Raw genomic sequence first — 115343 nt, forward strand, 5'->3', positions numbered from 1 at the left:
CCATTTTTTTATTCTCCCGCCCCCCCCCTTTAACAACCCCCCGCACCCACCCATCTCCCCCACCCCCCCCCTCTCCCTTTCTGTGTGCCCGGCGGGGGGGGGCCCCCCCCCCCCCGCCGGTGGGCGGGCCGGGCGTCTGGAGCTGCTAGCCCAGGGTGAGGGTGCAGCTGTCCTCGTCGGCGGCCAGTTCGGTCACCGTGGAACCGATCTGGACCCGCCACGGCAGGGCGTCGCCGATCCGGCCCACGACGATGTCCGAATCGGAACGGGAGATCGTGAAGACCGTGTCGGCGCCGGTCGGGCCGGGCACCACCACCGCCGTGCGGCCCTCGGCCGGCTCGAACAGGTGCAGGGTCACGCCGTCGCGGTAGTCGTAGTCGGGGCGGTCGTGGCGGGCGCCGACCGGCAGGACCGTGCCGGGGCGGACCAGCAGCGGGGCCGTGTCGAAACCGTGGGTCTCGGTGACCCAGCACGGGCCCTCGATCGTCGAAGCGGTTCCGGGGGCCGGAAGGTAGCGGGTCCAGCGGCCCGCGGGGACGTAGTAGGAGACCTCGCCACCGGCCGTGAAGACCGGGGCGACCAGCAGGTCGGGGCCGAGCATGTACTGCCGGTCCAGGTAGGTGACGGCCGGGTCGTGCGGGAACGCGACGGGCATCGGGCGCATCACCGGGAGGCCGGTCAGGTGGGCTTCGCGGGCGGCGCCGAAGATGTACGGCATCAGCGTGTACTTGAGGTGGGTGAAGGACCGCAGCACGTCCACGGCTTCCTCGTCGAACAGCCACGGCACCCGGTAGGAGCTGCTGCCATGCAGCCGGCTGTGTGACGACAGCAGGCCGAACGCCACCCAGCGCTTGAACACGGCCGGGTCGGGCATGCCCTCGAAACCGCCGATGTCGTGGCTCCAAAACCCGAAGCCGGACGACATCAGGGACAGCCCGCCGCGCAGGCTCTCCGCCATCGACTCGTAGGTGCTGGAGTTGTCGCCACCCCAGTGCACCGGGAACTGCTGGCCGCCGACGGTCGCCGAGCGGGCGAACAGCACCGCCTCACCTTCGCCCTTGAGGTCGCGCAGCACCTCGAAGACGACCTCGTTGTAGAGCTGCGTGTAGTAGTTGTGCATGCGTTCCGGGTCGGATCCGTCGTGCCACACCACGTCGGTGGGCACCCGTTCGCCGAAGTCCGACTTGAACGCATCGACACCCATCTCGACCAGTCCGCGCAGCTTCCCGGCGTACCACTCGCGGGCCTCGGGGTTGGTGAAGTCGACCAGCGCCATGCCGGCCTGCCACAGGTCCCACTGGAAGACGTCGCCGTTGGGACGTTTCAGAAGGTAGCCGCTGGCGGCGCCCTCAGCGAAGAGCGGCGACCGCTGGGCGATGTACGGGTTGATCCACAGGCACGTCTTGAGTCCCCGGTCGGCGAGCCGTTTGAGCATGCCCGGCGGGTCGGGGAAGACACGCGGGTCCCATTCGAAGTCGCACCAGTTGAACTCGCGCATCCAGAAGCAGTCGAAGTGGAACACCGACAGCGGCAGGTTCCGGTCGGCCATCCCGCCGACGAACTTGTTGACCGTCTCCTCGTCGTAGTCGGTGGTGAACGACGTGGTCAGCCACAGCCCGAACGACCAGGCCGGCGGCAGCGCGGGCCGGCCGGTCAGCGCGGTGTACTTGCGGATGATGTCGGCCGGCGTGGGCCCGTAGATGACCAGGTAGGACAGGCTCTGCCCGGCGACGCTGAACTGGGTGCGGGTGACCATCTCGGAGGCGACCTCGAAGGACACCTTGCCCGGATGGTCGACGAGTACCCCGTACCCCCCGTTGGTGAAGTAGAACGGAACGTTCTTGTAGGCCTGTTCGGAGCTGGTACCGCCGTCCTCCTGCCAGACGTCGATGGTCTGGCCGTTCTTGATCAGCGGCCCGAACCGCTCGCCGAGGCCGTAGACGACGTGCCCGACGCCGAGGTCGAGCTGCTCGTGGACGTAGTCGCCGTCGGGGCCGGAGACGACGCCCATGCCCTTCCAGCCGCTGCCGGTGAGGCGGCGGCCGTCGGCGTCGAGGAAGTCGAGGGCCCAGTTGTCGCCGTCGGAGACCCGGGCGGTGAGCGCGCCGGACGTGATCGACCGGGTGTCGACCGACACGTCACCGGGTTCGCCGGAAATCGCGAAATTCGGGGACTTGGAGCGCTCTCCCTTGAAGTGGGAGACGGTGACCCGGATGACGTCCGGCGCGGGGGCCGCCAGGTCGACGGTGATCAGGGCGGAGTTGAGGGTGTCACCGCGGTGTGTGATCGGCCTGGTCGCGGCCCAGGCGGTGAGCGTGTCCGGCCCGGTCGCCGTGTCCTGGAGATGGGCGGGGTGCAGCACGGTGAAGCCCGCGCGCTTGCGCCAATAGCCGTCAGTGAACTTCACGAAAAGTCCTTTACTTGATGGCGCCGGCGGCGATGCCGCGCGTGAGGGTCCGCTGGAAGATCAGGAAGAAGAGGATCGCGGGGAGGATGCCGATCAGGGCGGAGGCGCTGGTCGTGGTGGCGTCCATCATCCGGTCGCCCTGCAGGACGCCGAGGGCGACCGGAACCGTCTGGTTGTCGTTGGAGACGAGGAAGACCAGGGGCAGGAAGAACTCGTTCCAGGTCCAGATGAAGAAGAACGTGAACAGGACCGCGAGGGTGGGGCCGCTGACCGGCACGACGACCCGCCACAGGGTCCGCCATTTTCCGGCGCCGTCGACGGAGGCCGCGTCCAGTAACTCCCGGGGGAATTCGGTGTAGACCGAGGTCAGCAGGTACGTGCCGAACGCGCTCTGGATGACCGTGAAGATGATGATGATGGCGAACAGGCTGTCGTAGAGCCCGGCCTCCTTGGAGATGTAGTACAGCGGGTAGACCAGCACCTCCTGCGGCAGCAGGTTCGCGACCAGGAAGAACACCAGGAACCAGACGCGGCCCTTGACCCGGCCGATACCGAGGGCGTACGCGTTGAGGATCGACAGCACCACGCCGAGAACCGCCACGACCAGGCTGGTGATGAAGCTGTTCCAGAGTTTCTGGCCGAAGTTGACCCGGTTCCAGAAGTCGACGATGCCGTCGAAGTAGAGGCTGCCGGGGATCGACAGCGGCCCGTTGGCGGCGTAGTCGGCCGGGCTCTTGACCGCGTTGACGGCGATCACCAGCAGTGGCCCGACCAGCAGCAGGAGCAGGACGAGCAGGCCGGCGAGAACCACGAAGCGGAACGGGTTGCGGTGCTTCACAGCGAGATCGGTCACCGGAGCTCCTCCGAACGGTGCTGAAGACGGAGGAACAGGAAGGCCAGGATCACGATCAGCACGGTGAGCACGGTGGAGATCGCCGATCCGTACCCGACCTGGGCCTTCTCGAAGAAGTTCTTGTAGGCGAAGTACGACGGCACGAGGGTGGAGTTGCTCGGGCCGCCCTTGGTGAGCACGAAGACCTGGCCGAAGATCTTGAGAGCGGCGATCGTGGTGGTGATCAGCACGACGTAGAACTCCGGCTTGATCATGTGCACGGTGATCTTGCGGAACCGCTGCCACCAGGTCGCGCCGTCCAGGTCGGCCGCCTCGTACAGCGACGGGTCGATCCGCGACAGCCCGGACATGAACATGACGACCGGATAGCCGATCTGGAACCAGATCATCACCAGCATCACGCTGTACAGCGCGTAGTCGGGGTCGCCGAGCCAGTTCTTGGCCAGCCCGCCCAGCCCGACCGCTTCGAGGATCCGGTTGAGCGCGCCGTAACTCGGGTGCAGGATCCAGCTCCAGATGATGCCGGTGACCGCCACCGGGATGACCTGCGGCAGGTAGTAGCCGGAGCGGAACAGGCCGGCCCAGCGGTCACCGAACTTCTTGCCCACGTAGTCGAACAGCACCGCGGCCAGCACCAGCCCGAGCAGCGTCGGGATGACCGCCATCGCGAACACGAGCAGCCCGATGTTGCCGAACGACTGCCAGAACAGGGTGTCCCCGAACAGCCGGGTGTAGTTCTCGAAGCCGACCCAGCGCGGGTCGCCGACGCCGGTCCACTTGGTGAAACTGACGTACACGGTCATCACCAGCGGCACCACGATCACCGCGAGCGAGGCGAGCACACCAGGGATCAGATACACCGCGTAGCCGCGGTTACGACCGGCCATGCCGGGAGCCCCTTCCATTCGCGATGCGGGCGGCTGGTCACCGCCCGCATCGCGGCTAACGCAAGATCACTTACCGAGGTCGGACAGGTTCTCGTTGTACGGCTTCGCGATCTCGTCGAGGAAGGCGTCAGGCGTCTTCGAGCCGTTGATCAGGCCCTGGGTGCCCGCCACGAGGACGTCGTAGTAGCCGGGCGCCGGCCAGTCCGGGTAGAAGGCCAGGCCGTCCGCGGTCGAGATCTTGTTGAACGTCTCGACCAGTTCCTTGTTCTTCGGGTCGGTGATCGCCGACGGGTCGGCCGCGACCGGGACACCGCCGCTGTTGCCGAGCAGCGCCTGCACCTCAGGCGACATGGTGATGTCGATGAAGTCGTACGCCAGCGACTTGGCCTTGCTCTTCTCCGGCACCACCCAGAGGTTGCCGCTGGAGCCCGGGTGCAGCGTGTTGCCCGGGAAGAGGAAGGTGCCCCACTCGAAGTCCTTGATCTCGGAGGCGAACCGGCCGTACCACCAGGAGCCGGAGATCAGGATCGGGAACTTGCCCTGTGTGAAGGAGACACCCATGTCCTCGGCCTTGATGCCGGCCGAGTCCTTGCTGATGTAGCCCTTCGAGACCCAGTCGGCGAAGGTCTGCGCGCCGTAGGTGAACTGCGGGCCCTTGAAGTCGACCTTCTTGGTGTAGAGCTGGTAGTCGTTGATGAACGCGCGGTCCGACTTCGACAGCGCCAGCTCGTAGAAGATCTGCTGCGCCGGGTACTCGGCGCCACCGACGGCGAGCGGGGTCACCTTGTTCTGCACGAAGGTGTCCATCACCTTGGTGAACTCGTCGAAGGTCGTCGGGACGGCCAGCTTGTACTGGTCGAACATCTTCTTGTTGTAGTAGACGGTCACGAACTCGCCGTAGTTGGGCACGCCGAAGACCTTGCCGTTGCCCATGATGCCGTCTTCGTCGTACTTCGCCGTCGTCTGCAGGCTGGAGCTCAGCTTCTTGTCCCAGCCGCGCTTGGTGAACTCGTCCGACAGGTCGGTGAGCAGGCCCTGCTTGGAGAGCAGACCGGCGGTCGCGTTGCCCTTGTTGTATTCGAGGATGTCCGGGGCGCTGTCCGAGTTGAGGATCATCTGGGCGTTCTGCTGGATCTGCTCGAAGCCCTTCTCCTCGAACTTCACCTCGACGCCGGGGTGGCTGGACTTGAACAGCTCGATCGCCTTGTTCCAGGCGATGCCCATGGCGCTGTTCGGGCCTTCGTAGTGCCAGAGGGTGAGGGACTTGGCGTCGGCGCCCTCGGCCGAGGAGTCGTCACTGCTGCACGCGGTGAGACCGAGGGTCGCTGCCAGCAAAAGAGCACCGGCCGCGAGACCGGATCGTGATCGGAGCATAACCGTTCCTCCCGGAGGAATGAGAGCGGGAAGTCCTCGTCGTCGAAGCGCTTCGACGATCGGCCTTGTCGAGACGCTATGGAACGAGCCCGGTTCATGTCAACGGTGTGACGGCGAGATTTCGCGGCACGAGTCGCGCTCGACCAGGCTGGGCGCCAGCAGCCTGGTGTACTCGACCCGGCGACCGTCCAGCAGCCGCATCGCGGTCTCCACCGCGAGGGTGCCGACATCGTGCGCCGGAATGTCGATCGAAGTCAGGTTGATCGGCATCGCCGTCGCCACGTCACGCGGGCAGACGGCGACGATGGAGACGTCGTCGGGCACCCGGCGGCCGGTGGCGTGCAACAGGTCGAGCAGGGGCCGCAGCGCCTCCTCATTGTGCACCACCAGGGCGGTTATCCCGTCGAGTTCGGCGTCCAGGTCGGCCATGCACGACCGGACCCCCTCGGCGCCCGGCTCGCACGGATGCGTGACGGTACGCAGGTCGAGCTCGGCCGACGCCTCCAGGAACCCGGTGAGGAACCGGTCGGCGTAGGTGGTCTGCCGCTTGTACACCGCCGGGGACGGGCCGACCAGCCCGATCCTGCGGTGCCCGTGCCCGGCCAGGTGGGTGAGCGCCTCCCGGGCGGCGGCCGCGAAGTCCAGGTCGACACAGGCGATGCCGGTGTGGTCGGACGGCAGGCCGATCAGCACCGACGGCTGCTTCAGCTTACGCAGCGCCGGGATGCGCAGATCGTCGCGCTCCAGATCCATCAGTATCAACGCGTCGACCATGGTGCTGTGCGCGACCCGCTCCAGACCCGCGGTGCCCTCGTCCTTGGTCAAGAGCAGGACATCATGGTTGTACGACCGGGCAGCAGTCACCACCGCCGTCGCGAACTGCATGATCACCGGCACGTTGACGTCCACCCGCAGCGGCGCGACCAGGGCGATCACGTTCGTCTTGCTGCTCGCCAGGGCGCGGGCGCCGGCGTGCGGGTGGAAGCCCAGCTCGGCGATCGCGGCCTGCACCCGGGCGCGGGTCTCGGCGGAGATCGGGCGGCGGCCGCTCAGGACGTAGGACACCGTGCTGGGCGAAACCCCCGCCGCTTTGGCGACATCGTTGATCGTCGGCATGCTGCCTCCCCAAGTCGCCACAGCCTGTCCTCCGGTCGATCCTACTGATCAGCGGGGGTGCGCCCGGACGGGCACACCCCCGCTCACGTCAGGCGATGGCGAACGTGGCCAGGCGGACGCCGGGGCTGGGCAGCAGGTAGACCGTCTGGCGGCCGGAGAATCGGGCCAGGGTGGCGGTCACGGTCGCGTAGTCGTACACCCCGCCGGCGCCGGTGAGCGACGCGGTGCCGAGCAGACGGCCGGACGGTGAGCCGAGGCGGACCTGGATGGTTCCGCTGCCGGAGGCGCGGGCCGTGAACGTGGTGCCGCCACGCAACGCCGCGTCCTTGAACGCCAGCCAGTCCCCCGCCGCGGTCGCGCCGACCACGGTGCCGGACGCCTTGCTCTCGTCGAGCAGCTTGACACCCGCGTAGTCGTCGAACGTCTCGGCCCGGGTGGTCCGGGAGAGGTCGCGGGCCGGGATCGTCTCGCCCTTGACCGCCCACGTCGCCCGCTGGCGGATGTCGCCGGAGGACGAGCCGAGCAGGATGTCGTGGACCGAGTTCTCGACCACCCAGCGCTGCCGGGTCTGATCCCAGCGGGCCAGGTCGGACGGCTTGAGCTCGAACGTGACGGTCTTCGACTGCCCGGCCCCGAGAGAGATCTTCTGGAAGCCGCGGAGCTGCTTGTTCGCGGTGGCGTCGCGGGAGGTCCGCTGGTGGGTGTAGAGCTGGACCACCTCGTCACCGGCCCGTTTTCCGGCGTTGGTGACGGTGACGCTGACCCGGCCGTCGCGAACGACAGGCACGCCATAACGGAACGTGGTGTACGACAGCCCGTGCCCGAACGCATAGAGCGGACGGTCGTCGCTGTACAGGTAGGTCTGCTTCGACTTGACGATGTCGTACTGGAGCAGGTCGTCCGGCAGTTGCGTGACCGAACCCGGCCAGGTCTGGGTGAGCTTGCCGGACGGGTTGACGTCGCCGTAGAGCACGTCGGCGACGGCGTGCCCGGTCTCCGCGCCGGCGTGGGTGGTCCACAGGATGCCCGGCACGTGCTGCTGCGCCCAGTTGATCGTCTGCGGGTAGCTGCTCTGGAGCACCACGACGGTCCGCGGATTGGCCGCCTTGACCGCCTTGATCAGCGCCTCCTGGCGGGCGCCGAGGCCGAGCCCGGTCCGGTCGTGGGCCTCCCGGCCGGCGACGAACGGGTCGGTGCCGACGACGACCACGGCGGTCTGCGCCTTCTTCGCGCTCGCGGCGGCCTCGGCCACGCCGTCGACCAGCACCTCCCGGGTGAACCTGGTGGCGGCGGCGAGGGTGCCCAGGGTCAGGTTGCCGTCGCTGCCCACGGTCACGTAGTCGGTGTCCGGGAACCACGGCTCCTGGGTCTCGTAGCCGGCGTAGTGCAGCACGACCGTACCGTCGCCCTGGTCCTCGATCTTGAATTGCTCCTGGACGAACCAGCCGGTCGGGTCCTGGGCCTGGGTGACGAACGGGCCCCAGCCGTAGCCGACCAGCCTGCCGTTGGCCACGCTGCGCAGCGTGGAGACGCCGTCGCCCCAGTCGACCGTGTCGAACTGGGCCGCCGCCGTCGGGCTGGTCTCGGTGAGGCTGACACTGCCGGAGCCGGCGGTCACGTAACGGCCGGTGGCGGTGTCCTTCAGGGCGATCCGGTCGGCGCCGGCGCTGGTGGACACCGTGGACGCGCGCTCGGTGATCCCGTCGAGGACGCTGACCCGATACGGGAGCTGCCCGCCGTACCAATCGCTGTAGAGCTTGTCGGCGACCGGGCCGACAACCGCGACCGAACCGCCCGCCGCCAGCGGAAGGATGCCGTTGTTCTTGAGAAGGACCGCGGCGTCGGCGGCGGTCTCACGGGCCAGCGCGCGATGCGCCGGGCTGTCGATCACCGAGGGCGAGATTCCGGCGTACGGGCCACCGTCCGGATCGAACTCACCGAGCCGGAAGCGGATGCTCAGCGCGTTGCCTGCTGATTCGTCCACATCGGCCTCGGTGATCAGGCCCTGCGCGAGCGCCTCCTTGATCGCGGTGACCGTGGGCACGGCGTTGGTGTCGTTGACCGTGAAGCTGTCCAGGCCGGCCTTGAGAGTGGCCGCGTTCGCCTCGGCCTGGGTGGCGAAGTAGGCCTGCGAGCCGGTCAGGTTGGTCGGCGCCCACGCGTCGCTGACGTTGAACAACCGCCAGCCGCTCCAGTCGCGGACCAGCGTGCCGAGGTCCGGGTCGACGGTGGCGGGCCGGCCGTTGATCAGGTTGTAGGAGGCCATCACCCCGGTCGCGGCGTCGTTGCGCAGCGCGATCTCGAACGGCTTGCGGTCGTACTCGTTGAGCACCCGCTGCGGCACGTTGGACGAGGTCCGGTCGCGCAGCGTCTCGTTGTTGTAGGCGGCGTAGTGCTTGAGCGTCGGCGCGACCTTGAGGTGTTCCGGGTCGTCGCCCTGGAGCCCGTCGCCGTAGGCGGTGGCGATCGCGCCGGAGAGCAGCGGGTCCTCGGAGTAGCCCTCCTCGTTGCGGCCCCAGCGCGGGTCCCGCAGCAGGTTGACCACCGGCGCCCAGGTGTTCAGGCCCCAGATCGTCGGGTTCTGCGCGTGGAAGCCGCGCAGCTCGTCGCCGACGGCCGCGCCGACCTGCTCGATCAGGGCCGGGTCCCAGGTGCTGGCCAGGCCGACGGCCTGCGGGAACACGGTCGCGGTGGCGTCGATCTTGGCGCCGCCGGCGTTGTGGTCGTTGGACCAGGCGACACCGTGCAGGGCCTCGGTGCCGGATTTGAAGACGTTCAGGCCGAGGCGGGGAATGGCCGGCTGGTACTGGTGCAGCAGTGAGATCTTCTCGTCCAGGGTGAGCCGGCCGAGCAGGTCGTCGAGACGGGTGGCCAGCGGAAGGCCGGGGTCGCGGAAGGGGTACCCGGGGTCGGCCTGAGCCGCTCCGGGGGTCAATGGGAGGACCAGGACGGCGGCCGCAAGCGCGGCGAGACCGCGTCTGAGACGCATGGCAGTCTCCTCTTTATAAGGCAGGTTTCATAAGGCGCAGGAATCGGTCGAAGCGCTTCGACGATTGGTTTCCGAAAGGCCCGGCGACAATGGGGTGCGGTGAGGTCACCATAGAGCGAGGCCGATGCGCCGGGCAACCACTGCGCGCAGCTTTCCGGAAATCCACCGGTAACAGAGGCAGAATGACCGGATGCGATTGATCGTCATCGGCGGCGATGCGGCCGGAATGTCCGCCGCGGCCCAGGCGCGCCGTCTGCTCAAGCCCGGCGAGCTCGAGATCACGGCGTTCGAGCGGGGCGACTACACGTCCTACTCGGCGTGCGGAATCCCCTACTGGGTGGGCGGGCTGGTGGACGGCCCGGACGAGCTCATCGCCCGCGATCCGGCCACCCACCGGGCCAACGGCATCGACGTCTACACCGGACACGAGGTCACCGGCATCGACCTCCGGTCCCGCACGGTCACGGTCCGGGATCGCACCGAGAGCTTCGACCACCTGGTGTACGCCGCCGGCGCCACCCCGATCCGGCCGGCCTGGGCCGACACCCCCGCCCAGGGCGTCTACGGTGTGCAGACCCTCGGGGACGCCGCGGCCCTGCAGGAATGGCTGGCGCCCGGGCGGGACACCGCGGTCGTGATCGGGGCCGGCTACATCGGCGTCGAGATGGCCGAAGCCCTGCAACGCCGGGGCATGCGGGTCACCCTCGTCGAGCGGTCCGGGCAGCCGATGGCCACCGTCGACCCGGACATGGGCGCGCTCGTCGCCGACTCGATCCGCGGGCTGGGCATCGAATTGCGTACCGGGGTGACCGTGCAGGGCCTGGAGACCGACGGCGGCCGGGTCAGCGCGGTCGTCACCGACGACGGGGTGCTGCCGGCCGACGTCGTCGTCCTCGGGCTCGGCGTCCGGCCCAACACGGCGCTCGCCGACGCCGCCGGGCTGCCGCTCGGAGTCACCGGCGCGCTCGCCACCGACCTGCGGCAGCGGGTCACCGGGCCGGACGGCATCGTCGACGGGGTGTGGGCCGCCGGTGACTGCACCCAGGTCACCCACCTGGTCAGCGGGCGGGCCATGCACCTCCCGCTCGGCACCCACGCCAACAAGCAGGGCCGGGTCGCCGGGATCAACATCGGCGGCGGGTACGCCACGTTCCCCGGGGTCATCGGCACCGCCATCACCAAGATCTGCGACCTGGAGGTGGCCCGGACCGGGCTGTCGTCGAAGGAGGCGGACGCGGCCGGGTTCCGGTTCGTGACCGCCACCGTGGAGTCCACCAACCGGGCCGGATACTTCCCGGGCGCCGTGCCGATGACCGTCAAGGTGATCGCCGAGAAGGACACCGGGCTGCTGCTCGGCGCCCAGATCGTCGGGCGGGCCGAGGCGGCCAAACGGATCGACGCGTTCGCGGTCGCCGTGTGGAACCGGATGACGGTCACCGAGATGACCGCCCTCGACCTCGGTTACGCCCCGCCGTACGCCCCGGTCTGGGACCCGATCCTGATCGCCGCCCGCAAAGCCGCCGACGCCCTCTGACCCTCCCGCGCCCTTGTGGACTTCGGGCACACCTGTCTCGCCTTCGAGTTTCGCCGTTTTCGCAGCGACATCGCGGGTCAGGGTCGACGCCGAAGTGAGTCTTGCATTCGTCCTGGTCAGTGTCATCCTCAGCGAGCTTCGCGAGATCATCGTGAGGTCTGATGACCTTGGGTGGCCGTCCGGAGGCGGTGCCGGGAGTGGGCCGCCGAGGGCGGGCTCGCCGGTCGCAGCGCTGTTCAGCGCACACGTTGCCTGGGCGCAGCGATGGTCAGCGCACACGTTCGCCGATCGTGTGCGCCTGCTTCCCTCTGACGGGGACGGGCGCACACGTTATGCCGTCCGTGTGCGCCTGCCGTCGTCCCGGCAAGGGTGAAATCGCACGTTGCCGCATTGTGTGCGCTGGTCGTCGCACGCCGGCGACCACACCGGCCGAGCGCCGACGACCGCCTCGGGCGGACGGTCCGGCAACCGCCTCGGGCGGACGGCCCGGCGACCGTGGCTGGCGGACGGTCCGGCGACCGCGTCTGGCCGAACACCGCGACCGCGTCGGGCCGAGCGCCGGCGACCGTGGCTGGCGGAAGGTCCGCGACCGGGGCTTGCCGAACACCGGCGACCGGGGCCGGCCGAGGGTCAGCGACGGTCATCGTGGAAGCCCAGAAGACCGTGACGCGGTTCGCCGGAGGCGGGACTCGCTCGAGTTTCGCCATGTCGTCGATCTGGGCGGTGGCTTGTTCCCCGGCCGGGAAGACGTCGAGGGCTCGACCGCACGATCAGTGTCAGCAGGGACCATCGACACCCGGCCCACCGGCCACACGGCCCAGGCCAGGAACCGGTGCGCCCTGGCAGTGATGCCAGGCCCGCGGACAGGCCGGCGCCGATCAGCATCCCGGTCACAGCCCCGCCACTGCCGGCGTGGGCGGCGGCGTCCACAAGGCCGGCGCGACCGACGCAAACGATCCCCAAACGGCGAAACTCGAGCGTCCCGCCACACTCCCCAGGATCGCGGGAAAGGCTATGTCAGGTGAGGGTGGCCAGCACTGCTGACTCGTCGTCCCAGGTGCCGGTCAGGGTGGCGCCCACCGCCAGCACCGGGCCGATCGTCCGGACCACGGTCAGGTCGCCTGACACGTCGCCGGGGCCGGCGGTGCTGCCGCGCAGCCGCATCGCCGGTTCCCGGGGCACCCGCACGCCGTCGGCCTCGAGTTCCTCGGCCGCCTCGTGCCCGCCGGACCGGATCGTCTCGGCGGCCACCGCCCGGTAGACCGGGTCGCCCTCGGCGTCGTAGACCCAGCGGGTGCCGAGCACCGAGTGCTCGGTGGTGCCGACCAGCCACTCGTCGGCGCCGGCCAGCGGCGCGCCCCGGTAGGTGAGCGGCACATGCCACAGTGGGCCGTCACCGGCGCGGACGATCAGCGTCTCGATGCCGACCTCGCCGGCCGGGTCGTCGAACCGGGCCGCGGCCACCCGCTCCGGTTCGGCGGCCGGGCCGTCGTACCAGGCCCGGCCGGGCAGCCAGGCCGCGAGCAGTTCGAGTTTGCTGGGCACGATCGTCGCCTTGTGCAGAATCGCCATGCCCGGCAGCCTAGAACGTCACCTCGACAGCGCCGGCGCGCCGGGGCAGGCTGGGCGGATGAGGGTCCTCTGGGCGATTCCGGTCACCGCGCTGCTGGCCGCCGTTCTGCTGCCGCTCAACGACGGTTTCTACCTGACCTGGATCAACTTCGATCCGCAGGGCGAGGGCCAGCAGTGGGAGTGGCGGTACAACCGGGAGGTCATGCGGAACACCTCCGGATACCTGGGCGGGCACCTGCTGGCGCTGCTCACCGGGATGTGGCTGGCCCGCCGGCGGCGGTATCCGGTGGCGCTCGCGGTCACGGCGGGGATCGGGACGGCGATGGCCGCGGCGGCCTTCCTGACGGCGCACGCGCTCGGCGGTGAACGGCTGCGGGTCGGCGGGAACGGGCAGGCGCTGTGGGAGCCGGCTGCCATCGGCGGGATTCCGCACGGTCCGCTGCTCCTGGCGTTCCCGCTCTACGCGCTGCTGGGCGCCGGCCTCGGGGTCCTTCGCACCCGGTGGCCCCGACTGCGGCAGGCCGACCCGGTCCCGGCGGTTGTCCTGTCGATCGGCTGGGCGGTGGCGTGTGTCGCCGGGCTCACCGAGGCCGGCCGGTTCGAATCCCCGGCGGCGCTGCTGTGGGTGTTCCCGCCACTGGCCGCGGCCACCGCGATCGGCATGGCGTCGCTGTCGCTGGGCGCGGGCGAGATCAGCCCGGCGTTCGTCGGCGACTGGGGCGACACGGCGTCGAGCGCCCTGGTCATCGGCCTGACGGCCTGGACCGTGGTGGTCACCGGGGCTGCCTTCGTCCGGCGTCAGGACTTTGCGGCGGTACGGCCGGAGCCGCGCCCGCCGACGTAGTCCGTCACGCCATACCGGGTCATCGTCATGCCATGCCGGTGACCGTCATGCCATGCCGGTGACCGTCACGCGTACCGGTGACCGTCATGCCGTACCGGTGACCGTCGCATTCAGCCCGGCGGTCGCGTTTCGGCCCGGGCCACCGCGGATGTCGCGCGGTAGCCCGGGGACTGCGTCGGCTTCGGCGGCACGGGGTCTCCCGTACCATATGAGCGTTTTAAAGGCCCATGTCCTTGGCGATGATCATCTTCATGACCTCGGACGTGCCGCCGTAGATCCGGTTGACGCGGTTGTCGGCGTAGAGGCGGGCGATCGGGTACTCGTTGATGAAGCCGTAGCCGCCGTGCAGCTGCAGGCAGCGGTCGATCACCCGGTGCGCGACCTCGGTGCAGAAGAGCTTCGCCGACGCGGCCTCGGCAGCGGTCAGCTCGCCCGCGTCGAGGGCCTCCAGGGCGCGGTCGGCGACCGCCTGCGCGGCGTCCACCTCGGCCTGGCAGGCGGCCAGCTCGAACTTGGTGTTCTGGAAGTGCGCGACCGGCTGGCCGAACACCTTGCGGTCCAGCACGTACTGCTTGGCGAACCGGACCGCGGCCGCCGCCTGCGCGTAGGCCCCGTAGGCGATGCTCAGGCGCTCCTTCGGGAGGTTCTTGCCGAGGTACGAGAAGCCCTTGTTCTCCTCGCCCAGCAGGTCCCCCACCGGCACCTTGACGTCGACGAACGACAGCTCGGCGGTGTCGCTCGTCTTGAGGCCCAGCTTGTCGAGCTTGCGGCCGACCGAGTAGCCGGGCAGCGTCGTGTCGACGACCAGCAGCGAGATGCCGAACCGCCTGTCGTCCGGCTTGGCCGGGGACGTGCGGGCGCACACGATCACGCGGTCGGCGAGGACACCGCCGGTGATGAAGGTCTTCGCGCCGTTGAGCACGTAGTGCGTGCCGTCCTCGGACAGCTTGGCCGTGGTGGTCATGCCGGCCAGGTCGCTGCCGGTGCCGGGCTCGGTCATCGCGATCGCGTACATGGTGTCGCCGGAGACGAAGTCGGGCAGCCAGCGCTGCTTCTGCTCCTCGGTGCCGAGATCCATCAGGTACGGCAGGCAGAGCGCGACGTGCGCCCCGGACGCCCCGAACGAGACGCCGGCCCGGGTGGTCTCCTCGGTCTGGATCGCGGCGAACTTGAAGCTGTCGATGCCGGCGCCGCCGTACTCCTCCGGCACCTCGATCCCGAACAGGCCCAGCTCGGCGAGCTGCTTGTAGAAGTCGCGCGGGACCTGGCCGTCGACGAACCACTGGTCGTAGCGGGGTGCGACCTCGGCCTCGATGAACGCCCGCAGGGTCTGGCGGAACGCCTCGTGGTCCTCGTTGAAAACAGTGCGGCGCATCAGATTTCCTTCTTGCTAGAGACGGCGTCCGCCGTCGACGTAGATCGTCTGCCCGGTGATGAAGGATGCCGCGTCACTGGCGAGGAACGCGACTACCCGGGCCACGTCCTCGGGCCGGCCCACCCGCCGCAGCGGGGTGATCTCGGCGGCCTTGGCCCGCATGTCGGCGGCGGAGATGCCGACCCGGGCGGCTGTCGCGTCGGTCATCTCGGTGACGATGAAACCAGGCGCCACCGCGTTGACGTTGATGTTGAACGGCCCCAGCTCCATCGCGAGCGTCCTGGTCAGGCCCTGGATACCGGCCTTGGCGGCGGAGTAGTTGGCCTGGCCGCGGTTGCCGAGCGCGGACACACTCGACGTGTTCACGATCTTGCCGGAGCGCTTGGCGACCATGTGCCGCTGGGCGGCCCGGCTGCACAGGAACGCGCCGCGCAGGTGCACGTTCATCACGATGTCCCAGTCGGCGGCGGACATCTTGTGCAGCAGGTTGTCACGGAGCACGCCGGCATTGTTGACCAGCACGTCAACCCCGCCCAGCTCGCCGGCGACCTTGTTGACCACGGCGTCGACCTGGGCCTCGTCCGAGACGTCGCAGCCGAACGCGATCGCGGTCCCGCCGGACGCCTTGATCCGGTCGACGACCTCGGCACAGGCCTGTTCGTCGAGGTCGAGCACGGCGACTGACGCGCCCTCGCGGGCGAACTGGATGGCGGTGGCGGCGCCGATACCTCTCGCGGCCCCGGTGACGATGGCGACGCGACTCATTTCAACCTCCGTGGTCAGAACGCGCTGATTCCGGTCAGCGCACGGCCGATGAGCAGTTTCTGGATCTGGCTGGTGCCCTCGTAGAGGGTGGTGACCCGGGCGTCGCGCATGGCCTTGCCGACCGGGAACTCGTCGACGTAGCCATACCCCCCGAAGACCTGGATGGCCTGGTTGGCGGCCTTGACAGCGGACTCGGTGGCGAACAGTTTGGCCATCGACGCCTCGGTGCGGAACGGCAGGCCACGGTCGACCAGGTCGGCGGCGCGCCAGACGAGCAGGCGGGCGGCGTCGGTCTCGACCGCCATGTCGGCGATCATCTCCTGGACGAGCTGGTAGCCGGCGATGGGATTGCCGAACTGGGTGCGGTCCTTCGCGTACGCGATGCTCGCCTCCAGGCAGCCCCGGGCCAGGCCGACCGAACCCGCGGCGACGGCGATGCGGCCTTTGTCGAGGGCGGCCATCGCGATCTTGAACCCCTCCCCCTCCGCGCCCAGCCTCGCGTCGTCGCCGACCCGGACCTCGTCGAGGCTGATCGACGCGGTCGCCTGGCCACGCAGGCCCAACTTGCCCTTGATCTCGATTCTCTCCATGCCCGGCGAGTCGGTGGGGACCAGGAACGCGGTGATCCCCTTCGGCCCCGGGCCGCCGGTGCGGGCGAAGATCAACGCCACGCCCGCCCACGTGCCGTTGGTAATGAAGATCTTCTCGCCGCTCAGAACCCAGTCGTCGCCGTCGCGGACCGCTCTGGTGACCAGGGAGCCCGCGTCGGAGCCGGTACCGGGCTCGGTCAAGCCGAAGCAGCCGAGCATCTCACCGCCGCACAGAGCAGGGAGCCAGCGCGATTTTTGGGCATCCGTCCCATATTTCTGGATGTTTTTGGAAACCAGACCCAGGGAGACCGAGACGATTCCGCGGACCGACGTGTCACCGCGGCCCAGTTCCTCCATCATCAGGCAGTACGTGAGGAAGTCACCACCCGAGCCACCCCACTGCTCGTCGATCCCGAGCCCGAGGAAACCCAGCTCGGCCAGCTTGCCGACGATCTTGGTGTCGACCTGCTCGACCCGGTCCCACTCGGTGGCGTGCGGCACGACCTCACGGTCCACCCACTCGCGGGCCAGGTCCTGGAACTGCTGCTGTTCCGCCGTCAGGCCGAGGTCCATAGCGGCTCCCGTAATTGAACGCTGTCAGGTTTCTCGGGCCATGCTAACTTAACAGCGTTAGATAAACCAAGGGGGTTCGCATGCCACGGCCGACGACGCCGCTGCTCAGCCAGACCGGCATCCGCGCGTCCGCGCTGGAGATCATCGACCGGGACGGGCTCGACGGGCTCAGCATGCGCAAACTCGCCGCCGCTCTGGGGGTGTCCGCGCCCGCGCTGTACTTCCACTACCCCACCAAGGAGCAGCTGCTCGACGACGTGGCCAGTGAGATCATGGAGAAGGTGGACGTGTCGGCCTTCCCGCACGGCTGGCGTGCCGGGCTGCTGACCTGGGCCCGCTCCTACCGGGCGGCGCTGGCCGAGCATCCGAACATCGTGCCGTTCCTGGCCCGTGGGCCCGGTCAGCGGGACGCCTCCCTGCGGCGGGCCGACGCGATTCACGGTGGGCTGGTGGCCGCCGGGTGGCCGCCCCGGGAGGCGACCATGATCGGCGCGTCCACCAAGTACCTGGTGCTGGGGGCGGCGATGGGCAGCTTCTCCCGCGGGTTCGTCGACGACGTGCAGGTCTATCTGGATCGCTATCCGTCGCTGGGTGACGCGCACCGGCTGCGCGAGCACGCCGACAGTGTGGACCGGGACAGCTTCGAGTTCGCGCTGCTGATGTTCGTCGACGGCCTGGCCGCGCGGCTCAGCGGGGGCGGGGCCTGATGGTCAGGCCGGCGTCGACCAGGGTGCGGCGGGTCTCGGCCAGGCCGGCCGTGAAATCGCTGCTGTCCTGGAGGTAGTAGCGCCGGAAGAACCAGGACGGCACACGCGGCGCCCGCCGTCGGGTCAGGAACAGCTGGTCCTGGACCTGCCGGGCCATCAGCCACAGCTCCTGCCGGACGGCCGGCTCCAGGCTGGCCGGGGCGGCGTGCAGGCAGCGGGCCCGCGACCAGCGCGACACCCGGCGACGGTCGGTGAAGATGCCACGCTGCTCGCGGAAGGTGTCCCAGCCGAGCATCAGCAGACCCAGCGACGGCACGCACCACTGCACCAGGAAGTCGATCACTGTCGAGCCCCGGAGCATCGCGGTGAACAGGCCGAACCCGGTCCAGACGAGCAGGCCGGCGAGGACGGTGCGGGCGTACCGGCGGCGCACCCGGCCACCCCAGGCGAGGTTCTGCTGCTGGCGGGCCAGCACGTCGAACGGCGGCGGCAGGTTGGGCATCGCGTAGGACACCCGCAGCGAGTCCTCCGAGCCCCGGAACCGGCTGCTCAGCTTGTGCACGTCCTCGGCCGGCACCTCGTCACCGGCGAGCACGTGGTTCCAGGTGAGACGGAAGAGCCGCACCTCGAACGTCTCCTGCAGGAGCGCCGCCCGGAACAACTCCCGGTGCGCCCAGGACGCCAGCCCCAGCGAGTAGAGCAGCGCCCAGAGCGCACCGGCCACGGTGACAGTGATGCTCAGCGAGCGGGTGAACGCGGTGGTGTTCAGCGAGCCGGCCAGGATGGCGAGCAGCCCGGTCACGGCGAGCGCGACCGAGATGCCGATCCGGAGGGCGGCCAGCCGCTGGACCCGGGCGTGCGACACCGCGGTCGCCCGGAGAAGGTGACAGAGCGTCGGGTCGAGCTGACGCTGCCGTACCACGGATCGACGATCGGACATGCGCGCCACCGCCTGCCCAGGGAACTGATCTGGTATGCCAAGATTATCCCCGAAATTCAGCTACGCCCGTCTATTTCTCCAGATGGCGGGTATGGTCACGCCGTCATGGTGCGGTTGCCGGGCGCCAGCCCAGAGCCGGGCCCAGAACCGTCGCCATGTCGGTGAGGATCTGCACGTAATCGTCGTGCTCGAAGGTGAACGGAAGCGCGAACGCGACCTCGTCGATCTCGCGGAAGGCGGCGTGTTCCGACAGCCTGGAGGCGATCTCGGCGGACGTGCCGACGATGTCGGGGGCGAACATCATCCGGGCCGGGCCCTGTGGAGTCAGCGTGCGCGGTGTCCGCTTCTCGGCATACGCCTGGTACTTGGCGATCTGGGACGGCGTGGCGCTGTCGGTGGGGATCACCACCAGACCCTGCGAGACGCGTGCCTTGTCACCGGCCGGATGGTGGGCCCGGAACTCGCGGACATGCGACAGCTGGATCTGCGCGAAGTCCTCCGACTCCTCCGCCTTCACCACGCTGCTGGTCAGGAAGTTCATACCGTGCTCGCCGGCCCACCGCGCCGAGCGCAGGCTGCCACCGCCGTACCAGAGGCGGGACGCGAGACCCGGGGCGTGCGGCTGGACCCGGTCGGAGAACTGCTCGAACCCCTCGAAGCCGGCGAACGAGGTGACGGGCTCACCCCGTACGGCTGAAAGAAGTCGCTCGACCCGGGCGAAGCTGAAGTCCTCCGCGTCGGCCGTGTCCGGATAGAGAGCGTCCTTGACCCGGTCGAACTGCATCGGCGGGCCGACGCTGATGCCGGGGTTGAGGCGGCCGCCGGCGAGCAGGTCGACGGTGGCCAGGTCTTCGGCCAGGCGCAACGGGTTCTCCCAGCCGAGCGGGATGACTGCGGTCCCCAGCTCGATGCGGCTGGTGCGCTGAGACGCGGCGGCCAGCACCGCGACCGGCGAGGAGATGCCGAACTGTAGATGCCGATGCCGCAACCAGGCGCTGTCGAAGCCGAGCCGCTCCCCCAGCTCGATGATCTCCAGCGTGGACTCGTGGCCGCGGCGCGGGTCCGCCTCGTCGAACAACCCGATGGTCAGGAAACCCAGCTTCCGCAGCATGCGATCACCCTATCCCTGCATTCCCTCCCTAACTAGTGGGAGTTGCCGAGGCCACTCCCGCACTCCTCGGTGCGAAGCGGGCACCGCTACCCTTGGCTGATGCCGATCAGCCGGACCCGCCGCAACGTGCTGATGCTGACCGCGATCGCGCTGGTCGTCGCCATCCTGGTCGGCATCCGGCTGGCCGGCGGCAGCGATCCCGACCCGGCCGACCTCGCCCAGCCGATCGTCTCCACCGCCACGCCGTCCGCTTCGGCGGAGCCCTCGGCCACCGTGCCGCCGGCTTCGAAACCACCCGCCGATCTGCCGGTGATCGCCTACGCGAAGGGCCCGCGGGGCCTGCCCGCCGACCCCGAGCCGACCTCGGTCGTGCCGATCACCGAGGCGCTGCGCCCGGAGACGAGGATGGCGCTGTACGACGCGCCCGGCGGCAAGCCCCGCGCCTACCTGCCGCCCCGGATCAGCGGCCTGCCGGTGGTCGTCCCGATCGTCGCCCGCAAGACCGGCTGGGCGGCCGTGCTCACCCCGTCGTCCAACCGCACGATCGGGTGGGTTCCGGAAACCGGATGGGCCCCGGAGCCGCTACGCGACCAGATCGTCGTCAACCTGGCCGACCGCCGGATGACGTGGCTGCGCGAGGGCGCCGAGCAGGGCCGGTGGACCGTGGCGATCGGCGCCGACAGCACGCCGACCCCACACGGCCGCACGTTCGTGCTGGGCCGCACCGGGACGTCGGGGGCCGTCTACGCCGGCCTGGACGCGCTGGTGCTCGGTTCGGTCCCGGAGGAGCCGGAGAAACTGGCCGCCAGCCTGCGCAACGCCCACACCGGAATCCACGCGTGGACGAACAAGTCCGCCTTCGGCCGGAACGTCTCCAACGGCTGCGTCCGGACCCCGGCCGCCGGCATGCGCGAGCTCCTCGCCCAGCTCGACCCGGGCACCCCGGTCATCGTCACGGCCTGACGGCGGGATCGTCAGGCCGTGACGGCAAGGTCGTCACAGCCTGACGGCGACCCGCGACACGCTCGCGCAGACCATCCACCGCGACGCCGAGCACCGCGGCCCGCCGTTGCGCTGAGCCGACAGATGCGTGACGAACCGGGCGGCAGGCGCCGGAACGGCCTGCCGCAACATCTCCTTGCGCACCTCGTCGAGCAGGTCGGGCATCGGAAGACCGAGCGCCCGGCAGATCGCCGCGAGCACCTCCGACGAGGCCTCCTTGGTCCCGCGCTCCACCTCCGACAGGTAGGGCAACGACACTCCGGCAGCCGCCGCCACCTCCCGCAACGTGCGCCCTTGACCAAGCCGAATCCGGCGCAGCACCTCGCCGATGACCCGCCGCAACAGTGGCATCCCGGTCTCCCTCCGCACGTGTCCGTCGGCACCCATCATCGCTGTATTCGCCGCGCGGTGCTAAGGTGGCCCCAGAACAGGTCCCGGATGCAGGCGATCACACCGCCCCCGGAGATCTGAAATCCCAAGCCACCACGGTGGCCTTCGCGGATCCCCGCACACCTTCACCGGCGCCCTCCAGCGGCGCCACATCGCGACCCGCCGGCTTTCCGCCGCGCCCGGGTTCCTCGCGCCCATCCAAGAATCGAGTACCGCCATGTCCGAACCCCGGCCCGTCGACGCCCTGGTCGACATCATCGACGACCGCGCCTGCCTGCGCTCACACGGTTACGCCCCCTCCCCCGCCGACCTGCCACTGGCCCGCGGCGAGGCCCGCCGCCTGCACCTGCGCCGCGGCGACCGGGTGACCGGCCAGTACACCACCGACCGAAAACTGCACCTGGCCTCGGTGAACGACCGCCCACCAACCGCACGACCCGACTTCTACCAGGCCACCTCACTCCATCCGCACGACCGCCTGCGCCTGGAGACCGATTCGAACCGCCTCACCACCCGGGTGATCGACCTGGTCATGCCGATCGGCAAGGGCCAGCGCGCGATCATCGCCGCACCCCCGAAGGCCGGCAAGACCACGATCCTGCACGACATCGCCCACGCGATCACCCGTAATCACCCCGAATGCCACCTGATGGTCCTGCTGGTCGACGAACGCCCCGAGGAGGTGACCGACATGCGCCGGACGGTGAAGGGCGAGGTGGTCGCGTCTCCGTTCGATCGTCCGCCGCATGAGCACATCGCCGTCGCCGAACTGGCCATCGAACGCGCGAAACGGCTGGCCGAACAGGGCGACGACGTGGTCCTGCTGCTCGACTCCCTGACCCGCCTGGCCCGCGCCTACAACCTGGCCGCTCCGGCACGTGGCCGCACCCTCTCCGGCGGCCTGGACACCAGCGCCCTCCATCCACCGAAACGCCTGCTCGGCGCCGCACGGGCCCTGGAATCCGGAGGCTCGGTGACGATCATCGCGTCAGCCCTGGTCGAGACCGGCTCCGCCATGGACAACCTGATCTTCGAAGAGTTGAAGAGCACCGGGAACGCCGACCTGAAACTGGACCGGGCTCTCGCCGAATCCCGCATCTTCCCGGCGATCGACGTGGCCGCCTCCGGCACCCGCCACGACGAGGCCCTGCTGCATCCGGCCGAACTCCCACCGATCACCCACCTCCGGCGGGCCCTGACCAACGGCAACCCCCGCGACGCGATGCCCGGCTTCCTCAAGCAGCTGCGCTCCAGCACCTCCAACGCGGCGTTCCTGCAAACCCTCATCCGGTACGGCCAGTAAGAGCACCGCCTCCACCACGCGAGCCGCCCGGGCCCTCCCGGCCGCAACGCGGCCGCCGGGCATGTTGCCCGCCTCCCGCCCACCCCGCCAGGCCCACCGATAAGCTGCGCGGATGGCGGATGAAGCCGTAGTGCGGGAACTGCTCGCCGCGATTCCGGTGGGCTGCACCTGGCTGGTGCCCGTCCACGGACCGGACGACACGATCGTGGATTTCCGGATCGCCGCGACCAGCGACCAGATCCGGGACGTGTTCGGCCGGGGCACGCAGCGCATCGACAGCCTGCTCCGCGAGCTCTATCCACAGTTGACCGGCGGTCCGCTGTGGAACCTCTACGTCGAGGTGATGTCCACCGGCACGCCCGGGCGGATGGACGAGTTCCGGTTCGAGGAGAGCCGCTCGGGAGTGATCGCCGAGTCCCGGTTCGAGATCAGCGTCCACCGGGTGCTGGGCGGCCTGCTGGTCTGGTGGCAGCGGGTGGACGAATACCAGCGCCGCCTGGAACACACCGAGGCGCTCGGCAGTCTCGGCTGGTCCGAGTACGACCTGACGACCGGCCGCACCGACTGGTCGCCCGGCATGTACCCGATCTTCGACCGCGATCCGGCGGACGGCCCCCTGCCCCGGACGGATCAGGCCCGGGCGATGCTGCCCGAGGACCGTGGCATCGCCGAGGCGGCCTGGCAGACCCTGGACAGTGGTGCGACCTCGGACGTGACGGTTCGTTTCCGGACCGGGGACCGGGTGAAGCACCTGCGGATCCTGTCCGACGTGGCCCGGGACGCGTCCGGCACCCCGGTGAAGATCTACGCGGTGGTTCAGGATGTGACGGCGCGGGTCGACTCCCGTACCGAGATCGAGTCGTTGAGCGACCGCCTGCGGACCCGTGAGATCACCGCCCTGGCCGAGCACCGCCTCGCCGGGCAACTCCAGAACATGATCCAGCCGGTGCCGCCGGACGCGTTCGCGCTGGCCGGCCTGGAGGCGATGGTCAGTTACCTGCCGGCGGAGAGCGCCGCACAGGTGGGCGGCGACTGGTACCACGCGCAGACCCTCCCGGACGGTCTGGTCGCCCTCGCGATCGGCGATGTGGCCGGGCACGGCCTGGAGGCGGCCAGCGGCATGGCCCACCTGCGGTTCGCCCTGGTGGCGTGGTTGTCGATCGGCATCCGCGAGCCGGGTGAGCTGCTCCGCCACATGAACCGCCTGTGCGCGCAACTCGGCATCACCGGCACCGCGCTGATCGCGATCTACGACCCGCGGACCCGGGAACTGCCCTGGGCCCGCGCCGGCCATCTCCCGCCGTTGCTGGCCCGCAACGGCCGCACCACCGAACTGGAACGCCCGCCGGGCCTGTTGCTCGGCGCCGAACCGGAGATCGACTTCCCGACGGCCACCACCCGCCTGGATCCCGGCGACCTGCTCCTCTTCTACACCGACGGCCTGACCGAACGACGTGACGAAAGCGCCGGCGCCCGCTGCGCACAGGTCCACACCGGCCTGTCGGCCGTCTCGACCGCTCCCGGCGAGGATCCACTGCCCCGGATCCACCGCCTGCTGTACGCCCCGAGCCCCGACGACGACACCTGCACCCTCGCCGTCCGCGTCCTGCCCTAGAACCGGAGGCCACCGGCCGCCCCGGACGTTCCGGGGCGGCCGGCCGGTCCGGCAAGCCGTTCAGCGCACGTAGATGTTCGGCTGGGCAGGTGTGGTCATGCCGTCGCCGAGGAAGAAGCTCGGATGGGGTGGCTGGTTGTAGGCGGTGTTCTGCCAGGCGAGCGCGACCCGGTACTGCGAGTCGTGCGCCAGCGTGTGGATTCGGCGGTCGGTGACGGCCGGGGTGCTGTAGATGCGCAGCGCCGACGAGTCGGACAAGCGCCAGACGATCTCCTCGCGCCAGTCGCCCAGCAGGTCGCCGGAGATCGCGGGGGTCTGCTTGGTGCTGTTGTTGGAGGCCACGCCGGAGGCGGTGAGCAGGCGGGTGTCGGCGCTCGTGCCGTATTTGTCGACGCGGGTGGCGTCGACGAGTTCGCGGACCGGGTCGGCGTCCCACCAGGCGAGGAAGTTCGTCGACGACGGCTTGCGGCCGATGCCCGCGCCGGTGGTGCTGGACAGGGTGGACACCGACGAGGACCAGGCCTCGGCGCCGGGGCTGCCGGCGTAGACGTCGCCGGCGACCGCGCGGCCGTTGTCGCAGCCGCACGAGGCGTGGGACCAGATCACGGCGCCGGTCCGGCCGTCCAGCATCGCGTCGGTCGGCTGGGAGGTGGACTCGGACGGGCGGTACACCTCGATGCCGGCGCGGGACGGGAGGAGATCACCGACGTGCAGGGCGTCGCCGTGGCCGAGGCCGCTGCGCCACATCAGGGTGCCGTTGTCGTTGATCGCCGCGGCGCCGTAGATGATCTCGTCCTTGCCGTCGGCGTCGGTGTCGGCGATCGACAGCTGGTGGTTGCCCTGGCCGTAGGCGCCGACGTTGCTGTTGCCCGAGTCGTAGGTCCAGCGGCTGGTCAGGGCGCCGTTGCGGAAGTCCCAGGCGGCGATCACGGCCCGGGTGTAGTAGCCACGGGCCATGATCAGGCTGGGCCGCTGCCCGTCGAGGTAGGCGGTGCCGGCCAGGAACCGGTCGACCCGGTTGCCGTAGCTGTCGCCCCACGACGACACGGTGCCGCGGGCCGGGGTGTAGTTGACCGTGGAGAGGGCGGCGCCGGTCTGGCCACTGAACATGGTCAGGTATTCGGGACCGGACAGGACGTAGCCGGCGGAGTTGCGGTAGTCGGCGCTGGACGACCCGATGGTCACTCCGGTCCCGGAGACCGTGCCGTCGGCGGTCTTCATGGCGACCTCAGCTTTGCCGTCGCCGTCGTAGTCGTACACCTGGAATTGGGTGTAATGGGCGCCTGCGCGGATGTTGCGGCCGAGGTCGATGCGCCAGAGACGCGTGCCCTGGAGGGTGTAGGCGTCGACGTAGACGTTGCCGGTGTAGCCGGACTGCGAGTTGTCCTTGGAGTTCGACGGGTCCCACTTGACGAAGATCTCGTAGTCGCCGTCGCCGTCCGCGTCACCCACCGAGGCGTCGTTGGCCGAGTAGGTGTAGGCGACGCCGTCAGGTGTGGTGCCACCGGCCGGCACCGACAGGCGCACGTCGAGGTAGCCGTTGGCGAAGCTCAGCGACGCGGGCGAGTCACCCTGTTCGGCGCCGCCGACCACGGCCCGGACCGTGTAGGAGGCGCCGGCGGCCGCGCCCGCGTCGAGGTAGTTCGTCGAGTTCGTGATCGGTGACGAGGTCAGCTTGACGCCGGAGCGGTAGACGTTGAAGCCGGTCGACGACGCCTCGGTGCCGAGCAGGCGCCACGACACCAGGTTGGCGCTGCCCGACCGGACGCTGATCACGCCCCGGTCGAGGTCCTCCATCTGGCGGCCACCGGTGGCCGGGGGTGTCGACGGGGTGGCGGTCGGCCCGGAGACGTAGTTGAACGACCACTGCTGGCGGGCGATGTCCGAACAGGTCTCCTGCACGATCGGGTTGTTGCCGGCGGTGGAGCCGTCCTTGTTGCTGATGCACAGACCGGTGGCGACGCTCTTGACCAGGAACTTCCCGGACGCCGCGGTGGAGGCGGCGAAGGTCCAGAGCTGGTTGGTCTTGAGGCCGTCGCCGCAGCCGTACTGCTGGAGCTGAAGCCCGGAGACAGTGCTGGAACCGGGCACGTCGATGCAGCGGCCGCTGTTGCCGTTGGCCAGGTTGAACTGGCCGTTCAGCTGGGCGACGGCCGTCCACTGCTGGTCGGTGGCCGAGCTGTTGCAGGCGACCTGGACGAGCAGCGCCGAGTTGTCGGCGGAGGCGCCTGTCACGTCGATGCACTTGCCGCTGGATCCGGAGGCCAGGGTGTAGACGCCGCCGGCGACGGGGGTGGTCGCCGCGGCGGCCGGCAGCATGGACACCGCCACGATGGCGACCGGCACCGCGACGGCCGGCACGCCGGCGGCGAGCAGCCCACGGCGGGTTCGCGAGGAGAAGGACACGGGGATGTTCCTTTCGCATGGGGATGCGGGGGAAGGGACATCCGGTAGATGCGGCGCCGGCCAGGCGATTACCGAAAATTCATAGATTCAAGCAGATGCGTACGAGCGTCCCGCCGGGCACCGACGTGGTGTACACGGAGTCGCAGACCCGTTCGACGATGGCGAGGCCGCGGCCACGCACCGCTTCGGCGGACGGCATGGTGCGGCCGAACGGACGGTCCGAGCCCTTGTCGACGACGTCGCAGACCAGGCGGCCGTCCTCGGCCCAGACCCGGATGTGGCCGCCGCCGCTGGTGTGCTGGAGCGTGTTCGTGGTGAGCTCGCTGACGGCGAGGGTGAGCACCTCGATGCGGGCCTCCGGCAGGCCGAGGGCGAGCGCACGCTCGGTGACGAAGGCGCGGACCCGGCGCAGATCGTCGGGGACCTCGTAGAACATGCCGTCGACGGCCTCGGCGGAGCGGTCAGACATGACGGCGCTCGTCAGCCGGGGCGCGCAGCAGACTGTCCAGCCCGGTGATCTCGAGGACCGACGCGACCGGGCCGGCCGCGTTGATCACGTAGATGTGGCCACCCGTCTGTTTGGCCGCGTGATGGGCGGTGACCAGGCTGTGCACCCCGCTGGAGTCGAGGAAGGTGAGGCGGGCCAGGTCGACGAAGACCGCCCGGGACCGGTGCACGGCGTCGAGCAGGACGGCGGTCAGGTGCTCGCGCGCGGCGAGGTCGCACTCGCCGGTGAGCGACACGGTGATCCGGCCGCTCGCGGCAGAGGTCCTCGCCTCGAAGTTCGCCATCGATAGCCGTGCCCTTCCCGGCGGCGCCCCGCCTGCCCCGGCCATCATGTCATCCTTGCCACGGAATCGGGGTGATCGCCGGTCACCCCGTGCGGGGGACCGGATCGACCGGCGATACGGCGTCGACCAGCGCGGCCAGTGCCCGGGTGATCCGGTCCAGGCCGTCGGTGGGCGGGCCGCCCGGCTCGGTCATGTACTGGTCGCGGCGGATCTCGATCATCAGCGCCTGGACGGCGGGCTCCCGGCGGTAGTGCCGCAGCGGGACGTAACAACCGGCGAACGGACTGTCCAGGCCGGTGTCACCGAACGCGGCGCGGGCGGCGGCGACCAGTGGCTCCGGTGTGTGGAACGGGTCGGTGCCGAGGCAGACGGGTGGGCGCGGCCCGGCACCGTGCAGTTCGTAGGGCAGGCGCGCGGTCGGGTAGGAGTGCACGTCGAGCACCAGCGCCTGCCCGGTCCCGGCCAGACGTTGGCCGACCAGTGTCGTCATGGCTTCGGCGTACGGCTGGAAGATGGTCTCCAGGAGGACCGCGTCGCGGGCCGGGTCATCGGCGCGCAACCGTCGCCCGGCGTGGCCGTGGGTGTAGACCGGGCCCATGCCGACGGCGAGCATCTCGTCCTCGACGAACCGTTCGGGGTCGACGACCAGGCGCGACAGCCGGTTCACGAAGATCCACGGGCGCAGAACGGCGAGGCTAGCCGCGCCCTCGGCGATCAGATCGGTGTAGGCGTCGGTCAGCTGGTCCAATTCCTCATCGACTATTTCCGGAAAAAGTCCGGATTCGACGATTTGCCGGGAGGAATGCGGAACATGCAGGATCACCGGCGACGCGGAATCGCCCGGAAGAACGTCGAAAGCCACCGCGCGAAGATAACGCGCGGTGGCTTTCCAGAAATCCGATCAGGCCAGCTCGGAGCAGATCGTGTCGATCAGCAGGCGAGTGACCACGTACGGGTCGACGTTGGCGTTCGGGCGACGGTCCTCGAGGTAGCCCTTGCCGTCCTTGGCGACCTGCCACGGGATGCGCACCGACGCGCCACGGTCCGAGACGCCGTAGCTGTACTCGGTCCACGGGGCGGTCTCGTGCAGGCCGGTGAGCCGCTGGTCGATGCCGGCGCCGTAGCCGTCGACGTGCTCCTGGCGCTTCTTGCCGAGCGCCTCGGCGCCCGCGATGATCGCGTCGTAGCCCTCACGCATGGCCTTGGTGGAGAAGTTGGTGTGCGCGCCGGCGCCGTTCCAGTCGCCCTTGACCGGCTTCGGGTCGAGGGTGGCGGAGACGCCGTACTTCTCGGCGATGCGGTAGAGCAGCCAGCGGGCCACCCACAGCTCGTCGGCGACCAGCGGGGCGCCGACCGGGCCGATCTGGAACTCCCACTGGCCGGGCATGACCTCGGCGTTGATGCCGGAGAGGTGCAGGCCCGCGGCGAGCACCGCGTCCATGTGCTCCTCGACGATCTCACGGCCGAAGACCTCGTCGGAGCCGACGCCGCAGTAGTAACCGCCCTGCGGGGCCGGGTAGCCGCCGCCGACCGGGAAGCCGAGCGGGCGGCCGTCCTTGAAGAAGGTGTACTCCTGCTCGATGCCGAAGATCGACTCCTGGTCGGCGTACTTCTCGGCGACCGCGCGGAGCGGGGCGCGGGTGTTGGTCGGGTGCGGGGTGCCGTCGATCAGCTCGACCTCGCACAGCACGATGATGTTGTCGCCGCCGCGGATCGGGTCGGGACAGACGAACACCGGCTGGAGCACGCAGTCGGACTTGTCACCGGGCGCCTGGTTGGTGCTGGAACCGTCGAAGCCCCAGATCCCGGGCTGCTCGCCGGCGGCCAGGATCTTGGTCTTGGAGCGCAGCTTCGCGGTGGGCTGGGTTCCGTCGACCCAGAGGTATTCGGCCTTGACAGCCATGGTTGCGTTTCTCCTCAAACTGGCGTACTCGGGGCGTACTCCGCTAAGCCTGAACAACACTGATAAACAGGTGATAAACCCAGGCCCGGCGCGAGGACGATATCCGCCTCAGATCAACTCCTTGTTTCCGATCCCGCACCGTGGATAGGTGATCCCGGTAACGTTCACCAGTCACGTGCGGCGGCGAGAAGAACGGCACGCACCTCGGCCAGATCCCGGGCGCCGGCCCGGGTGGCCAGATAGAGGGTGTTGATCGGCGGATCCTCGGCCGGCATCAGGTCGACCAGCGCCCCGGTCCGCAGCTCCTCCTCGACCAGATAGCGCGGCAGCACGGTGGCGCCGATCCCGGCGACCGCGGCGGCCCGCAGCGCCCGCAGATCCGGCACCACCAGGACCGCCCGCCGCGGCGGCGCCGTCTTGAGCACGTGCCGCCACCAGCGCCTGACGATCGGCAGGTCCTCGGCGTAGGCGAGAAGCCGGTCCGGCGCCCTCTCGACGCTGCCGACCAGCACGAACTCCTCGTCGCACAGCGGCTCGGCACGCAGCCCGGCCCGGCGCGGCCGGATCGCGCTGACCACCAGGTCGAGCCGCCCCTCGGACAGCTCGGCGAGCAGGTCGTCGGCCAGGCCGAGCCGGACCCGCACGTCGGTCCCGCCGGCGATCACCCCGGCCAGCGCGGGCAGCACCCGGGCGCTCATGAACTCGGCCGGCCCGCCCAGGTGCAGGGTCCGCCCGGCCGACGGCGGCCCGGCCAGCCCGGCGGCCACCGCGGCGAGGGCGTCCATCGGCCCGTCGAGGCGGCGGGCCAGGTCGTCGGCGGCCGCGGTCGGCGTCACCCCGCGCGCGCCCCGCACGAACAACGGCTGCCCGATCCGGGTCTCCAGGCTGCGCAACTGCCCGGTCACGGTGGGCTGGGAGAGGCCGAGCGTCTCGGCGGCCCGGGTCATCGTGCCGCTGCGGTAGTGTAGGTTCCCACTCCCCTTGTCACTCACCGATCAGGTGAGCTGCGCCTTTCCTGAACTTCTCAAGATCACGTCACTCGCTCCTTCTCAAGATCGTGTCATTTTCCTACGCGACCCCTGTTCCTCCGCGAGCAGCCGCCTAGGTGCCCGCACAGGGCCCTCCGAATCTCCGGCGCGAAATGTCGTACGCCCGGCGTAGCCTGACGCGCGACTATGGAGGTTGAAGTGCCACGAAGGGTCACCCCTGCCCAGTACAAGCGCATGGTCAACGACTACAACCGCAAGGTCGCGGCACACAACCGCGAGGTGAAGCGTGCTGTGGACAGGTACAACCGCGAGGTGCGTGCATACAACGCGCGCGTTCGATCCAATCGGCAGCGGCTCAATGCCGAGATCGCACGGCTCAACCGCCAGCGTTCGACGACCCGCTATGTCACGGTGCAGACCTCCACCGTCGCACTGCACACCGCATACTCCCGCATCGACGCGCAGTCCGAGTTGTGGAACGAGCGCGGACAGGAGCTTGCCGATTTCGCGGAAGCCGAGGCGGCCAACAGCGTGCACGTCGCCAACGTTCTATTGGACGAGGTTGCCGCCGATGAAGAAGAGGCCGAGGGAACCTCGCTGACCGATGAGCTGTCTGTTCTGTCAACGGATCTCGACAGTCGGTGGAGGGGCGCGCTGTTCGCGATCAATCCGCGCAACCCCGACGCCGCGCGGCACTTCTGTACCAGCGCTCGCGAAGTCATCGTGGAGCTGATCAACATGAAGGCTCCCGATGCCGTCGTACTCCTTGCCAAGCCGAACTGTGAGCGAGGTCCTGACGGCCGTGCGGTCGCACGGCGCGAAAAGATCGGGTACTTGCTCGACCAGAACGGTGCTGGCTACGAGTCTCTGGGTGACTTCATGGAGACAGACGTCAACGACGTCATGAACCTGTTCTCCCAGTTCAACAGGGGAACGCACGGCACCGCAGGCCGCTTCGACGTTCCGGCTCTTCGGGCGATCAAGCACCGTGTCGAGGCCTCGATCCGGTTCCTGTCCACGCTGGTTCAGGGAGTTCCGCCGTTGGGTTAGTCGCTGTCGCTCGGCTCCGCGAAGCGTCCCAACTCGTGAGGAAGTGGCTGCTGCCGAGTTGGGCTCGGCCGGGCAGTGACCGCTCCTTCTCGGTTGGTGGGTTCGCCGCCACGCGTCACGCGGGTACACGTGGCGGTGCCGAGGCTGAAGGTGCATTGCCAGGAGTTGCAGGTCTCGATGGTGATGGCGCTGGCTTTCAGCCAGGGGTGCGCAAGCAGATCGCGCAGGTGGCTCCGCGCTTCGGTGATTACGCGAATCGAGCCGGCCGGGACCGCGTCGGGGTCGATTCACGACCACCCCGGGGCCGACGGGGTTCGCCACGCCGAGGCCGTTACCCGCCCCGTCGGGGGCGGGTAACGGCATACCGTTGGATTCGGCCCCGGCTGGGTGCCGCCCGATCCGATCCGGTTCGAGTTATGGGACGTCGGTGCGCTCGACGTCTAGTCCGGCGTTGTCCCGGGCGGTACGGCAGTCAATCGTGGCAGGCACCGGGTGCGTTACGACACCGCGGGTTGCCACGGTCATCGTGTCGCATTCGGGGTACAGATGGCCCTTTCCGGCCCGATTGAGCTTGGTTCCGCCGCTGATGATGAACTCGGCCAGGTCGCCGGTCTGCGCGGTCTTCGTCACCAGCTTGTCATCGACGTAGACCGCGAGACGCGGGATGGTCGACCAGGATGTCACGATCTGATAGGAGCCGTCGCAGCCGATCCGCACGTGCAGCGTGGACCAGATGTAGGGCGCGTCGTGGCCCAGCGCGGCATACGACAGACCACGTTCCTTCGAGGCAATGCGGGCGGCAACCCGGAAAGAGATGACGACGCCGTCTCCGGCTACCGTGTCCCGGACCTGATCGAGCTTCGACGAGTAGTACTCACTGCCGTGGTATTCGGCCTTCTCGTACGACAGCCTAGTCTTGCCTCCCCGCCTGAAGATCGTCGGCGTGAATCCGGGCGAGATACCGTTGTCGAGGTGGTGCGGGATGGTGTTCCTGACACGCCCGCTGGCGCAGTAGAGCGTGTAGGCCGGCAGGTGTGTGTAGCCGCGGTACTCCTTGTCCTTCTTGAACTTGCGCCAGCGGTCATCGTCGAGCCGGTCCGGGGGTGTGGGGTTCGTTGATCCAACAAGGACCCCACACGCTGCCAGCCGGTCTGCCGCAGGATTGCGATTGCCCACGGTCGTTGATGGAGTCAGCGGAATCCTCGCCATGGCTTTCACGCAGGCGGTCATTGGGACCTGAAGGAATCGGACGAGTTTGATGTCCGGGGTTACCACCTGCGTCGGGGCAGGAGTGGAACTGGAGGTGGTCGAAGGCGTAGGGGGCGGGGTACCGGTGGACGGTGATGGGCTGGTCACCGGTGGTGTCGTGCCGCCGGGCGATCCGGGTGTATCGGGTGCGGTGGTGGTCCTGCTGGGTGAGAGTGTGACGCATGCCGGGTCTGCAGCGCCGCCAGCGACGGTCGCTGTAAATCGGAAGGTGACGTCGGTGCCGTACTTCTGGCGGGCGCGCAGGGTCACGTCTCCGCCCGTCGCGCCTTGGGTCCACTTGCCGGAGAAAGGCCGGGCCGTGAAGGGGCCGCCGCGGTACTCCCCGAGTTTGGTGAGCATGACGGGGTCAAGATAGAGGATGGTCTGCCATCCGCCGGTGGTGTCCTTGGCCCTGATGTCGGCGCTGCCTTCGATGCGGAGTGTGGCCCGGGCAGGGACGTAGACGGTCCAGGTCGCTTCCGATGTCGGCGTCGTGAATGCTGCGCTGGCTACCGTGTCGGGGCAGAGCCTGTCCGGTCCGGCGGTCAGCGGCGCCGCGACAGCGACGCCGCTGCCCAGCAGGGGGATCACACCGAGCAGTGCCGCCAAGAGACGCCTGCGCGGGCGGCGTCCTTCCGGCGACGGTGGGCACGCGCCGGATCTGGGTGGGAACATACAAATACCACCTTCAATGCCTTTTTGCGAATGATCTGTCCACTATGCGGAGTGTGGAGGTGTTGGCGCGTCCGCGTTCCCGGCGGTCTGGCGTGCCCGGTATGACAGACCGGGGTTCCGATCGAGGGCTCCGGGGTGGCCGGCGGGCCGGAGCCTGCAGTACAAACCGGGTACCCCTGCAGTGGCTGGCATATGACCCATTCGTGGCCACGGCACAGCTCTCACCTGCTCGCCCAGGCTCCTGCGCCTGCTCATGGACGGCAGGAGGTCGATAGCGGCGTCCGGTGGGATCGTCAGGTGGTGGTCCGTCGTTCGAGCTGAGCGAGTAGCCGGATGCCGGCGGCGGTCAGGGACATGGGTAGTCCTCTTCGGGCACGGTCGATTAGTTTGGCGTCGAGGGCGAGTTCGAGCTGGGTGATCTGTGTGCTGAGGCGGCCCAACGTGATGCCCAGGTCGGCGGCTGCTTCCCGCAGTGTGTCGTGGCGCGCAACCTGCTGGAACCGGCTCAGCCACGTTCGGCCCTGCTCGTCACTGGATTGCAGCAGCCGGGACCGCTCAAGGAGGTCGACGCTCAGCGCCTCATCGGCTGCGGATGCGCCTGACCAGCCACCGGTCGGTTCCTCCAGCAACGCGAGGACGGCTGGCTGGTTCAGGTCGTCGACCAACTGCTGGCCCTGGGAGGTGAGGGTCATCGGGCGGCCGCCGCGGCCACGACGGAGAAGCCGATGCCCGATAGCCATTTCGAGGCTTCGTATCTGCTTGCCGAGTGCGCCGTTGTTGCACTTGAAGGCGTGCGCGGCGGCGGTGAGGCTTGGATAGGCCACGCAGCGCCGGAAACGTCGCAGCCAGGACAACGATTGGGGATTCCCTTGAATAATCTGCCGCATATATTTTGGTAGCTTGCGGGCATCACCACGAGCGAACGGCAACGGTTTTCGCACGTCGAATCCTGCGGTTTTCCCATGAGTAATGATGAGATATCGGGGGATTCCAGTCTCAACACTCATGGTCGCCAAGTCTTTCCCAAGAAGAACGTACTCTCGTTCGAAGAAGTCTCTGCTTAGAAGACTTGCTCCTCGCTCCTGGGAGGATTGGAACGATCGGTTGCGTGCGTTCGACGAACCCGGCCGGAAGAGCGATAGCGCGTAACGAACATGCTCTTCATTGATTCCGAAGTCGCCGGCCACCTGGGATACCGATCGCCGGCGCGCCTGTACTGCGCGGGCAACCTGGGAAAGGTCGATGTCAGCCAGCTCCCCGGCCAGGTTGAGCCCTGTGATGCAGTCCATTGGCGGCGACCAGATCAGGGGTTCGATGATCATCTCGGCGGCGAGTTTGGCTTCGGCGTATTCTGTCAGCGCCTTTTTCATCGCCGCGGAGATGCGTGGCTCGAACTCCCAGTTATAGGAGCGCTTGTCTCGGAAAGTCGTGAAGGCCAGCGGATGGCTCGGGTCTCTCAGATCTGCACCGGTGAGGAGCCGGTACACGAACCGCTGGGCATTGTGGTACCTCCGTTCACGGCCAGGATCTTCATCGATCTCAGAGCATATAGAGCGCCAATCCTCTGAGCACATCGCGACGTTTGCGAAGGTCGAACGTCGCCGCTCGTAGTCAATAGGGCTGCCGTGAGCGTCGAGGTACCGCGCCAGTTCCCATACTGCACGCAGGGTGTCCGGGTGGGATTTTGCGAGGTCCTCTAATGGGCGGGATCCCCGGTATCCCCAGTTGAAGAAGTCGTGCGTTTCCGTCGAGTTGAGGTCAGCATTCCCGGGCACGAGAAGCATCGATGGGATGAGCGAGCCGATTACATCGGCGTCGATGCCTTTCCTTGGCTGGAATCTTGCGAGCCAGTCCTGCCATAGGAACTGCGGCAGGCACTTCATTCTGGACCGCGCTCTGGCGGTGCTGGCGGCGTCCGGGATGGCCGGGTTGTCGGTACACGTTCCGAACCGGACGCGGTCGACGAACCGTAGCTTGCTGTCGCATGCGGTTAGGAACTGACGGGTTCGCTGGTGGCTGACCGCCGGAAACCCGTTGTTGGATGTCAGGTACAGCCGCCAGCGGCCGATGATGTTGCCGGCGCCGACCAGCGGCGCGAGACAGCGGAGGGTGTCGTCGTCTGTCGTGCAGGTGAGCAGTTCGACGGTGCGGGCTGCTGCGTCGGCGACCAGTCCCACCTCGACGGCGATGCCGCGGAGTTGTTTCCCGCGTTCCCGGACGGCTCTCAGCTTGTCGTCGGCGAGGGTGAGGAGATAGGGCGCCTTCACATGACGGTGGAAGGACTTGGCGAGGGTGTGGAGGTCTGTCAAGTCCGTGGAGTCCATCGGGTTCTCACTGTCGAGTCGTGCGTCGACCCAGCGCTGGGCCAGCAGGCGGGGGTCCTCCTGATCGAGGCGGGCTGCCGGCATGCTGCGGAGGTCATACCGGCAGGCGCGGGCTCGCGGGGTGGTCGAGGAACCGCAAAGGTGCGGGGCGAGCAGTCCGGTCCTGCGGGACCAGCTACGTCGTGGCGCTTGATCGCACTCCGGGCAGGTGCCGGCAAGGAGACGCCGATGGGGCAGACAGGCGAATGTGTACGGTAGCTGCCACCGTATCGGCCATGGGTGATCGTCCTGGTCTTGGAGGCAGTCCGGGCAGTAGCGGCTGCCTCGTATGGATGGCCACCCGAGGTGGGCGTACCGGGAGAGGACTGCGTTGTCGAGCTCTCCGGCCGGAAGTCCTGTCTGTTCTTCGATCTGCCGCAGCAGCCTGGGGTCAGGGGCATCCACCCACAGATGGTTGGCGACTCGGCGTTGCAGGCCGCGGATCCCCATTTCACCGGTGAGCTGCATCGCAGTTGTACCGTTGCGGTGGGCGAGTCGGATCAGGAATGAGTCGAGGGCCTCGCCGGGGGCGAGCGGTACTCGTATCGGGAGTGTTCTTCGTTCGCCGGTCCAGGGGCCCACCGGACGCCCGCTCATGCGTTCTCGTTGCCGGGCAGGCGTCCGACTTCCTCGAACGGCGGGGACCAGGTCAGGGGTTCCCGGATTCCCGCAGCCTGGAGCAGGTCTGCGGCGAAGGCACGGAGCTGATGCTGGTCGGACCGGTCCAAGTTCTGTTCGAAGGTCACGTACTCGGCGCTGTCCTGCGACGTCCGAAAAGACACTGCATGGTTGGGGCTGCCCAGGTTAGCGCCGGTGAGCAGGGCGAAGATGTAACGGCGGGTATGTAGCTGGCGCGTCTCGCGGCCGAGGTCGTCGTCGGGGGCCCGCCCGAGTTCGGGTGGCTCTGTCACATCGGTGAAGGTGTGTCGTCTGCGCTGGTAGTCGATGGGGCTGCCGACGGTGTCGAGATAGTCGGCGATGGCGCAGATCGTATGCAGGGCTCCGGGATTCTCGCTGGCCAACCTGTGTAGCACCTGTGCTGTCGTTTTCGTCCAGGCTCGTAGTTGTGTTGCGGCCCGCAGATCTCCGCAGGCGCTGCCGGGGATCAGTATGGCGGGTGCCACGTGGGCGGCGATGGCCAGCGGACCGGGGCCCGTCGGGGCTGCCAGGTGATGGCTCCAGTCCGGCCACAGCTTCTCGGGGACGTGCCGGATGCGTTGCAGCGCCAGGTCGTTCGTCGTGGGATCGGCAAGGTGCGGGGTCAGGGTGCAGGTGCGATGCCGAAGGCGCTCAACGGTGGGGAGGTCACGATCGGCGGCGACCAGGGCTCGGGCCCGGAGGTCGGGTGTCAGCGCCGCCAGCCGGTGAAGGTAGCCGTTGGTGAATGGCCCCTGCGGCTTGAGCAGCAGGGGCGTCGGCTGGCTTGCCCCGGCGCGGCCACCGTCGAGGATCGGCAGTATCTCCGCGGTCAGAGCGGCGGCCGTCGCGGCGGGCACGCGCGTGATGTTCTGGCGACCCCGCAGCGAACGGCTTCGAAGTATCGCGGCTGCCACGGCTGGGGTGCCGCGTGCCGGTTCGCCGTGCAGCCACGCGACGAGTACGTGCAGGTTGCGTAGGTCGGCGATGGCATCGTCGCCGCCGAGGCGTTGCAGTCGTTCGGCTATCCAGTCCTGGGCTGCCAGCCGGGGATCGTCAGGCGCCAGTGCTCGGGGTGGGCGGCGGCTCAGGTCGGTTCCGCAGATGTCGTTGCGGTTGGCGGTCGGGGTGGTGCAGATGTTGCCGGTGTTGAGGCCGGCGTGGTGTGTCCAGCTCAGCCGGGGAGGTTTCCCGCAGGCTGGGCAGCTGTCGCGGAGCAGGACCCGGTGGTTGTGGCAGGTGAACAGGTACGGCAGCCGCCAGTGGTTCGGCCAGGGCATGCCGGGCGTTCGCAGGCAGACGGCGCAGAACCGGAAGGCGGGGAGAATGGGCCAGCCGGTGGGCTGGTAGAAGGTCGCTACGGTGGTGTCGAGGGTGCCGGGTGCGAGGCCTGCCTGGTTCTCGACGCGGCGGAGGCTCTCGGCGGGGATGTCACGGCGTGGGCTACGCCGTCCGCGCTGGGTCAGGCCGAGGACGTTCGCGAGTTGGAGTGCGGAGATCCGGTTGCGGGTGGCCAGCCGGATCAGCCAGGACTCCAGCGCCTCGCCGGATGCGACCGGTAGCCGGATCGGTAGTGTCCGCACGTCGTCACGCTTCAAGTAGAGCCGCCGGTGCCTTCTTGGCCCGTGCGGCCGGCCGACGGATCGGTGTGGTGGTCAGTGTGCCGGCGGCGAAGGCGGCCTGCAGGTCGCCTTGCGAGCGCTCCGCACCGCTGTCGGCGTCGCATTGGTCGAGCAGTCCGGGGTCGAGCCGCTCGTGCCGGGTGTTGATCGCCTTCAGGCAGCCCCGGGTGATCAGATACATCAGCGACCCGATGTAGCCGGTGCTGCGGGCGAACAGGTAGTCGCTCATCTCCGTCAGCATGCCGGGGGTGGCGTTGATGAGGACGAGCTTCTCCTCGACCTGGTTCAGCAGGCTTTTCCACGCTTGCCGGCCCTGGTTGTTGGCGATCTGGAACGGCGGCAGCTCCAGGCGGGTCCAGCGCCGCGATGTCTGCGCCAGGATCGCCTCGTCGCCGGCGAGGCCTTCGTCGAACATCCTGCGTTCGGCGAGCCCGATCCCGGTGAAGATGAAGGTCATGGACATCTCGTTAGCCATCCATTTGAGATAGTTCGACACTTCGATGCCGTTCTTGCGTTTCAGGTTGAGGAAGTGGATGTCGTCGATGATTCCTAGTTGTGTCTCGCAGGACAGGACGCAGTCGATGGCGAAGTCGCCCAGTCTGGCCGCGCTGGCGCCCTTCTCACCGGGATGGCCGTAGAACTGGCAGATCCGTGCGTTCAGGGCACGCTGGGTCATGGCGGCGTCGAGACCGACTCGCAGGACCGACAGTCGTTGGTGTCCCTCGGCGGTCGTCTCGCCGTGACGGCGCCGCTGGCGGCGTTCGAAGTCGCGGGCGAACGTGTTCGCCACCGTGGTCTTGCCGAGCTGCGCCAGGGAGTCGATCACCGCGGCGCCGCGGACTCTGGCCGGGTCCTGCCGGTTGCCGTCCACGATCAGTTCCAGGCTGTCCCAGACCTTCTTCACCTGCGGGGTCTTGATGAACGGCAGGTTGGCGTGCCAGTCCTTGCGCAGCTCGTTGTAGTCGTCGCGGGCGTCCTCGCCGAGGCTGCGGTACTGCTCGGCGGTGAGGGTCTCCGGCTTCTCGCGTTTCGGGTCATCGACGAAGCGCCGCCAGCCCTCCTTGCGGGACATGTTGTAGATCCTCAAGGCAGCCATCAGTCCAACTCCTCATACTCGTCGTAGGTGAACGGGTCCTCGTCGTCGTCACCGACGGCGGCGCCGTCGGCATCGGTCAGGTCTGCCGGAGCGGTGACGGTGTACTCGCCGTCGATGACCCCGCTGCCGGCGTCATCGCCGGTTTCCGTCTCGAAGTCAGGGACGGCGAGGGCCTTGTTCTCCACCGACTGGCGGATGGCCAGCTGGCGTTCACGGCGGCCAATAACGGCACCCTGCCCAAATCGGTTCAGCAGATTCTTCAGCGCTGCTCGCGGGCTGATGTTCTCGTTCAGGGCGACAGCCAGTCGTCGGCCGTAGGCGGCCGTGTCCGCGCACAGCGGGGTGTCGATGAGGGGCAGGTGTTCCCATTCGAGACGGTGCCAGGTGTCGTGCTTGCTGTCGTACATGTAGGCGTAGCGGATGTCATCCGGGTTGATGCTCACCGGCCACCGGCCGGTGAGCGCCCCGGTGTACGGGCTGCGTTCCTTGTGTTTGCCGCTGAGGAACGGCCCGTTGTATCTCATCGTGTCGATCTCGATGCCGTAGTGCTGGATGGTCCGGCTGACGACCGGGAGGAAGTCCAGGGCGAGATGTGGGGTCGCCGGGAAGCCGGCCAGTCCCGCCCGGGCGATTCCCGCGCCCCACATCTCGGCCGGCGAGAGCTTCTGCCGCGGCCACTCGGGGATGACCAGTCCGCTGTGTTTGCGGGTGTGGTAGCAGCAGGCTATCCACTGGCGGATGATGGCTTCCAGCTCGTGGATGAAGTAGAAGGCCTGCCGTTCGACCTTCTCGCCCCGTGAGTAGATGTCGGGACCTTTGTATCCGGGCAGGTTCTGTATCAGCCCTTCCCGCAGGGTCTTGAAGAATCGTTCGACGGTGGGCTTGTCCGTCGGCTTTCGTGGTTGTGCGGGCTGGATGGAGATGCCCATCTTGGTGCAGACACTGATGACGTGGGCTGACAGGAACGCCTTCCCGTGGTCGATCACGATCGTCTCGGGAGCGCAGACGGGGCCGGTGGTGCGCGGCATCTCGGTGAAGACCAGTTGAGAGGGGACGCCGTGATAGGGCCAGATGCCTTCCTCCGGCCAGTCGGGTGGGGCCTCCCGGCCGGCGATCATCTCGTACATCACCGAGGCGACGTCCGCCGCGCGGGTCGCGATCGGGGTCAGGCGCATCCCGACGACGCATCTGCTGTACAGGTCCAGTGCGACGGTCAGGACCACCTTCACCCAGCGGTGGGTGACCGGTTCCATGGCATAGACGTCCAGGTCCTGCGCGTCCATGATCACGTACTCGCCGGGGCGGACCGCCCTCAGCCGGCCGTACGGGCCGTCGGGGCGGTTATCTATCTCGCGTCGGCTCTTCGCACTGCCGTTGAGGGTGTTGGTGCCCTTCTCCAGTTCGGCCAGCCTGCGGTAGGCCGTGGCCTGTGACGGCCACTGCACCTCGTCGGCTTTGCCGTTACGTTCGATCTCGCGTTCGATCTCGAGGATCAGTCCCGCCGCGGTCATGGTCGATTTCGATACGAGACTGCGGATCACCTGGCGTGCGGTCTCGTCCCACAGCGGGTCCACCCGTGATGATGTTCCCGGGGGCTTGTCGATCAGGCCTGCCTCGCCCTGGGCCCGGTAGTCCGCGACGTAGCGGCGGATGGTCCGATCGGAGCAGCCGAGTTCCGCGGCCTTGTTCCGGTACCGTTCGCTCGCTGAGAGGGCACTGGTGTAGCGCGGGTCCGGTTCGCCGGGTCCGGCCCGGTCGGGGTCGCCGCTGCGGTAGCCGCTGATCACCTGGCGGACATGCGCGACCCGTTCGGTGTGCCGGCGGCGCTGGTCGGCGGTCATCTGCGCGAACAGGATCCCGAGAGGCGACTCACTGGTGCCGGTAGGGGTGGCGGCCCAGGCGGACTTCAGCAGCTGAGTCACCGACACCTGCGAGATCGCTCCGGACCTGAGGTTACGCAGGACCACCGTCATGCGGTCGAACTCGAGGACTTCGACGAGGTCACCGTCATACAGCAGTTGCAGGCCCGGTTCGAGGAGGACGACCTTGTCGTTCATCGCCGGATCGCGGCGGCCGGCGGGACGGGACGTGGTGCGATGGGTGTGGTGGCCTGCAGGGGCAGGTCGAGTGGCGCCCGGAGCTGGCGGGTCCACAGCAGGTGCATCACGACCGGCCGGACGAAGTCGCGGCACCGCTGTTTGATGACCGCCGAATCGTAGGCATCAACGTCCGGATCCGCGCTGGTCAGCTCTGTACATAGTTGTGCGGTGAGTGCTGCCTCGAGCTCGCCGAGGGTGCGATGCTTGTCGGCGAGTTCCATCGCTGCCGGCAGCAGGCTCGTCTGAATGACGGCGCGGCGCCGGTACCCGGCCAGCCACCGCACGTTGGCGAGCAGCCCCGCGTCGGCTCCGGTCCAGACCTCGAACAGCCAACCGCGGCTCGCCACGACCTGTTCGGTCCAGGCGAAGACCGCCGCTACCGTCGGGTCGGCCAGCCGCCGTGCCGGTTTGACGTCCACCACCGTCACCACTCCGCTGGCGGAGACGAGCAGCAGATCCGGGATGTGACGGCGTTCCACCGTCCCGTCCTGCCCGGTGAGCTGGAACGGCTGGGCAACGATCGAGGTGACGGTGTCCTCGAAGTCGGCGAGCATGATCCGGTTCTTCTCCAGCAGACTCTCGTAGACGACCTGGTCCTGCATGGTCGAGGACCAGTACCAGCCCGAGTAGTGTTTGCGGCCCTGATAGGCACGGAACTCACGCACCGGCCGGCTGGTGACGAGTTCGTCGACGCGGACCCGGTCCAGTCGTGTCGTGACACGAGTTCCATCCGCCTGCCGGTAGTCGAGTTTGACCGCTTCGGACATAGCTGATTCCTTTCTGTTCGGTTGCTCGACGGCATGTCGCCGCCATCCCGCGCGGTGGGCCTGGCCGCATCTGACGGCATCGACGTGACATCGAATGGCGCGCCCGGGAAACGAGAACGGTCCGCTACCAGAGCGGGTGTGTGACGGGCCGGCGTAGGCGTGGTTCATAGCGGCGCCGAGCGCTGGCGGCTCGGTGTTTTGGAGGTTTACGTCAGGCCCGGCCGCGAAGACTCGGCAAAGGAGTCTTCGGGTCGGTTCGTTTCAGCGCTGTCGGTGGACGGCTCCTACACCGCGGGAGCAAGGAGGTGGTGACAGCCGCTGCACCTTCCCGCCCGCCGATCCAGCGGTACCGGCAACGCCTACTGCGATGACGACGGCCGGGAACCTGCCGATGGAGCCCGATAGCCACGGTCGGCCGTCGGGCCGGCCGGCAGGCAGTCCCGCTGCCGCCAGCGACCGCTGGCGTATACCCCTCGGCACGGCAAACGTGTACGGCCCGTTCCCGGGCGACGACCGGAATCCGTCAGCCGGGGCTTCTCGGAAGGTACTCGATCAGGGCCTCAGACGGATTCCGCCGGCACCCGGCCGGCTCACTGCCGCCGACGCCCGCGATTCAGGTTCGGATGCGGGTTCGGGGTTTACGGTCATCGATCGCGATCTTGGGCAGGAATGCCGTAGCCCCTGATGGTGATGGCACGGAACCTCCGTTCGACGGCGGACTTATCCGTGGGCCCGCAGGAGCGGGCGGGGGCCATGACGATACCCAGTGCGGTGCTGGCAGCGAGTCCTCGCGCGCCGTGGTACGTCGTGGCGGGCAGGGGCTCACCGCCCTGCCCGCCTTCCACCTGAAAGCCCACCTTGTTCTCAGGGGTGGCAACGGCGCCACCGGATTCGTTGCCAGGGCGGGCTGACGCCGGAAGATCCGGCGGCGGCGCTGATGGCAGCGGCCCGATCGTGACCTGATGCGGCTCCGCCGTGGTTTGCGGAATCGATTCAGCCACCACCTGCTCGCTGTTCTGGATCTGATGCGTTCCCGGTGTGCGGTCGTTGTTCAGGTCGGTCATGGAAAGCCACCGTTCTGTAGGTTTCGGCGGATACGACGCGACACACTCGTCATGGGTTGTCACGGTGGCCGGACCACAGCCACCGCACCGGCCCTCGGTATACGTGCACCGGCCGGCGGTGTCATAGGTGCGCTGTCCACACCTCTCGTGGTCGCCGGCCCGACGACACGAGGTGATACAGCAGCCCCATCCGGCAGCCGGTGCGGCGGCGCCGGGGCGTCGATGGCTGTGTCCGCGGCGGCCGGGATGGCCGCCGGTAGGGCTGTCGCCGCCTGGCCAGGCGGCGACAGCCGCATGAGTCCGTCACAGCTCGGAGGGTCAGGCGTGGTAGAGCAGGATCCTGGAGCCGGTGAGTGCCGGAATCCGACTCCGGGGGACGGTCTTGGTCACCAGACTCCGGTCGAGGCCGGCCCCAACACAGACCACAGCGCCGAAACCACTGCCCACCAGTGCGTGCAGCATCGCGCCCGTCGCGGCCCGGTCCTGCAACGAGAGGTGATGCACGCCGTCAAGGATCAGCATGAAGGGCCCCAGATCGACAAGTCGATCGAGGAGGATCGCGGGTTCGACCTGTTCTGCGGCACTTCTCCCTGCGCCGCCCGGCCCGGACTGATCGCCGGTAACCCGACCGTCGCTTGCCTTGTTCAGCTGGGCGGCGATCGCCGATACCACCTGCGTGAACGTTGCCTCCGGGGGTACCAGCGCCTTGATCACCGGCCGGCGGCCACCGCGTCCGTCCACCGCGAAGCGTTCGGCAAGGCGAGCGACCCGCATCGCGGCGCCTTTTCCGGAAAATCCGTTGAGGAGAGCCTCCACGTATGCCCGGTGTCGCATGAAGTGTTCCAGAACCGTCCAGGGCAGGTTGGGGTTCGCGACCGGCCAGGCAATGAGAATCCTGTTCCGCGCACGGGTCATGATCTTCCTCGATTCAATGTCTTCCCATGGGCAGCAGCCGCCGAGCTCAGATACGGCCGGTGAAACGGCGTGCCCCACTGGTGGACCGAGGACGTACGAGTGCCGGCACCCGCTCTGGCGTGTACCGCGCGAGCACGGAACCGGATGTCTCAGAGACATCGGGCCCGGCCACAGCGAACACATCCAGAGAAGAACGGCAAAGCGCCCTCCGCCCTGGTTAACCTCACCGCCGACGCGATGAGGGCCTTGACTGTCTTCCTGCGCCGTCACCAGGAGTTCCCGGAGACCGGACTTCCAGCCGGGCAGGAAGGATGCCCACGAGTGAGCACCCCGGGTTCGTCACACTGTCGATGATGGCGAACAGGTCAGCCCTCGTTCCCGAGCCTCGAGTCTCGAGCGAGGACACCGTCAGTGCCGTCGTCCCGGCGGCCGCCGGGACGGCTGGCACGAACCTGACTTAGTCCGAATCAGGTATTCGCCACATGCCGTGCATTTGGTGCGCTTCATTTCGCTTTCATCGACACCGGAAACGTAACACCGGACACATTCGGCATGAATACGTTTTCACTCTAAAGAGTGAATGCTCTTGCATTATAGATCCATACATGATTGACCATCAGGCTGATTCGCAAGCATCAGTTGTTGGATCCGCTCCGCAACGGTCTCCGAATGCGCTTCGAAGACACGACTACAAACACCGAACACCGCACCGAAACCCGGGCCTCCACCTCCACGTCCCAAAACAGAACTGCCACCGGGGCATGAGCCCGCCGTACGGTGTTGCACACACAACACCGGCAAACACCGCCCCACAGGGCCCGAACGATGGCCTGCGGACGACACACAGAAACACTCCGGCAAGCCTTCTGAACAGGGAAAATGCCAATCGAGACGCAGCACGGGAAACACGACCGCACGGAGGCAAGCCCCGCTCAACGGTTCCGCCCGTCGCGCACCACACGCGACCATAAGTCCACAAAGGACCGAACAGGCAACCCGTACCGGACCGCGAACTTCGCCGGGCTACGAACCGTTCGGCTTGCGGAATATAAATGACCTGGCACCGCCACAACGACACCGTCCCACACCTGAAACGTGACGCTTCCCTGGTCGCCATTATTGCGCTGACCAGCTACAACACCACTGCCGATTCGAGCGACCCGACAAAGACGTCACGGGCGAAAGTAAACGTCACACCGGCAGACCGTCTGACGGTTCACCAGTTTGCATGGACCGGACTGTCACCGCCACTGCGGATCCGCCGCGTCCAAACCGCCGTCACACTCGCGGGAACACCCAGTCACACCGAACACCGACCCGCCACACCGAACGCCGAGCGGTCAAGAACCACCCGACCCAGCCGACCCGGATTGACCTGCTGAAAGCCCGACGGCTTCCGGTCGCGTTCGCGGCGAAGACATCGGTTCACGCAAGCATCCGGTTACGACACAACACGACTGTCGTCTCATCCGATTTCGGGCTCGCCGGCAACACGACGTTTGACGCCGTCGCGAGTGCCGCGTTCTGGTCGGCGACCGTCATCGCAACGGACACCACGACCGTAGGCGTCGTCGACCGTCACGTCCGGCCGGGACCGTACGACGAGACCGTTCCGCGGGCGGCGCCTCGGCTTCCGCCCGTAGTGACCAGCAGTAACCGCCACCGGAGCAACCACGAAACCCGTTCGGAAATGACACTGGTGTCAGCCTCCATCGCAGTGCACGATCCGGTCTCGTGCGCCCGGAGAGACAACGAGAACGCCGATGGCATCCAGCGGCCCCGTCACTTCGACGGTCCCGCAGACCTCGTCCACGTGTGGATCCTTCCGCGAGCACGGTGTGTGGCCAGGCAGGTGCCGCCACGAGTACGGAACACCCGACCACCATCATGTAGGACAGCCGAAGCTCCGGCGCCACCCAGATTGTTCAAACTTGAAGGTACGGTGCCGATCTGCGCGGTGACCCGTGGCAGGCTTCGCGCCCCGCCGCCGAGGTCCTCCCGAATGCGCCGGCGAGGCGGCGGTGGCCCGCTGGCCGAAACCGCGCAGAGGGGTGCTATCACGGCGATTCCGGCCACGGCCACCGGACACCTGCGCGGGCGGCGCCGGAGACCGGAGCGGCCGGTGGCGCGGAAGCCTGGACCGGACCGAGCACGGCCACGGCGGCGCCGATCTGCTGCGACACCCGCTCGGCTCGACGACGGCACGGAGAAACACATCGCCGGCCGCACGCGCCGGACGGCGGCAGCGCGCACCGTAAGCCGGAGCGTGCCTTCTGCGCGGGCGGCCTCGTCGTAGCGGCGCCCGCCCCTGCCCAGCTTTGAGCGCCGCCCACGATGTTTCAGCCAGCCGTCAGCCACCGGGCACAACGCTGGTCTTGCAGCAGGCGACAGGCCGAGGAACACCCCTCGCACCGCCGGCGAGCCGGATACCGCAATGAACGCTCCCGAGTTCCAGCATTCACTCGAACGTGGCATTGCCAGTCGGCGCTACAGGTTGTTATTTTGCCGATACAACGGGCTCCATGGTTTGGTAGCCCTCTCGTGGCCGAAATCGGCAGGGATGCCGGCGGATGGAACCGGGATAGGATGTCCGGACCTGCACGGACCGGGAGGTAGAGCCGTGGCCCACCCTCACCGCCCTCTGGCCAGGCGTCTTCAGGCCATCAGCACGTTCACCTACCAGCAAGCCCTGCGGTGCATCACCGAGGACATCACGGAAAACGGCCAGCCCGACCTCCAGGACTACAAGACGGTGGACAGGTGGCTGCGCAGCCTGACCCAGTACGCGCCGGCAGAGCCGAGCATTCACCGCCCGACGCACAACGCGGTCTGAGCAGAACGCCGCAACCCCGGTAGCAGCCGCCGGATCACCGGGGCCCGCCCCTATCGCATCCGCCTGGACCGGCAGCCGCCTCACGACGACCGAGTCAGTCGGATACCCGCCACCGTGCACCCGAAGACGGCCCGGGTCAGGATCTCAGCTCGAGGTCGGCATTGCGCTGGGGTCGCCGTAGACGCTGTAAGCCAGCCAGGTGGGGTCGCCGCTCTGCTGCGCCGCTTGCCGCCGTGCCGCCAGCGCGGCGTCGCCGAGGGTAGCTCCTGCGGTCAGGCTGCTGTAGAAGGTCTCGGCGAACGCTTGTGCACTGTCGCTGCGTACGTCCCAGAGTGTGCCGACGAATCCGCCAGCGCCCGCGGCGAGGAACTGCTGGGCCCAGCCCATCATGCGGGTGTAGTGCGGAACGGCGCCAGCGGACCGGCACGCGTTGATGAAGATCAGCGGCTGACTGTCCGCGAGGGTTTCCTTCTTCTTGGCCCGTTCGAGCAGTGTCGGCACGAAGTCGCCGTCACACATCGCAATCGAAGAACCTCCACCTTTGGGCTGATAGGTGGTGTGGCAGGCGAAGTGAACGAGCCCGAGCGGACCTGTCTCCAACAGCTGCAGGAGCCGCGCCAGATCGGGCACGACAGGCGGCTCGCCGTCACCGGCGACGATGCGGTACACCGATCGGATCTCAGCGTGCGCGTTGTCGGGGCTGCCCGGTGGAATCACGAAGCGGGCACCGCCGATGTTGATCCGCCGGGCTCGGGGCTGGTTGTAGACGCGGCGGGTGACCGGGACCTGTTCGATCAGGAAGCCTTCGTCGGCGGTCTTCGTCATCGGGTACATCAGTTCCCACGGAACGGTGTCCAGGCCGGTGGCGATGGAGAAGGTCCTGATGTTCGACCGCAACTGCCAGAACTGGTCCTGGATCGTCTCGGGCACGAGGGTGTCCCACAAGGCGATGCCGGTGCCCTGCATCAGACTGCGGACGTTGTCCTTGGTGTAGCTGCCGGGACGTTTGGCCAGTTGGCGCAGGGTCTGGATGATCTGCTCCGTGGTGTCGTCAGGACCAGACGACAGGGACTCCACCATGACCGGGTCGAACATCTGCATCTCACTGAGCAGTTGGAAGGTGTAGCGCGGCCCGTTCCGCTGTACCTGCAGGGTCACCTCGCCGGCCTGTGGGGTGATGTCGTCGATCGGTGCCCGTTTGGTGGCCGTTGCGGTGCCCGGGCGGCCGTCGGTGGTGGCGAACTGGAAGTCGAGTTCGGCCAGAAAGGTTCCGCCTGCCCACGCCGTCACCCGCAGCAGGTGCAGATCGATGGTTCTTACCTTGAACGCGAAACGGAGCGGGTCCGAGTCGCCGTTGCGGGGCACCCTGGCCATCTGTTCGAGCGGACTGTGGGCGGCCAGTCCACGGCTCGCCTCGACGATGATCCGCACGTCGGCGCCGTCCGGGCCGATGGAGAGCGGGCGGAGCACAGCGAGGCGGGAATGCAGTGCCGTGGTCTGCTGCTGCGTGATCCGGATGATGAGACTGATCTCTTCGCCGATCGGTGCGTGAGATGGCAGGTTGCCCACCAGGAATCGTTGCGGCTCCGGCGTCGTCTCGGGCTCGCCTGGTGGTGGCTGGGTGACCGTGGACGTGGCGGCGCCGCCATGGACGGGTGGGGTGGTCACTCGCTCCTCACGTTCGCCGTGCCATACCCGCCAGAGCGCGGCATAGATGCGGTCGGCCGCTACCAGTTCGGCGTGAGAACCGAGCTCGACGATGCGGCCGCCCTCCAGCACGGCGATCCGGTCTGCTTCCCGGGTGGAGAACAGGCGATGCGCGATCGTGATGATGGTGCGTCCCTGCAGTACTTCGGCAAGAGATCTTTCGATGTCGCGGGCGGAGACCCGGTCGAGTGCGGCGGTCGCCTCGTCGAGGATCACCGTGTGAGGGTTGCCGAGTACGATCCGGGCGAGTGAGATTTGCTGCGCCTGGGCCGGTGAGAGCAGATGGCCGCCGGCACCGACCACCGTGTCGATTCCATCGGGCAGAGCGTCAACCCAGGTGAGGGCTTGGACTGCGGTCAGCGCCGCCCGGCACTCCGCCTCGGCAGCATCGGGACGGGCCATAGCGAGGTTGTCGCGCAGGGTCCCGATGAAGATGTGGTTCTCCTGGGTGACCAGGGCGATCTGCGTGCGCAGCTGCTCCTGAGCAAGTGTGGCCAAAGCGACGCCGCCCACGGCGATGGTGCCCTTGGTCGGATGCTGGATGCCGGCCAGCAGGCGGCCGAGGGTCGACTTGCCGGCCCCGGACACGCCCACCACGACCAGTCGCTCACCGGGCCGCAAGGTGAGGTTGACATCGTGCAGGACGTCATGGCCCGGCTGGTAGGCGAAGTGCACGCCGCTCAGTTCGATCCGCGTGCCGACCCGGACCGCCGGTTGCTCTGGCGTCGTGGACGACTCGGCGCGGATGCCGACGAGCCGGGCCAGCGCGGCGGAGCCGACGCTGATCTCATCAAGCCAGCCGACCAGCCTGTCCAGCGGATCAACGAGTTGCTGAGCATAGATCACCGCTGCCGTGACGGCACCCAACGTCACCAGGCCACGCTGGTAGAGCCAGCCGCCGATCAGCAGGGTGAGCACCAGCGCCAGCAGATAGCTCGACTCGACGACCGGCCACCACACGGTGCGCAGGAACAGCGTGTACCGCTCCGCACGCCAGGACCGTCGTAGGTCGACGTCGGTCCGCGCCATTCTCTGCCGCTGTTGCCCGAACGCCTCGACGGTTCGTGCTCCCTGCACCGTCTCGGCCAGACCGTCCGTCACGTCCGCGTACATGGCGCTCTGCCGTAGGTAACCCGGTGCTGCCCGGCGCAGGTACCAACGTGTCCCGGCCGCCATCACCGGCGCCGCGGCCAGAAGCGGAACCGCAAAAATCGGGCTGACCATAATCAGCGCCCCGACCACCAGCACAAGGGTGATCAGAGCGGTCATGGTCTCCGGAACAGCGAAACGGACGCATTTGGAGAGTGCGTCGACATCGCGGGTCACCCGGGTCAACAGGTCTCCGGGACCAGCCTGCTCAACGGTCCGCAGCGGCAGGGTGAGGACACGGGTGATGAACTCCTCCCGCAGACGCGCGAGGACTTGTTCCCCGAGCCGTCCCGAGGCCCGGTGCGCCGCTGCTGTCAACACCACTTGCACCAGCAGGAACCCGGCGAGGGCCGCAACCAGTGCATCCAACGCCGCAACCGGTTGACGGTCATAGATTCCCTGCACCAGGTCACCGATGAGCCGCGCACTTGCCAGACCCGCGAGAGCCGCCGCCACATGCAACGAGACCATCACGCGAAGCCCCGCCGGGTAGTGGCGAAGCAACTCACGGGCATACGCCCGTGTACCAGCCGCTGTCGCCACGGGGAGAAGACGCTGCGGGGAGGCGTCCCGCACTGGGCGGTCCTTCTCCACAGGTGCCAGGCGAGGCCCCGGTCCTAGGCCGGGACGGGTGACTCCCTCGATGGCGGCCGCCGAGATCAGCCATCTCATGAGCGATCCCCACGCCAGACCATGCGAACGTAACGCGGTTCGGACCGGACCAGGTCGTCGTGACTTCCGACGGCCACCACACGCTCGTCCTCGACATAGATGACCTGATCGACCCAGCTCAGCACGAACGGGCTCGACGTACAGACAACGGTGGTACGCCCGCTGCGGGCCAGACGCAGCCGGCCCGCGATCCGTGCCTCGGTGAGCGCGTCAACCGCATTCGTCGGATCAACCAGAATGAGGATCTCCGGGTCCGCAGCCAGCGCCCGGGCCAGGCGTAACCGCTGCAACTGCCCGCCGGAGAAGTATCGTTCCGGATCCGCGATCCAGCTGGACAGTCCTTCGGGCAGTTCGTCGATGATGTCGGTGGCGCAAGCCGCTTCCAGCGCCTCGTCCAAGATCCCTGGTTGAGAGGTGTCCAGGTTGGCGCGAAGCCTCCCACCGAAGATCAACGCGTCATTGGTTGCCACCAGGACCTGGCGGCGAAGCTCTGCTGCGGCCATCGCGGTCAGCGGCACTCCGGCCATGGTGCCGCCGGCGGTGTACCGTCCCAGCCTGTCGGCCAACTGTGCCGCCTGCTCGGGAACCTTGGCAACGATTGCCGTGAATCTGCCAGCCGGGATCACTACGCCAGTCAGCGGGTCAGCGAGTTCGCCGTCGGGTACGCGGGTCGGGCATGGCGGATCGGGAAGATCCCGCTCGAGCCGTAGCATGTCAATCACCCGGCGGCTGGGGACGAGACCTCGCGTGACTTTGTCCATCATCTCGATGACCTGTCGTAGCGGTGACCATAAGAACGCCGCATAGGCGTAGAACGACACCAACTGGCCGACGGTAATCCGGCCGCTGGCAGCGAGCCGGGCCCCGAGCCACGTGACCAGGATCAACAGCGCTCCGGTCAGCAAAACCTGTGCCGCCTCGAACAACGCTTCGGTTCGCACCGCCTTCACACCCGCGGCACGAAGCCCCTGAGACTCGGCACGGTAGCGGGCCGCGATGAGCGGCTCCCCGCCGCCCAAACCGCTGAGCACCCTCAGACCTTCCACCAGGTCGACAGCCCGTCCGGTCAGCCGGCCCTGCCGATCCCGGTACTGACGCTGCCCCCGCTGTACAGGAATCAGCAACAGGCCCGAGGCTGCGATGGTGACCGAGATGCCTATCAGGATGACCAGCCCAAGGACGACCGAGGTGTTCAGCATCAGAACGGCGACGACGATGACCGTCACCACAGCGCCGGTACCACGACTGGTGATGTCGACGGCGCCACCGATGTGGGTGATGTCCGACGTACCGATCGACACCACCTCCCCCGCGCGGGTACGGCGGGTCAGAGTGGAGCCGAGATGTCCGGCATGGCGTACCACGACCTGGACCGTGCGGAATGCGGCAGCCAGCCAACTCGTGACGGCGAAGCGATGCCGCAGTGTGCCGGTCACCGCCTGCACCACACCCAGGCCCAGCAGCGTCAGAGCCCACGCCAGCAGACCCGAGGTATCCCGTTCCACCATCGCGTCCACGCCCCAGCCGAGAACCGCCGGCACCAGCGCTTGGCATCCCATCCAGACGATCGCGAAGACCGCACCGGCGACCGTCGTCACGGCAGAACTTCGGACAAGCCAGAGTAGATAGCGAATGGCGGAGCGGGAGTCAGGGGTACCGGGATCCGTGACGGGCAGTCTTCGCACCAGATTCTCGGCCCTTCGGTCCGGGATGCGACGTCCGAATCTGGCCATTATAGATAGACGGCCGGATGATATCCCCCGTTGTCGCCAAGACGACGCCATCTGAGCGCTGGGGACAGAAACTCCGGGAAGGCGGCTCCCCGGCTGATATCTCAGGCTGCTCACCGTTACCTGGTGATCCACCGCGATCATGAGCGATGCCCGATCAGCGCACGCTCCGCAGCATGGCTCCCGCCGTTGTTCTTGCCGTGACGGCGACCGTTCCCTGCGGGCGTGCAGGAGCGTCAGCTGCGGCTTCGGAACAGGATCAAGGTCCTCGGCTGGGACCTTATCCGCTCGCCGAACGCACGGACCGCCTCGATGCAGCGCCGGAACCGCCCGGTCCGGAGCTGCGGCTGGCAGATGGTGAAAGTGGTGACGAGTGCGCTCGATCTGATCGCCGCCCGCGAGCGTCCTGTCACCTGTTACCGCAACCTCACCCTCATCTGCGGCGACCTGGCCCGCCGCCGTAGTCACACGATCGTGACAGACAGGCCTGTCTCCGTGTCGCTCGGAGAAGATTCCCGCTGTTCGCAGGCACCTGACGCGCTCCGCCGAACCCCGTCGCTATTCGTCTTGCCAGCGGAAACTGCGACGGGGCCGGGTATCGTGCCGGGCGTGCGGTATTCAGCCACGGTCGCCGTCACCGGCGTCCCCGATGATCGCGGCTCGAAGGTCGTAGCGGTCGCATCGTTGTCGGGCAGGTTGCTCCTACATACGGTGGTCGCCGACGATGCCGGCGGGTTGCGGGACCTCCTGACCGCTGTGCGAGGCAGGCTCGGCCTTGTTCCTCTGAGGTTTGTCGTCACTGACGACGGCGCTGGACTACTGAGTCGGCTGCTACGGGCGTTGCCCGGGACAGTGCAGTCCTGCCCTGTGGACCTGCGGCACCATACCGCCGCCGAGATCGCCATGGCGATGGCCGACATCCCCGACGAGGGCACGGGCAACCTTGTGCGCTCCTGGTCCGCGGTCGACGAGCACGTCGCCTACCTGGACAAGGCCGTCAGCACCGAGGCGTTCTTGAACACGTCCGCCGCCCGCAACCTGCTCGGTCTGCTGGGCACCGCAAAGACCATCGGGGCCAGACGCGGCCCAGCGGACCTGGCCGAGCAGTGGTGGAACAAGCTCCTTGCCCCGGGAACGGACGACTACACCGCCGTCACCCGCCACCTGGCGGTCAGCGCCCTGGCCGTCCCCTACCTCGTCACCATGACACCGATCATGCAACGGCTACCAGCGCTTTCAGCCGGGCGCCGTCACCGACAGATCGACAACGCAGTCGCAGCGTTGCAGAAGGCCGTCGCCGCGGCGCAGTATCACGGCGAGGCTGCTGCCGCCGTCGGAGACGACGCACTGGTCACCCCGCAGCCGTTGATACGCCCGACAGCGAAGACCCTCATCGACGACCTGCTCGGCACGCGAACCCACGCCGACGAGTTCATTCCTTTCTACAGGTTCACCCCGGACCGCGACCGTAATCTCGCAGTCATGCGGGGCCTGGCCCGGCTCCATGAGCAGCCAGACTGGAGCCAGGTGGAGCGGCTCGTCTCGGAGGCGATCGCCCTCCACCTGGCTTCCGGTTCAGCGCTGTGGTGCCTGCAGCGCCTCGCCGACCACGCTATCCGCACCAACGATCCCCGGCACCAGCACGGATACCTGAGCCAGTTCGTCGACCTGGTCCGCTCCTCCTACCTCGGTGAACGGAATGCAAGCAAACTTCTCGCAACGCTCGAGCCGCTGCACCACCGCTCCGACTACGCCTTTCCGATCCAGCCGACGCGGCTGATCTACCAGGATGTGCAGCAGGCCACCGGTGTCCTGGCCGGGCCAGCCACCGGCCGTGCCGTGCCCGGTGACGACGGCAGCGGCCGGATCCCGGCGGCCGGGACGGGCCTGCTGACCCTGCCCGCAACGATGGCAACGGCCGGCGGGCAACGCCCCCGCGACAGGCTGTGGGTACCTGGATGGTCGCCGCCGCCCTCATCGCGCCCACCGGTCCTCCACGGTGCCTCTGGGGACGGCACCTCCGGGCATGACCTACCCCACCGGTTCGATGAGCAGCGACTGATGGTCGGGCACTTCCCCTCCCACGCCCCACTCGACACCGAGATCAGCCTCACGGTGCGGATCACCCTCGGCTGCGTGCCTATACGCGACGGGTCGGTGGCCGCGCTGCGACTCCCGGCGATCACGGCCGCCGGGAGTATCGTCACCCTGATCGTCGACGCCGACCAAGGTGTGCGAGTGCTCGGCTCCCGCCAGCAACAGGTACTGGTACCGGCCGACGACGACAGCAGCCCGGTCCGGTTCACCGTGTCCGCCGACCAGCCCGGGCTGCGCCGGGTCCGCGTCAGCGCCTGGACCGGCGGCACCTTCCTGGCCGAACTCGGATTCGAAGTGTCGGTCAGTGCCGGCGGGCCGGCCGCCGGCGCGCACCCGAAGGTCGCCGAGATCGGATCTCTACGGCCCGAAGCCGGACAGGTCACCCTGCAGGTCCGCCAGGACCGCGGACGCTACTCCTTCCAACTGCTCAGCGACACGCAGATGTTCGACCCGGTCATCGTCGACTCCCTGGCCGCGGGGCCCGGCAACGCCACCGAACAAGCAATCCATACTCTTCAAGAACTGGCCCGCGGCAAAACCGCGTACACCCCCGGCAACGCCCGCCGCTGGCTCAAAAGCACCGGCGTCGCGCTCTGGAACAGCCTGGTGCCCGAAACGGTCCGCGAACAGTTCTGGCAGCTACGACCCCGCATCACCTCCTTCTCCATCGCCACCGGCCTCGACAGCGTCCCCTGGGAACTGCTGTACCCGATGAGCACCACCGAGGACCAGGGATTCCTCGTCGAGCAGTTCCCCGTGGCTCGCCGGGTCTACAACCAGCCGTGGACCCCACGGATCGGGCTCGGCACGCCCCGCTTCGTCGTACCCTCCGATGCTCCCCGCGAGGCCGCGGCGGAAGTCGCGACGGTCCACCGCATCCTCGCGGGCACAGACGAACCGTCCGTGATCACGGATCTGGCCGACCTACTGGACCTGGTCGACAGCGGCACTGCCGGCATGCTGCACTTCGCCTGCCACAACGCCTACCGGCCCGACCGCGGCGGGTCTTCGATCACCATGGCCGGCGGCGCCTTCGTCCCCACCCTGCTCGAGCAGGCCAAGACCAAACAGCTACTCACCGAACGGCATCCCCTGGTCTTCGTCAACGCCTGCCGTTCGGCCGGGTCGATACCCCACTACACCCGGATGATGGGCTGGGCCGAGCAGTTCCTGGCCGCTGGCGCCGGCGCATTCGTCGGCACCCTGTGGGACGTCCGCACCGACCGTGCCCGCACCTTCGCCGAATCGTTCTACCAGAACCTCGCCGACGGACACTGCCTCGGCACAGCGGTCCTGAACAGCCGGCGTGCCGCCGCCACCGCAGACGATCCCACCTGGCTGGCCTACACCGTCTACGGTGACCCTCAGGCCATGCCCGTACACAGCTGAGTCACATCCTGCAGAGAGGGAGCCGCCGTGGACGTCGACGAGGACTCCGCCGCCTTCACCGACCTGATCGAGGCGGTGAAAGCAGCGGTCAAGGCAGCTAACACCGACAGCACCTTCTCCCGCACGATGCGGGTGAGCCAGCTGACCGTGATCGCGGCGGTCGCCGCCAAACGCACCGCCGGCGCCGGCCTGCAACTACGGGTGCCGGTCGTCGGCACCAAACTCGGCACCAAGATCCAGCACGGCCGCACCGACACCCAGCGCATCGAGATCGTGCTGGTACCACCACCTGACGACGAGTTCGAGGTGCGCAGCGGAAGCGTGCAACAACTGCTGTTCGAGGCGATCCAGACCGTGCAGGCCACGCTGACTGCAGCCGCGGCCGGCGACGACCCGTTCCAGTTGCAGACCAGCACGGTGAGCCTCGACTTCGTCGTCACCGACAGTGGATCTGTCGAGTTACTTGCCTCCGGCGGTATCGACGACCAGGCGTCACATACGGTCAAGCTCACGCTGACACCGGCCGGCTGACCACTCCTGCCCCGACGGGTCGTTGCCGGGGAAACCAAGAGCAGGATGCCCCACAAAGAAGGGTCCAGGTGAGGCACCTGTCAGCGGCGGCCCCAGCGCTCTATTCAGCGACACGACGGGAGCGCGCTCGCCACGGCCGTTTCCGCCGCAACAGGGTTCCGCGGTGGAAGGGGCCGCCGCCGTCACGGACGGTCGTCGGCCAGCATCGCGGCCAGGCCGGGCAAGGCCCACTGGGCGGCGGAGGCGCTCAGTGCGGCGGCCGCTCGACCCGCGGACGACACGCCGACCAGATCGAAGAACCCGTCCGGGAAACACGCCCGTAACCGTGCGCCGTTCTCGTCGTCGGTCAGGCTGGCCAGACCCAGAATCCGGTAGTCGGGATCCTCCAGGTTGGAACCGCTGAACTGCGGGATCAGCTCCGGGATGTCCTGGACGAGTCGTGAATGACGGGCGATTAAGAACATCAGAGCGGTGCTCGGCAGGCGGACCCTCCTATCGTTCGCGGCGAAGTCACGGGCCCAGCGCACAAGGTCAAGCACCTCGTCGTAGGCGAGGGCGGGCGCGGCCCGGGCCGCGGTGGCCAGGATCGGACCGACCAGCGGGGCCGGAATCTGGTCGCGTAGCTCGTTCCATGCGGTACGCAGCGCGCCGGCCGTGATGCGGCTGGCCGTCGCATGTGATCCCAGCCATTGTGCGAGCTCAGGGATCGAGGCGATCGGAACCCCCGCCAGGATGAGCGTGTCGCCGAGGAATGCCGAGCCCGCTGCCCGGTTCAGCGCGGTCGGCCGGTCGCCGGCGAGCAGGTCGAGCTGCAGGTCGGTGGTGCCACGGTGCGACGCGTGGTGCAGACGGGCCGGCGACTCATCGGTGAGTCCGGCCCGGGCGGTCACCGCAGCCAGGTCCGATGCCGGTAACACGGCGCGCCACAGGCCGACCAGCGCGGGCCACCAAACGGTGGTCTGAGCACCGTCCGGACACAGGTAGTCCAGGTCGACTGGCCCGTCCGAGCATGCGATCCGGAGCAGGACGAGGTTGGCGGTGTAGGCCGCCATCCGGTGCAGGTAGGTGCCACCGGACGGGTCGTACCGGTCGAAACGGCCCCGGTTCCAGCGTTCCTGCGCGCCCTTGACCAGTTGTTCGAGCACCCAGGCGATACCGGGCTCGGCGGCCGCTTCCTCGGCGAAGAAGTCGATGCTGCGCGAGCCGGTGGTGGCCAGCACCCGGTGTGACAACAACGCGAACAGCAGGTCGTCGTCCCACTGCTGGGAGGCAGGACGGGCATACGCCGCGTATAGCTGCCGTAACTGCTCGACCAGGTGGTGGGCGATCAGGTAGTCGGCGAAGGTGGCGTGCAGGAACTCGTAGCTGCGCCCGGCCGCGCCGCCGTCGGCCTCGGCGGTGTGCACGAAGAAGAACCGGCCGAGTAGGCGCCGGGCGGGTTCGAGGACCGGGCTCAGGTCACGGCCGTTAGCGCGGGCCGGTCCGGGTCTGGTCGGGCCGTGCAGGGCGAGGAGGTCGTGGTGCAGGTCCCGCTCGTGCAGGTGCTGCTGGCCGCGGTTGACCATGCCGAACGCGACCAGGCCGAGTTTCCACAGCTCCGCTTCGTGCCGGGCGCTCTGGGTGAGGCTGGGAACGGCGACGTCTGGTTTGTCGAGCTCGCGGCGGACGAAGTCGTCCAGGAGCTCACGGTACAGCCGGGCCGGCTGGTGTACAGCGGGCAGCGGCTTCTCAGTGGCGACCGTGGCCATCAGAAGCAGCAGTAGTGGCTGCCGGGCCAGCTCGCCGTATGCCAGCAGGCTCGCCGGATCGATCCGGCGAAGCGTGCCGTCCTCGATTCCAGCGGTGTTCGCCCGATTCCACACCCGCGCCCAGGACTCGACCTGTTCGTCGGCGAACTCCTCCAACCTGATGACCAGGCAGCCGGGCGGGATCGCGGCCAGATCCGCGACCACGGTGCGTGAGGTGACCACGACGGCGACCGGTCCACTGGTACTCGCTTCGACCCGCTGAAACTCCATGACGTTGCGCAGATACCGGGACTCGGTGGCACCGCTGGCCTGCATCAGCTCATCGAGGCCGTCGAGGAACACCACACGGGTCCGGTCCGCGCCCGCAGCACACAGCTGTTGCCACGGCACCCGCCCGTGGGTGCCGGCCTGCAAGACCGAGTCGATCTGGTGGTAGATGCTGGCCGCGGGGTCCGGGACATCGCGCAGCGGGATCCGTATCGGGACGAACGCATCGCTTCCGGCCGCCGACAGCCGGGCCGTGCAGACCTTGGTGAGCAGGCTCTTGCCGGCGCCGGGATGGCCGAGGATCACCAGCGGCAGCTCGGTCGCCTCGATGGAGGCGAAATACGCGGCGAGGAAGGTGGCCAGGTCGCTGCCGGCAGCCTGCATGGACCACCAGTCTTCCCGGCTCGGCTGTGACGTCCGGCCCATGACCGCCCAGCGGAACCTCGGCTCGACGTAGCCGTCGCGGATCCGGGGAAACGTCACCGCGGTCAGACCGTCGGTGTCACCGAGTTCGGCCATCGGGAGGTCCAGCACCTGCCGGTTCAGGTCCGCCAGGATCCGGCGGATCTCGTCGTTCTGCTCGCCGCTGACGCTGGACAGACGGGCGACCAGCTCCTCGAGGCGGGCAAGCGAGGTATGCGTGGCATGGTGCTCGCCCAGCATGGCCCAGATCTCGAACTCGGGAACGTCGACGATGAGAGCGGCATACTCGGCGCGGTAACGGTCCAGAGCGGCACTCACCAGTCGGCGGGTCAAACCCGGGGCGTGTTCCAGTTGGGTGGGCCAGGCGGCCAACCCGACGCAGAAGCCGATGGTCCGGTCAGCCAGGTCGGTGTAGAACGCGGTGATGTCCCGTTCGGTGTTCTCGGTGAAGCCCTGCCCGGCCCACGGCACCGGAATCTCGGCACCGAACAGGTACTCCACCGCCGAACGGTAGCCGCCTCCGGAATCGTCGCCGGTGACCAGGCGGACCTTGTCAGTCTCGTCGAGGGCCAGCTCATCGACCACAGGGCCGAGCTCGGTGCGCAGTGCCGCGAAGAACGAGGCGATCACCAGCACGGCATGGGTGGCACCGAGCAACTCGTGGCGTTGGCGGCCGGTGGCCCGGCCGAGCCGGTCACGGCCGCTGCTCACCATGTCATTCAGCCGGGCGAGCAGTTCATTCTTCTGATCCACCCAACCCCACGCGGCGAGCGTCCACGGGTTCCCCGCGACCAGGCTTAGGGGTCCGGCAGCCAGAATCGCAACGCCGAGGAGCCGATCGATACCCTGCAACACCGCGGTGGATCGGCCCTGCAGCAGCTCACGAGCGGTAGAGAAGGTAAACATCCGGGACACCAGCACAGGCTAATCGGCTGAGGGCACCGATCGTGCCGAGGGCGAGCAAGACGGGTGCGATGACGTGTACGGCTCCGCTCAGGGCCGCGCAGATGTGATGGGTGTCCTCAGCGTATTGACGGGAGCCCAGGAGGCTAACGGTTCATGGCGACCGGTGCGTATGGCGACCGGTGTATTGAGCCAAGAGCCTGCCGCCCGGCTCGGCAACCTCAGTAGCGGCCGGTCCGACGACGGTTTGATCTGGGTCGAGATCGACGGCTCGGGCACATCATTCGCAGGTCCCAGTCGATCAGGCGGCGATGCGTCACGGGACTCATGCTCTCGGTGAAGCGATGAGGGCGGCGCTCGACGGCATTTCGCGGGCAGACCGCTGAACTACTTCACGACGTGGAACTGCCAGACGCCGGTGCAGGATCCCTTCGCCTGGGGATGCGATTGGCAGGTCGGCAGCCACGTCGACGACGCGCTCGCGGCCTTCGACGCCGTAAGCCGCCGGTTGATGGAGCACATTCCCGGCATCTGACGTTCCCGAACCGCACCCGCCGTGCGGTGGCGGACACGACACCGCCGCCGCGACCTGTCGCCGGCTCAGGTCTGGTGCCGCCCGGCGAACCCGCGTGGGCCACAGGGATGGGGCCGCGCTCGGGTCGACATCTGCTGATTGATTTGTTGGACACGGTTGGTCACCGACGGTGGCGGGGCGTGTCGAGGGTGTCCTGTCTGCTCGCTCGTGGTCGCGTGGCGAGGTTCGGGGCGGGATCGCTGGCCGGTTGGTCCTGCCGTTCTGGGGTGTTGTACGAGAGGTCGTGGGCGGCAATCAAAAGGGTCGTGCCCGCGGATCCCTGGCGTGTTGGGACACTTGTACGATTCGATGTGTGGCGGTGAGACGGCGCAGGAGAGCGTTGCGGGTCCTCGCGGCACCGTTCGTGGCCGCGCCGCCTGCCGGTGCCCGGATCCGGACCCGGCTGCGCCCGGATCGCGCCGAAGCTGTCATGTTGCGGCTGGTCGGCGAGTTTCTCGGTGGTCTGTACCGGGCTGATCTCGCGGCTCGTGTCCGGCTCGGGAACGTTTCCGCCAAGGACACTCAGCGCACCGTGCGTAAGCGGGAGCTGACCGCGGTCACCACGTCGCGGTGGGCAGGCACGATCACCCGTACCGCCGAGAACCAGTACCAACTCGGCATGCGCGCGCTGAAGGCCGACGTCACCGGCCTGACCCGGGCGGTCACGGTCTTGGACGCCCGCATCGCTGCCCCGGTCGGTGGACGCGCCGGGCGGGTGCCCGGCTACGGCAGCCACCGCGAGCGCGCCGCGAAACAACAACGACGGCACATCCTCGCCGCACGACTCGCCACAGCACAGACGCGTGTGGACGTCGGGCGCCCAGCGATCGTCGTGGGCGGGCGGCGTCTGATGACAACCCGGCACCACCTGGCCGCGGCCGGGCTCACCCCGGACACCTGGCGGCAGCGGTGGGACGCGGCCCGAATATTCCTGACCGCCGACGGCGAGACCGGCGCCCCGCACGGCAACTACACGATCAGCGTCTCACCCGACGGCACAGTGGCGATCGCTCTGCCAGCCCGGTTCAAACACCTCGCCAACGCCCCACGCGGACGATACGTCCTGGCCGGACAGGTCACCTTCACCCACCGGGCCAGCGAATGGGCCGACCGGGTATCAGCTGATCAGTCCGTGCGGTACGACATCAGCTTCGACCCCGACCCCGACCGCGGACGCTGGTACCTGGACGCCAGCTGGTCCGCTCCCACCCAAGCCGTCGGTCTGGACGCTCTTGCGGGCGGCCGGATGCTGGGCATCGACCTGAACGCCGATCATCTCGCCGCATATGTCATCGACGGGCACGGCAACCCCGTCGGCGCCCCGATCACCATCCCCCTCGAGATGACCGGCCCGGCGTCGCAACGTGACGGCCGCCTGCGCGCCGCGATCGGCGAGGTCCTGCGCCAGGCGAAAGCCCACGGGTGTTCGGCGATCGGGATCGAGAACCTCGGCTTCACCGATGCCGGTCACACCGGCCGCGAAACCATGGGCCGCGGTGCCCGCGGCAGACGATTCCGCCGCACCGTCGCCGGCATCCCCACTGCGAAGTTCCGGGAACGCCTGACCGGGATGGCCTACACCACCGGGATCGCGGTGGTCGCCGTCGACCCCGCCTACACCTCCCGCTGGGGCGGCCAACACTGGCACCCCCACCTCAACCACAGGACCCCCACCGCGAGTAGGCATCATGCCGCCGCGGTGGTGATCGCACGACGCGCCCACGGGCACAAGGCACGGCGTCGGCCAGGTGTCACCAGGACACGACCAGAGGATCGTGACCGGGAAACTACCGGCCAGACCGCACCCCCACCCGTGGACGTGAGGGAACAGTCCGGCCTGGCCGAGACAGCGCGCACCACACCCGTGGACAAGACACGCCAGCGCTCGACCAGCAACCGGCTACTCCCGGCCTCGAAGACCGTTCGCGAGGCCGCCGACACCAGTCGGGACCAGTACGGCCAACCACGGCCAACACACTGAGGAACGGTCGGTTCGGTTGCACCAGCCGTGCTCGGGTTCGGGCCGTCGGCTCGTGACCCCGTCCGACGCTGCCCGGACGGTATCTGTCTTTTCTGCGGTGCGGGGCCACCGTGCCGCTGCCTTGTCATCCACTCTCCAAACATTCACTCATCTCGCATGGCGCGAACACTGCTTGTGACGACCTGTTGAGTGTTGGCAGTCTGGTCTGCTGCCTTCCGGACGACATGGAGGTGGATGCAGCAGTGGGAGTAGAACAAGACGCGTTGCGCAGGACCACCAGACTGATGGACTTCCTGGCCGACGTCACCGCAGCGGCGGAGAGAGATCCGATCGTCGACATCCTGGATGGCGGGCCGAAGGCCCCTGATCCGGTGGTCTGGCTGGACCGGCTGCCCGCCGGGATACGACTGACGGTCGGTGCCGCCGACGGTGTCGTGTTGCGGGTACGGCCGCGGCAGCTGACAGCGGAGCCATCGGCGCCGCCGGGGCTGTCCGGTTGGCTGGAACCCGACGAGATGCGCACCTACCTGGGACCACCACCACGGTTGGTCGCCGCAGGACCGGCGACGGATCCGGCAGCGCAGCGCGCCGCCCCGCCAGAGAGCGTGGTGCAGACGTTCCGGCGCTGGCTGGCCGCCTGGACGCAATGGTCGGATCAGCAACGGCAGGTGCAGCAGCACCGGAATCTGTACGAGATGCTCGAGCAGGCCGCGAAACTGCTCGAGCAGCAAGACGACGAGTTCGAGATGGTGCTGGGCACCGGTCTGCTGCGCTGGCAGACCCCGGACGGTGAGGCACTGCGCCGTCATCTACTGGTCGAGACCGTGGTTCCGCGGCTGGACCGGGCCACTGCAGAGATCACCGTCGTGGTCGTGTCCGGCCGACGCCGCCTGGAGGAACGCCAACTGCTCGGCGATCTGGACGGTTTCATCGCGGACCGGGGTCGCAGGCAACGCGAAGAGATCCTCGACCAGGATCTGCCCGCGTTCGATCCGCGGCTGCTGGCACGGCTGACCGCATGGCTGGGTTTCGTCCTGGACACGACCGTCGACACACCCGCCCACGTCACCGGGGTCGAGGGACCGTTGCCGGGAGTGCCGGTGCTGACACCGTCACCGGCGCTGTTGGTACGCCCGCGCAGCCGGACGCTGCTCGCCGAGACCTACAAGCAGATCGCGGCCTTGCTGCGGCTGCCCGGCGCGCAGGTCCCGGTGTCGCTGGCGCAGCTGGTGACCGACACCGAACCGGACCAGCGCAGGCAATGGCTGACCCGGCAGGGCGCCGTCTCCGGTGACCTCTTGGGCGCCGACCCGCTGTTCCCGTTGCCGACCAACGACGAGCAGCGCCGGGTCATGGATCTGCTGCGCACCGAGACCGGGGTGGTGGTGCAGGGGCCGCCCGGCACCGGTAAGACGCACACCATCGCGAATCTGGTGTCGGCGTTGATGGCCCGGGGCCAGCGGGTGCTGGTGACCAGTCAGAAGGATCAGGCGCTGCGGGTGCTGCGGGAGAAGATCCCGCCGGAGCTGCGCCGGTTGTGTGTGCTGCTCGCCGGTGGCAGCAAGGACACCGCGACCGAGTTGCGGCAGGGGTTGGACGCGTTGTCGGCGGCGATCGCCGACCCCGGATCGGCCCGGCTGCCGCAGACGATCACGGCTCTCGCGGAACAACGGCTGGCATTGCAGGGCCGGCGGGCCGAGCTGAACGAGCAGATCCAGGCGCTGCGGCAGGTGGAGTACACCGTCGCCGGTCCGGTGGTGCCTGGTTTCACGACCGACTTCTACGTGGGCACCCCGGGCCAGCTGGTCCGGCAGGTCAATCAGGGGCGGCCCCGGTACGGGTGGATGCCGGCCGTGCGGGCCGATGGGCCGGACCAGCCGCCGCTGCCGGCGGCGGAGGCGCTGGCGTTGCTGCGGCTGCTGGCCGGTGACAGCCCGGCCCGCCGGCAGCGGCTGCGGCAACGGATCCCGGCCGGGGCGGATCTACCGTCTCCGGCGGTGCTGGCCGAGAGCGTGCGTGCCGAACATCTGGCGCAGACGACCGCCGACGCCGATGACGATCCGCTGGTCCAGCCCCTGGCGGCCGCCGGAGCCGAGGCCCTGGCCGAGTTGGAGGCGCTGGCCGGTGCCGTTCACACCGCCCTGGAGCGGCTCCGGTTCGACGACCATCTGCGCCCGCCCGAGGGCCGGCGGTGGCTGGGACTGGCCGTCGCGCAGCACCTGGCAGGCCGGCATACCGGTCTGTGGGGGCACCTGACCGAGATCCGCGGCACTGCCGGGCAGATGCAGCAGTCGCTGCAGGCCCGCGGGGTCGGTGCCGTCGTCGAGCTTCGCCGGCCGTTGTCCAGCCTCGGCTCCGGCACCGTCCGGGGCATGCTCGCCGACGGCGCCGCTCTGCGCGCCTACCTCGACGGCGGTGGGAAACTCCGCCGGGTGCTGCCGTCGGCGGCGCAGAAACGCGCGCAGCCGCTGCTCGGTCTCGTCATCGTCGACGGGCAGCCACCGGCCACCGTCGAGCAACTGGACGCCGTTCTCGACCACCTGCGGGCCGAGGACGCTGTCACCCAGCTGGCCGGCAAGTGGGCCGACGTGCGGGTCGAGATCCCGGACGGCTCCCTCGCACGCCGGCTGTCGCACCTGCACGACGCCGACCGGCTCCTCGGCCACGTGCTCACCCTGGCCGATACCCAGCAGGCGATCGTCGCCCAGCTGGCCCGGCACAACATCCGCTGGGACCTGTCCTCGCTGACGCATCTGGTGCGGGTGGCCCAGGCCGTTCCGGCCGCCCGGCGCCACGTCACGCTGCACCAGGCCCGCCGGCGGGTCAACGACCTGTACGCGCGGGTCCGGCAGTGGGCCATCGATGACGCGGCGTGCCCGGAGCTGACCGACCTGCTGCGGGCCATCGGTGACCGCGACGTCGACGGCTACCGGGCCGGTCTGGACGCCCTCGCCGGCGCCCGCACCGACCAGGACGACGCTGTCCGATGCCGGCACCTGCTCGGCGTGCTGCGGGCCGGGCACACCGGCCTGGCCGACCTGCTCGAACAGTCCTGGCATCAGCCGCAGTGGCCGGACCAGCTCGCCGACCTGCCGGCCGCGTGGGCGTGGTCGAAGACCCGCCAGTTCCTCACCGAACTCCGCAACACCGACCGGGAACGCGAACTGGTCGCCGAATACGACCAGATCGACGACACCATCAACCGTCTCACCGCCCAACTCGCGGCCGCCGAGGCCCTGTATGCCTGTCTGGCCCGGATGAGTGACACCCACGCCCGCGCGCTGCGCAGCTACCGCGAACACCACACCAACGCCGGCGCTGGCGGGGGCCGCAAGGCCCGCGACTTCAGACAAGCCGCCCGCGCCGCCATGGAGAAAGCCAAAGGCGCCGTCCCGGTGTGGGTCGTGCCCCTGCCGAACCTGCTGGACAACATTCCCGCCCGGCCGGACGCGTTCGACGTGATCATCGTCGACGAGGCCAGCCAGGTCGGCTTGGAACACCTGTTTCTGCTCTGGATGGCGCCACGGGTCATCGTCGTCGGCGACGACCAGCAGTGCACCCCCGGCCCGGTCCGCATGGGCCGCAGCCTCGACCAGATCTTCGACGGGCTCCGTGAGCACCTCGGCGAGATCGAAACCGAGATCCGGCTCGGATTCACCCCGAAGACGAACCTGTACGGGCTGCTGACCAGCCGCGCCGGTAAAGACGCCGTGGTGCGGCTGCGCGAGCACTTCCGCTGCGTGCCGGAGATCATCACCTGGTCGTCGCAGCAGTTCTACGACGACGGCGCCGGGACCAGCGCCCTCGTGCCGCTACGGGAGCGCCGGGCCGGAAGCCTGCAACCACTGCACGTCGTCCACGTCGAGGGCGGGTTCGCCGAACGTCGGGACGCAGCGATCCGCAACCCGGTCGAAGCCCGACGCCTCGTCGACCAGCTCCTGGCCTGCCTGGCCGATCCCGTCTACAACGGCAAGACCTTCGGTGTCGTCGTGTTGCAGGGCACCGGGCAGATCCGGCTGCTCGAACACGAGATCAACGCCGCGGTCCCAGCCCAGGTCCGCGTCGAACGCCGGATCCGGGTCGGTACCCCACCGAACTTTCAGGGCGACGAGCGTGACGTCGTGTTCCTCAGCACCGTCGGCACCGAAACCCGGGTCACCCGCAACAGCACCCAGTTCAAACAGTTCTGCAACGTCGCCGCCAGCCGCGCCAAAGACCAGATGTGGCTGTTCACCTCGATCGCGCCCGGCGCCTGCAAACCCGGCGACCTGCGCGGTTCCCTGATCGACTACATGCACCGGCCGCCGCCGGTGTACGGCCGCTCCCCCGACCTGAACGAGGTCAGCGACACCGCACCGACCGACCCGTTCGAGTCACTGTTCGAACAACGCGTCTTCCGTACGATCAAAGAACGCGGGTACACGGTGGTACCGCAGTTCCCGGTCGGATCACGCATCCTCGACCTCGTCGTGGTCGGCGACGGCAGCCGTGTCGCCGTCGAATGCGACGGCCACCAGTGGCACACCTCCCCCGGCGACACCGCCGCCGACGCCCGCCGCGACCGGGAACTACGCCGGATGGGCTGGAACGTCGTCCGGATCCGCGAAAGCGAGTTCGAGTTCGACCCCGACCGTGAACTCACCACCCTGTGGCAGCACCTGCACGACCACGGCATCCACCCGCACACCGCCACAGAGCCCACCGACAGCCCCTGGACACCCGTCACCCTGCCCGTCGACACCGACACCGACGACGAAGGAACCGAACCGTGACCGCCACAGGCGACGACATCCACGTCGAACTCGACGACAAACTCCTCGAACAGCTCGCCGGCATCATCTGTGGCGGCGACGACAGCCCCGTCTACCGGACCGGCTGGCAGATCAAGACATTGTTCGAGACCGCCGGCTGGCGACGTGTCGGCGACGTCGACGGTGGCCGCCGCGACTGGGTCACCGACCTGCTGCGCCAGCACCGCCGTGATTCCGACGGCCTGCACCGGCTCCTGCTGCGCTTGGCCGACCCCCGCGAATACCTCGAGAACGACGACGACCGCATCGCTGTGGTCACCGAACTCAACACCCTGCTCGCCCTCGACGGCTATCAGATCGTCTACACCGGTAGCCGACCGGAACTGATCACCCAGGCGCCCAGCATGAACCGGCCCGCCATGCGCACCCCGGTCGAGCTCACCGCCGACCTGACCACCATCGTCAGCGACCCCCGGTTCGGGCAACAGCTACGCCACCGTCTCGCCGAGGCCCACACCTGCTGGCAGTCCGGTGCCTGCCTCGCCGCCGTCATCATGCTCGGCAGCACCCTCGAAGGCGTCCTCTACGACGTCGCCCTCGCCCGGCACACCACCGGCCCCCGCCCCAGCGATCACCTCGACGAACTGATCCGCCTCGCGGAACGGCAACGCTGGATCGGGCAGGACCTCATCGACTACCTCAAGGTCCTACGCAACCACCGCAACCTCATCCACCCGAAGAAACAGTGGACCCAGCAGTACACCATCGAGGACGACACCGTCCGGATCGCCTGGAACGTCGTCGTCGCCGCCATCAACGACCTGCACCAACTCCCTCGCCCCGCACCGCCCCGCCCCACAGCACCCCGGCCGGCCGGCAGACCGGGCCCCACCCCGTCACCACGCGGCAGACAGCCCCAAACCTGACCGGACCCGACAGCGACACCGACATTCCCGCGCCCGGATCACCCGGCTCCCGGAGCAGGACGTCGGTACGCTCGTGCGCGGTGACCGGAGGCGTTCATCCCAGCAATACGCTTCCGGTCACCGCTTCACCCGGCACAGACCGCCGCAGCGGCCTAACCGTCACCGTCGGCCAGCCCGGCAGTCGTGGTGCCGACGTTCGACAGCAACGGCGGCAGACACGGACACTGCCGCAGCCTCCCAGCAGCCATACAGGCGATGACGCCCGCGGCCCGGAACAACGCAGCCATCAGTTTGAGCTCACCGAGGCCAGGCGTCACCACGTCCGGTAGAACGCCGAGCAACTGTTGTGACACGAGCGGGCCGACGGTCTCCGCGGAGGTCTTCCCCTTCACCGTGGCACCGGCCACGGCCATCGCGACGTCCACCCCGGTCGCCCAGAACGGCTGCTGGATCCGCTCGGCGACGTGCTGCACCGCCAGGCTGGCCGGGCCGTTGACCACGTCGGCGACCGTGGCGAGCACGTCGGCCACGATCGCCAACGCCTCGCAGTACGACACCCCCGTATCGGCCGTTCCCTGTCTTTGCTGGCCGCCTCCGGGCGGATCAGGCAGGACACAGGCACCGAGGTAGGCCACGGCCTCACACACGCCGTCAACCGGGCCCACCGAGCTCGCCAGGATCACCCGGACCCGCATACCGGCACCGATGGTGCCGTCACACCGCAGCTGCGACGCGGGTTCCAAACCCACATCGGCGAGGTACCAGTTGAGACCCCGGCGGGCGTCCAGCAGCCCCGCAATCAGCGAGGTGAGCGAACCCACGACGTCACGGTGACCGGCCAGGACCCTGTGCTGCTCTGATGCCAGACCCTCGGCGGCAGCGACACGCTGCTCAGCGGCCCACAACTGGTGAATCATCGCATCGATCTGCACGATCCCGGCCCGGACATCACGCCCAAGGTCATCCATCGATGTCATGGTGCTCTCCCGTCGCGACGGAGCACGTCCGCCACCACACACCGTGGCAGTCCTATGACCAGCGTACGGACTTCCGGCAAGCCGTCACGCAGTCGACAGTAGGACCCGGATGAGGCGACAGCATCCGGGTTCCGGTGATGCTTCTTCACCGGTCCAGCGGGCCGGGATGGGCCCGGCGAGGCACAGCCCGGCACAGGCCGGTGGGCGGTCGGGGCAGCCGCCGGACCGGAGATTGTCACCTACCGGCTTGGCCGCCGGAACAACGCCGCCGCACCCACCGCCAGCGCCATGACGCCACCGGCGGCACCACCGGCGACGAGTAACGCCTGCGGCACACTGCCCGCCTGCAGCCACGACAGCAGGCCACCGATACCGCCAATGAAGGCCGCGGCCAGCATCACGATCGCGATCCACACCGCCGCCAGCGAAGACTCCTGCACTGATCCCCCTCCGTTGTCTCTGCGCCACTGACCGGACGCGATACGACAACGATCACGAACAGGACGCCGACAGTCCATGATCCGAGTTCACCGATTGGCCCGCACTGGCCTCACCCTCACCTCTACCGCACCTGAGCTGAGAGAACATCCGAAACCGAACCGCACCATAGAGGTGCAGGCGTGCCAGTGTCTATATTTGTGCGGGCCAATCGGTTTCGGGAACCGTCGGGTTCCCGGTCGACTGTCGTGTTCGGAGGTTCCGTGGCAGCCGTCAGAGACCGGGAACGACACCTACGACGGGCCCGGCGTTTACGACGGGCAGCCACCGCGTACCGGGTGGCCCGGGAGCGGCTGCAGAAGGTTTATGCCGACGGCGGCCGGGTGGTGGGCAGCGTGGCTGTCCGGCACACGCTGATCACCCGGTCGGCGTCCGGTACCCCGAGCCCGGCATCGCGGCTGGTGAGCCCTCGGGGATGGGGTATGAGCCTGTATCTGACCGCGTTGTTCGACGCGCAGTCGCGGCGTCCGGCCGGCGCCCGGGTCCGTAACACCCGACCGTTGTCGGGAACCGGCACCGAACTGGGCTGGACCGATTTGCTTCCGGCAGCCGTTCCGGGCGCTGACATGCTGCGGCAGGTGCAGCGGGCACTGACCGCCCTGGAACGTGTTCGTCTCGTCGAACTGCGCCGTCCCGGCATGCCGGCACGCTACGAACAGTTCACGCTGCTCGACGAATCCGGCGGTGGGCTGCGGGGCCGGACCGGGTACGTGATCCCGCACCGGGTGGCGGCAGCCGACGGTGATCTGCTGCGCCTGCCGGCCGCATTCTTTGTCCATGGCTGGGTTCATGTTCTGCTGCCCGCCGAGATCCTGGTGTATCTGATGATCCTGGACCTGGAACAGGTGCACGGGACCGCCGGTATCTACGCCGCCGACAGTGTCAAAGCGGATGTCTACGCGATCAGCCGGGACGTTTACGAACATCACCGGGCCCTCACCGCATACGGTCTCATCGACCGCCTCGACGACCCACACCGCCGCCCCGACGGGAAACTCGCCCCCCGGCCCCGGTTCGGGGGCCCGCCGCATCCGCTGCGGTTCCGCAGCGTTCGTGGTGGCCTCGACCGTGACGCCCACCCAAGCGTCACCAACGCCCTCCAGACCGGTTGGTAGCGCGGCAGCGGGACAGAATCACGGGTGCCGGAGAAACATCACAGCCCCACCGTGCGAGACGACAGGGCGTACCTGCGGCCACTGCTCAGCGGAGACGATGAGGCCCGCCGCGGCATGCGGCAGAAGACCACGGCCCGGCCGCCTGAGCAGACACAAACCTCAGCTCACGCTACGAAACGGGGCCAATCAACGGCGAAAAGGACCGACAAGCTCAAGCCACCAGGCGGGGGCTTTCACCGATCAGCCCTGGGGGACTTCCGCAGAGCCTCATCAACGGACACATCTGGCAAGGTTCGGCCGCTCGGTGATGCCTGCCGGGATCGTATCGATCAAGGTTCGGCGCCAGTACGGTGTCGTCATGGGAGAGCTTGTCCTCGCCGTTGTCGTTTCCCTTCTGCTGGGCGGCTTGGGCGGTTACCTGATGGGTCGCCGTCGTGGTCACCGGCAGGGCCGCGATGCCGGGCACGCGGAGACCGCACGGCACATCGGCCCGGCCGCTCAGAAGGCCGCGGCCGACGCCATCGTGGACTTCCTCCAGCGGGTCAACGAGTTCCGGCCAGGTGAGGCAAACGCCGTTCGCGGGCTGGCCTGGGAGCAATACCCGGAGGCCCGGGATTACATCATGGGCCAGTTGCAGCAGCATCCGTACCGCCCTCGGTAGTCGGCACAGGCTGGTCCGGTGCACGGCCAGCCGGTAGTTTCCCGGCGTCGGGACGGTCCTCAGTGCTCGTTGCAGACGGTGGCGTCACCGTCGAAAGCCGCCAGGGGAAGGGTGGTGAAGCAGCGGTCACACCGGCGTTCGGTCACCGGCCGGCCGGTCGTCCCTGGTTCGCAGTCGCAGGTCCCGCAGTCGGGGCAGTGCGGTTCGGCGCAGGTCCGGCAGGACGGTTTCCAGGTAGTGAACTCTCGCGCGCAGCCGCCGCAGTAGCCGCTGTTACCGACGGGCCTGGTGTCCAGTGGGGCGGGCAGGGCGTCCCAGGCGGGTGAGTCGGTCACCCAGACGGCGACGGTGTAGCCGTCGGCGGTGGCCGCGTCCAGATACATTTGGGCGGTCTGTACCCCACCGGGCAGGGTGGGGCGACCGGAGCCGCGGGCGGTGCCGCCGCGCAGCGCCGGCTGCAGTCTGGCCGCGGTCTGTCTGCTGCCGCGGGCGATGGGTACGGCGTCGCCGTGTCGGGCGGTGAACTGGCTGGTTGCGTCGGGGCGCAGCAGCATGACGTAGCCGGGTGCGGGTAGCCGCTGGGCGGCGGCGACGCAGCACGCTTCGCGGGAGGCGGAGGTGGCCTGCCACAGCCGCAGGACCGCCCGGGCGTCGACACCGTCGGCGAGGACGGTGTCGACGGTGGCGTCGGGGAGCAGGACCTGTGCAGCGAACGCGTCGGCGAGGTCCTCCTCGACGCTTTTGCCGTTGTCGGGCAGGTCCCAGAAAGCGTCGGCGATCGCCTCGATCCGGGTGCACAGGTGGTGGCCGAACTCGTGGAGCACCGAGAACGCCCGCCGGCCCGGTGAGGCGTCACGCACGACGGAGATCCGCGGCGGGACCTCTGTCGCGCTGTACATCGCGGCGACCGAGCATCCGGGCCCGGCGTCGCCGGGTTCGATCCAGCCGAGGACGAGGTCGTCGACGGTGACCACGACAGCGGCCGGGTTAGCGGCCAGTTCCTGCAGGTCGACGCCGATGCTGTCGAGGTGTGCCAGCATGCTGGGCACCAGCTCGTCGATCAGCTGGCTGCGGGAGCGGTGGGTGGCGCCGGTCACGGCTGGTCGTCGAGTTCGGCGAGTTTGGCCCGTAGGTAGTCCTGGACCTTGTCGGTCCACGGGTTGACCGCCGCCGGTTCGGGGTCGCGGCCGGTGACGGTCCGGGAGGCGATCGGGGCGACGGTCTGCGCCATCAGCCACCGCTGGTCGTCTTCGGTGGAACACGTTGCGGCGGCGAGCCGCCGTAACCCGCGACGGTAGCCGGGCTGGCTGACTTCGGTGATCAGATCGTCGTCCAGGGGTGGGTTCGCGGCGAGCACGGTGGTCCGGTCGAGGCCGAGCAGGGGTGCGAGTTGACCGGCTTCGTTTGGGGTGACGCGGCCGTCTCTGCCGATGCGGGTGAACACCTCCATCGGCAGTCCGGTCTCCCGGGCCATCTGTGATGGTCGCAGTCCCCGGTCGCGGACCCGCTGGGCCAGTGGTGTCACCTCGCTCAGCGGGTCCGATCCGGGGATGGCCGCGCTGGCGCCGATCAGCGGGGCGAAGCCGGTGGCGACGGCGTCGCGCAGTTCCCGCCGGTCCAGGTCTCCCTCGTCCAGGGCGGTGCCGTAGACCGGGCCGGCCGGGGTGGGCTCACCGCGGCGCCAGGCCCGCCAGACGTCGCGCAGTGTCTGGGGTGCCGGCATCTGCTGCGTAAGGCCGGGCCGGCCTGCCGGGGCGATGAGGGTGTCGAGCACGAGCATCGGCACGGTGCAGTCCAGGCTCACGCAGACTGCCAGCGCCACATTCAGTGGGGTGGCCGATGCGGGCAGCAGCAGGCTGAACTCGTCGGCGGCGGCGAGATCGGTGGTCACCGGCGCGACGGTCACCCACCACTGGTCGACAGCGACGATCACGGCGAGTTCGGTGGCCTGCTCGCGGCGCAGCCGCCACAGTTGCCCGACGGTGACCGGTTCGCGTACGTCGGTGTCGCGGGTCAGTTCGTGCAGTGCGGGGGTGAGCCGGGTGAGCGGGCCGAGCACGGCGGCTCCTGCTGTCATGGCGCGGTGGCGGGCCGCCTGCAGGAACGCGGCGTCGTCGAGGTCATCGCCGTGATGACGGTCGGCGGCCTGCTGACGTTGCTGGCACCAGCCGCACTCGACTAGGTGTTTGCTGCCCGCAACGGTCGGGGCCAGCAGGTCGCCGTCGAGCAGGTGCGCACTGGCCAGGGAGACCGGCGGGTGCAGGTGGATGTCGGGGTACGCGGCCGGACCGGGGTCGGCAGCGGGGTCGCCGATCATCGGCGCGCACCGGTCGGGCGGCTGCCGGTCTGGCGCTGTAGCGAACTCAAGGGTCGATGATTCACCATGCGTCTGTCCTCCCGCAGGCAACGTCTCGAACTCTCATGCCTAACTCCATCTGGCTGTCTACCAAGATAAGAACGGCGCACCGACGGTAGTTGTCCGGCCCGATCGGCTACCGTCAGCCACCCTATTGGCTGATCTTTTCCGGGCAGTGGCGTGGCTAGTCGCCGGTCGGCCCGGTCGCGAGGGTTCGTGCCAGGTCGAGGACCTCGGTGCGATGTTCCTCGGTGCCGATGACCTGGACGATGATCTCCTTGACCCGGGCGGCGACCTGCGCGGTGACGCTCTTGCCGAGACCGGTGTGCTCGGCGAGTTGACGGACCGGCAGGTCCAGGTGGGCCAGCACGAGCCTCTCGCGGGGGGTGAGCTGGGCGAGTAGCCGGTCCGCGGCGTCGCGGATCTCCGTCGCGGTCTGGGCCTGGGCGACCGGGTTCACGGCCGGCATCCACGGGTCGACGTCATCGACCGGGGTGATCACCGGTGCTGGGCCGACGGCGAAGCGGGCGGCGACGGCGTCGGCGAGGTCGGCGACCGGCAGGGACGCGCCGGCTGCCCGCAGCACCGCCTCGCAGACCGTGGCCAGGGTCGTGGCATCGGCGATCGGCGACTCGCGGCGGGCGTCGGCACGCCACCGCACCACGGTGACGTCGGTGACCTTGTACGCGGCGGTGACCAGGTCACTGGCCCGGCCGTTCCAGACTCCCGGCGTGGTGCCGTCGGTCAGTTCGATGTTGCGGCCGCCACCGGGCCGGCCGGCGGCAACGACGGCGAACCGGCGGTCGTCGCCGAGGACTTCCCGCAGCCGCCGGATCAGCCGTCCCTTCACCGTCGTCCGGGCCTTGTCCCGCAGGAAGTTACGGACCACCTGCTCCAGCAGGCGGCGCAGGCTGTCGTCGTCGTAGGCCTTGACTGCGAGTTCCACCAGGCGCTGTGGTCCACGGGAATCGGCGAAAACCTCGTGGGCGGTCTCCATGATCGCGTCCAGGTCCCACCGGTGGTGACCATCCGGCGGCGGGAAGTTCCCGGCCCGGGCCACCGCACGCACACACCGGTACAGCTCGACGGTGGCCTCGGTACCGAACGCGCCGTCGCGGCGCAGTTCCTCCCATGCGCTCATGCCAGCCCCTCCCAGGCTTCGGTGATGCGGGCGAGCAGTTTCTCGTCCATCTTGGCGAACACACCGAGCTCCGGGTCGTCGTAGACGGCGAACGGCACCCGGTAGAACCGGCGCGGCTGCCACAGACCGGGTTCGGTGCAGCACGGCAGGGCCGGGTCGGCGTCGTGGTAGATGTCGCCGGCACGCTTGTTCTGCAACTGGCTGGTGCGGGTGACGACGATGACCTTCCGTTCGGCCCGGAGCACTCTGATCACGACGGTCGGGCGGCCCTCGTGCGGGTCCCGTTCGTCGTAGCTGTCGCGGGGCAACTTCGTCACCAGGCCGAGATAGGGCTGGAAAAGCTGCATGTTAGGCCACGTCATCGTGGGCTACTCCTACCTGCCGGCCCGACGGCCATCAGTAAACGCGACATGAAGCATACGGACCATGGCCAGCCGGGTCACCGCCCGCCACCCCCGTACCCACCGGCGTGTCGCCGGCCCCGCAGGCCCGGGGCGGCACAGATCAGAGCAGGCTCCAGGCGGCGTCCGAAAAACGTCACCGCGATGATCGGACACGGCGGCTCGGTCCGCCGTCATACCCCTGCGACAGCAGGCCGCGGAGGTGGTGAACGGCCTCCCGGCCCGGAAACGAAAGGCAACCGTCATGTCCGAACCCGACACGGCCACCGCCGTGGACGAGCGCCCCACGGGGCGCCGCTACACCATCATCGTCAACTCCCGCCCGAAGCACGTCGACGACCGGGAACTCACGTTCACGCAGATCGTCGCCCTCGCCTTCGGCGACGGCACGGACGCGGACGTGACGTTCACCGTCACCTACCACCGCGCCGCCGGCGCACGCCGCGAGGGCACCCTGAGCGAAGGCGGCACGGTCACCATCAAGGACGGAACGATCTTCGATGTCACCCGCACTCGTCGCTCGTAGCCCGGACCTGCGCCGGCTGCGTGACGAGGGCTACGAGATCGCCGTCGTCGGCGCTCACCTCGTGCTCTCCCACGTGCCCTATCTCACCGCGAACCGGCAGGTGAAGCTCGGCGTCCTGGTCGCCGAGCTCACGCTCGCCGGTGACACCACCGTCCGGCCGCACACCCACGTCGTCCGGTTCGCCGGCGAGCAGCCGTGCAACGCCGACGGCCAGCCGCTGACGAAGGTCATCAACAGCCCGGTCCACGAGCAGATCACACCGGACCTGACCGTCACCTTCATGTTCTCCAGCAAACCCGACACCGGCTACGCGGACTACCACGAGCTGATGACCGCCTACATCGCCATGCTGGCCACTCACGCCGCCGCCGTCGACCCTGACGCGACCGCCCGGACCTACCGGGTCGTCACCGCCGCCGGGACCGGTTCGGTGTTCCGGTATCTCGACACGGCGACCAGCCGGGCCGGTATCACCGCGGCGAACGCGAGACTCGCCACCGACCGGATCGCGATCGTCGGGCTCGGCGGCTCCGGCTCCTATCTGCTCGATCTGCTGACCAAAGCCCCGATCGAGCAGATCCACCTGTTCGACGGCGACGACCTGCTGCAACACAACGCGTTCCGGTCCCCGGGCGCGGTGACGCTGCAGCAGTTGCAGGCCCGGCCGAAGAAGGTCGACCACTACGCCCAGATGTACGCGGGCCTGCGCGACGGCATCGTCGCGCACCCGTACTTCCTCGACGAAAACAACGTGGGCGAGCTCGACGGCATGTCGTTCGTGTTCCTCTGCCTGGACCAGGGCGGCCCGAAACGGCATCTGGTCCAGGCGCTGGAACGCTTCGGCGTCGGGTTCATCGACGTCGGCATGGGCCTCTACCTCACCGACGACCATCAGGTCGCCGGGCACCTGCGGACCACCACCAGCGTCCCGGCTCAGCGTGATCACATCTGGCAGCAGCGGCTGATCCCCTTCGATGACGCCGCCGCCGACGACTACGGCAGCAACATCCAGATCGCCGAGCTCAACGCGTTCAACGCCGCCCAGGCCGTGATCAAGTGGAAGAAGCTCCGTGGCTTCTACAACGACCTCGGCGGTGAACAGCACAGCGTCTACGCGATCGCCGTGAACTCCCTCGTCACCCAGGACACGACGTGACCCGCCGAACCGTCCTCGAGCACCGCTTCGTCGACGCGGCCCCCGAGCACCTCGACGATGGTGTCGTGTACGTGTCCATCCCGTACGCCACCGCCCTGCACCGGTGCGCCTGCGGATGCGGCACCGAGGTCGTCACCCCGCTGAGCCCCGGCGGGTGGACCCTGCTGTTCGACGGTCGGACGGTGTCGTTGCAACCGTCGATCGGCAACGGGAACCTCACCTGCCGGTCGCACTACTGGATCCGCAACGACCGTGTCCAGTGGGTCCCGCACCGCCCCGGCGCCACCGCCGGCCAGGGACGACCGGTCGTACACGTGCCCACCGGCCTCGGCGATCACATCGCCCCGGCGGCGCCTTCCGTGCCTGGCAGGCGCCGATGGATCTCGGCGCTGCTGGCCCGGCTGTGGGACCGGATCCGCCGATGACGTCGCTCTGCCGGTCGTGAGGTGTCACGACCGGCACCGACGAGCGCAGCCGCCCCCGGCCGGCCACCGTGTCCTTCCATACTTGCCAGGACCGTCGATGATGGAGAAGCACGAGCACTCGATCTCGGAGGTGTGACCATCAGCGTCTCCCCGGCCCCGCAGGGCACACCCCGCCGCCGTCGCGTCGATCTGGGAGTCTTCGGCAACCAGACGGTCGTCGGTGTCATCACCTTCATCGCCCTCATCGTCGGCATGATCAGCGCACTCATCGCCTACCTCGACTGGCAGATCAACGTGACTCAGGGCGCTTCCACGGTGTCGAGCCCGTCCCCGAGCGTGGCGACCGGTCCAACACCGTCCATGGCCGCCAGCGAAACGAAACCGGCCATCACCTCGCCCGCCACGGTGCCCGGCACCCGCTCACCGGCAGCTACCGCCTCCCCACCCCACGCGCCTGCCCCCGCCGACAGACCTCCGGCCGAGGACCTCAGCTACCGGCTCAGTTCCACCGCCGTCAATGCGGACACCGTCGCAGTGACCGCCGACGCATCGGGCCAGCCCCAACCAGGCCTGACGTACTGGTTCATCGTCGAGACGAACTGGGGCGACGGCAACATCGACTACTTTCCCCGCCGGAAGCTGACCGGCGCCAGCCAGGAGTTCGAGATCACGATTCCCCCGGACGCCGAAGCGAAGTACGTCCGTCACGGCAGGATCTACGGTTTGACCAGCTCGCAGAGCGCCGATGCCGAAGGCAAGCTCGAACGGCAGAGCACCACCAGAACCGACGACTACTTTGATCGGGCCACCGGGCAGATCTCGTCGAACGCGATACGACTGCCGTTCTCCTGACTGTAACGCCACGACGTGATGTCGCGCCGGACGGTCGGGAGCCACGCCGCACGCCGGTGAGGGGCGCAGCCCAGTTACCGGACACATGGTGAACGGCCACACCCAACCCGGCCTACCAGGCAGGCCGACCTACCGGACAGGCCCGCCCTGGGCGCGCGCTCGCCGGTCCACCTCCGGCACCAGGGGTGACGGCCTGCACGGCGCCCGGCCGTATCGTTGACAGAGCACACCGGCGGCCGCCGGATCCAACAGCGGCCGTATCGGACCAGAACGGCCGGCGCCGGCGTGAAACACGACCCACCGAGGCTCGTCCGGTTCGGTTTCGACGCGGCCGCTGCTGCGCTCGAATGCCTGCCCGTGATCACCGTCCACCGCGCGAGGCGGCTCATGGCACACCGATAACCCTGCCGTCACCGGGAAACGCCCGGTCACCAGGCCCGCGGCCCAGCGACAACCAGCTGGGAGCGGCACCACCAGGACTGTCACCCGACCCGACAGCATCACCATTCAGGTGACCGCCGGCCAACACAACCGTCAACACCGAACACAACACAACACCAAACACGACAGCCCACTCCACCCCGAAACAAGAGCGAATCTCCCAAGAAGTCCGTTTAGCACGTTAGGAGTGGTTCATTCCCGACCTCGTGTACCGGCCGCGGGCATCTCCGGCCCACATAAATCGCCGGACGCCGATCGGCATTACAACGCACTTCACGGAGAGAAAGACCACGAACAGGCGGTCGTACCATTACCCCTGTCAGCGCTCGCTCGCTTTCCTGTCGGGCGCCTATTGCAGAACTTACTCCGGCGCCTCACCGACGGACTGGATTCATCAATAGCCGCGCGGCGGACCGGTGCGAGAATCGCGGGATAGAGATTCCCGCTCCATGTTCCAAGGTCGACGATGATGCGGCTTTGGCGTGTGTCACTTTGTCCGACGCCGACCCACCGTTCACTCTCACGGACTAAAGGACGGCGATAGTCTCACATCGAGATGATTTGCGGCGGCAGGTCGCGATGTTGCGAAAGTTTGCGCAGCATCACGGGCGCGGTTTCGCGACGGCGCAGGTGGCGGTGGCCGGCCGGGCCACGACACGGGTCGAGCGCGCAGCGAAGTTGCGTGAGGGTGGCGTCGGGGGTGTCTCAACCGGCACGCTCTCGTTGGTCCTGCGTGCAGCAGGGCAGCAGGGCAGTGCCCGGCGGACACACTGTGCGATTGACCTGGTGTCGATATCTGTGTCCGAGTAGGGTGACGACACATCGGGAGGCGATGTCGTTTCCCCCGATCGCTGGGTCGAGTTGGTCCTGGGCCGGCATCGGAAATGGTAAGGCCCGGAGGGTCGCTGTGGTGGCAATCCTTTCGGGATGGTCGAGGGGCTGCCACGACACGGAGATTGCCGTTTCGTGGTTCAGCCCCTTTACCGTTTCCCGCCACGGTGTTCCGTAGCCCACAGCGAGTGTGAGCATTATTCACGATCAACGCTTCCGGTTCGCCGCGCGGCGAAAGGTTGCGCATCGGTGCGCATGTCTCGACCGCTCTTTGCGAACCGTGCGGTGTGGGGCAAGATGGGTTCGCGCGGCGACGACGCCCGCCCACCACCGGGATCGTGTCGCGTATCTGCGCCTGAATAGGCCCAGGACCACTTTGAAGATCCACATTGATTGGGGTCAAAGAATGCGATCGGTTCCCCCTGTCTTCAGGTGGGCGGACCGGCGCGCTCGGTGGCGCGTCGTCGTTCTCGTCATCTTCGTCGCGATGATCGGTCTGCCACAGCGCGCGGACCGCCGGGCCGCGGCCGGTGGCGCCTGCCCCGCGGCCACCGTCGCGTTGCCTGCGGCCGAGACCGTCACGTCGTTGGCGATGCCGTCGGCGCACCGTCTGGCAGCGTCGGATCACGAGCGGTGAGCGCCCGCCAGCCGAGGCAACATGACGGTTCGGCAGACCGGGAACCGGAGAGCGTCAGCCGCGGGCGGCGGTGGGGTCGGTCGGCGCCACCGCCCGCCGGGCCGCTGGCCGCGCTGACCAACGGCGGGGATCAGCAGATCGTGCTGCAGTTGGCGCTGCCCTCGGATCAGGAGCTGATCTATGCCCGGGCGCGCCTGCTCGATCAGCAGGCGGCCGCTCCTGAGCTGGCTAAGCGGTTGACGGAGGCACGTCTGGCCGCCGGCAAACCGCCGATGCGGCAGATCGGCAAGAACGTCGGCTACAGCGTCTCGACGGTCTCGAAGGTTCTGGCTGGCAAGATGCCCGCCACCTGGACGATGGTGCACGCGCTGGCCCGCGAGTTCGGTGTGCCCGACACCCTGGTCAACGAGTCATGGAAGCCGCTCTGGATCGCCGCGGAGTCGTACCGCCAGCGCAAAGAGGGCAGTCTCGAGGTCAAAGCGCAGGACCAGGTGGCGGCGCCCGCGGGGCACGCCTGCGACCGGTGCGGCGCCTGGGTGATCGACACCGCCAAACACGTCGCCTGGCACATGGAACTCGAGCCGTCGTCACCGGTGGAGACGCCGCTGGAGTCGGTCGGGAACCCCGCCGACGGCGATCCTTGGGAACCGGTGCGCGCCGAACTGCAAGGAGTGCTCGACCCGCGCCAGCAGCGGTAGAGCGGAATCCGTCGGTCTGCCCTCCGGAGAAGCGGACAGGATGTCGCGCTCTGCACGGAGCGTAACCGAGTTCTGTCCACAATGCACTTCGATGACGTTCTGGGAGTGTCCGAGTGTTGCAGGAACACATCGCCGCGTCCAAGGCCGCGGTCGTCAACCTCTGGCCCGGTGACGGCCGCCGGGTGTGCTCGCCGGCATGGTTCACCGGGGAACACGGCAGCCCTGGACGGACACCACCGCCTGGTGTCCTGACGTTGCGGGAGAACGCTCGGCCCGCCTCGTCCGCCGGAGGCCGTACCGGCGGTGCGACTACCTGCCCGCCCGTCGGATGTGGTGACGGCCGCGGATTCTACAGACGGTCCGATCGGACCGCACCGGTCAGCACGCCGGCTCCAGCGGCGGCCGTCACGATTGGCGTGTGGTGGGGCTCTCCAGCGAAGAGGTGAACAGCCGCCGTCTCACCTCGCTGGTCGAGGCGGCCACCGTCGCACTGACAGCCCCGGCCTCAGGTCAGGAATCCGCCGCGACCGGTTTTCTCATCACCACCCGGCTGGTAGCGACCTGCGCCCACGCTGTCCCAGCCGTCGGCACGACGTTGCCGCCGACCATGGACGCCCAGGTCCCGGCGGCCGGCCACGCCATCACCCTGGGCACAGCAGACGACCGGATCTTCGCCGCGACCCGCGGATATGATCTGGCGCTACTGGAGATGACGGACCTGGACCAGCCGCTGCCAGGAGCGGTGCCGGTGCTGCTCGACCCGGACGTGCAGATCGGCGACCAGCTGTGGTCCTACGGGTATCCGGCGAACTCCTACCGTGGTGGCCAGGCCGCCACGTTCCGCTTCGAAGGCTGGTCACGCCGTAAGGACGCCCCGGCCCTGGAGCTCGGGCGGCTGCGTGGCACCCCGGTCAAGGCCGGGGCCAGCGGCAGCCCGGTACTGAACCTGCGCACCGGTGCGGTCTGCGGCATGCTGATCACCTCCGACCACGCGGGTAGCGCGCACATGCTGTCCGCGGCCCAACTCCTGGAGTGTTGCCCGGACGCCCGCCAGGCACGTGACCTGCACGCCACCCTGCGCCGACCGTGGCTGGCCACGCTCACCGACCAGCAACTGCTCCGGGGAGGCTGGTCCTACCCGTGCTCGCAACTGCGCGCATACCTGGAGGCGGCGCAGCGGGCCGCCGACCGGCACCCCTACCGGGAGTTTTCCCTTCCCACGGTGTCGGGCCGGACCAGAATGCCCCCGCTGTCACGGGTGTACGTGCATCAGTCCGCGGCCTCCCGCACCGGCAAACCGGCCGGTAGACGTCCCACCGTCCCGGCACCGGTGCCGGCGGCTCAGATCTTCGACCAGGACGGAGATTTCCTGCTGACCGGCCCTGCCGGGTCGGGCAAGTCCAGTCTGCTGCGGATGGCGGCGCTGGAGTCGATACGCCGATGGCAGCGTGACGGTGACACGGTGGTCCCCGTCCGGGTGCAGGCCCAGGACCTGCTCGGTGACATGCCGTTACCCGAGGCGATCGCCGTGGCCGTCACCGCGGACCTGGCCACGGTCGGCAGCGACCGGCGGTGGCCGGCCGACTTCTTCCTACGCCGGCCGTTGCCGGCCGTGGCGTGGCTGGTGCTGATCGACGGCTTCGACGAGATCGTCGACGGCCGCCACCGACAGACGGTGCTCGACAAGATCGCCGGGTTCCGGGCCGGCACGGACGGTTCACACCGGTTCGTCATCGCGACCCGCCCGCTGCCCGGCCTGCACTTCGCCGACGACTGGCCGGTCCAGACGTACCGGCTGCTGCCGTTGACCGACCGGCAGTTCCGCCGGTTCGCGACCGGCTGGCTGGCCTGGCTGGGTGTCGAGTCACCCGCCGAAAGCGCCGACCGGCTCCTGGTACAGCTGGTGGAACGCGGCCAGGACCGGTTCTGCCGCCTGCCCCTGGTCACGATGATGACCTGCCACCTGTACGCCCGGCACCCCGGCGGTCTGCTCCCCTCCAGCGACGTCGAGGTGTACCGGCGATTCGTCGCGCTGTTCAACGACCGCTTCTTCGAGTCCGGTATCCGCACCGACCTGACAGGGCTGGCGCAACCGTACGGTGACCTGGCCGTGGCCGCCGTCGACCGGCTGGTCGCCGAGTCCGGTGTGCTCCTGCGAACGCTGGCCTGGGCCCACCGCGGCGAACCGGACATCCGCCTCGGCGCCGCGGCGATCTGGCACACCCGCCTGATCCGGCCCTCCCACCTGTCCACAACGTTGTGGGACCAGATCGTTCGCGGCGCGCTACGGCGCAGCGGGCTGCTCATCGAACACGATGACGACTTCATGTTCCTACACGAGAGCATCGCGGAGTTCCTCGCCGCCGACCACGTCGCCGACCACGACGAGCTCAGCCGGCACGAGTTCGCGGCTCTGCTCCCGGACCGCGCCGGGGACTGGGACGCAGCACGGGCCGCCTGGCAGCATCCGTTCGCCCGGTTCCTGGCCCATCACTGGCGCAACCGACCGGACCTGGACGCAGCGCTGCGCCGGGCCGTCCGGCACGGCGGACTCGACGCCTGCGCCTTCATCGCCGCTCTGAGCACCGATGGCATTACGCTCAGCCCGCGGCTGCGCAGGATGGCCACCAGCCGGCTGCGGCGCCTGGCCCGTGGCCCGGGTGACCCGGCGCGTGCCCGCACCGCTGCCGAGATCACCGTCGTCGTCGACCCGATGACGGCCCGGCGGACGCTCGCCGACCTCGCCACCAGCCGGCACTCCCCCACCCCCGACCGGCACTGGGCGATCCGGCGGCTGGCACTGCTGCTGGAACCCGAAGCCGTGCTCACCAGCAGCCACGACCGGCCCGGTCCGCCACGCTGGGCGTTCGACATCCTCGCCCGCCATCCCGGCGGCAGGGACCTGCTGGTCCGACTGGCCCGCGACCACCGGTCGACCGCCGCCGACCGACGGGCAGCCGGGGAGGCCCTGCACGCCGCGGGCGACCTCCGCGGCGCCGGCCTGTTGTCACGTGTCGCCGCCGACCAGAGCATCACCGTGCAGGAAAGACGATGGGCGGCCGAGACAGCCCTGGAGGGACCGGACGGCCGCTGGAGACCCGGCCGGTGGCGGCGGGCTCGCCTGGCCCTGTTCCTGGAAGACGACACCGATCTCGCCGGCGAGGTCATCGACCCGCTGATCGCGATCCACCGCACCGTTCATCCGAACGCCGATCTCGCCATCCTGCGGCACGCCTTCGACATCGCCGCCCGTGGCCACTCGGGGCAGTTCACCACCTCCGGGCAACCGTACGTGAACCGGCCGGTGATGGTCGCGACGATCCTGGCCGAGCTCGGTATGGACACCACCACCCTGATCGCCGCCCTGCTGCAGGAGCTCGGCCCCGGCGCCGGCCACGCCCGCGCCGCGTTCGGCCCCGAAGTCGACTACCTCGTCACGCACCTGCCCGGACCGGACCCGGGCCAGCTGAGCGAGGCGGCAGCCGTCGACGCCGCCCGAACGACGATCATCGCGGCAGCCCACGACATCCGGCTCCTGATCATCAGCCTGGCCGTACGGTTGCGGGACATGCGCATCCTGTCCGAACGTCCCCGCAGCGAACAGGAACGCATCGCCGCCCAGACACGTGACCTGTTCGTCCCGCTGGCCGCCCGGCTCGGCCTGCGACAACTACGCCGCGAACTGGAGGACCACACCGTCCGCGTGCTCTACCCGAACCGGTACACCCAGATCGACCGTATGCTCTCGCCCATCTACGCCCGCGACACCCATCGTCAGGCGGTCACCGACCTGAACACCGCGCTGCGCAACAGCCGGGTCCCCTCGGAAGTGGTCGTGGCACCCCGCACCCGCTACACCGTCCACCAGGAACTCGACCGGCCCAGCCACCCTCTCAACGACGCCGCCGACACCCTGGTGCTACGTCTGGTCGTCGCCGACGAGACCGACTGCTACACAGCACTGGGTGTGGCGCACAACCTCTGGCGTCCCGTACCCGGCAGCTTCCGCGACCACATCACCACACCCGAGTACGGCCTTTATCAGTCGCTGCACACCACCGTCATCAGCGCAGACGGGCTGCGTATCGAACTGCGTATCGGCACCTCGCGGATGGTCCGCGTCGCCGAATACGGTATCGCGGCCCCGTTCCGCTACCCAGCCCGATTCCGGACCGGCGTGATCATGCCGGACTGGCTCGGCCCGCTCGCCGAACGGCTGCGCCACCTCGACGATCCCCTCGGCGTATGGACCGTGCTGCGCTCGGCACTGTCCACCCGCGAGATCAGCGTCTTCACCCCCACCGGCCAGATGGTCACGGTGACGCAGGACGCGACACCCGACGACATCGCCGCGCAGTATCCGCCAAACCCCGGCACCGAGTACGTCGGAGTCCTCGTCAACGGCCGCCCAGCGGCGTTCGGCTGCCCGTTGACCGACGGAGACATCGTCGAGATGCTCGCCGACACCGCCGGCACCGCCACACCAACCGACGCCGCCGCGGTCCGGTTCACGGCGGCCCGCACCGCCGTCCGCCGCGGCCGGCGCGCCGATCCGGCCCACGCCGCCACGGCACGCGTGTACAGCGACCCAGGCCTCATCGTGTCCGGCAGCACCTACCGGTGGATACGGCTCGCCGGCTGCTGCACGCCTTCCGCCGGTGACCCGATTCAGGGCAATCGCACGCACGACGGCGGTATCCGGGTCCACCGCAGCGGTTGCCCCGACCAGCCTGGACGTCCAGACCGGCACGTAGACGTGCGATGGCAACGACCCAGGCCGGTCTTCCGGGCCGCCGTGGTAGTGCAGTCACTCGACCGCGGTGGCCTGCTGGCCGACGTCTTCGAGGCCATCGCCGTGCAGAACGGTACGGTCTCGTCCGCCAACGCCACAGCCGACGGTCGGGTCATGGTCCTGCACTGCACTGTCGAGGTGACCTGTATCGGGCACCTGCAGCGGCTGATCGCCACGATCCGCCGCATTCACAGCGTGTTCGACACCTTCGCCGAAACCCCACCGGTCGCAGCCGAACCCACGCCAGGTACTCCCGACCACCAACCCGCCACGCGCGGCCTGGTCTCATAACCGACGGCGACCTCGAACCGGCCACTGCGTCGGCAGGTTCCAGCAGCCCGTACACCACCCGGCGTCGGATCGTCGACCCGATCGCAGCCGGCCAACGGGTCGCGTGTGGGCCGCTGACATCGGGCGTGCGCAGCCGCGACGTTCCTAGGGCCTCACACGTCGCGACGGTGACCGCTCGCACGTTGGCAGTCCGCGAGCCGGCGGCGTGCCGACCGCAGGCGGTCACTGGTGACCTGCAGAAACCGGGTCGTGAGCTCGTAGCCCAGCCCGGGATCGCTCTGACACAGTGCCCGTACCAGCGCGCCGTTGAACGTCAAGGTGTGCGTGGTGTCGACCGCGACCGCCCCGAACTGCCACCGAAACGGCGGGAACAGCCACGACCAGCCCAGGACCGCCGGTGACCGTAACGTGTCGAGCACGAAGTTGTCGTAGCCGGGCACCTCGCTGTCAAGGAAGACGCTACCGTCGGTGATCAGCCAGAACTGCTCAGCCGGCACCCCCTCCCGGAAGACCCGGTTGCCGGCGTGGAACATCGACCGGCTGGTCAACGGCACCAGCAGGCCGAGTTGGTGTTCGGTGAGCCCGGCCAGGAACGGCTGCTGCGCGAGCGTCTCGACGGTGGGAAACACGTCAACTCCTCGAATCGGAGAGCGGGTGACGACCCCAACGGTGCTTGCCCGTCAGTCAAGCGCCAGAGGCCGCATCCGGCGAGGGCCACACGTCAGGAACCAGCAGGACGCAAGGGCCACCCCCGACGCGGCTGCTGGTGTTGCTTCCTGTTCACAGCGATCATTTCGGGCCACAATGCGGGACTGGGTCAGGTTCGTGTCGACCGCCCGCCCCGCACCCGCTCCGTGCGGGCAACCCGGCAGACCCGGTCATCTCGCCCTACCCCGCAGCTCCTGCAGCCATCCTGGTGATGAGGCGGTGTCGCCTCCACGCTGGGCCGGCACAGTTGAGCCCCATGATCCACGACCACAGCTCCGAGAGCGCCAGCCAGGATCCTGCCCCCGACCAGACACCGTCACCGGCCGGCCGCCCTGCCCAGCCGGTGCCACCCGGCGAACTGGGGCCGATGCTGCCAGTAGCAGCCCCATACGGAGTTGCATCGTACCGGGGCGAGACCCATACCCCCACTCCCTACCCAGGGGTACACCTGTTAGCTGCACCAGGGAGCACGCCGGCACTCCGCCGCTCTCACCGTTGCGCTGAGCAGGATATTTATCCTGTGCACCGAGTCTATGCGGCGTGCTCTGAGTCGTCGAGGCATCGATGGACGTTTGCCGCGAACGTAAAGGCTGGCCCGACGCGAACGTAAAGGCGAGCCCGAACACAAAGCCCTCCGCCTCAGCTCGCCCGTGACGCAGGGCGGCTGCCGTACGTCACGGACGAGGTAGGTCGAGCTACGGCGGTAGGGTGGCGGGCGTGTCTGACGATGAGGGCTCGGTGGATCCCAGCCGCATCCGCGAGATCGAGACGACGTACTGGCAGCTCACCAACGGGATCGCCGACGTCGAGGCTGGGATCCAGACCGCGGCCCGGTCTACGGCTGCGGTGGGTCGTGGACGGAACCGAGGTCCGACACCCGACATCTGGCCGAGGCCCGAGACAATCGACATCCCGCCTGCGTTCGACTGGGCAGCTGACGAGCAGGGGTACGGTGACCGGCGTGACTGATCCTGAGCTGGAGGCGTACGCGCGCTGGGATGCGGAGGCCAGCCCGGAGGAGCGGGCCGCGATGGAGGCTCTCGCCGCTCACGATGCGGCCGGTGCTGGCGAGTGGCGGGCAGCGCCCACCGGCGAGGACGCCGCGGCGCTCCAGGAATGAATGGGACGCCGACGCCGACCGCATCACGGTGCAGCCGTTCCAGGTGTACGACGGGCCGGTCCCGCCGCCGGCGCTGCTGCCGTTCGACGACGGGGACGCCCGGCAGATGCAGGAGGCTGTAGCAGCCTGGGAGGCGTCATTACCCGCCGAGGATCAGGCCGTACTCGCAGCGCTCAAGGCGGACGACGCACGTGGTGATTTTGACCCGAGCGACCACGAGCGGCAGGCATGGCGACAGCAGATGTGGGATCGTTTGCCGCGACGTGCTACTGACTGACGCTAGGCCAGGCGAGGACCGGCTCAGCTGCCTCAATACGGGCCGGGTAGTCCGAGGGTGAGACTCCCCCCGGGCTACCCGATCGGGCAGTAGCGATGTCTCGCCGAACCGGGTTCAAGCCGCACGGCGCCGCCGTCGGCCTGACCGTCGTGCCCGGTACGTCTGCGCACGCAGGCTGCGAGTCTGTTCGGCCAGCCTGCCGAGAACGTGCTGCAGCCGGTCATGGATGTGCTGCTGCGCCACGGCGTGTGACAGAGATGCCTCGTCGCAGTCGACACCGACCGGGAACTGTGGGCCGAGATTAACGATCCCCACGGATGAATCCGGGGGATTTCCCTCCGGAGCTGTCAGGCCCTGGATTCCCAGCTCGGACTGCGCCAGGTTCACGCTCCCGGCAGCAGGTGATGTGGTGTCTAACGTTGTCGGCACTGGCGCGGTCGCGTTCAGCCGTGGCGAGAATCTTCCTCGCAGCGTTGAGGTCACGGCAGGCGGTGTAGCCGCAGGCCGTGCACTCGAAAATGTGGACACCCAGTCCGAGGCGGAGATTGGTTCTCTCCCCGCACGCGGAGCAGGTCATCGTGGTGTAGGCGGGCGGTACCGGCACCACCTTCCGGCCGGAGCCCGCCGGATTGGATCTCACGCTGCGGCACAGACCCGGCAATCACCGGGTCGTAGTTCGTTCCTCCGTGCCCGTCGGACCAGCCCACGCGGGGCCGGGTTCGGTTCACCCGATGAGGACCGGTACCTGGCGGTCGCGCAGGTGTTCGGTGATCGCGGGCAGTTGGTCGGCGCCGATGCCGATGCCGAGTAGACGCTGGGCTCGGGTCACTGCGACGTACCAGGTGCGCAGCAGTTCGTCGGTTGCCGGGTCCCCGTTGATCCATCTGATGCCCGCGTCGTCGTCGGGGACTAGGAGCAGCACCGCCTGGTACTCGGCGCCTTTGACCTGGTGGATGTTATCGGCCGGGCACGGCCTGCCGGTGTCGTCGGTGCGGGGTGGCAGAGTGGCGGTACCCCGGAGATAGCCGGTGGTGCGCTGCGGTGCGGCCCCGGCGGGGCGAGGGCTGTCCTTCAGCCGTTGGTTGACGGCTTTCGGCCAGTTCGGGCCGGGTTCTGGCAGGGCGTGCAGAAAGGCGTAGGCGTGCCGGGCGATCGTGTCGAGGTCGAGGCCGGCGGCGATGGACTGGTCTTCGAGGCTGCTCGTGTGGTCGAGGTGCGGGTACCAGTAGCGCAGCAGCGTCCGGGCGCCGGTACGGCAGGCGCTGTCGAGCAGGTCGTGGCCGGCGGTCGCCGAGTGCAGCACGCGTCGGGCGTGCGCGAGCCGGGTGGCCGTGTTTGCGCCGTTTGGCCGGTGGGCGGCCGGCAGATGGGCCCGGCGGTGGGCGGTGGTCAGGCATTGCTGTGGGCTGATTCCGTGCTGGTGTGCGTGCTGCAGGAAGATGTCGGTGACCGGGCGGCCGCTGGGCAGGTGCCGGTTCCCGGTGCGGGTGAACACCGCGGGGAGCAGGATAACCGGCGGATCCGCTGTGGTCGTGTGGACGGCGATGTCGGGAGGGCGCCGACCGGTGCGCAGGGTGTTGGCGAGTCGGCATACCGGGCCGGTGGAGCGCCAGTTTCCGTCGAGGACGATCGTGGTCCCGAGCTTGTTCTCCAGGGCGGCGAGTCTCGCGGGGTCGGCGTCACGCCATCCGTAGATCAGCTGGTCCGGGTCCGCGACGACGACCAGTGGGACACCGTGCTCGTGGAGCCGGTCGAGGATCTCCACGTCGGTGCTGGAGCAGTCCTGGCCCTCGTCGACGACGAGCTCGGCGAACCTTGACCGCAGCGTGTCGGCCAAACCCGGGTCACGGTCGAGGTGTTGCAGGGCCAGCTGGCGGGCTTCGTGGCCTGTGACGTATCCGCGCGAGCAGAGATCCCGGCGGACGGTGTACGCCTGCCGCACCCAGTCGTCCCAGTTGCGGCCGCTGGATTGGATCAGCCGCAGGTACGCCGTGGGCATCAGGTCGCGACGGATGACATCGGCGTAGGTGCCGGGCCGGCAGATGAAACTGAACGCGCTCAGCGGGACGGTGCGGTGGTTGAGGGTGACGGTGGCGTTGACCCTGTCCCAGGAGTCGAGCAGTTGCAGCGGCCGTTCAGGTGAGCGATGCGGGATGACGAGGTGGTTCCACAGGAATCCGTCCAGCGTGCCGACATAGTGCGGGTATCCGGTCGCGTCGGGCCGGCCCAGCCGGTGGCAGCGGTCACGGATCTGCTGGGCAGCGGCCCGGGTGTACGACAGCAGTGCCCGGCCGTCGCGCAGCACAGCGGCCGGGCCGCGCAGGTGTCGGCTGACGATCACGTGGGTCTTCCCGGCGCCGGGGCATGCTCGCACGAACAGTGGGGCCGCTGCGGTGATCGCCTGCTGCTGTGCGGCGGCGGCCTGGTCAGCGGCGGCGTTCATGGCGTCTCGATGTCCGTGTCAGCGCCGGTGTGGGCAAGGAAACGGATCGCGTCGGCGATCGGGGTTGGCACGGTGAACGGCGATCCGTCGGCCAGCAGGTCGGCGAGGGCGTTGACGTAGCGGATAGGGCAGACCGCCGGTTCGCCGCCGAGACCGGGGCTGAACATGTTCTGGAACACCCGTGGCCGTTCTGCTGGCTCCTCGGCGTCCACCGCCTGCCACCGCTGCTCACTGTCCGGTTCGGCTTCCCGCAGCGCCGCACGCAGCACTGCCTCGTTGGCGGGGCACATCAGCGTCTGCCAGATCGGCTCGCCGACGGCGAACCGGCGGACATTGTCGGTGCCGACGCCGGGAACATCACAGAACCTTACGGTCGAGGCGGGCGGCGGCATCTCGACAGGGTTTCCCGGATAGGTGCCGGCGAGTACGGCGATCCGTTGCCCGAAGCGTGCCTCGCCGTTCTCGGTGAGCAGTACCGCCAGGATCAGGCCCGGGTCGACATCGCTGGCCGCGATCACGGTCGCCGCCCGGAACCGGGACACGTCGTGACTGTTCTGTTCGCTGTCCGGGCCGGTGAGGACCAGGTCGGCCAGCGCTGACAGCAGCAGCGCCTCGGCCGTGGTCGCGACCAGCAGGACCGGTGTCCCGTAGAACAACGACGACCGGGACACCGACAGATACCGGTCGAGGCGCCGCAGTTCCCGGCCGGCCATCTCCAGGTCCGCGACCGCTACCGCCCGGACCGGCTGCCGCCCGGGCCGGGTCAGGACCACCAGGTCACGGGCGCTCACCGCCGCCGACAGTCCTGGCGCATGGGTGCTCACCACGATCTGCAGATGTCCGGCCGGCAGGCCCGGATCGGTCTGGTCCCGGCGCCGGGACGCCTGCGCGGCCTCCTGCAGGTTCTTGAGCAGTACCGTGGACAGCAACGGATGCAGATGCGTCTCCGGCCCGTCGATGAGCAGCACAGTCAGGTCGGACTCCCGGGCGGCGTCCAGCTCGGCGAGCACCGTAGCAAGATAGAGCGCCTGCGCGTAGCCCTGCCCGGACCGGCCAGCTGCCGCGGCTGTGGTTCCCGATGTCCAGCTCGTCATCCGCAGCGCCCGGCTGAGCTCACCCAGGCTCGGGTCGAGGGCGGACAACCCGGCCTGCCGGTGCTCGGCGGCAGCGGTGATCGCGGCCATCGGCCGGGTGACCGCCGCACCAACAGCCCGCACCACCGGGTCAGCCGACAGGTCCATCAACGAGAACGCCGCCCGGTCCAGGAACGCACCGGCTTCGCCCGGGGCGGTGAGCAGGGCCTCCAGCAACACCCTGACCCGGGCAGCACCGACCTGTCCGGACAGATCCCGGACCGCGTCCCGGCCTGCCGGCAGGTGAACATGGCGGACCGCGGTACGCAGGGCCGGCTCCCCTGCGGATTCTCGGCCTTCCCCTACGTGCCATGTCGTCACGCCGCGGCGGCGGCCCAATGGCGGCGGGGTGTAGGTCATCGACCAACGGGCGCGGCGGGTTCCCCCGTCGCCGGCACCCTCCAGCAGCGCATCGCGGTAGGTGCCTGCGTGTTCCGGCCGGACGCCGGCCAGCACACCGTCCAGCCGGATCGCCCCAGCAGGTCCGCCGTCGTGGGACAGGTCGATTTCGGTCAGGCCGGTACCACGGTGGCCGTCGACCGGGTCGGTGAGGTGCCGAATGGCATCGAGTACGGTCGTCTTTCCCGTGTCGTTGCGGCCGGTCAGGATGGTGACGTCGGGACGCAGCCGAACCCGTGTCTGCCGGCAGGCGCGCAGATTCTCGATGGTCAGCTCGGACAGATACATGGCGGTCTCCTCGTCGCAGTGGTCATGGGGCGGCTGAGTTCAGGCCGTGTCAGGGCTCGGGATCGGCCACACGCTGCTCAGCGGCAGCGGTGACGGCGGCTACCAGGCCGGTGGTGCGCCGCCCGGCAGCAGGGGCACTGCCCGCGCTCGTCGTACCGGCTGGGATCGCCCGCGACGCGCCGAACAGCGGACGGCACCGGACGACGTGATCACCGACGATCTGTGACCGGTCGGCGCGGTCGCTGGGAACGGTATGGTCCTCGACGTTCAGGGCTGTCACGGCGGGTCATCTGGCTTTCCGTCTCGTACCGGATGCCATTCCCCTGGCCGGGGTGGTGGACTGCGCGCCAATCAGATCCGGCTGCGGCCACCCGAGCGCCACAGGTCCGGCAGGACCCGGCCCGGCAGCTCTGAAGCGAGAGCATAGCCGAAATCGGACGCCGGGTTCGGCGCTGACGCACCGATTGGCTCCGGCGATTAGGGATACCGTCCGGCGACATCTGCCACCGGCCGGACGGGAGTTCCCCTGCCCATCCGGTTACCCGCATCCGTCGCTTGTCGCCACGGCAGCACCCACACGATCATTCCCATCGATCAATCCCGAATGCCGCCGGCGTGTCCTGGAGACCGAGGGACTTCTCCTGCACCCAAGTCATCTTTCCACGACAGGAACGCACCGAACCGGCGCCGGAAGCCACGCTGCGGCGACCATCACGGCATATCGGCAGCGCGATGCAGCCGCCATGACCATGTAAACCGTGGTGCCAAAGATGACCACCTGTCTTTCGTGCACCGATTACATGTGATGGACTGACTTCAACGAAGGCCCGGTTCACGAAGGATCGGAGACAGGATGGCAATCCGGCTCAAGCTCGGCAACTACGAGACGATTCAGGGCGACCCGCTCGGACGAGCGTTCATCGGCTGCTTCCCGCGCATCACTGAAGAAGAGGCGTGGGAGGCCGGCCGGGGTGTGTGGAAGATGAACCGGGAGAAGGCAAGCCGGCAGCGGTTCGCGCTCATCGTCGGCGAAGGCACGGTCCGCGTGGTCGCCGAGATCACCGGCTACACCGAGCACACCACGGCGACCGGCGTGCGCGGCGCCCTGGAAGGCACGCCCCTGCCAGCCGGCCACCCCGTACGCGACGCCTACCTCGGTCAGCCGGACCCGGTCGCCAACGGTTCGCAAAACCCGGTGGGCTACTGCGAACTCCCCGAAGAACAGGCGTACCTGCTGCGCCCGTGCGCGTGCGGCTGCGGCGACGACACCGACCGGGACTTCCTGCCAGGCCACGACGTCCGCGCCATCCAGCAACGCGTCCGGGATCACTTCGACGGCTCGGCGCTCAAGCTCATCCAGTTCATCGACCAGCACGCCACGGCCGCCTGAACCAGACGAACTCGCTCCCCCGGCCACCCGTGCCAGCGGCACGGGGCCGAGGTGGCCTCACCCGCGCAAGAGCCTGCGCAGCCACTGCCCACGCAGCCGCGATGCGGGAGGCGTGACTTCGAGGATCTCGCCGTCGAAATATTCAAGAACTTTCACCTGGTACCCGTGTGTGGTCAGCGTCTCAGCATGCTGCCGCATCTTCTCGGGCCAAACGCGGGACGGATCCTCATGAAATCCACCGACGTGAGGGGGAGCCCCGTTCCTCCCGGGCTCGACCACGAAGCCGCCGTCGTAGTGCCCCTCTTCGCGGAAGGCGTCATAGTCACGACCGCCATGCCGGCGGAGCAAGGTGCGGATTCCCTCCGCCACCCGCTCGGCATCCGCTTCTGCTGCTGGTGAGCCTCAGCACCCATGGCGGTCACCGTAGCCGCCCCCATCGCAGGCCGAGCGCCGCCGGCGATCACAGGTGGTCACCCGTCAGCTGCTAATCGATGGTAACCACTGACGCTCTGTCGGCGTTCCACGGCTCACATTGTCACTCCGGTTGAGTTTCCGACCTGGCTTGCTGTGCAGGTGGACAGGTTCAGCGGCGCCGTCGGGTCCCAACTGGAACTGGATCACTGTTTCGGAACGTCACGGCCGCGCGGAGACAGGCCGAGGAGGGGCTACCTTCCCTGTGGTACCGGTATCGATCTGGTGATCACGCGAAGTTCAGGGGTGCACCGTCACCACACGACCGTCGTCGGGGAGCCGCATCACCGCCAGGCTGTCATGACGCGGTTCGGCCCACTCAAGGGCCGGATTCCCTTCTGGCGAAAAATCGACGCGGCACATCGAACCGGCCGTCCATCGGCAGTGTTCCAGCAATCGTAAAGTTCCTCACTTTCTTTCCGGGGCCCCGATGAGCGCGACCACCAGACCCGCCATCATCGCGTTGAGCGTCATTGTTCCGATAGCCGGCACCGTCTTGCTCGGCGTGCCGATCATGACCTCACACTGGGCCACCGACTGGGACAAGCTAGCTGATATCGGTCAACTATTGGGGGCCGCTATCTCCGCTGCTGCGCTGCTCGTCCTCGCCGTCAGCCTCCTCTACCAGGCACGCGAACAGCACAACACCAACAGGTTCAGCCTGCTCAATACCCAGATCGCGATCAACCAACTGGTTCACGAGAACCGGAAACCTATGCGCAGGTCTTCGCCTGCCAGAACTCGTTCGGGGATCCCGATGAGATCCGCCGCTTCTTTGCAGCGGATACCATCATCAGGTTCCTGGCCGTCGGGTACGAGACCGGCACCATCAAAAAGCGTGACCTACTCTCGAGTCCGCTCGTGCGCGGGTTCTTCCGAACACCCACCACGCGCACCTACATGAGGTACGCGGCCGATGAGTGGGACAGCAACGTCGACGAACGATGGGTAGGCAAGTTCGCCGCGGTCCTGAAGGAACTCCGGGAGAACGACGACGCGGAGGCGACCAGCCCGGCATCCGCCGACGGGCCTACCATGACGCCACTGCCGGCCCCGAGCGCTTGCCGTCCGCTGTCGCCGGGCGCGGACGGTGCAATCCCGTCGGCGCCGGCCGGTGTGCAACCGTCGCTCATGGTCAGAAACCATCTGCTGAGCGCCCCGGGAGCCTGCACTCAGGCGACGATCGCAAGGCTGACTGGTGAGCGCGCTGCGGGCAGATCGTCCGCCCCATTCACCGTCATCTGGCGCGCTACCGGGACCGCCGTCAACTCGCCCGGTAGCGACGAGTCCCTGGTGGCCCGGCTCGGTGGGCGCATCGATCTCCGCCTCACGCCGTCTGATCCTGCCGGCACCGCCAGCAGGGCCGAGCCGACTGCAGGGATTTATCCGGGACGGGGACAGCGCAGCAGCAATGAACAGCGGCGGAAACGTCGAGACTCTTCGCAGTAGGCGGGCCCGCGGTTTGCGCGCACCGCCCCGAGGCTGGGATCCGCTCGGGTCGCTGTTGACGACCTGCCTCCGGTCTTCGTGGCGTCCGGGTTTACCGTCCGTCGTTGCCGGTGGTGGCGTGCCGCTTGTACCGTCCAAAGCCGAACCTGACATCAACGATGATCGACTGGGAGTGTGCTGTGCTGGAAGATCGTGCCGTGACCGAGCCGACCGCCATCATCCCGATCCAGGCCGGCCAGGACAGGGTTTACCTGTCGGTGCAGCGGATCGATCAGGTCAGCGGTGACGAGCAGGAGATCTCGGCGCGCATACCGTCGTTCGACGAGGTCGTCGCGAAAGTGACCGGGCTGGCGGGCAGTGCCATTGACGGTCTGCGTAACAGCGGCGCCGACCGGGTCACCCTCGAGTTCGGCTGTGAGTTCGGTCTGGAGTCCGGTCAGCTGATCACACTCATCAGCAAGGCGACCGGGAAGGCAACGTTCAAGATCGGGCTCGAATGGAGCGCGCCGACGACGCACTGAACCGGGTTACTGTCCTGGCCTCCGGCCGGGTCGGCTGCGGCGATGTTTGACACCGCGCCGGCAGGCCAGGACTTGCTCGAGCCCGGGCGTCTCACCTGGACGGTGATGCGACAGGCGCTTACCGTTGCAGTGCCTGGGCACGGCTCGGTGCTGCGGCTGCCAGCACTGACACCGTCGGCGCATGCAGGGTCAACCGGCGGGCTACCTTGTCGTGCCACACGGCTGCGACCTGTATCGATGGCGCCGGACGAGTCTGCCGGACGGTGGCTGGCCAGGTGGCGCGCATGACCCCGGTGAGGATCCTCGTGGCCTGTTCTCCTCCCGGCATCATCAGCAGGAGAACCTGCAGCCGCCACCCGGACCACATGATCAGCGTCGCTATCCGGCGGCGGCGCTGGTGATGTCGCGTAACCACCTCCGGCCTTCTGTGACTCCGGTCCACAGCTGTTCGATCGAGGCCTCGGCCCGCCGGGATACCCCCATCGATCGGTTGAGACGGCTGTTGACACGGTCGAACGGCATCCGAGTCAGTCGGCAGATCTGGGCGACGATGGCCTTCAGCTCGTCACCCAGTCCGCTACGTGTGTGTCCAGCCCACGGCGGGTCCTGCCATTGGCCAGGCAGTTCGGACTCCGTCTGCGGCATCCGGTCCCAGCACGGTGGGCAGAACTCGAAGGAGTCGAGGACCGGGGCAGCACCGCAGCTCAGGCATACGGTGTTCTCGCAGTGGGCGCAGTAGGACGACGCCGAGTCGGAAAGGTCCGCGACCCGACCCGGGTCCGTCGCTCTGACCCACTGCCATCGAGAGATGCAGGCCTTGCGGCACCGCTCGTGCATGCCCCGGGTTTCCTCGGCACGCCATCGATCTGCTTCAGCGAGGGCTGCGGCATTCTCGCAGTCACCGCAGACGGCGAACTCCGTCGCCACCGGCTGGCGCTGACAGTCAACGCAGACCGGGTGCTCACCCCAGGCGCACCAGGTCACCGACCCGGCGGCGTTGTTCCACGCCGTGTACTGCGACCGGCAGCCTTCCCAGCATGGCTGTAGCCGGCCGAGGTGTTCAGGCCGCCGGGCTGGCGCTTTGCTGTACGCCACGCCGGCGGCGGCCGCGTTCGCCCGTTGCTGGGCCTTACGGGCGCGATCTCGTGCCACGACGTCTCCTCCGCGAAAGCCACCGCGCTCCTTCGCCATGAACGAGACGCCCGATGAGGGCGGCATGGCGGGATCGACGGCGAGTCGCAGACCCTTCGACCTCGCCACACGGCGGTCCTGGCGCGGGCAGGACACGACCGGGCACACCCGGTGTGCACGGACGAGACAGGCTGGCACGAGACAGCCACCGCGGACGATACAGCCGACGGGCTGCGGTCCGCAGCCGCCACACGGCGAACTCTCCGATTCCCGCCATCCAGGTGACCGAGACTGACCGGCCCGGCCGTGGCCGCCACCTCGATGAAGCCCTGTGCGCGTCGATCGGCAGGTCCGCGAGGTGAACGTGACCTTGGTCGAGCAGGCACAGATGCCGTCAGGCCGCCTCTTGTTCGTACTCGGTAGCCGGGACGGCCTCCCACCGCGACGCCCCCCAGAGGGTCTTTCCCGCGGGCTGAAGTCGGCCGGCGGCGATGAGCTCGTTGATCGCCCAACGTGTTTCGTGGCGCTTGCAGGAATATTTGAAGGCCATGGTGCCGACCGTCACTGGCCGGATACCGGCACGCGCACGTATGGCCTCGCGGAGCGAATCACGCCATTTCTGTTCGACTTCTTCAGTGTGCCTCGCGGCCCGCTCGCGGTCGGTGAGGATCCCACGCCAGGCAATGGAGCCCTGTGGCGTGGCCAGATAGCGCAGCACCAGGGGTGTCGGGCCCTGCGAGAAGAAGGCGGTGAACCTGTCATGGCCCTGGGTGAGGTGGTACTCAGGGTGCTCGGCCGGGTCGGTGTTGGTGCACATGACGATCGAGCCCTCGGCGACGAGCTGCTGGATGGGTTCTTGGAGGGTCTCCCATGCCTGGCCGGGTGCCGGCCACTGATTGAGGATCCGGAACTGCACGTGCTCCGGCGCGCTCGCACTTGCGATGTTGGCGCTCCACCGGGCGTAAAGCTGTTCGACCAGCATGGGACGGTCCGCTCCATCCAGCGTCCGCCGAATGTAGGGCGCGTAGTCGATCGTTTGCTGAGGGTCGGCAGGCATAGACAGATAATGCCAGCGAGGTACGACATTCCCTTCGGCGATGCCACACCCCTGCAGAGCAACATCGATGCCGTTCGCCGATCTGCTGGGCACCGCATGTACGGCACAGCAGACGGATCGGCGATGCGGCGGGAACGACCCTCTCCGCGTTTCTGGTCACATCGTGCGCCCCGGTGGTATTCGCTGAGTATCGGACAACTGTCGGCAGCGGCCGCCGTCGGTGAAGGTGAGAGGCCCGGTGAACAGTGCGATGACAGGTGACGGTCTCCAGCGGCAGCGCCGGCCGTGGGCGGATCTACCGGTCCTCGGCAAGGTCCTATCGGCGGTGCTGCTCGGTCTGATGGCCGCGGTAGGCGTCGGTGTGCTCGGCATCGTCGAGCTCGGCAAGGTAGACGAAGCCGGCGGCGGAATCTACGAGGGCAATCTGCTTCCGATTACGGCTCTCGCCGGTATTGACGGCAACGTCAACGAGGTCCGAGCGACGATCCTGCGGCACGTGATCAGCGACGGTGACGCCGCTATGAAGGAACTGGAGCAGGAACTCGTCGCCTTCCGCAGCGAGGTTGACACGTTGTGGGAGCAGTACGCCGCAGGCGGGGCCACCGCGCAGGAGAAGACAGCCCGCGACGAGTTCCAGTCCGCGTTGCTGGCATCCCGCACGATCGCTGACGAACAGGTCCTACCAGCGAGCCGGGCGGGGCGGACCGCGGCGGCCTTCGCCGCGGTGAACACGACCTACGACAAGAGCTTCGACCGGCTCAGCACCGCGCTGATCGCACTCGACGAACTGGAACGGGCACAGGCCAAGGCAGGGGCGGACCGTGCCCAGTCGACGTACGTTTTCGCGCGCAACCTGTTGATCACCATCCTGGTCGCCGGGGTGGCCCTGGCTCTCGCGGTCGGTATCGTGGCCGCCCGGACGGTCAGTACCGCGGTGGCGGGCATGGTCAGTGTCTTGCACCGCGTCGAGCAGGGGGATCTCACCGCTACGGCACCGGCCCGGTCTCGTGACGAGCTCGGGCAGCTCGGAACGGTGTTGAACGCGACCACTGCCCGGTTGCGTGACGTGATCGGCGGCCGGATGGCGCAGACTGCAGTGAGTCTGGCGGCAGCGGCCGAGGAGCTGTCAGCGGTCAGCACCCAGTTGCAGTCCGGTGCTGGGGCTGTCGCGCAGCGGGCGACGTCGGCGACGCACGCCTCCGAGGAGGTCAACGTCGGGGTCCAGGCAATCGCGGCCGGCGCCGACGAGATGAGCGCGTCGATCAGCGAGATCGCCGCGAACGCCGGTCAGGCAGCCCAGGTCGCGCAGAAGGCCAAGACCGTCGCCGAACGTACTACCGCGCAGGTCGCCGAACTCGGATCGGCGAGCGCCGAGATCGGCGAGGTGGTCAAACTGATCACCAGCATCGCCGAGCAAACCAATCTGCTGGCCTTGAACGCGACCATCGAGGCGGCCCGGGCCGGTGAACTCGGCAAGGGGTTCGCGGTGGTCGCCGGGGAGGTCAAGGAACTGGCCCAGCAGACCGCCAAGGCCACCGAGGAGATCACCACCCGGATTAGCGCGATCCAGACGTCCAGCGCCGCCGCAGCGGACGCGATCGAGGAGATCACTGACGTGATCGGCCACATCGGCGATTACACGACTACCATCGCCTCCGCAGTCGAGGAGCAGACCGCCACGACGGCGGAGATGAGCCGGTCGGTCACCGAGGCCGCCGGTAACAGCGGCGATGTGGCCCGGACCGTCTCCGGGGTCGCCGATGTGGCAGCCTCGACCGCTGAAGGAGCCCGCACGACGCAGCAGGCTGCCGATGATCTGACCCGGCTGGCAACGGAGCTGACCGACATCGTCGGCAGCTTCCGGCATTGATGGATGGGGCGTCCCGGGAACCGCATGTCCGGCGTTGGCCACTGCCGGTGGCGGCGACCCGCGTCGTCAACGCCGGATGCCACCCACCGTTGGTGGCCGGCCCAGAACGCTGTACACCGGTTGCGCCTGCTCCGGCGGCGTGGCAACCCCGGGCAGAGATCCGGCAGCGGTTTCGTGGCGGGATGTGTGCCGGGCAATGTCAGCTCGTCCGGTACGGCGCAACGCCTGTGCGGTTCACCGGCACCCGGTACCCCGGACCGGCCGTACAACGGGCTTTCCCCGCTGTCGCGTCGATAGAATCCACCCGGCCGAGAACACCTGCGGCGCCGGCATTCGCGGGTGCCAGCGACGGGGCTGCTCGGCAGATCGCCCGTGAACGAGGTCATGCAAGACGTCAGGTGCCTGTGGTACCGGAGAGGACGCCCGGTGAGCGGTTCGGAGTCTCTGCAGGTTCTGGTGGCCTACGACGGGTCTCCGCCAGCGAACGCGGCGATCGAGGTGGCGGCTCGGCTGTTCCCGAACGTGTCCGCATCGATCGCGTATCTCTGGACGGCTCCGTACGCCAACGATGAGGTCCGGTCGAGGCTCTGGAAACGCAATGGTGATCTCGACGGTCTCGTCGCCGCGATCGAACGCGAAGGCGAGCAGGACGCCGTGCGGGTGGCCGCGACCGGTGTCGTGCTCGCCCGCGCTGCGCACTGGGACGGCCGGCCGCTGATCCGGCAGGCCCACGGCGGTGAGGGCGTGTACCTGGCACAGCTCGCGAAGGAGGTGTCGGCGGATCTGCTATTGGTCGGGTCCCGTGGTCTGGGCGGTGCTCGCGCTTTTCTGGGCAGCGTCTCCGACATGGCCGTGCATTACAGCCCGTGTCCGGTGTTGGTCATTCCCCAGCCGCTGCTGACCGACGAGTACGCCGCACTCGCGTCCGGTCCGGTCGTCGTTGGCTGGGATGCCTCCCCCGGCGCGACGGCAGCGCTCGCCGCGGCCCGCACTCTGCTGCCGGGCCGGGACCTGCTGGCCGTCTCGGCCGGCGACGACGTGGATCAGCCAGTAGCGACCCTCCACGGCGGTGACCGGCCAGCGACCGTGCTCCAGGTGCCTCGGGGGCACGGCACAACGGGGCGAGCGGTAGCCGAGGCGTTGGCCGTATGTGCGCGGGAACATCAGGCGGCCGCTGTCGTCGTGGGGTCCCGAGGGCGCTCCGCCGCAGCCGAGATCATCCTGGGCAGCGTCGCCATGGCCACCCTGCATCATGCTCACCGGCCCGTCCTGGTCGTTCCTTCCTCGTCGCGTGACCTCTGACGCCTCGATCGCCGTCTGCCGGCCGGCTGCGCGGGGCCGCTGTCACCTCGACGTGTGAGCTGTGGGGAGACGCTGATTGGTCTACGCAGTGCCCTACGGCAGTGACCGGCCAAGGTCACCTCCGTTGGGCACGGAGCCGGGATCGGTTCGGCGTATGCCGGCAGGTATGGAGTTGGTACTCATCGTGCTCGCCCCGGCTGAGCTCATCGCGGTGATCATTGCCGGAACGCTGGGCAGCGACCAGCACGACCTTCGGTGGAAAACGCATCATGCCCGAGCCATGGACACGTTCGACGGTGGCGGCAGCAGCAGGGGTGATGGCAGGGACGTGTTGTGGGTGGGCTGGCCTATGGTTCGCTTCCCGGTGATCACGCATGCCGTGTCCGGGCCGGCAGCGCCGCTGTCATCGGCCGAGCCCCGGCGGTAGGGCTGTGCCCGGTACACCGCCGCCGATGCCGTGTTACCCAGCGGGCCGGGACAGGGGTAGGAGCAGGACGGGACACAACCGCTGGCCGATGGGTAGAAGGCTCGTCGATTGGCGGAACAGGTCGGTCAGTGTGCCGGTGCTGTCCAGACCGCCGATCAGGAGGCGGCCACGCCAGGAAGCTCTGGCCACCGTGTGGATCAGGTCGGATTCGGTGACGACGACGCGGTCCACCTGCGGCTGCGGGCGGTTGCTTCGCCACCGGTCGATGACGTCGGCGACGTCCCCCGCCGGTGGTGACGACCGGGGCGAGTCTGCGGGTACGGCGGTCTGCATGTCGACGACGATAAGAGGGCTACCGTCGCGAACGGCGATGTCGTAGGCGGTGTCCAGGATGGCGCTGTGGTTGTCTGCCACGGCGACGACCGGGCCGTATCGGCAGGCGGGTCCGCGGCAGACCAGTAACGGGCAGGCGCTGAGACGGGACAGTTGTGTGGTGGTTGATCCCCATGCCGAGGCTGGTCCTGCCGTGTCGTGGTGACCCGTCACGAGCAGGCAGGCAGATGTTGAGTGATGCAGCAGCGCGCTGACCGGGCTGTCCCGGGTCCATTCGGTGGTGACCGGCAGGCCCGGGGCCTGTGTCCGCACCCGGTGCGCGGCCAGATCGAGCAGGTCGCGGCCGCGGGTCAGGGTCGCCGGTGCTGCGGTCGGGTCCGCTGGTGGCGCGCCCGGTTCGTGACGGCGTGCGCGTACCAGTGTCAACGCGACGCCCCGGCGTACCGCTTCAGCGGCGGCGGCGTCCACGGTGAGCAGGGAGCCGGGCAACTCGCCGACGCCGGCCACGACGGGCGGCTTCGCGGTCACCGACAGGGCACTGCGCATGAGGTGAGGTTAAATCCGCGGGGGTGGTTGTCGGCAGGGCCGACCGGTACCGGCCGGCCGCTCAACGTCCGATGATCAGCAGGCCGGCAGGGGTACACGGGAGCTGGTCTGGTCCGGGAAAGGCCCGGTGTGGGGGTCGGGCGCCCGGCGAGGTGTGTCTTCGGGTCGGCGTGTACCTGAGCTTGCCGGGCGGGTGGGGTCAGGTCTGCCAGCCGGCACCGAGCAGGCACGTCCCGCAGCCACGGCAGGCGCCGTCGCCGTCGACCGACCCGTCGGCGCGCTGGGTGTAGGGACACGGTTCGCCGGTCGGTGTGGCGTAGCGGCCTACCGGGCGGGTGTCGCCGGTGGGTGCAGCTGTGACCGGTAGGGCCGGTGCGGGTGTGCTCACTGCCTTGACCTGCCTTCCGTTCGTGTCCACTCGACCGCCCGGCGTCGGCTGCCGGCACCAGGCGATGGCCGGTGCGAGGCGATGCCAGATTGCCCTTTTCCTGCCGGCGGGGTCCGGCTCGGGTGCCTATCGAGCCGCACTTCGATGATCACGTCCGGTAGGCCGAGACGGCCAGGGACTTTCGGCTCCTTCCCGGCGCCTGCTCTACCGGACCGACGGCAGTGGATGCACCCGCATGGCTGCCGGTGCACGGTGTGATCCGGGTGGATCACGGTTGTCGGCGGCGGTCGTGCCTGGTGATCGCCGTGGCCCGTGGGATGCTCCTGAGCTGCAACGGCAAGTGGGTGCGGAGGTGGCCCTGGCAGGCCGAAGGGCAGGGGGACGGCCGAGGTGGAGGAGATCATGGTGAAAAGGGATCTGGTGCTTGTCGCGGAGGATGACCGGGACATTCGTGACCTGCTGCACTTCGCGTTGGAGGACGCCGGGTATCAGACGGTGGGTGCCCGTGACGGTGCCGCCGCGGCCCGGATCCTCGGCAGTGCCCACCCGGTCGGGTTGATCACCGATGTGCGGATGCCGGACATGAACGGCATCGACCTGTGCCGGCTCGTCCGGCGGACCCCGGCGATCGGCAACACCGCGATTCTGATGTACTCGGCCGGGACACATCGGTACGACGTCGAGGCCGGGCTGCATGCCGGCGCCGATCGCTATCTGGCGAAACCGTTCTCGCCGCGCCGCCTCGTCACCGAACTGCACGAGGTGATCAACAGCAGGCGCTGACCTGTCATCCCGCCAGCCCGGCGCGGATAGTGGGGGACGTGATCCGGTCGTGTACTCGCTGAGGGCCGGAACCGCCGTGGTCAACGGCGGCCAGCGGGATAGCCACGGTACGGCCCAGGCGCCTGCAGGCTCGCCCGGCTCACGCGGGCGATGATCCGGTGACACGCTGCACAGCAGCGATCCAGTTGAGCAGCCGGACGAGCTGGTTGGGCTGGCCGCTGTGGTAGGCCCCGAAGCGGGCGGCTTTCACGGTTGCCCCGTCTCCAGGACGTCGGCGAGGTTCCGGCGGGGTGTGGCCACGGCCGGTTCCGCATACCCGAGCCTGATGATCATCTGCGCGGTGCGGCCGGTGGCCGGGTCGGTGAGCAAGTCCCGCACAGCGGGGATCTCGATGGGCTGGCTGATCGGGGTGGTGGCCAGGTGCAGGACGGTGGCGGTCAGCAGCACCCGCTGCAGGGCTTGCCCGGCCAGGACCCAGGCCGCCGGGGTGTCCCCGTCAGTGGCCAGGACCGTGATCGTCGGGTAGCCTCGAACCGTTCAGCCGGGCGTGACCGTGGCGGGTGGACCAGCCCGAAGTCACGCAGCGGCAAATGTTCGAGGGCGTCCCACGGGCCGTAGGAGGTCGGTGGGATCCCGTCACGGCGGTGCGGGCGAGGGGTGGTCCAGCGGCCGAGTTCGGCGCGGTAGCCGCCGTAGTCACGGAGCCGGGCTTCGGCCGCACGGCCGAGGCCGATGATCGTGTCACGGGCGACCGCGCCGGCCCTCGTCAGGGTGGCGCCTTCCTGCGCAGCGGCAGCGCACAGTTGGTCCATGCTGTCGACCGGTACGACGGCGTTCGCGAACGGGCGCCGGTTGGTGTGCCGACCGGTTATCGCCGCAGCCAGGGCGGTGAGCTGCGCCGACGGTGTGGTGGTCCCGGTCGTGTGGATGCGAGCGACCAGGTCGGGCAGGTCCGGGTCGGGCAGGACGCTCACCTGCGGGATACGGCCTTGCATTCCGATCGCGAGGCGCAGAGTGAACACCGCGGCACCGACACTTATCAGGAGTTCCCGACCGGCAGGGTCGAGGACATCGAGTTGCCGACTGCGGTCGGCGAACACCTCGACGGTGCCGCCGGTGATCCGGAACCGCCACGGTTGGCTGTTGTGCAGCGACGGCGCCAGGGTGGCCGTCTGTACGCAGCGGGCCAGGACCTGCGCATCCAAGGACGTCGTCATCGCCGCCGTGCCTCTCTTTCTCAGCCGGGTTACCGGTTGTCTGGCCGGAGGGTGGTTCAGCGGTAGTCGCCGGGGTCACTGTCCGGGTAGGCGTACAGTTCAGCGAGCCGTTGACGGGCAGCGTGCAACCGGTCGGCGACCACGGTCAGGAAGCGGGCGTTGAGGTCCCGGCCGAGTTCGGCGTCGTCGGCGATCATGTCCCGGACCATCGCCGCGTCGAACTCAATGGCGTGCATGTCCTCGGCGACCACGGCCCCGAACCGCCACCGGTACGGTGGCATCAGCCAGGACCAGCCGACCACCGACCCCTGGCGCAGCCGTTCGACGACGATGTCGCCACGGCCAGGCACCGCGAAGTCCAGCACCACGGCCCCGGAGTTGATCAGCCAGAACCGGGTCGCCGACTCACCCGCGGCGAACAGTCGCTCGCGGCTGGCACGGAACACGGGCCGCCCGGCCCGGGCCCACCGGTGCAACCAGGCGGCGGGCAAGTCCGCAGCGAAGTCGTGCATCGCCAACTGGTCGAAGACACTCAACGACGACATAACGGCCTTCCTCCTCTTTCCGGTCGGCGCAGCGCGGGACCCGATGGCGGCACCGGCATCAGGCAATGCCGAAGCCGAACCCGGTCGTGGCCTGCTGGTCGTCACGCACCCAGGTGATGGTGTTGACCACGGTCACCACCCCGGGAACCTGCCCGGTCACGTACCCGGCGACCGCCGCGGTCGAGGCCTGCTCGACCTGCCCGGTGAGCGTGACAACGCCACCGCTCACCTGCGCCCGCACGCCGGCGACGGCGTCGGCGAAGTAGGCGGCCAGCATTCCGGCCAGCACATCGTCACGGATCTCGTCGTCCGGGCGCAGGTGAGCCTTCAGCAGGTCACTCCGCGCGACCACCCCGACCAGCCGGCCCTGCTCGTCGAGTACCGGGAGCCGCTTGACCCGCTCGCTGTCCATCAGCCGGGCCGCCGCCGCGATCGACATGCCCACACGGGCCACCACCGGCGGGGCGCTCATCAGATCCGCAGCGGTACCGACCGTGGCCTTGGCCCGCTCGCCACGACGACGGCGGCCCTCGAACAACCGCGGCTTCTGATCCCCCGCATACTCGATCTTGCGGAGCAGGTCGGCTTCGGAGACGACCCCTACCACCTGCAACCCATCGTCGACCACCGGCACCGCGCTGATACGCCGCCCGATCAGCAGATCGACGACCTCGCGGTACGAAGCAGCGCGGTCCACCGTCACGACCGCGGTCGTCATCACGTCATCGACTGTCCAGACCCGCATCACGAACCTCCTCGTCGTCTCCGACGGTAGATCTCGGCAGGACCGGCGGGGCAGGACCGTCAGACCTCCCCGGTGGGTCTATCGGCCCGGAACAGGGACAGGCGGCCGCCCGGAATCGTCTAGGCCCGCCACCTCCTCGCACCGCCGTAGGGCCACCGGCACCGATAGGGCGGCCCGCGCTGGTCCGTCCTCGCCCGGCGCGCGACGGAGTGCAACATCGACGTAGTTCAGCAGAAGTGGTCCCGCGCCGAGCGTGATCCTTTCCCGGGCGTGAGGACAGGTCGACATGGCTACGGTGCGCATCCGCCTGGCCGAAGCGGTCAGTGACGGCATGACAGGCGAAGTGTTCCTGAAAGCTCAAGGAGAAAGGCACTGCGAGCTCTCAGGTACCGCCGCGTTTCAAGGAGGTCTACACCCTCGCCGGCGCCTGCGGCGCCCACATCCTGTCTCAAATGGACCCTGGATGTCCCCTCGGCTGCGCAGACCGACGTGGTTCCGCTGAAGCCGGCGTGAGGTCGGCGACGACAAGCCGTACGACCTCGGAGGCCATCGGGTGGATGAAGAAGTGGTCGCCGGGAAGCAGCCGCAGGTGCGGTCGGGTTGACTGTGAACGCCACCCTTCCAGTTGTGAGGGCCGCACCGTGCGGTCGTGGATGCCTCCGAACACCGTGATCGGCACGTCGAGCGGCAGTTCTTGCTGGTACTCATACGATTCCAGGACGGCGAAGTCGGCTCGGATCACCGGCAGGATCAACTCCATGAGCTCGTCGTTGTCCAGGATCTCCGGCGGTGTGCCGTTGAGCGAACGCAACCGCGTCTTCAGCTCTGCGTCCGAGAAGTTGTGCAGCACCGGTTCCCGGTGCCGGGCGGGGGCGGCGGAGGCCGACACGAACAGATTGCGGGGCAGTGGCCAGCCGCGGCGGCGCAGCAGCCGTGTCAGTTCGAACGCCACCAGCCCGCCGAGGCTATGTCCGAAGAGTGCGAACGGACGGTCGAGTAACGGTTTCATCGCGTCCGCCAGAGCATGGACCAGCGGCGGGAGGCGGGAGAAAGGCTGCTCGCCGATGCGCCTGCCGCGGCCGGGCAGTTCGGCGGGGCAGACCTCGACGTCGTTCGGCACGAGTTGGTCCCAGGTGTGGTACATCGCGGCCGACCCGCCGGCGTAGGGAAGGCACACCAGGCGGGTGCCCGCGTCGGGCCGAGCAGGCGGCATCCGGAACCACTGCTCCGTCATGCCAGGTTCCCCGTGCCGTCGCCCGTGGTATCGGGTGCCTTTTGCTCCCGCAGCAGTCGGCACAGGTGCTCGATCCGGCGTTCGGGATCAGCCACCACCGTCTCGAGCAGCTGGCTCCACTGCCGGGTTAGCCGGCCGACCAGACGTGGATCGACGCGTTCGGCGGCGTGCATCCAGATCCCGCGGATCGCCCCGGCATCCTCGATCATGATGAGGCTGAGATCCACTACCGCGGGTTCCATTCCTGGTGGTACGTGCACGAAACCCTGGTCGGCGGCGAGTGGCTCCAGTCGGACGTCACGCAGCACCGTTGCCGGTAGTGGCGCGTTGAGCAGGTTGAACCCTAGACGGACCCGTTCGCGCTGCTGGGCGAGTTCGCGGCGCAGGGGTTGCAGCGGCACGCTTTGGTGGGCGTATGCCTCGAGGGTCCGCTGTCGGGTCCGGGCAAGAAGTTCGCGGAAGCTCGGATCGCCGCCGAGGTCGAGGCGCAGTATCAACGGGTTCACGAAGAAGCCGATGAGCTGTTCGGTTTCCGGCCGGTCCCGGCCAGCGGTGGGGAAGTCGACGGCGAGGTCCCGGCCGGCAGTGTAGGCGGCGACGTGGACACCGAACGCGGCCGCCAACGTCATGAACAGGGTGGTGCCTTCGCGGGTGGAAAACTCGCGTAGTGCGGCGGTCAGGTCCGGGGAGAGCTCGAACGTGTGCCCTGAGGTGGCGGCCGGTTCCTCATCCGGGAGCTCAAGGTTGTTCAGCCGCGGCGGCTTGGGAAGCGTGGTGAGGGTGCTCCGCCAGTATTCGGTGTGTTCGTCGAGGGCTCCCGTGTCGAACGCCTGGCGCTGCCATACGGCGACGTCGGCGAACTGCACCGGAAGGTCGGGCAAGGCCGGCTGGCGCCCTTCGGTGAGGGCTTCGTAGGCGCTGGCCAGGTCTTTCAGGAGGACCCCGTATGACCAGTTGTCGGTGATGGCGTGGTGAATGGTGAGGATCAGGATGTGTTCGGCGTCGCCGACGGCGATCAGCCGCCCTCGCGCCAAAGGGCCTTCCGAGAGGTTGAACGGTACGCTGCTCTCTTCGGCGAGGATGCTGCGCATCGTCGGGGTCGGATCGTCGGCTGCGTCGCCTTCCAGCCGGTGCCGGGTCAGTGGCCAGGTTCCGGTGGCCTCGATGACCTGGACCAGCCCGGCCGGCCGGGTGGGCAGGCGTGTGCGTAGCGTCTCGTGCCGCTGCACCAGGTGATCGAAGGCGCGTGTCAGGGCGTCCTCGTCGAGCCGTCCGCGTAGACGTGCGGCGGTCACCACGTTGTGAGCGGGGCTCTCGGGGCTGGCCGGGTAGTCGGTGCAGAGCCATTCCTGGGCGTACGACAGCGGGAGGTCCGCGCCGCGTCCGGCTGCCGGGATCGGGGCGAGCGGAGAGGTGTCGGCCTGCTCGTCGTGGTGCGACAGCCGTCCGGCCAGTCCCGCGACGGTCGGGTATTCGAAGATGTCGCGCAGTGACACGTCCTGTCCCAGGCGGGTGCGGATCCGCGAGATCGTCTGGGTGGCCAGCAGCGAGTGGCCGCCGGAGGCGAAGAAGTCGTCATGGATGCCGACCTGCTCCAGCCGCAGGAGGTGTTCGAAGATGTCGGCGAGGGCCTGCTCCAGGCCGCTGCGTGGCGGCGCGTAGGGGGTTCGGGGGTCGGACCGGGCGGCCTGGGGTTCGGGCAGCGCTTTGCGGTCCACCTTGTCATTGGGGGTGAGCGGCAGCGCGTCGAGGAACACGAATGCAGAGGGCAGCATGTAGTCGGGCAGCTTTTCACTCAGGGCGGCACGTAGCTGCGGCTGCAGTTTGCGGGCGCGGCGGGCCGCGGCACCGTTCACCCATGCCGACAGTGGCCCGGCCGGCACCGGTGAAGGCCGTGGAAAGGCCGGTGCCGTGCTCATGGGATGCCCGTCGCCGCCCCTGCGGCGCAGCACGAGGTCGAACGCACCGTCCGGGCCGTGCCGGGTCCAGTCCAGCTCGGCCCGGAAGCCGGCCAGCTCGGCCAGGGACTCCAACTGCTGCGGATGAACCGCGACGGCCGCGGCGGCGGCCAGGTTCTGCCGCAGGTCGGCGGCCGTGCCGTCGGCGGTGCTCAGCTGTGTCACCAGGTCGGCATGGGGCAGGGTCCGCGCGTTCGGCACGTTCTGGATGGCGACCACGTCCGAGGTGGCCGCGACGAGCCGTTCCTGGATGGCGGCCGGGGAGAGCCGGTCGGTATGCCAGTCGAGCCGCAGGGTGTCGGCGGGCGGGACTTCCGGTTCGGTCGCCAGGATGACGTCGTACCGGAATCGGGTGAGTTCGTTGTCGTGCCGGCCGCGTTTGGGCAGGATCTGCACCCCGGTGATGCCGGGCAGCCGGGATCGCATCGCCTGGAAGAAGCGCGGATCGATGACCAGTTCCTCCTCCTCGGCGGCCCGGCGCCGTACCCGTTTACGCAGCGTGTCGGCGCTGAGGTCGGGTGCCGCCCGGTGCAGTTCGACCGAGGCGTGGAATGCCTCGAGCAGCGGGAGGCTGCGCACGTCGCCGATCACGACGGCGCCGCCCGGGTGGAGCCGGGACAGCGCTGCCTCGATGACCCGGGCCAGATACTGTTCGTCGGGGAAGTACTGGACCACCGAGTTGAGCAGGACGATGTCGAACTGCTGGTCCGGCAGCCGGTCGAGTTGGTCGGCGGCGCAGTCGTGCAGTTGCACGTCGCCGGGGAAACGGTCGGGGTCGGCTGTCGCCTGACGCAGCCGGGCCAGCGCCACGGCCGAGAAGTCGGTGCCCCAGTACCGGTCACAGTGCGGGGCGACCGCGTGCAGGATGAGGCCGGTGCCGCAGCCCACGTCCAGTACTGACCGTGGCGCGCGGCTCAGCACGGTTTCGGCGGTGCGATCGACCCAGTCGCGCATCTGCTCGGCAGGGATGGGCTTGTCGGTGTAGCTGCTCGTCCAGCCGCTGATGTCGAACGAAGCGTCGACGTTAGGGGCCGGCTCGTCGTATGCCGTGTCCCAGATGTGACGCCACTGGGTCAGCTCGTCGGCGCTCGCGCCGTCGTCGGACGGGTCGGTGACCACGTACGCCACCAGGCGCTGATCGCCCGGGGTGTCCTCGCGGACGGCAACCACTGCCTGCCGAACACCGGGTTGTTGTGCCAGGACCGTCTCGATCTCCCCCAGTTCGATCCGGAAGCCACGCAGTTTCACCTGATGGTCGATGCGGCCGAGGAACTCGAGGCTGCCGTCGCCGCGGCGGCGGACCAGGTCCCCGGTGCGGTACAGCCGGTCGCCGAGACCGATGGGGAACGGGTGCGGCACGAACCGTTCGGTGGTCAGGTCCGGACGGCCGAGGTAGCCGTGCGCCAGTCCGGTGCCGCCGATGTGCAGCTCGCCGGGGATGCCCGGCGCGACGAGTGCGCCGCGGGCGTCGAGCACGTGCAGTTCGGTGTTGGCGATCGGTTCGCCCAGGGTGATGGGCCCGTCGCCGATGCGGGCCACCGCCGACCAGATGGTGGTCTCGGTGGGGCCGTACATGTTCCACAGTTCGCCGCCGTCACGGGTGAGCTGGCTGGCCAGGTCGGCGGGTAGCGCTTCGCCGCCGCACAGCATGCGGAATCCGGTCGGCGGCGTCCAGCCGGCGTCCAGCAGCAGCCGCCACGTGGCCGGTGTGGCCTGCATCATCGTCGCCCCGGTCTGCGTCAGCAGGGTGTGTAGCTGGCGGCCGTCGGACGCCGCCTCACGGTCGACCAGGAGCACCTGTGCACCGGTGGTGAGTGGCAGCAGCAGTTCCAGCATGGAGATGTCGAAGCACAGCGTGGTCACCGCGGCCAGGGTGTCGTCCGCGGTGATTCCCGGCCGGTCCTGCATAGCCCGCAGGAAGTTGGCGAGCGCGCGGTGCGGGATCTGCACGCCCTTGGGCTGGCCGGTCGAGCCGGAGGTGTAGATGACGTAGGCTAGGGCCTCGGCCGGGCTCTCGACGTCCGGCCGGGTGGCGGGTTCCGCCTGCAGCACGGCGGTGGCCTCGTCCATGCAGACGACTGCGACGGCCGGGTCTGGCAGGCCGGCCAGGACGGTGCTCTGGGTGAGCAGGAGTTTCAGCCCGGAGTCTTGCATCATGAAGGCGAGTCGCTCGTTCGGATATGCCGGGTCGAGCGGTACGTACGCGGCCCCGGCTTTGAGGGTCGCGAGGACCGCGACGACCATGTCCGGGGTGCGTTCGGTACAGATGCCGACCAGGGTGCCGCGCCCGGCGCCGAGGCGGTGCAGGTGGTGGGCGAGCTGGTTGGCTCGCCGGTCGAGTTCGGCGTAGGTCAGGGCCTGTTCGCCACAGCGCAGCGCCTGTGCCTGCGGTGTCTCCTCGGCCCGTTCCTCGAAGGCGTGGTGCGCCCAGCGCAGGTCGGGCCAGACACGGCGGGTGTCGTTGGGCTCGCGGGCCAGCCGGTGCTGCTGTTGGTCGGTGAGCAGGCTCAGCTCGGACAGGCGGCGGCCGGGAGTGTCGGCGATCTGTTCGACGAGCACGCGCAGCGATTCGGACAGTCGCTCGATGGTGGCGCCGTCGAACAGGTCGGCGTTGTACTCGAACCAGCCGTGCAGCCCGTCGGGCCGGTCGAAGACCTGCAACTCCAGGTCGAAGCGGGCGGTGGCGCTCTCCACGGTCAGCGGGGTGATCCGCAGCCCGCCCAGGTCCAGGTCCGGCATGTCGATGTTCTGGAAGACGAACGACACCTGGAACAGCGGTGATCGCGACAGGTCCCGTTGCGGTTGTAGTTCCTCCACCAGCCGTTCGAACGGCAGGTCCTGGTGGGCGTAGCCGCCGAGGCAGGTCGCGCGTACCCGGGCCAGTGCTTCGCTGAAGGTCGGGTCGCCGGAGAGGTCAACCCGCAGGGCCAGGGTGTTGACGAAGAACCCGACCAGCGGTTCCAGTTCGGGACGGGTCCGGTTCGCGATCGGGGTGCCGATCACCAGGTCGTCCTGACCTGCGTAGCGTTGCAGCACCACAGCGAACGCGGTCAGCAGCGTCATGAACGGTGTCGCGCCCTCGCCCCGGCTCAGCGTGCGCAGGCGGCTCATCAGCGGCCCGGGCAGCTCGAACGGCGCCGATCCGCCTCGGGAGGTTTGCACGGGTGGGCGTGGCCGGTCGGCCGGCAGGGCGAGGACCGGCGGGGCGCCGTCGAGTGCCTGCTTCCAGTAGCCGAGGTCGGCGGCCATACCGGCGCCTTCGTCCTGCTGGCGCTGCCAGGCGGCGTAGTCGGCGTACTGGATATCAAGTTCGGGCAGTGGTGAGCGGTCGCCGGCGCGCAGGGCCGGGTAGAGGGCGACCAGTTCGCGGATCGCGACGGCCATGGACCAGAGGTCGGCGACGATGTGGTGCATGGTGAGCAGCAGGATGTGCTCGTCGGCGGCCAGCCGGAACACCCGGACCCGCAGCAGCGGGCCTTCGTCGAGCGCGAACGGCCGCTGGATCTCCTCCCGGGTCAGGGACTGCACGTGCTGTTCGCGGCTGTCGCCGAGGTGGGTGCAGTCGATCACGGCGAAGTCGGCGTGCCCGGCTTCGGCGACCCGCTGTACCGGTTCGCCGTCGACCTGCGCGAAGGTGGTGCGCAGCGCCTCGTGGCGGCGCACGATCTCGTCGGTGCAGCACTGCCACACGTCGAGATCCAGGTCTCCGTGGATGCGCACCGCGGTGGGCACGTTGTAGGCGGCGCTGTCCGGCACGAGTTGCTGCAGGAACCAGAGCCGCTGTTGCGAGAAGGACAGCGGGAACTGGCGCACCCGTGGTCTGCGGGATTGTTCCAGTCGCTCGGCCAGTAGGCGGCGTTTCTGCTCGGTGGTCAGGCCGTCCAGGTCGGGCAGGCTCATGCGTCGGTCTCTCCTTCTGCGGCGGCCTGCGCTGCGAGCAGGTCGCGCAGCATGGCGTCTACTTCGTCGTCCGGAAGCTGGTCCACGTCGATCTGGTCCGGTTCGTCGCGGGCGAGCCGGACGATGGGGCCGGATTCGGGTGCCGCCGTCTCACCGCCCGCACCGACCTGGGTCAGCATCTGGGCGGTGTTGGCGACGGTCGGCAGGTCGAAGAAGTCGCGCAGGGTCAGTTCCACCCCGAAGTGGGCTCGCAGCCGGGTACCGATCTGCACCGCTGCCAGCGAGTGACCGCCGAGGGCGAAGAAGTCGTCGTGCAGCCCGATCGGATCGATGCCGAGCGTGTCGCGCCAGATCCCCGCGATGGTCTGCTCCTGGTCGGTGGCCGGCGCCACGTACGGGGTGTCCAGGTCGGGCCGCGGGTGCTTGGTGGCCGGGGCGGTCGTCTGCAGCTCCGCGGCCAGCCGGGCCGGGTCGATCTGCGCGGCCAGGCGTTGCGCGGTGGCCAGGTCCTGCCGGGAGACGACCAGGTGCGCCGGCATCGGCCGGGCGCGCAGGATCCGGTCGAACAGGTCCGTGGCCTCCTGCGCGGTCATGCCGGTGTTGAGGGCCTGTAGCGCCGCCAGTGCACCGGGCTGGGACGCGCCGGCGTGCGGCGTGTCCGGGGCTGCTGCTGATTCGACCTGATCACGCATCAGTTCGGGCTCGTGGATGCGTTTCATGATGAAATCGCCGAGCCGTACCAGCAGCCGACCCTGGTCGTCGTAGACGTCGGCGTCGCAGACCAGGGTCTCGCCGGAGGTGTCGTTGCCCTCTTTGATCCGGATGTGGCAGGCCATCCGCCGGGTGAGGCCGCGCACGAACCGCAGGCTGCCGTACCAGAAGGGCAGGTAGTAGCCCTCGGCGGCGTGCACGCGGGACGCGCCGCCGACCACGTCCAGCAACGCCGGGTGCAGCTGATAGGTGTCGAGGTCGGCGGTGTACTGCTCCGGAAGTTCCAGGATGGCCACCAGGCCGCGAGGGCCGGCGTGGATGCGGGTGAGGCAGCGCCACCGGCCTTGCACGGCGAACCGGATGATCCCGCCCTCGGCGGCGAAGTCGAGCCGCAGCCGGTGCCGCAGCGCCTGCTCACCCTCGATGACCTCGTCGGCGCCGGCGTCCTCGATCAGCTCGGCGACCTCCCGCGTCGTGCGCTGCTCGGGTTCGTGCAGCAGCACCGTGCCGGTGGCGTGCTCCTGCCAGTCCTGTGCCGTGCCCGGCACGCGGCTGCGGATGCGGAAGCTCAGGTCGCCGTCCGTGCGGTCCAGGATCGTGTATAGGTCGCGTTCCTGCCCGTCGGGGACGATGACCGGCAGGGTGAACAGCACGTCACGGAACTCGATCTCGCGTCCGGCTGCCGCCGGCTGCACCGCTGCCCGGACCATCTCCAGGTATGTGGTGCCGGGAACGAGGCCGTGTTCCTGCATCCGGTGTTCGTCGACGATCCAGCTGTCCGAGGTGCGCAGCGTGGTCAGGAAGACCTCGGTGCTGTCGGTGCGCCGCAGACGGCGTTGCAGCAGCGGGTGACCGACGACCTCGCCGCCTCCCCTATCGTCGCCGGGTCCCGCGCTGGCGCCGGCTGGCCCGTGCAGGTCTGCGGCCATGCCGGTCTGCTGCCAGGTGTCCCAGCCGACCGCGGTGACCGGGACTGACCCGCCCGCGGCACGCCAGGCGGCGAAGGCGTCCAGGAACGCGTTGGCCGCGCAGTAGTCGATCTGGCCGGGCCCGCCGAGAACCGCGGTCCGCGACGAGAACAGCAGGAAGAAGTCCAGCGGGTCGCGGGAGCACACCGTGTCCAGCACCAGGGTGCCCCGCGTCTTGGCGGCCAGTACCGCGTCGGCGTCCGCGCGGGTCTTTCCGGCGATCAACCCGCTCGCAGGTGTGCCGGCCGCGTGGACGACACCGTTGAGCGGGCCGAATCGATCTCGGATCTGCTGCACCGCCCTGCTGGTCTGCTCGGCGTCGGTGACGTCGGCGCGCAGCACCACCGGCCTGGCGCCCGTGTTCCGCAGCGCCTGTAGACGCCGGATCCGGATGCTGGTGGCATCGTCCGCTTGATGTTCGGCGAGCCATTGCGGCCAGGAGTCCTCCGGCGGGAACCAGCTGCGCCCGAGCAGCCCGATGACTGGCGTCCGCGCGGTACGGGCCACATGCTCGGCGAGCGTGAGGCCGATGCCGCCCAGCCCTCCGGTGATCAGGTACACGCCGCCGTCGCGCAGCCGCCCACCGTCCGGTCCGGTCGCGTCCACCTCGACGGGGTCGAACGTACGCGCCCACCAGTGGCGTCCGCGCCAGGCGAGCACACGTTGCTCTGACGATGCGGCCGCCGCCGCCCGCAGGGCGTCGAGGACCGTCACCGGGGGTGCGGCCATGATCTGATCGGTGAGGTCGAGGACGCGGCACCTGACGTCCGGCACCTCCTGCGGGATCACGATGCTCGGGCCGAGGACGGTGGCGTTCTCGGGCCGCAGTTGCTCCTGCCCGGTCACGTCAAAGACGCCGCGCGTGAGGACGTCGAGCGCGAGGGGAGGATGCCCGGGGCGTTCGGACAGCGCTTGGGCGAGGGCCAGCAGGCTGTGGAAGCCGGCGGCCTGCGCGGTGTCGAGCCGCGCCCGGTCCAGG

The 115343-nt window shown here is 68.7% G+C and carries 82 protein-coding genes and 2 pseudogenes (1 of these 84 running past the window's edge); 32 read left to right on the plus strand and 52 right to left on the minus strand.

The genetic code is table 11. The features are described from left to right. Positions 1-145: 145 nt before the first annotated feature. The 6 genes from yicI to AB0E94_RS22325 form a co-directional block, all read right to left on the minus strand. Positions 146-2407, minus strand: coding sequence for an alpha-xylosidase (gene yicI / locus AB0E94_RS22300; RefSeq protein WP_360328984.1), 2262 nt, complete (start codon positions 2405-2407; stop codon positions 146-148). Positions 2408-2417: 10 nt separating this feature from the next. Next, on the minus strand, positions 2418-3260 hold the full coding sequence (locus tag AB0E94_RS22305; protein ID WP_360328986.1) for a carbohydrate ABC transporter permease: 843 nt from the start codon (positions 3258-3260) through the stop codon (positions 2418-2420). Further along, on the minus strand, positions 3257-4147 hold the full coding sequence (locus AB0E94_RS22310; RefSeq protein WP_360328988.1) for a sugar ABC transporter permease: 891 nt from the start codon (positions 4145-4147) through the stop codon (positions 3257-3259). Before AB0E94_RS22310 ends, AB0E94_RS22305 begins: the two co-directional genes overlap by 4 nt. Before the next feature lie 66 nt (positions 4148-4213). Then, the gene (locus AB0E94_RS22315) at positions 4214-5521 is read right to left on the minus strand and encodes an extracellular solute-binding protein (protein ID WP_360328990.1); all 1308 of its coding nucleotides are present in this window, start codon (positions 5519-5521) and stop codon (positions 4214-4216) included. 99 nt (positions 5522-5620) lie between these two features. Then, positions 5621-6637: a LacI family DNA-binding transcriptional regulator gene (locus tag AB0E94_RS22320; protein ID WP_360328992.1), complete on the minus strand. Its 1017-nt coding sequence runs from the start codon at positions 6635-6637 to the stop codon at positions 5621-5623. Positions 6638-6725: 88 nt separating this feature from the next. Then, the gene (locus AB0E94_RS22325) at positions 6726-9626 is read right to left on the minus strand and encodes a glycoside hydrolase family 3 C-terminal domain-containing protein (protein WP_360328994.1); all 2901 of its coding nucleotides are present in this window, start codon (positions 9624-9626) and stop codon (positions 6726-6728) included. 190 nt (positions 9627-9816) lie between these two features. On the opposite strand from AB0E94_RS22325, the gene AB0E94_RS22330 reads away from it, so the two are divergent. Continuing rightward, positions 9817-11160 (plus strand): FAD-dependent oxidoreductase, encoded by a 1344-nt coding sequence (locus tag AB0E94_RS22330; RefSeq protein WP_360328996.1) that lies wholly within the window; start codon positions 9817-9819, stop codon positions 11158-11160. A 1017-nt stretch (positions 11161-12177) separates the two neighbouring features. Here AB0E94_RS22330 and AB0E94_RS22335 read toward each other — a convergent pair. Next, positions 12178-12732 carry a hypothetical protein gene (locus AB0E94_RS22335; RefSeq protein ID WP_360328997.1) on the minus strand — a complete coding sequence of 185 codons (555 nt, stop codon included), beginning with the start codon at positions 12730-12732 and terminating at the stop codon, positions 12178-12180. A gap of 58 nt (positions 12733-12790) precedes the next feature. Between AB0E94_RS22335 and AB0E94_RS22340 the strand changes: the two genes are divergently transcribed. Then, complete coding sequence (locus tag AB0E94_RS22340; protein WP_360328999.1) at positions 12791-13576, plus strand: hypothetical protein; 786 nt, start codon at positions 12791-12793, stop codon at positions 13574-13576. 217 nt (positions 13577-13793) lie between these two features. On the opposite strand, the gene AB0E94_RS22345 is transcribed toward AB0E94_RS22340, so the two are convergent. From AB0E94_RS22345 to AB0E94_RS22355, 3 genes are read right to left on the minus strand one after another with little or no spacing between them, the layout of a single operon-like run. Next, complete coding sequence (locus AB0E94_RS22345; protein ID WP_360329001.1) at positions 13794-14951, minus strand: acyl-CoA dehydrogenase family protein; 1158 nt, start codon at positions 14949-14951, stop codon at positions 13794-13796. 15 nt (positions 14952-14966) lie between these two features. Further along, complete coding sequence (fabG, locus tag AB0E94_RS22350; RefSeq protein ID WP_360329002.1) at positions 14967-15716, minus strand: 3-oxoacyl-ACP reductase FabG; 750 nt, start codon at positions 15714-15716, stop codon at positions 14967-14969. A gap of 14 nt (positions 15717-15730) precedes the next feature. After that, positions 15731-16879: an acyl-CoA dehydrogenase family protein gene (locus AB0E94_RS22355; RefSeq protein WP_360329003.1), complete on the minus strand. Its 1149-nt coding sequence runs from the start codon at positions 16877-16879 to the stop codon at positions 15731-15733. A gap of 80 nt (positions 16880-16959) precedes the next feature. On the opposite strand from AB0E94_RS22355, the gene AB0E94_RS22360 reads away from it, so the two are divergent. Further along, entirely contained in the window at positions 16960-17586 is a 627-nt protein-coding gene (locus AB0E94_RS22360; RefSeq protein ID WP_360329005.1) for a TetR family transcriptional regulator, read from the plus strand. Here the strand turns inward: AB0E94_RS22360 and AB0E94_RS22365 are convergent. Both AB0E94_RS22365 and AB0E94_RS22370 read right to left on the minus strand, forming a co-directional pair. Beyond that, the gene (locus AB0E94_RS22365; RefSeq protein WP_360329007.1) at positions 17567-18526 is read right to left on the minus strand and encodes an S-4TM family putative pore-forming effector; all 960 of its coding nucleotides are present in this window, start codon (positions 18524-18526) and stop codon (positions 17567-17569) included. The genes AB0E94_RS22360 and AB0E94_RS22365 overlap by 20 nt on opposite strands. A gap of 103 nt (positions 18527-18629) precedes the next feature. Further along, a complete protein-coding gene (locus AB0E94_RS22370; RefSeq protein ID WP_360329009.1) occupies positions 18630-19637 on the minus strand; it encodes an LLM class flavin-dependent oxidoreductase in 1008 nt (335 codons plus the stop codon). Between the two features lie 99 nt (positions 19638-19736). On the opposite strand from AB0E94_RS22370, the gene AB0E94_RS22375 reads away from it, so the two are divergent. After that, a complete protein-coding gene (locus AB0E94_RS22375) occupies positions 19737-20600 on the plus strand; it encodes a L,D-transpeptidase family protein (protein WP_360329011.1) in 864 nt (287 codons plus the stop codon). A gap of 162 nt (positions 20601-20762) precedes the next feature. Here the strand turns inward: AB0E94_RS22375 and AB0E94_RS22380 are convergent. Continuing rightward, positions 20763-20990 (minus strand): annotated as a pseudogene (locus tag AB0E94_RS22380) (helix-turn-helix transcriptional regulator); the annotation flags it as partial. Between the two features lie 256 nt (positions 20991-21246). Here AB0E94_RS22380 and rho point away from each other — a divergent pair. Together rho and AB0E94_RS22390 are read left to right on the plus strand one after the other, a co-directional pair. Beyond that, positions 21247-22332, plus strand: coding sequence for a transcription termination factor Rho (gene rho / locus AB0E94_RS22385; protein ID WP_360329013.1), 1086 nt, complete (start codon positions 21247-21249; stop codon positions 22330-22332). A 112-nt stretch (positions 22333-22444) separates the two neighbouring features. Further along, positions 22445-23947 carry a SpoIIE family protein phosphatase gene (locus AB0E94_RS22390; RefSeq protein ID WP_360329015.1) on the plus strand — a complete coding sequence of 501 codons (1503 nt, stop codon included), beginning with the start codon at positions 22445-22447 and terminating at the stop codon, positions 23945-23947. Between the two features lie 60 nt (positions 23948-24007). Here AB0E94_RS22390 and AB0E94_RS22395 read toward each other — a convergent pair whose 3' ends face one another. From AB0E94_RS22395 to AB0E94_RS22420, 6 genes are all read right to left on the minus strand, one after another. Beyond that, positions 24008-26353, minus strand: a complete 2346-nt coding sequence (locus AB0E94_RS22395; protein ID WP_360329017.1) for an RICIN domain-containing protein — start codon at positions 26351-26353, stop codon at positions 24008-24010. 79 nt (positions 26354-26432) lie between these two features. After that, positions 26433-26822, minus strand: a complete 390-nt coding sequence (locus AB0E94_RS22400; protein ID WP_360329018.1) for an ATP-binding protein — start codon at positions 26820-26822, stop codon at positions 26433-26435. Continuing rightward, positions 26815-27144 carry an STAS domain-containing protein gene (locus tag AB0E94_RS22405; RefSeq protein ID WP_360329020.1) on the minus strand — a complete coding sequence of 110 codons (330 nt, stop codon included), beginning with the start codon at positions 27142-27144 and terminating at the stop codon, positions 26815-26817. The genes AB0E94_RS22400 and AB0E94_RS22405 overlap by 8 nt, the downstream gene beginning before the upstream one ends. Positions 27145-27226: 82 nt before the next feature. Next, positions 27227-28006, minus strand: a complete 780-nt coding sequence (locus AB0E94_RS22410; protein ID WP_360329022.1) for an N-formylglutamate amidohydrolase — start codon at positions 28004-28006, stop codon at positions 27227-27229. Positions 28007-28045: 39 nt separating this feature from the next. After that, a complete protein-coding gene (gene glnII, locus AB0E94_RS22415) occupies positions 28046-29047 on the minus strand; it encodes a glutamine synthetase (protein WP_360329024.1) in 1002 nt (333 codons plus the stop codon). A gap of 164 nt (positions 29048-29211) precedes the next feature. Then, positions 29212-29994, minus strand: a complete 783-nt coding sequence (locus AB0E94_RS22420; RefSeq protein ID WP_360329026.1) for a LysR family transcriptional regulator — start codon at positions 29992-29994, stop codon at positions 29212-29214. 276 nt (positions 29995-30270) lie between these two features. Between AB0E94_RS22420 and AB0E94_RS22425 the strand changes: the two genes are divergently transcribed. Further along, positions 30271-31086, plus strand: a complete 816-nt coding sequence (locus tag AB0E94_RS22425; RefSeq protein ID WP_360329028.1) for a hypothetical protein — start codon at positions 30271-30273, stop codon at positions 31084-31086. Between the two features lie 414 nt (positions 31087-31500). On the opposite strand, the gene AB0E94_RS22430 is transcribed toward AB0E94_RS22425, so the two are convergent. The 9 genes and pseudogenes from AB0E94_RS22430 to AB0E94_RS22470 form a co-directional block, all read right to left on the minus strand. Beyond that, complete coding sequence (locus tag AB0E94_RS22430; RefSeq protein ID WP_360329030.1) at positions 31501-32943, minus strand: hypothetical protein; 1443 nt, start codon at positions 32941-32943, stop codon at positions 31501-31503. A 359-nt stretch (positions 32944-33302) separates the two neighbouring features. Beyond that, a complete protein-coding gene (locus AB0E94_RS22435; protein ID WP_360329165.1) occupies positions 33303-35417 on the minus strand; it encodes a LysR family transcriptional regulator in 2115 nt (704 codons plus the stop codon). Between the two features lie 144 nt (positions 35418-35561). Further along, positions 35562-35969, minus strand: a pseudogene (locus AB0E94_RS22440) (TniQ family protein); the annotation flags it as partial. Next, positions 35966-37591: a TniQ family protein gene (locus AB0E94_RS22445; protein ID WP_360329032.1), complete on the minus strand. Its 1626-nt coding sequence runs from the start codon at positions 37589-37591 to the stop codon at positions 35966-35968. The pseudogene AB0E94_RS22440 and the gene AB0E94_RS22445, both read right to left, overlap by 4 nt. A 4-nt stretch (positions 37592-37595) precedes the next feature. After that, complete coding sequence (locus tag AB0E94_RS22450) at positions 37596-38726, minus strand: TniB family NTP-binding protein (protein ID WP_360329033.1); 1131 nt, start codon at positions 38724-38726, stop codon at positions 37596-37598. Then, complete coding sequence (locus tag AB0E94_RS22455; protein ID WP_360329035.1) at positions 38726-40783, minus strand: helix-turn-helix domain-containing protein; 2058 nt, start codon at positions 40781-40783, stop codon at positions 38726-38728. Before AB0E94_RS22455 ends, AB0E94_RS22450 begins: the two co-directional genes overlap by 1 nt. Beyond that, positions 40780-41592: a TnsA-like heteromeric transposase endonuclease subunit gene (locus tag AB0E94_RS22460; protein ID WP_360329037.1), complete on the minus strand. Its 813-nt coding sequence runs from the start codon at positions 41590-41592 to the stop codon at positions 40780-40782. Before AB0E94_RS22460 ends, AB0E94_RS22455 begins: the two co-directional genes overlap by 4 nt. Before the next feature lie 644 nt (positions 41593-42236). Further along, positions 42237-42656: a hypothetical protein gene (locus tag AB0E94_RS22465; protein ID WP_360329039.1), complete on the minus strand. Its 420-nt coding sequence runs from the start codon at positions 42654-42656 to the stop codon at positions 42237-42239. 318 nt (positions 42657-42974) lie between these two features. Continuing rightward, positions 42975-43571: a hypothetical protein gene (locus AB0E94_RS22470; RefSeq protein WP_360329040.1), complete on the minus strand. Its 597-nt coding sequence runs from the start codon at positions 43569-43571 to the stop codon at positions 42975-42977. Positions 43572-46191: 2620 nt separating this feature from the next. Between AB0E94_RS22470 and AB0E94_RS22475 the strand changes: the two genes are divergently transcribed. After that, a complete protein-coding gene (locus AB0E94_RS22475; RefSeq protein ID WP_360329042.1) occupies positions 46192-46404 on the plus strand; it encodes a hypothetical protein in 213 nt (70 codons plus the stop codon). Positions 46405-46548: 144 nt separating this feature from the next. On the opposite strand, the gene AB0E94_RS22480 is transcribed toward AB0E94_RS22475, so the two are convergent. Both AB0E94_RS22480 and AB0E94_RS22485 read right to left on the minus strand, forming a co-directional pair. Continuing rightward, entirely contained in the window at positions 46549-49731 is a 3183-nt protein-coding gene (locus AB0E94_RS22480; RefSeq protein WP_360329167.1) for an ABC transporter transmembrane domain-containing protein, read from the minus strand. A gap of 197 nt (positions 49732-49928) precedes the next feature. Beyond that, positions 49929-51530, minus strand: coding sequence for an ABC transporter ATP-binding protein (locus AB0E94_RS22485; RefSeq protein WP_360329044.1), 1602 nt, complete (start codon positions 51528-51530; stop codon positions 49929-49931). Positions 51531-52529: 999 nt separating this feature from the next. Between AB0E94_RS22485 and AB0E94_RS22490 the strand changes: the two genes are divergently transcribed. Both AB0E94_RS22490 and AB0E94_RS22495 read left to right on the plus strand, forming a co-directional pair. After that, positions 52530-55148 carry a CHAT domain-containing protein gene (locus AB0E94_RS22490; RefSeq protein ID WP_360329046.1) on the plus strand — a complete coding sequence of 873 codons (2619 nt, stop codon included), beginning with the start codon at positions 52530-52532 and terminating at the stop codon, positions 55146-55148. A 27-nt stretch (positions 55149-55175) separates the two neighbouring features. Then, a complete protein-coding gene (locus AB0E94_RS22495; RefSeq protein ID WP_360329047.1) occupies positions 55176-55679 on the plus strand; it encodes a trypco2 family protein in 504 nt (167 codons plus the stop codon). A 182-nt stretch (positions 55680-55861) separates the two neighbouring features. Here the strand turns inward: AB0E94_RS22495 and AB0E94_RS22500 are convergent, their stop codons facing one another. Beyond that, a complete protein-coding gene (locus tag AB0E94_RS22500) occupies positions 55862-58870 on the minus strand; it encodes a hypothetical protein (RefSeq protein WP_360329049.1) in 3009 nt (1002 codons plus the stop codon). A gap of 1037 nt (positions 58871-59907) precedes the next feature. On the opposite strand from AB0E94_RS22500, the gene AB0E94_RS22505 reads away from it, so the two are divergent. From AB0E94_RS22505 to AB0E94_RS22515, 3 genes are all read left to right on the plus strand, one after another. Further along, positions 59908-61575, plus strand: coding sequence for a hypothetical protein (locus AB0E94_RS22505; protein WP_360329051.1), 1668 nt, complete (start codon positions 59908-59910; stop codon positions 61573-61575). A 242-nt stretch (positions 61576-61817) separates the two neighbouring features. Then, complete coding sequence (locus AB0E94_RS22510) at positions 61818-66347, plus strand: AAA domain-containing protein (protein ID WP_360329052.1); 4530 nt, start codon at positions 61818-61820, stop codon at positions 66345-66347. After that, entirely contained in the window at positions 66344-67252 is a 909-nt protein-coding gene (locus AB0E94_RS22515; RefSeq protein ID WP_360329054.1) for a hypothetical protein, read from the plus strand. Before AB0E94_RS22510 ends, AB0E94_RS22515 begins: the two co-directional genes overlap by 4 nt. A 152-nt stretch (positions 67253-67404) precedes the next feature. On the opposite strand, the gene AB0E94_RS22520 is transcribed toward AB0E94_RS22515, so the two are convergent. Both AB0E94_RS22520 and AB0E94_RS22525 read right to left on the minus strand, forming a co-directional pair. Next, entirely contained in the window at positions 67405-68220 is an 816-nt protein-coding gene (locus AB0E94_RS22520) for a hypothetical protein (protein ID WP_360329056.1), read from the minus strand. Between the two features lie 248 nt (positions 68221-68468). After that, positions 68469-68645, minus strand: coding sequence for a hypothetical protein (locus AB0E94_RS22525; protein ID WP_360329058.1), 177 nt, complete (start codon positions 68643-68645; stop codon positions 68469-68471). Between the two features lie 504 nt (positions 68646-69149). Between AB0E94_RS22525 and AB0E94_RS22530 the strand changes: the two genes are divergently transcribed. Together AB0E94_RS22530 and AB0E94_RS22535 are read left to right on the plus strand one after the other, a co-directional pair. Further along, positions 69150-69842 carry a hypothetical protein gene (locus tag AB0E94_RS22530; protein ID WP_360329060.1) on the plus strand — a complete coding sequence of 231 codons (693 nt, stop codon included), beginning with the start codon at positions 69150-69152 and terminating at the stop codon, positions 69840-69842. Positions 69843-70200: 358 nt separating this feature from the next. Then, complete coding sequence (locus AB0E94_RS22535; protein WP_360329061.1) at positions 70201-70503, plus strand: hypothetical protein; 303 nt, start codon at positions 70201-70203, stop codon at positions 70501-70503. A gap of 59 nt (positions 70504-70562) precedes the next feature. On the opposite strand, the gene AB0E94_RS22540 is transcribed toward AB0E94_RS22535, so the two are convergent. The 4 genes from AB0E94_RS22540 to AB0E94_RS22555 form a co-directional block, all read right to left on the minus strand. Continuing rightward, entirely contained in the window at positions 70563-71600 is a 1038-nt protein-coding gene (locus AB0E94_RS22540; protein ID WP_360329063.1) for an ImmA/IrrE family metallo-endopeptidase, read from the minus strand. After that, positions 71597-72820: a hypothetical protein gene (locus AB0E94_RS22545; protein ID WP_360329065.1), complete on the minus strand. Its 1224-nt coding sequence runs from the start codon at positions 72818-72820 to the stop codon at positions 71597-71599. The genes AB0E94_RS22540 and AB0E94_RS22545 overlap by 4 nt, the downstream gene beginning before the upstream one ends. Before the next feature lie 223 nt (positions 72821-73043). Next, positions 73044-74000 (minus strand): hypothetical protein, encoded by a 957-nt coding sequence (locus AB0E94_RS22550; RefSeq protein ID WP_360329067.1) that lies wholly within the window; start codon positions 73998-74000, stop codon positions 73044-73046. After that, positions 73997-74362 carry a hypothetical protein gene (locus AB0E94_RS22555; protein ID WP_360329069.1) on the minus strand — a complete coding sequence of 122 codons (366 nt, stop codon included), beginning with the start codon at positions 74360-74362 and terminating at the stop codon, positions 73997-73999. The genes AB0E94_RS22550 and AB0E94_RS22555 overlap by 4 nt, the downstream gene beginning before the upstream one ends. A gap of 283 nt (positions 74363-74645) precedes the next feature. On the opposite strand from AB0E94_RS22555, the gene AB0E94_RS22560 reads away from it, so the two are divergent. From AB0E94_RS22560 to AB0E94_RS22590, 7 genes are all read left to right on the plus strand, one after another. Continuing rightward, complete coding sequence (locus AB0E94_RS22560) at positions 74646-74927, plus strand: multiubiquitin domain-containing protein (RefSeq protein ID WP_360329071.1); 282 nt, start codon at positions 74646-74648, stop codon at positions 74925-74927. Then, positions 74902-76083 (plus strand): ThiF family adenylyltransferase, encoded by a 1182-nt coding sequence (locus AB0E94_RS22565; protein ID WP_360329073.1) that lies wholly within the window; start codon positions 74902-74904, stop codon positions 76081-76083. The genes AB0E94_RS22560 and AB0E94_RS22565 overlap by 26 nt, the downstream gene beginning before the upstream one ends. Further along, complete coding sequence (locus AB0E94_RS22570) at positions 76080-76508, plus strand: DUF6527 family protein (protein WP_360329075.1); 429 nt, start codon at positions 76080-76082, stop codon at positions 76506-76508. The genes AB0E94_RS22565 and AB0E94_RS22570 overlap by 4 nt, the downstream gene beginning before the upstream one ends. A 132-nt stretch (positions 76509-76640) precedes the next feature. Next, the gene (locus AB0E94_RS22575) at positions 76641-77360 is read left to right on the plus strand and encodes a hypothetical protein (protein WP_360329077.1); all 720 of its coding nucleotides are present in this window, start codon (positions 76641-76643) and stop codon (positions 77358-77360) included. Positions 77361-79119: 1759 nt separating this feature from the next. Then, the gene (locus AB0E94_RS22580; RefSeq protein ID WP_360329079.1) at positions 79120-79269 is read left to right on the plus strand and encodes a hypothetical protein; all 150 of its coding nucleotides are present in this window, start codon (positions 79120-79122) and stop codon (positions 79267-79269) included. Continuing rightward, positions 79266-79967 carry a helix-turn-helix transcriptional regulator gene (locus AB0E94_RS22585; protein WP_360329081.1) on the plus strand — a complete coding sequence of 234 codons (702 nt, stop codon included), beginning with the start codon at positions 79266-79268 and terminating at the stop codon, positions 79965-79967. The genes AB0E94_RS22580 and AB0E94_RS22585 overlap by 4 nt, the downstream gene beginning before the upstream one ends. 418 nt (positions 79968-80385) lie before the next feature. Beyond that, positions 80386-85050: an HD domain-containing protein gene (locus tag AB0E94_RS22590; RefSeq protein WP_360329083.1), complete on the plus strand. Its 4665-nt coding sequence runs from the start codon at positions 80386-80388 to the stop codon at positions 85048-85050. 152 nt (positions 85051-85202) lie between these two features. Here AB0E94_RS22590 and AB0E94_RS22595 read toward each other — a convergent pair whose 3' ends face one another. After that, positions 85203-85679: a cyclic nucleotide-binding domain-containing protein gene (locus tag AB0E94_RS22595; RefSeq protein ID WP_360329085.1), complete on the minus strand. Its 477-nt coding sequence runs from the start codon at positions 85677-85679 to the stop codon at positions 85203-85205. A gap of 796 nt (positions 85680-86475) precedes the next feature. Here AB0E94_RS22595 and AB0E94_RS22600 point away from each other — a divergent pair. The 3 genes from AB0E94_RS22600 to AB0E94_RS22610 are packed head-to-tail and all read left to right on the plus strand — an operon-like array spanning position 86476 to position 87155. Further along, positions 86476-86727 (plus strand): hypothetical protein, encoded by a 252-nt coding sequence (locus AB0E94_RS22600; RefSeq protein ID WP_360329087.1) that lies wholly within the window; start codon positions 86476-86478, stop codon positions 86725-86727. After that, complete coding sequence (locus AB0E94_RS22605) at positions 86720-86878, plus strand: hypothetical protein (RefSeq protein WP_360329089.1); 159 nt, start codon at positions 86720-86722, stop codon at positions 86876-86878. The genes AB0E94_RS22600 and AB0E94_RS22605 overlap by 8 nt, the downstream gene beginning before the upstream one ends. A gap of 28 nt (positions 86879-86906) precedes the next feature. Next, positions 86907-87155, plus strand: coding sequence for a hypothetical protein (locus tag AB0E94_RS22610; RefSeq protein ID WP_360329091.1), 249 nt, complete (start codon positions 86907-86909; stop codon positions 87153-87155). Between the two features lie 301 nt (positions 87156-87456). Here AB0E94_RS22610 and AB0E94_RS22615 read toward each other — a convergent pair whose 3' ends face one another. From AB0E94_RS22615 to AB0E94_RS22625, 3 genes are all read right to left on the minus strand, one after another. After that, complete coding sequence (locus AB0E94_RS22615; RefSeq protein WP_360329093.1) at positions 87457-87795, minus strand: transposase; 339 nt, start codon at positions 87793-87795, stop codon at positions 87457-87459. Between the two features lie 84 nt (positions 87796-87879). Beyond that, a complete protein-coding gene (locus AB0E94_RS22620; RefSeq protein ID WP_360329095.1) occupies positions 87880-89598 on the minus strand; it encodes a UvrD-helicase domain-containing protein in 1719 nt (572 codons plus the stop codon). Beyond that, positions 89595-91418 (minus strand): AAA family ATPase, encoded by a 1824-nt coding sequence (locus tag AB0E94_RS22625; protein ID WP_360329097.1) that lies wholly within the window; start codon positions 91416-91418, stop codon positions 89595-89597. The genes AB0E94_RS22620 and AB0E94_RS22625 overlap by 4 nt, the downstream gene beginning before the upstream one ends. A 46-nt stretch (positions 91419-91464) precedes the next feature. Here AB0E94_RS22625 and AB0E94_RS22630 point away from each other — a divergent pair, with 46 nt between their 5' ends. Continuing rightward, the gene (locus AB0E94_RS22630) at positions 91465-91644 is read left to right on the plus strand and encodes a hypothetical protein (RefSeq protein WP_360329099.1); all 180 of its coding nucleotides are present in this window, start codon (positions 91465-91467) and stop codon (positions 91642-91644) included. 627 nt (positions 91645-92271) lie between these two features. Continuing rightward, the gene (locus AB0E94_RS22635) at positions 92272-92808 is read left to right on the plus strand and encodes a hypothetical protein (protein WP_360329101.1); all 537 of its coding nucleotides are present in this window, start codon (positions 92272-92274) and stop codon (positions 92806-92808) included. Between the two features lie 57 nt (positions 92809-92865). Here AB0E94_RS22635 and AB0E94_RS22640 read toward each other — a convergent pair whose 3' ends face one another. Further along, positions 92866-93177, minus strand: coding sequence for a hypothetical protein (locus tag AB0E94_RS22640; protein ID WP_360329103.1), 312 nt, complete (start codon positions 93175-93177; stop codon positions 92866-92868). Between the two features lie 1661 nt (positions 93178-94838). Here AB0E94_RS22640 and AB0E94_RS22645 point away from each other — a divergent pair. Further along, complete coding sequence (locus AB0E94_RS22645) at positions 94839-95249, plus strand: CU044_2847 family protein (protein ID WP_360329169.1); 411 nt, start codon at positions 94839-94841, stop codon at positions 95247-95249. Between the two features lie 1525 nt (positions 95250-96774). On the opposite strand, the gene AB0E94_RS22650 is transcribed toward AB0E94_RS22645, so the two are convergent. Next, positions 96775-97530 carry a hypothetical protein gene (locus AB0E94_RS22650; protein ID WP_360329104.1) on the minus strand — a complete coding sequence of 252 codons (756 nt, stop codon included), beginning with the start codon at positions 97528-97530 and terminating at the stop codon, positions 96775-96777. A 145-nt stretch (positions 97531-97675) separates the two neighbouring features. Between AB0E94_RS22650 and AB0E94_RS22655 the strand changes: the two genes are divergently transcribed. The 3 genes from AB0E94_RS22655 to AB0E94_RS22665 all read left to right on the plus strand — a co-directional run bounded on the left by AB0E94_RS22655 (position 97676) and on the right by AB0E94_RS22665 (position 101036). Further along, entirely contained in the window at positions 97676-99307 is a 1632-nt protein-coding gene (locus tag AB0E94_RS22655; RefSeq protein ID WP_360329106.1) for a methyl-accepting chemotaxis protein, read from the plus strand. A gap of 372 nt (positions 99308-99679) precedes the next feature. After that, positions 99680-100609 (plus strand): universal stress protein, encoded by a 930-nt coding sequence (locus tag AB0E94_RS22660; RefSeq protein WP_360329108.1) that lies wholly within the window; start codon positions 99680-99682, stop codon positions 100607-100609. 166 nt (positions 100610-100775) lie between these two features. Continuing rightward, positions 100776-101036 (plus strand): hypothetical protein, encoded by a 261-nt coding sequence (locus AB0E94_RS22665; protein ID WP_360329110.1) that lies wholly within the window; start codon positions 100776-100778, stop codon positions 101034-101036. A 33-nt stretch (positions 101037-101069) separates the two neighbouring features. On the opposite strand, the gene AB0E94_RS22670 is transcribed toward AB0E94_RS22665, so the two are convergent. Continuing rightward, entirely contained in the window at positions 101070-101915 is an 846-nt protein-coding gene (locus AB0E94_RS22670; protein WP_360329112.1) for a universal stress protein, read from the minus strand. Between the two features lie 199 nt (positions 101916-102114). Next, positions 102115-102303 (minus strand): hypothetical protein, encoded by a 189-nt coding sequence (locus tag AB0E94_RS22675; protein WP_360329114.1) that lies wholly within the window; start codon positions 102301-102303, stop codon positions 102115-102117. A gap of 405 nt (positions 102304-102708) precedes the next feature. Between AB0E94_RS22675 and AB0E94_RS22680 the strand changes: the two genes are divergently transcribed. Next, positions 102709-103086 (plus strand): response regulator, encoded by a 378-nt coding sequence (locus AB0E94_RS22680; protein ID WP_360329116.1) that lies wholly within the window; start codon positions 102709-102711, stop codon positions 103084-103086. A 246-nt stretch (positions 103087-103332) separates the two neighbouring features. Here AB0E94_RS22680 and AB0E94_RS22685 read toward each other — a convergent pair whose 3' ends face one another. The 7 genes from AB0E94_RS22685 to AB0E94_RS22715 form a co-directional block, all read right to left on the minus strand. Then, entirely contained in the window at positions 103333-103602 is a 270-nt protein-coding gene (locus AB0E94_RS22685) for a hypothetical protein (RefSeq protein ID WP_360329171.1), read from the minus strand. Next, the gene (locus AB0E94_RS22690) at positions 103524-104303 is read right to left on the minus strand and encodes a hypothetical protein (RefSeq protein WP_360329118.1); all 780 of its coding nucleotides are present in this window, start codon (positions 104301-104303) and stop codon (positions 103524-103526) included. The genes AB0E94_RS22685 and AB0E94_RS22690 overlap by 79 nt, the downstream gene beginning before the upstream one ends. 56 nt (positions 104304-104359) lie before the next feature. Then, entirely contained in the window at positions 104360-104848 is a 489-nt protein-coding gene (locus AB0E94_RS22695) for a cyclic nucleotide-binding domain-containing protein (protein WP_360329119.1), read from the minus strand. Positions 104849-104906: 58 nt separating this feature from the next. After that, positions 104907-105593, minus strand: coding sequence for a CBS domain-containing protein (locus AB0E94_RS22700; RefSeq protein ID WP_360329121.1), 687 nt, complete (start codon positions 105591-105593; stop codon positions 104907-104909). A gap of 448 nt (positions 105594-106041) precedes the next feature. After that, a complete protein-coding gene (locus AB0E94_RS22705) occupies positions 106042-106827 on the minus strand; it encodes an alpha/beta fold hydrolase (RefSeq protein WP_360329123.1) in 786 nt (261 codons plus the stop codon). Beyond that, on the minus strand, positions 106824-112685 hold the full coding sequence (locus AB0E94_RS22710; protein ID WP_360329125.1) for an amino acid adenylation domain-containing protein: 5862 nt from the start codon (positions 112683-112685) through the stop codon (positions 106824-106826). Before AB0E94_RS22710 ends, AB0E94_RS22705 begins: the two co-directional genes overlap by 4 nt. Next, positions 112682-115343: the final stretch of an SDR family NAD(P)-dependent oxidoreductase gene (locus tag AB0E94_RS22715; RefSeq protein ID WP_360329127.1), read on the minus strand. 3017 nt of this gene lie beyond the right edge of the window; 2662 of the gene's 5679 nt are visible here — the last part of the coding sequence; its start codon lies beyond the right edge, outside the window; its stop codon occupies positions 112682-112684. The genes AB0E94_RS22710 and AB0E94_RS22715 overlap by 4 nt, the downstream gene beginning before the upstream one ends.

Source organism: Actinoplanes sp. NPDC026670 (genome assembly GCF_040638175.1).
Classification (GTDB): Bacteria; Actinomycetota; Actinomycetes; order Mycobacteriales; family Micromonosporaceae; genus Actinoplanes.

Coding starts and splice junctions, on each gene's coding strand:
- AB0E94_RS22310 (WP_360328988.1), bottom strand. CDS start 4,147: ATGGCCGGTCGTAACCGCGGCTACGCGGTGTATCTGATCCCTGGTGTG.
- AB0E94_RS22345 (WP_360329001.1), bottom strand. CDS start 14,951: ATGCGCCGCACTGTTTTCAACGAGGACCACGAGGCGTTCCGCCAGACC.
- AB0E94_RS22480 (WP_360329167.1), bottom strand. CDS start 49,731: ATGGTCTCGTTGCATGTGGCGGCGGCTCTCGCGGGTCTGGCAAGTGCG.
- AB0E94_RS22695 (WP_360329119.1), bottom strand. CDS start 104,848: ATGTCGTCGTTGAGTGTCTTCGACCAGTTGGCGATGCACGACTTCGCT.
- AB0E94_RS22555 (WP_360329069.1), bottom strand. CDS start 74,362: ATGACGTGGCCTAACATGCAGCTTTTCCAGCCCTATCTCGGCCTGGTG.
- AB0E94_RS22420 (WP_360329026.1), bottom strand. CDS start 29,994: ATGACCCGGGCCGCCGAGACGCTCGGCCTCTCCCAGCCCACCGTGACC.
- AB0E94_RS22340 (WP_360328999.1), top strand. CDS start 12,791: ATGAGGGTCCTCTGGGCGATTCCGGTCACCGCGCTGCTGGCCGCCGTT.
- AB0E94_RS22565 (WP_360329073.1), top strand. CDS start 74,902: ATGTCACCCGCACTCGTCGCTCGTAGCCCGGACCTGCGCCGGCTGCGT.
- AB0E94_RS22435 (WP_360329165.1), bottom strand. CDS start 35,417: ATGCCGGCAGCCCGCCTCGATCAGGAGGACCCCCGCCTGCTGGCCCAG.
- AB0E94_RS22330 (WP_360328996.1), top strand. CDS start 9,817: ATGCGATTGATCGTCATCGGCGGCGATGCGGCCGGAATGTCCGCCGCG.
- AB0E94_RS22670 (WP_360329112.1), bottom strand. CDS start 101,915: ATGCGCAGTGCCCTGTCGGTGACCGCGAAGCCGCCCGTCGTGGCCGGC.
- AB0E94_RS22455 (WP_360329035.1), bottom strand. CDS start 40,783: ATGAACGACAAGGTCGTCCTCCTCGAACCGGGCCTGCAACTGCTGTAT.
- glnII (WP_360329024.1), bottom strand. CDS start 29,047: ATGGCTGTCAAGGCCGAATACCTCTGGGTCGACGGAACCCAGCCCACC.
- AB0E94_RS22535 (WP_360329061.1), top strand. CDS start 70,201: ATGGGAGAGCTTGTCCTCGCCGTTGTCGTTTCCCTTCTGCTGGGCGGC.
- AB0E94_RS22355 (WP_360329003.1), bottom strand. CDS start 16,879: ATGGACCTCGGCCTGACGGCGGAACAGCAGCAGTTCCAGGACCTGGCC.
- AB0E94_RS22375 (WP_360329011.1), top strand. CDS start 19,737: ATGCCGATCAGCCGGACCCGCCGCAACGTGCTGATGCTGACCGCGATC.
- AB0E94_RS22335 (WP_360328997.1), bottom strand. CDS start 12,732: ATGGCGATTCTGCACAAGGCGACGATCGTGCCCAGCAAACTCGAACTG.
- AB0E94_RS22450 (WP_360329033.1), bottom strand. CDS start 38,726: ATGGCTGCCTTGAGGATCTACAACATGTCCCGCAAGGAGGGCTGGCGG.
- fabG (WP_360329002.1), bottom strand. CDS start 15,716: ATGAGTCGCGTCGCCATCGTCACCGGGGCCGCGAGAGGTATCGGCGCC.
- AB0E94_RS22390 (WP_360329015.1), top strand. CDS start 22,445: ATGGCGGATGAAGCCGTAGTGCGGGAACTGCTCGCCGCGATTCCGGTG.
- AB0E94_RS22470 (WP_360329040.1), bottom strand. CDS start 43,571: ATGACCCGTGCGCGGAACAGGATTCTCATTGCCTGGCCGGTCGCGAAC.
- AB0E94_RS22360 (WP_360329005.1), top strand. CDS start 16,960: ATGCCACGGCCGACGACGCCGCTGCTCAGCCAGACCGGCATCCGCGCG.
- AB0E94_RS22580 (WP_360329079.1), top strand. CDS start 79,120: ATGATCGGTCTGCCACAGCGCGCGGACCGCCGGGCCGCGGCCGGTGGC.
- AB0E94_RS22400 (WP_360329018.1), bottom strand. CDS start 26,822: ATGTCTGACCGCTCCGCCGAGGCCGTCGACGGCATGTTCTACGAGGTC.
- AB0E94_RS22520 (WP_360329056.1), bottom strand. CDS start 68,220: ATGGATGACCTTGGGCGTGATGTCCGGGCCGGGATCGTGCAGATCGAT.
- AB0E94_RS22550 (WP_360329067.1), bottom strand. CDS start 74,000: ATGAGCGCATGGGAGGAACTGCGCCGCGACGGCGCGTTCGGTACCGAG.
- rho (WP_360329013.1), top strand. CDS start 21,247: ATGTCCGAACCCCGGCCCGTCGACGCCCTGGTCGACATCATCGACGAC.
- AB0E94_RS22320 (WP_360328992.1), bottom strand. CDS start 6,637: ATGCCGACGATCAACGATGTCGCCAAAGCGGCGGGGGTTTCGCCCAGC.
- AB0E94_RS22325 (WP_360328994.1), bottom strand. CDS start 9,626: ATGCGTCTCAGACGCGGTCTCGCCGCGCTTGCGGCCGCCGTCCTGGTC.
- AB0E94_RS22370 (WP_360329009.1), bottom strand. CDS start 19,637: ATGCTGCGGAAGCTGGGTTTCCTGACCATCGGGTTGTTCGACGAGGCG.
- AB0E94_RS22530 (WP_360329060.1), top strand. CDS start 69,150: ATGAGCCTGTATCTGACCGCGTTGTTCGACGCGCAGTCGCGGCGTCCG.
- AB0E94_RS22425 (WP_360329028.1), top strand. CDS start 30,271: ATGGTCAACGACTACAACCGCAAGGTCGCGGCACACAACCGCGAGGTG.
- AB0E94_RS22545 (WP_360329065.1), bottom strand. CDS start 72,820: ATGATCGGCGACCCCGCTGCCGACCCCGGTCCGGCCGCGTACCCCGAC.
- AB0E94_RS22705 (WP_360329123.1), bottom strand. CDS start 106,827: ATGACGGAGCAGTGGTTCCGGATGCCGCCTGCTCGGCCCGACGCGGGC.
- AB0E94_RS22560 (WP_360329071.1), top strand. CDS start 74,646: ATGTCCGAACCCGACACGGCCACCGCCGTGGACGAGCGCCCCACGGGG.
- AB0E94_RS22460 (WP_360329037.1), bottom strand. CDS start 41,592: ATGTCCGAAGCGGTCAAACTCGACTACCGGCAGGCGGATGGAACTCGT.
- AB0E94_RS22665 (WP_360329110.1), top strand. CDS start 100,776: ATGGAGTTGGTACTCATCGTGCTCGCCCCGGCTGAGCTCATCGCGGTG.
- AB0E94_RS22635 (WP_360329101.1), top strand. CDS start 92,272: ATGGCAATCCGGCTCAAGCTCGGCAACTACGAGACGATTCAGGGCGAC.
- AB0E94_RS22700 (WP_360329121.1), bottom strand. CDS start 105,593: ATGCGGGTCTGGACAGTCGATGACGTGATGACGACCGCGGTCGTGACG.
- AB0E94_RS22465 (WP_360329039.1), bottom strand. CDS start 42,656: ATGACCGACCTGAACAACGACCGCACACCGGGAACGCATCAGATCCAG.
- AB0E94_RS22710 (WP_360329125.1), bottom strand. CDS start 112,685: ATGAGCCTGCCCGACCTGGACGGCCTGACCACCGAGCAGAAACGCCGC.
- AB0E94_RS22365 (WP_360329007.1), bottom strand. CDS start 18,526: ATGTCCGATCGTCGATCCGTGGTACGGCAGCGTCAGCTCGACCCGACG.
- AB0E94_RS22620 (WP_360329095.1), bottom strand. CDS start 89,598: ATGAACGCCGCCGCTGACCAGGCCGCCGCCGCACAGCAGCAGGCGATC.
- AB0E94_RS22405 (WP_360329020.1), bottom strand. CDS start 27,144: ATGGCGAACTTCGAGGCGAGGACCTCTGCCGCGAGCGGCCGGATCACC.
- AB0E94_RS22690 (WP_360329118.1), bottom strand. CDS start 104,303: ATGACGACGTCCTTGGATGCGCAGGTCCTGGCCCGCTGCGTACAGACG.
- AB0E94_RS22625 (WP_360329097.1), bottom strand. CDS start 91,418: ATGTATCTGTCCGAGCTGACCATCGAGAATCTGCGCGCCTGCCGGCAG.
- AB0E94_RS22315 (WP_360328990.1), bottom strand. CDS start 5,521: ATGCTCCGATCACGATCCGGTCTCGCGGCCGGTGCTCTTTTGCTGGCA.